Source organism: Massilia sp. Masssp94 (assembly GCF_059491305.1).
Window position 1 is genome coordinate 6952447 of the sequence record NZ_CP168501.1, and the last position, 113153, is coordinate 7065599.

Sequence of the window (113153 nt, forward strand, 5' to 3'; positions counted from 1 at the left end):
CGGCCGAGGTGGCGCTGGAAGCCGGCATGCATCAGCGCCGGCGCGCACAGGAACAGCAGGTTCGCGATGTCGATCGACAGCACGTCCGCGATCCGCCCGCGGCCGGCGAACAGCAGCAGCGCCGCGATGGCCAGGACGTTCGCGACCGTCCACTCGCGCATGCCGGGCACCCCGCTACTTGCCAGCGAGCGCAGGACCATCAGCATGATCGCCGACAGTGCGATGGTGACAAATAATAGGAGTAAGGCGCTCAAATCGAAACGGGCTGGATGGGCTGGACGTGCAACACTGTCGAGACTGGCACGAGTCCCGGGAATCGCGCGCGAAATTGCGCGATAGCAATAAACCATGAGTTTAGCAAATTTGAGTCGAATGATCTTGCCGAGAAGGAACTATTCACGCGCTTTTCGGCAAAATCGTTGAAAAGATGCCCACCACGATGATGCAGAAACAACAGGGCGGCCGGTCCGCCGCGGCGCGCATCCAGGCCGTCGACGTCTTCCGGGTCCTGGCGATCGCCGCCGTCATCGCGCTGCACACCGCGCCGCGCGCAGGCCCCGACGCGGTCGGATTGCGCTTCGACGCCCGCACGGTGTGCGACCAGCTGGAACGCTTCGCCGTGCCGCTGTTCTTCATGTTGTCCGGCTATTTCTGGGCCGGCCGCTGCCAGGACCGTGCCGTATGCCGGACGGCCGGCGTGGCCCTCGCCCGGCGCGTCCTCGTGCTGTTCGTCGCCTGGTCCGCGATCTATTTCCTTATCACGGTCGCGGCGGTGGGCTGGGAAGCCGCCACGCGCCCCCTGCCCGGCCTGCCCACCCTGCTGCTGCAAGGCACCAAGGCCCACCTGTGGTTCCTGCCGGCACTTGCACTGGCGGCCCTCGTGACCGGCGTCCTGCTCGCGCGCGGCATGGAGCACACGCTCGTCGTCCTGGCGCTGGCGCTGTACGCAATCGGCCTTGCCGGCAAGGCGTATGCCGACACGCCCATCGGCTTCCACACGCACGTCAACATGCGCAATGGGCTGTGCTTCAGCCTGATCATGTTCGTCACCGGCGTCCGTCTGCAGCGCCTGGGTCCGCGGCCCGCATGGCGCCGGCTCGGCCCCGCGCTGGCGCTGGGCGGACTGGCCCTCCAGCTGGCGGAGGTCGCCTGGCTGCACGCACATTGGGGTACGAACATGGCACAGGATTTCGTGCTCGGCACCTATTTCTATGGTCTGGGCTTGACGATGCTGGCCCTGTCGGATCCGGCGCCGCTGCGCTGTCCCCGCCTCGCCGGGCTCGGGCCGCTGGTGCTGGGCATCTATGCGTCGCACTTCCTGTTCGTCGACCTGCTTGCCGGCCCGGATGCGCCGCTGCGCGCCGTCCCCGGCCGGGATATCATCGTCGTCGCCCTCGTCTTCGCGCTGTCGCTGGCGCTGACGGGATTGTTGTGGCGGTTCGCGCCCACGCGCCGCCTCGTCGCATGAATCCGGCGCCACCAAGTACGGACCGACCCGCACGGCGCGCCCTAACGGACGACCGGCGTCGCCCATCTGCGCTACCATCGTCCCATGTGTGGACGATTTGACCAAAGCCAGACCGCGCGCCATTACGCCAACCTGATCGGCTGGACCGACGCCGTGTTCGACAGCGAGTCGAGACCGACGACGAACGCGGCGCCCGGCACCTACCGCCCCGTCATGCACGTGCAGGACGGCGAGCAGCGCGTGGACGACGTGTTCTGGAGTTACCGCGCGAAATGGGCTGAAGGCAAGGTGCCCATCGTCATCAACGCCCGGCTGGAAAAGCTGGCCAACCGCTACTGGTCGCGGCTCGTCAAGAACGGGCGCGGCATCGTGCCCGCCGAGGGCTGGTACGAGTGGACGGGAGAAAAGGGCCACAAGCAGCCGTGGCACATCCACCGCAAGGACCACGCCCCGCTGTTCATGCTGGCCGTCGCCAACTTCGGCCCGTTCGAGGAGAACCGCGCCGAGGCGGGTTTCGTCATCGTCACGGACGACGCGTCCGGCGGCATGCTGGACATCCACGACCGCCGCCCCGTCGTGCTGGAGGCGGAAGACGCGAAACTCTGGCTCGATCCGGGCCTGTCGCCCCAGCAGGCCATCGAACTGGCGCGCCATGCGGCCGTGCCGGCGGATGCCTTCGAATGGTACAAGGTCAGCACGGCCGTCAACCGGGCCGGCGCCGACGGGCCGGATATCACCCGGCCGCTCGACGACTGACGTATCCCAAAGTCAACAATTGCAGCAAGTCACCTTCACAACGACAGCTGAGAACCATTATCGCAAACGCCGTTATGAGCTAGGTCGTATCGAATGTCGCAACCAAGCGCGGCGATCGATGGTCATACGAGACCGCAAGACATGACGAAAGGGTTGCGCAATGGGTGACTACCTGAGGATCCAAGAAATGTTGAAGGAAGGCGAAGCCTATGCCGGCCTGATACTCGGCAAGAACGGCGAGTCCGACTACCACCTGGTGCTGTTGCCGGACGAAGCGTCCGACGTCAGCTGGCCTGCCGCGCGCGAATGGGCTGCCGCGCGGCAAGGCGGGCTGCCGACACGGCGCGAACTCGCCCTGCTGTTCGCCAACCTGCGCGAAGGTTTCGACCGCGTCTGGTACTGGTCGAACGAGTCCCACGACACACGGCCGCAACTGGTCTGGGGGCAGAATTTTGCCAGCGGCATCCAGACCGTGTATGGCCGTCCGTTCCGCGGGCATGCCCGCGCGATCCGGCGTATCGACGCCGGATGACGGCCACGGCAGGCGGTGCGCCGCCTGCCGCAGCGCTGCTGCTCTTACTTCGTCGTTTTCGCCTCGGTGAAGACGTTGGAGCGGCCAATGGGCTGATCCATGTTGGCCAGGAACCAGGCCGTCGTCGCCATGACGGCGGCGTGGCGGCGCAGGTTTTCCGGATCCACCTTATCGAAGGTATCGGCGGGGGTATGGTGATAATTGAAGTAATCGGACGAATCGATCCACGGTTCGAAGGTCGGCACGCCCGAATCTTCCAGGTCGTGCAGGTCGCCGGCACCGACGACGTCGTCGCGCCGGAATGCGCCCGCGCCCATCGGATACAGGGCCGCCTGCAGCGGCGCGAGCAGCTTCGCGCCGGCCACGCCGATGCCCGCGTGCAGGCCGAACGGACGGCCCGAGCCGCCGTCGTCCTCGTACGCCGCGAAATGCTTCTCGGCGAGCTTCTTGTTGACGGCGTCATACGTGTGCCCGCCGCGGCCGCCGTTCTCCTCGTTCATCCAGGCGACGACGCGGATCGTGCGGCGCGGGCGGTAATCCAGCTTGCGCAGCGTGTTGATCACTTCCATCGCGCTGACGACGCCGGACGCGTCGTCGTTGGCGCCGGTGGCGAGGTCCCACGAATCCAGGTGGCCCGACACGATCACGATCTCGTCGGCCTTGTCGGTGCCCGGCCAGTCGGCGATCACGTTGTAGCTGTCGGCGTCCGGCAGGATCTGCGGCGTCAGGGTCAGGTGCATCGTGACGGGTCCGCGCTTCGACAGGCGCGAAATCAGCAGCGAGTCTTCGATCGTGACGGCCGCCGCCGGGATGCGCGCATCGTCTTTGAGGAGCGTGGCGCCCGTGTGCGGGATGCGGTAAGCGGCACCGCCGACGGCGCGCACGAGGGCCGCCGCGGCACCCATCTCGGCCGCCATGCGCGGGCCGGCCCCGCGGAACGCGACGGCCTGGCCATACGCGGTGCCTGCCAGGCCGCGGTCCGCCATGTTCTGGTCGAACGGCACGTCGAACAGGACGATGCGGCCCTTCACTTCGGCCGCGCGCGCCTTCAGTTCTTCGAACGTGCGCACGACGATCACCTGGGCCGTGATGCCGGCGGCCGGGGTCGCGCCCGATCCGCCCAGCGCGGTCAGCACGATCTTTTGCGTGACGCCGGCGGGACGGCCCCGGTAGTCCACGAGCGCCCCCTTCTCTTCGCCGCGCACCCAGTGCGGCACCTTGACCGGTTGCAGCGTGACCTTGGCGCCCAGCTTGCGCAGCTCGTCGGCGACCTGCGTCACGGCGGCGGCGGCGCCGGGCGAACCCGACAGGCGCGGGCCGACGAGGTCCGTCAGGTCTTCCAGCCGCTGGTAGGCGTAATCGCTTTGCAAGGCCGTATCGCGCACCTTGGCGAGCGCGGCCGGATCATTACCGGGAGTGGCGGCGTTCGCGGTACTGCCCATCAGGCAGGCGGCGAGCAGGCTCAAGGCGGGGAGACGGAGGCGATTCATGCTTGCAATCCTTTGGTCGGTGGAAAAACCAAAACGATAACGCATCCGCTTGTTTTTGGGGAAATATATTGGCGTACTCAATCACACGCGGCCGGGCACCAGGCGCACGAGGGTGATCTCGGACGGCGCGCCGAAGCGTTTCGGCGGCCCCCAGTACCCGGTGCCGCGGCTCGTGTACACCCACAGGGAGCGCACGCGGTTCAGGCCGGCGACGAATGGTTGCTGCAGCGGCACGAACAAATTCCACGGGAAGAACTGGCCGCCGTGGGTATGGCCGGACAATTGCAGGTCGAAGCCGGCGTCGGCCGCGGCCGGCGCCGTACGCGGCTGGTGGGCCAGCAGGATGCGCACGGCGACGTCGTCCGGCGCGCCCGCGGCGGCGAGGTGCGGGTCGCTCTTGTGGGCGGGATTGAAATGCTGCGCCGTGTAATCCGTGACGCCGGCAATCATGAGCTTGGCTCCGCCCCGGTGCCGGATCACGTGCTCGTTCAGCAGCACGCGCAGGCCCAGGCGGCGCACTTCCGCGATCCATTGCTCGGCGCCGGAATAATATTCATGGTTGCCGGTGACGAAGAACGTACCGTCCGGCGCGGACAGGCGCGCCAGCGGTTCCGTGTGCAGGGCCAGGCGCTGCACGCTGCCGTCGACGAGGTCGCCCGTGATGGCGATGGCATCCGGCCTGAGCGCGTTGACCTTCGTGACGATGGCGTTCAGGTAAGGCCGGCGGATGGTCGGGCCCACGTGGATGTCGGAAATCTGCGCGATCGAATACCCGTGCAGGTCTTCCGGCAGGCCGTCGATCGGCACCTCGACCTTGACGACGCGCGCCACGCGGCGGGCGTTGACGAAACCGATGCACGTGATGGCCAGTGCGAGCAGCGGGACCGCGACGGCGCTGTCGTGGGTGAAGCCGGGCCCGCCCGCGCCGCCGAGCGCGAGCGCCAGCAGCAAGAGGTCGCGCAGCAGCGTCAGCACGAACAGCGAGGAAAACAAACCCATCGCGAGCAGCCCGGCCCACGTGAGCGGTTCGGTCCAGCGCGTGCGGCGCAGGCTCGGCGCGACGAGGCCGATGCGCACGAGCGCGGCCGACACGGCGAGCAGCACGACCCCCGCCAGCATGCCGATGACACCGGCGTCCAGCGCAGGCAACAGCCGCAGGCCGATATAGGCGTGCAACAGCACCAGGATGGCAAGGATGGAAACGAAAGAACGCCGACGGGCCATGGTAGGTTCGTACAGTCGATGACGCTTCCAAGATGGGGCGGCGAACGCCGACTGCAAGGCCTGCCTGTAACCGATGTTACCGGGGCGGAAGCAGATGTAATAATCTGTATTAACGCGTGGCAGCATACACGGATGTATCTATGATGATTGCATGCCTGGCGTAGTTGCGATCATCCCGATCCCCGTTGAGGCGCAAGGAACTAACCATGTTGAAGAAAAAATGCATTGGTGCCATGCTCCTGGCCGCAGCTGCCGTGTCCACCTCGGCAATGGCTGGCGATCGGGGGGTGAACACGGTCGTGGGCGCACTGGCCGGCGCCGCCATCGGCGGCAGCGTGGGTGGTCGCGACGGCGCGCTCGTCGGGGGTGCCATCGGCGCCGCGGTCGGCAATTCGGTCCGCACCAACGACGACTATTACTATCGCAACCGCGGCTACGCCTACTCGGGCGGCTATTCCGGCGGCTATTACCAGTCGGCACCGGCCTACGTCGAGTCGCGTCCGGTGTATGTGGAATCGCCCCGCTATTACTACAACTCGCGCCCGGACGTCGTCGTCGTCGAACGGGGCCGCGGCTACGACCACGACCGCGGCGGTCATCGCGGCTGGGACCGCGACCGCGGCGGCTACGACCGCGACCGCGGCGGCTGGGACCGCGGCCATGACCGTGGCTGGCACCGCTGATCGCAGCACCAGATCCGGGAACCGCGCCTCGTGCGCGGTTTTTTATTGCGCGTTCGCGTGCAGCCCGGCCGGCGCGGACGCAACGGCACGCGCGTCGGCTTTCAGCGCGGCCCACGTCCAGATGCCGCCCGCCAGGTCGACGAGGCCGAACAGCACGATCATCGGGCTGACCAAGCCGAGCAGTGCAAAGACGACGAACGCGGCGCACACGAGCGCACGCGTGTAGACCGATGCTTCCAGGAACGGCCGGTGCCTGGCGCCGATCCACGCGTAAATGCCGATATTGAATGCGAGTACACCCGCAACGCGGATCCACACCTCGGACGTGGAAGCGATGCCGAAGATCCCCAGCAGCACGTTCGGCGCGACGACGAGCACGGTACTGACGACGAAGACGTAGCAGGCGAATACCCGGGCACTGAACGTGGCTTTGGACATGGCTTCCTCGACTGGTTGTGATCACGGCAATCTTGTCGACTCTAACACGTTTTCTCCCTCCCCCCGCTATCCCCCGCCGAGGCGGCGCCGGCCGCCCGTTCGGGAGGCTACATGGTCGAGGCAGGCGACATCATCACGTTGACGGCGGGCGCCTGGCGCCTGCGGGCGCCGCTGGGCGGGTCCAGCTACGGCCAGGTGTGGCGCGCGGCGTCGGTGCTGGACGGCACGCCGGCCGCGGTGAAACTCGTCAACCGCGCGCAGATGGAGCTCGCATTGCCGTCCCAGCGGACCGTCTGGCGCGCGTGCTTCGAGGCGGAGATCGCTTTCCTGCGCGGCCTGCAGCCATGGGACCAGCGCCACATCGTGCGCCTGCTCGACAGCGGCGAACACGACGGCCAGCCCGCGCTCGCGCTCGAATTGCTGGACGGCGACCTCGCCGCCCACGTGGCGGCGTTGCGCAGCCGCGGCGACGGTCCTCGCATGGACCAGGCACTCGCGTGGACGGCGCAAGTGAATACCGCGCTGGCGAAAGTCCACCAATACGGCTGGCGCTACCTGGACCTGAAGCCGGCCAACCTGCTCGTCGATGCGCACACCGGCACGCTCAAGCTCGCGGACTTCGGCACCAATCGCCCCCTGCAGGACAGCGCCGCGCATTCGTATGCAGGCACCGCGGCGTGGCAGGCGCCGGAACAATTCTTTCCCGATGACGCCGGCCGCTACCGGACCGACGCGCGCAGCGACTATTTTGCACTGGGCGCCCTGCTCTACTGGCTCGTCGCCGGCATCCCGCTGCGCTTTTGCGCAGCCTGCGCGGACGCCTACCGGGCCCAGGGCACGGCGGGCGCCGCGGCACTGCGCGCACCCGCGATCCTCGCGCCGGACGAGGCCGCGCTGTTCGCCGGCCACGGTGGCGACGCGCCCGTGGCGCTGCTGCGCGCGCTGCTGGCACCGCGTCCGGAAGCGCGGCCCCGCCATGCGCTGGACATCAGCCGCCTGATCGCCCGCGCCGCGGCCGGCGCGAACCCGCTGCGGAGCGCCGCATGAGCCGCACCCGCCTCGCCGCCGGCACGCTGGTCGCCGCCCTGTGCGCGCTGCAGATGCTCGCGCTGCTGCGCGCGCCAACCGCGTGGCTGCCCGCGCAGGTCGCACTGACGGTGGCGCCGGGCGCGACGCTCGACGTCGACCACGCCGCCCTCGGCGCCCCCGCGGCGGATACGGGCCGCCTGCGGCTGGGGCGCGACCAGGATGGCACGTGGTGGGCGGCGGACGACGGCACGGGCGCCCCGCTGCGCGTCGAGGACGGCAGCCGCCAGCGCCGCAGCGGCAGCGTGGTCCTGAGGGCCGGCCAGCAATTCCAGTTGGGCGTGCTGCGCATGCGCGTCGACGCGGCCGGCGCGGACGCCGTCGACCTGGCGGCAGGCGGCACCCGCTGGCGCTACGACGGTGCCCTGCTGCGCCGCGACGGCACGCCGCAACCGGCCTGCCCCGACACGCGCTTCGCGGATGCGTGGAACCGGATCGCCCCGCACGCGCTGGCGTTCGGCCGCCCGCTCGTCTTCGGCGGCAACCTCGACTGCGGCAACCGCATCGCGATCGCGGGCCTGCCCCTGCACGCCGGCGGCATCGCGCGCAACGACGACGGTTTCCTGCTGGGCGCCGCACCCGCCGTGCCACTGCTGCTGGAAGACGAGCGCGGCGCGGCATTGCTGGCCGGCCGTCCGCTGCGGCTGGCGGCCGGGCAGACGCTCGTCGCGGGCCGCACCCGCCTGCTGCTCGCCCCGGGCGGCGACGTGCTGCGGCTGCATCCCGGCGGCCACGTCGCGCTGTATGCCGACACACGGAAGCGCCTGCCGGCCGGCGTCGCATGGGCGTGGACGCGGCGCGGCCCGTGGGACCTGCCGCCACACGCCGCGCTGCCGCTGCTGGCCGTCCTCGGGCTGGCCCTGACCGGCGCGCTGACGGCGTTCGTCCTGAACCCGGCCAGCCGCCTGCGCGCGGGTGCGGCGATCGGCCTCGCGCTGCTGCTGGCCGGCAGCAGCGCCGTCCTGTTCTGGCTGCAGCGCACCGGCACGCCGGCGGGCGCGGGCGTCGGCCTGCTCGTGGCATGGGCCGCGCTCGCGTTCGCGCTGCTGGCGCCGCGAAGGCTCGAACCCGTCCTCGCGGCCGCGCTGCCGCTGCTGGCCGTGGGCCTGCTCGCCCAGCTGGACCTGGGACTCGGCGCACCGGACACCGCCTGGCTGCGCCATTTCCACAAGACGGCGGCGCTGTTCGCGCTGGGCGCCGGCGCCGCGACATTGACAAGCGTCGTGCGTCCGGCGCGGCCGCTGCCGCAGGCGCGCATCGAGCTGGCGCTGTTGCTGCTGACCGGCGCCGCGCTGCTCGCGCTGTTGCTGCAGGTGGCGTACGGCGACGAGACGGGCGTGTTCGACCTGCAGCCCGTGGAATTCGCCAAGCTGGCGCTGGCCGCGCTGTCCGCCCACTGCCTGGCGCTCGCCTGCGCGGACGGTCCCGCACCGGGCGGCGCGTGGCGTCGTGCCCTTCGGGTCGGCGCGCCCGCGCTGCTGTTCATGCTGCTGCTGGGCGTCGCGCTCGTGCAGGTCGACGATTACTCTCCGCTCGTGCTGCTCGCGCTGTGGGGCGGCACGATGATGCTGGCACAGGCGCTGGCCACGCGCCGCCGCGGCACCGCGCTGGCGCTGGCGTGCGTCGCGCTGGCGGCCGTCGCGACGGTGGCCCTGTTGCGCGGCGCGGGCGCGGACGGCATCGCCCGCTGGGATTTTTATGCGGACCGCTTCCTCGTCTGGCTCGATCCGGGCACGCATCCGCACACGGGACAGCAGTTGCTGCTGGGCGCCCGCGCCATCGCGCACGGCGGCTGGGTGGGCGCCGACGGCGCGTTCGGCGTCACGGCGCTGGGCCGCGATCCGGGCTTTGCGCTGCGCATCCCGGCCGTGCAGGACGATTTCGCCGCGTCGTTCTACCTCGCGCGCCACGGGCTCGCGGCCGCCGTCGGCCTGTGGCTGCTGCAGGCGCTGTTCCTCGCCGCGCTGCTGCGCCTTGCCATGCGCTGCTGGCTCGCCGGGGCGAACGCGCGCGACTTCCGCGTGGCGTGGCTCGCGCGCCTGCGCTGCTTCTTCCTGGCCGGCGGCGCCGCGTTCGCGTTCGGCCACTTCCTGCTCTCGTGGGGCACGAACCTCGCGATCTTCCCGGTGATGGGCCAGCCGATGAGCTTCCTGTCGGCGGGCGGCTCGCACCTGCTGTTTTTCATCTGCCCCCTGCTAGGTGCCGCTGCCGCCAGCAGCCAAACTTTAGAGGAGAACGAATCATGCCGGTCTACGTCCAACATGAAGTCCTAGGCAAGATCAACGACGTCTTCGACGCCCACGCCATCTGGCAGGCGCCCGGGCTGGCGCTGTTCGCGCGCCGTCCGCTGCTGCGCGACCTGCTGGAACGCGCGCCGCGCGAACAGCGCGGACGCGCGGCGACGCGCTGCTTTTCCCACATCACGCTGATGCTGCCGCAGGAAGAGGTCGACGACGACCGCCACCTCACGCGCGGCGCCCGCGTGCGCGACCTCGCCGAGTCGCTGTCCGCGCTGCACCGCAAGGATTTCGGCGACCTGCTGCAGGGCGACGACGTCCGTTACCACGTCGTCGGCGCCGACCGCCTGGAGCCGGGCGAGGTCGAAGTGAAATTCGGCCATGCGGTGTACCTGCCCGCGCCGAGCGAGGCCGTGCAGTACACCGTCAGCGTGTCGCGCGACAGCGCCGTGTGGAAGACCGTCTGCCCCATCTACCCGAACCAGAGACTGACCCTGATCGGCCACGATGCGCACGAGGCGACGTACGCCGCGCCGGGCTGGCCGTTCGGCGCGGAAGGCGCCGTCCTCCTCATCAACGACGGACCGGACTCGCCGCTCGAAGTGCAGGTGCGGCCGAAGGACGCCTTCGACTGCGGCTACGACCCGGCCGTCGGCTACTGGACGATCAAGTCGCGCCGCGGCGCCGTCGACGCCACCGGCGCGGCGCTGCGCCTGCTGCTGCGCGTGACGCCGACCGCGACGAGCCGCGCGCCGGCGCCGGTCAAACCCGCCTCCGCCCGCCCCGCCGTCTGGAAACCGCGCGCCGCACCCGATCCCGAACTGACCGCGGTGCCGGTGGCACGCCCCCCGGCACCGCCAACGGTCGACGCAACGTACGCGCCCGTGTCGCGCCAGCGCGTCACGCTGGCCGCGCTGGCGCTGCCGCGGCTGTCGCGCTATCGCGAAACGGGCGCGCAGGCGCTCGAGATCAACCTGAACCGCGCGTTCATTCCGGCGGCGCAACCGTCGGACACCGTCATCGGCTTCGCCGTCGACGACCAGGACCAGCTGCAGGCGATCACCCAGGCCGGCCGCGAACGGATCGCCGCGCCGGCCGCGTTCAGCCCCGTCGACGGCACGCGCGTGGAACTGGCCGCCTGCGCACCGGCGCTGGCCGACCGCTACTGCGCCCTGCTCGTGCTGCCGCAGCCGCCGGCGCTGCCGGTGGCGCCCGGCGCGCGCTTCACGTTCGGCCGGGGCGCGCCCATGCTCGCGGCGCTGCGCGTCCTGGATTCGCCGGCCTTCCTCAAGAATGCAGCCGGCACGCCGCCGTCGAGCGCCGACCGCCTGGGCCTGTCGCGCGACGCGTTCAGCTTCGAAGCGGGGCCGGACGGCTGGCGGATCGCGCGCCTGTCGCCCACGCAGGCCTTGTACCACCTCGATGACAAGCTGGCATTCGTCGCCGCGATCGACACCGCGACGCCGGAACAGCCGTACCGCCTGCCGGCCGGGCACCACCTCGTCGCGGGCCATTACGTGCTGCGCTTCGATGCGTGAGGCGGCCATGGCTTCGTGGCTCGTGTGGGCCGGCGCGCTGGCGGCGACGCTCGTGCTGGCCGCGTGGTGCACGCCGCGCGCATGGTGGCGCCGGCCCAACCTGCGGGCGCTGGCCGTCGTTGCCGGCGGCACGCTCGGTGTCGGCCTGCTGTTCTCCGCGCTGCTGCCGGCCGCACGGGTACCCGAGGCCGTGGCAGCCGGCCCGGCCGCCGGCGCGCGCTACCTTGTCGTCGACGACCTGAACCTGCGCGAGGACCGCGGCGTGCGCGCCCCCCGCATGCGCGTGCTGCGGGTCGGTACGGTCGTCAGCGCGACGGGGGCGACCGACGGCGACTGGTGGCGCGTGCGCGTGGAAGGCAGCGGCGTGGAAGGCTGGGCGAGCAGCCTGTGGCTACGCCGCACCGACGAGCGCCATTGACAGGCGCATCGGGTTGTAGCGCACCTTGTCGACCTGCATGGGCGCCGTGCGTTCGAAGCCGAGCGACACGTAGAACGGCACGGCGAAATTCGACGAGTTCACGGTGAAGAAACCGGGATGCCCGGGCACGAGCGCCGCCGCGCGTCCCGCGTCCCACAGTGCCCGCGCGATGCCGCGCCGCTGGTACGCGGCGTCGACGAACAGGTGGAAGACGTGCGTGCCGCCGCGCACGCCGATGAAGCCGGCCAGTATGCCGTCGACGACGGCCACGTGGTAGACGAAGCCGGCATCGAGATTGCGGCGCAGGCCGGTGGCGTCGTGCTGGGCGAGGAAGCCGGCGGCGTCTTCCGGCGCGGATTCGTGCAGGAAGAACGTCTCGGCGGCGCGGCGCAGGACGGCGGCGGCGGCCGGGATGTCGGCGGGTTCCAGTAAACGTATTTGCATGCGTCACAAGATAACACAGCCGTCTTGTCGAAACGTCACGTTGGGAAAACCACGCAGGCCGCCCCACCGCCGCGTTGACCCGGCCGGGCCGCACACTTAGACTGGCCCGATGACGACATCCAGCTTCACCCCGGCGCAGGCGGGTACGCGGGCCCGGCGCAAGGTCCCGCTCACGCAACCGCTGCGCCACGCGCGCTACCGGCACCTGTGGTGCGCCAACCTGGTCTCCAATCTCGGCACGTGGATCCAGACGTTCGCGTCGGCCTGGCTGATCGCGTCCAGCTCGCACTCCGCGTCCACGACGACGCTCGTGCAGACATGCACGTACATCCCGATCTTCCTGTTCGCGCTGTTCGCGGGCGTCGTCGCGGATGCCGTGCACCGCCCGCAATTCCTGTTCTTCTGCAACCTGTTCATGGCCGGCTGCGCGTGCACGCTGGCCGCGCTCGTCGCCTCCGGCCATGCGCCGCACGCGGTCGTGCTGATGGTGCTGTTCTGCCTCGGCTGCGGCTCCGCGTTCATGTGGCCCGCGTGGCAGGCGGCGATGTCCGGGCTCGTCGAGCCTGACGAAGTGGAAGCCGCCGCGACTCTCAACAACCTGTCGTACAACACGGCCGCGATCATCGGGCCGGCGCTGGGCGGGGTCCTGTTCAAATGGATCGGCCCCGGCCCGCTGTTCCTCCTCAACGCGATCTCGTTCGTCGGCCTGCTCGCCATCTACCGCGCCTGGTGGCGCGCCGACCGCTCGCACGTGAAACCCTGCGCGGGCTATCGCGCACGCCTGCGCGAAGGCGTGCAGACGGCGTTCGGCTGCCCGCGCTACCGCCGCATCCTGCGCAACGTGGCCACCGTGTTCTTTGCCACCATCGCCTTCGCGGGCCTGCTGCCCGTGTTCGTGCGCGACGTCCTCCGGATGGACGCCAGCGTGTTCGGCACCCTGATGGGCAGCCTGGGCGCCGGCGCCGTGCTGGCCGCATTCTGCCTTCCCGCGATCCGCGCGCGGGTCGACAAGACCAGGATCCTGGCCGCCGCGCTGGCCGTGTACGGCGCGATGCTCGCGGTCATGCCCTTCCTGCATACGCTGGCGCTGCTCATCCCGCTGATCGTGGTCGGCGGCATGGCATGGTCGGCCGTCGTGTCCACGTTGAACGCAGCGGCCCAGCTGTCGTTCCCGGCGGAGGTGCGGGCGCGCACCCTGGCGATCTATCTCGTCGTGATGGCGGGCGGCTACACGCTGGGCAGCCTGTTCTGGGGCCGCGTGGCGGACGCCTGCGGCGTGCGGTACGCGATGGCGGCGGCCGGCGCATGCGTGCTCGTCAACGCGGCCGTGTTGCTGACAGGTAGACGGCAAACCCCCATCTAATCGAAGCTTGGTCGTTTGGCATTTGCGGTTAGAGTAAAGGATGCCAATTTCTCCCTTCATTGCCGGGCTGCGCTTCGGCCCCCTGGACGTTGCGGCGTGCTCGCGCCTGGGCGCCGGGCCGCGCCTGCGCGCGGAAAACCAGGACAACCTGCTGCTGATCGACGTGGAGGGCCACGCCGCCTGGCTGCAGGACCAGGCCGTGCAGCGCCGGAGACTCCCCGGCTGGCATCCCGGCCACGCGCGCCTCGCCGTGCTGGACGGCATGGGCGGCCATGGCCACGGCCGCGAAGCCGCGGAAGCCGTCGTGGCCGGCCTGCTCGCCCTGCCTCCATGTGCAACCGGCGCCGGGCTGGCGCGCCGCCTGGACGCGCTGCACGCCGACCTGCAGCGCCATTTCGCCGACGCGGCCGGCCCCCGCCCCGGCACCACGCTCACCCTGCTGGAACTGCGCGCGGACGACACCCCGCTGCTGTACCACGTGGGCGATTCGCGCCTGTACGAAATCACGCCTTCGCGCGCGGCGCCGCTGACGGTCGACCACGTCCCCGCCACCGCCTATGCGATGGCGGGCCTGCTGGGCGAAGCCGACTGGTGGCGCCAGGTGCATGGCGAACACCGGCCGCAGATCGCCCAGGCCTTCCTGCTCGGGAACGCGTTCGCCGACCCGACGCGGCTGAACGACCCGCTGTACGAATTGTCGCCGCTGAACCTGCCGTCGTGGCTGTCCGGGCTGGCCGACCGCCGTCCGCTCGAGCTGCGTCCCGGTGCCTCCTACCTGCTGGCGACGGACGGCCTGTGGTCGTGCTCGGACCCGGCCGGCTGGGCCGGACAATGGCCGCAGCTGCTGGCCGGCACCGCGGACGCCGCCACGATGCTGCACGCGCTGATGGAAGCCTACGATGCCCATCCGGCCGCATTCTTTTATCCGGACAACGTCAGCGCCATCCTCGTGCGCGTCCCTGGCGCGGCGCGCGACGAGACCGCATTGCCGGGGGCATGACTGTGGTAAATAGTGCATCTTGGAAAAAAGTCTTGCTCAACTATGAAATCCGCGCGCCGCGCTACGCTACAATCGCGTAAGCTGGGTCCCCATCCCCCGAACCGATAATCGCCCATGAAGCGTTGCAGCAGTCCCGATCACCCGCATTGCACCGTCTGGGTCGCCCCGGGCGAGGCGCAGTGCGCGCACGGCCACCGCCAGCCTTCCGGCGCGGTCGATGTGCTCGGCTCGAGTTTCGAGATGCTGAAACGCGTACGCGCCGAAGGACCGGCGCGGATACCGGCGACGATCCATGCACCGCCACCCCGGCCGCACCTGCACGTGAGCGGCTTCGACCCGCGCGCGGCCGGCGGCCGCCAGGCCATCAAGCTGGAATTGCGGGGCATGCCGGACGACGCGCCGGCGCAACTGACCCTGCTGCTCGAATCGAAGCTGCTGCCGATGGGCGCCGGCCAGCTGCAGTTTGCGCGCACCCTGCGCGGCGACTGGCGGCCCGTGTTCGTGGAATTCTCGTCGCGCGGACGGGAACACGGCCAGTACCGAGTCGACCTGGAAATCCATGCCCGCCACCCGGCGCGCACGTGGGTCGCGACGCTCGTGCTGCTCGTGCCGCGGCCGGACGCATCGCTGGGCGAGATCCACCAGACCTATCTGTCCACGCATAAAAACGTGCGCATCAGCGCCGACGATGCCGCCATCGCCCGCGTACAGGGCCTGGCCGGCGGCGGCGCGATGGACATCGACATCCATGCCCGCAACGCCTCCATCGCCCAGCTGAACCTCGAGGGGAGTGCCGGCGGCAAGGTGGCCGTCGGCCTGCCGACCATCGCGTGGGACGAAGACCTGATCGAGATCGACCTGCCCGCCGAGCGCGCGGCGCATCCATGCCCGGCAAGCACCGGCTGCCTCGTGTACGCGGAACCGGACGCCGGCGCCCAGCGCCACGTGCGGCTGTTCGCGCTGGACGAATGCGTGCTGGGCCGCTGCGACACCGTCGGCGCCGAGGCCGACCTGCTGCTGGAACACCATGGCGCGCAAGGGCCCGAACGGGATGGCCTCACGCGCCGGCTGTCCGCGCGCCACGCCGTCATCCGCCCCGCGCGCGGCGGGTTCGAGATCGAGGACGTGTCGCGCTACGGCCTGTTGCTGGACGGCACCTGGCCGGGCAAGCACGCGCCCGTCCCCCTGCGCCTCGGGATGCGCATCGAATTGACGGCCAGCATACGCGGCGTGGTGACGTTCGTCGTGACGGCGCTGCACGCGCATGCGCTGACCCTGCACCGCGTGGATGCCGGCGGTGCGTCCGAGTGCTTCGTGCTGCTGGCGCCCGGCGTCGTGCCCGAGCCGGCGGCGCTGGGGTCCGGCGCCCTGCCGCGCGCGGCGGGCATGCCGGTCCTGTTCCACCGCGACGGCGGCTTCTGGCACCTCGACCCGGCCGGCGGCCAGGAAACGCCCATCGGCCCGTCCACGGTGCTGGACCGCCTCGCCCGGTTCACGGGCCGCGTGCGGTTCGCGGCCAGCCCGCGTCCGGAAGACCACGCCGAACACACAGGCGACCGCCGGCGCACTTACGCACGCCTGCTCGACGCCTACGCCGGCCGCGCGTAGATCAGCCCGGCCGCAGGATCAGGAAAATCAACGCCGCGCCGGTCAGCAGCACGGCTTCCAGCGACAGCACGATGAACGGGATCTGGATATCCTTGGGAATTCGCATGATCGCCTCCTTTGCAGAGTGCGATTCATTATGCGCCCAAGGGTGAGACACCGCGAATTTCCGCTGCGTATCGTGTTGGCTACATCAGGTCGCGTACGATACGAAAACCCACGATGTCGTTCGACAGGGCGGCCGAAAAGCCGTTGCGCAGCGCCGCGCGCAGGTAGCGCGGGTTGTACAGCCAGGAGCCGCCGCGCAGGATGCGGCGGGCCTGGTCGCCGCCCTCTTCCCACGCGCTGCCGTCGAGCGGGGCGCCGTCGTAATTGTCGTGGACGACGTCCTGCACCCATTCCCACACGTTGCCGTGCATGTCGAACAGGCCCCAGGGATTGGCGGGGAACATGCCGACCGGCGTCGTGCCGCGCCGGTACTCGCCGCGCGGGCCGCCGTTGTAGGTGAAATTGCCGTCGTAATTCGCCTGGTCCGTCGTGATCCTGTCGCCGAACGAGAACGCCGTCTTCGTCCCGGCGCGGCACGCGTATTCCCATTCCGCCTCGCTCGGCAGCCGGTACGATTTACCGGTCGCTTCGGACAGCCAGCGCACGTAGCGGATCGCGTCGAACCAGTTCACGCCGACGACGGGATGGCGGTCCGTCTGCGCGAAGCCCGGCGCGTCCCAATCGGTTTCCCCGCTCGGCCGCCAGCCGGTGCTGGCCACGAACACGCGCCACTCGCCGACCGTCACCGGATAGCGGCCCATGGCGATCGGCTTCTCGATGCCGACCCAGTGCTGCGGCAGTTCGCGCGCCAGCCAGCCCGGTTGCGAGCCGGCTTCCATCGCGACCTTCCGTTCGTGCTCGGGAGAGCCCATCTGGAAGCGGCCCGTCGGCAGCAGCACGAGTTCCGGCCCCCTGGCGTCGCCGCCCAGGAAGCGGTCGCGCAATACGCCTTCCGTGTCGGCGACGGGGCTGGCCGGCGTGGGCATCAGCTGCGTCAGCACGGCCTGGGCACGCGCCGCCTCCTCGAGCCGGGCGCGCTTCTGGTCCGCGACGTATGCCGCGGCCGCCTTGGCCTGCACGAGCTTGCGCTGCGCCTCCTCGCGCTCCAGTCGCGCCTTTTCCGCTTCCGCCGCGCGCCGTTCCAGCAGCTGCTGGCGCAGCGCGTCCTTGCGCGCCGCACGCGCCGCTTCCGCCGCCTGTTTCGCGGCCCGTTCCTGTTCGCGGCGCTGGCGGTCGAGCTGCGCTTTTGCCGCGGCTTCCGCCTGGGCCTGCGCCAGCTTGCGCGCCGCCAGTTCGCGCGCGGCGCGCTCCCTGTCGATGGCGTCCGCCGCGGCCTGCGCCGCCCCGTCGACGACCGGCGCCGCCTGCAATCGGGCGAGCAGATCCGTCACGCTGGGCGGACGCCGGGCCGGGTCCTGCGCGAAGCCGGCGCGCAGCACGGCCCACTGCGCATCGTTCAATGCCGCCGGCCGGGCCGGATCGGCGCCGATGGGCAACGCGCCGGCCAGCATCCGGTACAGCATGACGGCGACGGCATACACGTCCAGCCCACGGTCCGGCTCACCGCCGGTGCCGGTGGCCTCGGGCGCGCGATAGCCGGCCGTGCCGGAGCTGGCCGGGGCTTCCAGCGCGAGGCCGCCCGCGCGGGCGCGCGCCGCGATGCCGAAGTCGAGCAGCTTGACGTCGCCGCCGCGGGCGATAAACACGTTGGCGGGCTTGATGTCGCGGTGGACGAGGTGGTGCCGCTCCCACGCGTAATCCAGCGCGGCGGCGACGGGCGCCAGCACCTCCAGCGCGCGCGCCGGGTCGAGCCGGCCCACGCGCGCCAGCAGCGTGTCGAGGTCCTCGCCGTCCAGGCACTCCATGATGATGAAATAGCTGCCGGTGGCCGGATCCTGGGCCCAGTCGTACACGCGCACGATGTGCTGGTGCGCGAGCTGGCGCGCACGTGCCGCTTCCTCGATCAGCAGCTTCGCGTGCAGCGAGTTTTCCGTGAGCCGGGGCGGCAGGATCTTCAGCGCCACCTGCGCACTGTGGCCCAGTTCCGCGTGCGTGGCGAGGTCCGTCGCCTGCCACACCTCGCCCATGCCGCCCTGTGCGATCAGCCGTTCCAGCCGGTAGCGGCGGTTCACCGGCCCCACTTCCTGCGTGGCCATCAGGCCGATCTCGGTGCCGGCGCGCACGGGCGCGGCCGGCGGCGGATCGGCGGAAGAATCGGCCGGATAGGCAGCATCGAGGATCGCGTTCTTGCGGCTGTCGAATTCCTGGCGGCTCAACAGGCCGTCCTCGTGCAGCGCGCGCAGTTCGCGCAGCTTGTCGATCGCCGTCTGCATCATCCCCGCGCCGGCAGCGGCGCGCCGCACGTACCGCAGAACCGGTCGCCGGCCTGGGCGCCCGCGTGGCGGCAGGCCGTACCCGCGATCAGCGCGCCGCCCAATTGCGCCTGCGTGGCGAGCGCCGTCTTGTTGACGTCGTTCTGCAGCGCGAGCAGTTCCAGCTGGTGGCGCCGTTCGCGTTCCAGTTCGTCGTTGCGCCGCGCGCGCTCGCGTTCGACCTGTTCATCGGCGAGGCGCGACGACGTCAGCGCCGCCAGCTGCTCCGCGCTCATGCCGGCCTGCGTGCGTGCCTTCAGCACGTCGGCCAGCAGCGCGGCATTGGTCGCGCCGGCCACCACCAGTTTCGTCGTGTCGTCGACGGCGCCCAGCGTCTCCATGCGGCGCAGCTCGTGCGTGCGCTCGGCCGCGAGCAGCTCGGCCTGCAGCACCGCGCGGGCTTCCTCGCCATCGATCGCCACCCGCTGCAGAGCGGCATCCGCTTCGATCGTGCGCAGCAGCTTTTCGTGCTGGGCCAACGCGTCGGCCTGCGTCCCGTCGCGGCGCAGCGCTTCCACGCGCTGGCGTACGGCTTCCACCTCGATGGACTCGGCGCGCTCCGCCGCCCGCAGCCGCGCCGCATGGTCTTGCGCCTCGATCGCGCGCGCGCGCCGTGCCGCATCTTCCTCGGCCGCGTGCAGGCGCGCCAGTTCCGCGCGCTGGCGCGCCGCGTCCTCGATGCCGCGCGCCTGCTCGATCTTGTTGCGGATCTGCTGCTGCAGCAACTGGTGCGAGAAGCGCTGCGCGGCGACCGTGCGGGCCTGCGCCGCGTCCTGGCGCGCGAGGGCGACCTCTTCGCGCATGCGCACGGCGGCCAGCTCGCGCAAATGCGCCCATTCCGTTTCCTGGTCCACGCGCGCGCCGCGTTTCTGCGCCAGCTCGTGTTCCAGCTCCGCGACGAGATCCTGCGCGCCCCGTTCGATCGCGTGCTTGCGCGAGCGGGACTCGACGATCCGGCCATACAGCTCGATCTCGCGGGCGCGGATCGCCTGCGCGCGCTCGGCGTTCTGCAGGCTCATCTCCGCACGCTCGATGCCGGCGCCCTGGCGCAGTTCCGCGCGGCGGTGCGCGAGGCGCGCCTGGCTTTCCTCGCGCGCGATGCGGCGCCACTCGTCGTCGGTATACAGCTCGTCGAGCTGGCGCGCATGCTCGACCTTCACCCGCTGCTCATCGACGGCCAGCCACAGGCTGCCGATGCGGGCGCGGTTGGCGTCGAAGCGGTCGTGGCGCAGCGCCAGCGTCTCCACGCGGACGATGGCCAGCCCGTAATCCGCGAGCAGGGTCGCGAGGCCGCCCTGCAGGTGCTGGTCGAGTTCCGGGCGCAGTTCGCGCTGCCCCGCCATCTCGCGCAGCGAACGGGCGCCGACGAATTCGCCCGCCAGCTGGCGCACCGGCTGCAGCAGCAGTTCGCGCAGGTGGTCGGCCTTCACGGTGCCGGGCATCGTCATGAAATGGCGCGCGAACGCGGGCACGCTCTCGATCCGGACTGACAGCGCCAGCCGCGCGGACACCTCCAGATGTTCGGCGCTGACCAGGCCATCCAGTTCGAACTCGACCGGCAGCGCGCCGCTCCTCGTGACGAGGATCTCCGCATGCTGGTCGCGCAGCAGGTGGTTCAGGCGCGTGAAGAAGCCTTCGATCTCGTACTCGCCCTGCGGCACTTCGGTGGCCTGATCGCCCTGCAGGATGTAGGCACGTGCCGTGGCGGGCACGCGCAGGGTCTTGACGAATACGCCGGACAGCGCGCGCACGCCGAAGAACACGGCCAGTTCGTCCGGACCGGGCACCCAGCGGTTCTCCACCAGCACGGGCTCGTTGCGCGGCGTGCCGAGCATCAGGCCGCAGGCGGTGCAATAGCCGTCCGCCGCGCCCGTCCCTTGCGAACAGCGCGGGCACTTTGCCCCACCCAATCCAAACATCCGCAACATCGTCGACTCCTTCCGGCTCACCCTGCAAGCCTACATCAAATGATTCCGATCCGCTCCACGCACGCCACGCTCGCGCCGCGCGCGCGGACGTCGTCCGCGAAGCCCGCCGGCAGCGCATCGCGCCACGCATGCGGCAGCACGATGCGGTCGCCCGGCCCCGCCTCGCGCAGCAGCAGCGCGCATTTCGGCGCGATCCCGTCGACCGTGTCCACGCGGCCCGCATGCCACGCGTCCGAGCAGCCCGTCGCCAGCAGCCGCGCACGCGGGATGAATTCGCGGCCGCGCGCGATGCGGTCGGCCAGCACGAGGGCCAGTTCGTACGAACGGCCGGCGAATGCGGCGTCGCTGAAGCGCACCGTCGTGCGCCAGCGCCCGAGACCGCGGCCATCGAAGTGGCGCGCACCGGCCAGCGCCTGGCGCACCGCCAGCTGCCGTGCCGCGTCCGCGCCCGCCACGGCGATCGTCTGTTCCTCGTCGAGGCGTTCGCCCTCCAGCGGGTGCACGCTCACCTCGACCCAGCCGAGGCCGTCGCCGTCTCCCCCGCTGTGCAGCGGGAACCACGCGCGGGCGCCGGACACGCGCGCGCCGGGATCGGAATGGCCGTCCAGCTGGCCCAGGTGCGACAGGCCGTCCGGGCCGCCCAGCAGCGCGTCCGGCGACGCGTCCGCGACGTCGTGGCCGTCCACACGGCCCAGCTGCCACGCATCGGACCAGCCGTTGGCGACCACCTCCCGTCCATGCCACACGCCGCGCACGATACGGTCGGCCAGCACGAAGGCCAGTTCGCAGTCGCGCCCTGCCGGCGCGCGGTCGACGCCGAGCACGACCTGGTCGCGGCTGTCGATCTTCGCTTCCGTATGGCGCGCGAGGCGGACCACCTGCTGCAGGCGTTCGGCCAATGCCGCGTCGCCCGGCACGGTGCACTTGACGTCCGCACGGCCCGCGCGCTCGCGCCGCGTGGCCGTCACGGTGAGCAGCGTGCCGTCGGGCTGGCGGGTACGGCACACGGCCTGTTGGGGTATGTTCATGCCGCCTCCGCGACGTGTTTCGCCGCGCGCCGGCCGGCGCAATCGGCTTCGAGGTTGGCGACGATGCGCTCGGCTTCGTCGTACAGCGCGGCCAGGCGCTCCCCTTGCGCGCCTTCGAGGCGGGCCAGCAGCGCCCACGCTTCGTCCAGCGCGACGGTCGCGCGGCGGCTGTGGCGCATGCGGCGCAGTTGTTCGTCCAGCGCGAGCGGCTGTCCCGGCGCGGCCAGCACGAGGGCGGGCATCGTCGTGATCTCGACGGACAGCCGGTCCAGCCGCTGCAGCAAGGCCTGCTGCTGGCGGAACTGTTCCTGCCCGTTCGGCAGCGCGCCGAAGCGCAGGCCGCACATCAGGCAAGGCAGCTCCAGGAACAGCCGGCGCATGGCCTTCGCGTCGGCCAGGTCCGGCACGACCTTCTCCGCCACGGGCGCGGGCGCCGCGGCCGCTGTGCTTCCGACTGCGCGCGCGGCGAGTTGCGCCGCGTAGTCGACGCCGTCCAGTTCGACGGGCACGCAATCGTCCACGGTCAGGCCGAAGCGCAGGTACAGCAAGCGGTTCAGGCCCTGGCGGAACGCGTTCCACTCGTCGATGTCCGCGCACGGCGGCAGCTCGAGCACGCCCTGCGCCAGCGCGCTGCGCACCGCACTTTCCACTTTCATGCGCAGCGCGGCCAGGTCGACGCGGCCATCCGCTTCGGCGGCCAGGTACAGGTCGAAGCGCTTGCCCGCGGCGGCGGGGTCCTGCGGGTCGATGGCGAACGTCGTGCGCAGGCCGATCTCGGGCGCCTGCGCGTACGGGGCCACGGCTATCGTGTACGGGCCCGGGTGGAACGCCCACGCGAGTTCGCCGGGACGCAGCTCGACCTTTTTCCCGGCCGGCGTCGTGGCGCGGCGCGGGCGGCCGTCCGCGTCGACGATGACGACGGGGCAGCCCGGCGGCGCGCCGCAGCCGGGCGACAGCGGCAGCGCGACAGCCGTGCGTCCGAGGGTGCAGGCATCGTGGACGGGCGCGGCGCGCTTGAAGAATGGGATCATGGTGTGTCCGCCTCCAGCGGTTCGACGGTGAAACGGGCGCCGTGCGCCTGCAAATGGTCCGAGGGTGCGGCGGCAAACGGCCAGGCGGCCTCGCACTCGCCGTCCGCATCGAGCTGGCCGGCGAGCACCACGGCGCCGGCGCCGTCCACGACGCGCAGCGGCGCGCGCGCCACGAGCAGCGCTTCCGCGAACGGGGCTTGCGGCGCCAGTTGCAGGACGGTGCGCCACCCGCCGCCGGCGGACATGAAATGCAGGGTCCACCAGCCGTCGTCCGTCACGACCGCTTCCGGTGTGCCGGTGCTCGCGGCCCGCAGCGCGCCGCGGCTGCCCCGCCACGCGGCCGATGCGGCCGCGCGCCGCGCCAGCGCGAGATGGCGCAGCCGGCGCGCGGTCAGCGGCGATGCCCGCAGCGCGGCCCGCTCGCCCGACGTCAGCGGCCGGCTGCCGTCCAGCGCCGCGGCCAGCGTGGCATCGTCCAGCATCAGGCGGTCGCCGTCCTTGCGGCGGGCCAGCAGCAGGGCTTCCTGCAGCCGGCGTGAGCTCGTGTCGTTGCTATGCATCGCGTCCTCGCTTCGTGTCAAAGGCGGCATTCATCCGGGCGATCGCCGCGTCGCGCCGCTTGCGCAACGTCGGCAACGACACCTCGGCCAGCGCCGCCAGCTGCTGCATCGTCGGCAGCGCGCCGGTGGCCGGGTCGCGCCACGCGTCCGGGTAGGACGCGTCGTCGGGGCCCAGCAGCTTCGCGTACACGGCCAGTCCCACCGGCAGGCCCTCCGCCGCCAGCAGACCGTCCGGCACCGCTTGCGCCACATAGCCGGGGGGCAGTGAAACGCTCAGCGCGAGCGTCTCGAGGCGCGGGTCGGCTTCCTCCGGCACTGGATCCGGTTCCGGTGCCGCGGCGTCGAGCGCATCCTGCTGCGCTTCCAGGATCCGATCGGGGCCAGGCGCCGCCGCGCTTTCCGATTCCTGCAGCACGCGCCAGTAATCTTCCACCCAGACCGACGCGTCGTCCAGGTCCTGCAGCCAGTCCTCGTCGCGGTTGGCCGAGAGCTGTTCGTAATCGCCGATCTCGCGCAGCATGGCGGCGATGCGGTCCGGGCTCGTCTTCAGGCTCGCGAAGCGCTTGGAGCGCGTGTGCAGCGGGCCGGGACCGCCGCCGAAGTCCTCCATCGATGCGCTCCAGCGCAGGATCCACTCCGCGCGGCAGTCGTGGATCGTGCGCAGCTGGCGCACTTCGATGGGGTCGGCGCCGTCCGCGATCTCGCGGCCGAGGATTGCGCCGACCTGCGCCCGGTGCGCGCGCCAGTTGGCGAACAGGCGGGCCACGTCGTGGTAGGCGGTGTCCAGCATCCGGTAAGCGTACATACGATTCGGGCTGCACGGACGGCCGCAGGCGGCCTGGTAGTTGTCGGCATCGACCCGGTCGCGCAGCACGGCGTACATGTCGTTCACCTTCTTGCGCAGGAGTGCGTCGCCGGAGGGACCGTCCGCCAGCGCGGCGCACAGGGCGTCCCAGTCGGCCGGACGGGCGCGCAGCTCGACGACGAGCGTCACCGCCAGCTCGTGGACGGTGTCGCCGTAGCCGTTGCCGGCCGCCCGGGCGCGGGCGCTGTGGCGCTGGGCCAGGAGCTGGTCCGTCATGCGCTCCACGTAATGCTCCAACCGAGCCTCCAGGTCCGGATGTGCGGCATCGAGACCGCGCAGCGCGGCGAGCGAGCACTGTCCCAGCAACTTGCGCACTTCTTCCCAGCCCGGTTCCTGGTACCGGGTTCCCGGCAAACGCATAAATCCTCTTCGATGTTCGGCCACTAATAGCAGGACCGTAATAGATCATGCCACAGAACCACATCTCGTAGGCGCGCAGATGAGTGGGAAATACCCCCTATTTCGCCCCCTTGATTTGCATACGATCGGCCAGCGCCCCCAGGACGGCGGCAGCGACGGGCGCCGCATGCTCGCCGCCCGTCGCTTCCGAGCGGCTGGCGAAGACGGCGACGGCGAGCCGGTGCTCCTGCCCCGCCACGCTGTGCGGCTCCAGCCAGCCCGTGAACCATACCGTCGCCAGCGATCCGTCGCCCACCGGCGCCGTCCCCGTCTTGCCGGACAGGCCGCGCCGGATGCCGGCCAGCGCAGGCGCCCGGAAGGCACCGGCCGCCGTGCCCACGTCGACGACGCCCTTCATGCCCGCGCGCACACGGTCGAGGCGCACGCCCAGGGCCGGCCCGTTCGACGGCGCGGCCGGTTTGCCGTCGAGTTCCCCCAGCAGGTGCGGCACGATTGGCCGCCCCTGCCCGACGGCACCGGCGACGAGCGCCATCTGCAGCGGCGTCGCCTGCATGCGCAGGCCGATCGCCATCTGGCGCAGTTCGTGACGCGTGTGGACGGGGTCGATGGCGGCCGGCGTCGCCTGCAGCGCGTCCCACGCCGACCAGGCGAAATCCGCCGGCAGCAGGCCGCCGTCGAGCCGCAGCGCCTGGCCGAAGCCGAGCCGGCGCGCCATGGCGACGATCGGCCGGACCGGGTCCAGCGCGCCCGGTTCCAGCGGCTGCAGGTCGGGCACGCCGCCGTCGGGCCGGCCGAGCAGGCTCCGGTCGGACAGTTCTCCCGTCCACGCGAACCACGTGTTCAGACTGTAGGTCAGCGCCTGCGCGAGGCCCAGCCGGCCATCCCTGGCGCGCCGGTCCAGGCCCTGGTCGCGGAAGTTCGTGATGCGCGCGCGGCCCTCGACCGGATACGTCGGCGCATCCGTGCGGAAGGCGAAGCCCCGTTCGTGCGCGGCGGCGTTGATGCCGGCGAGCGGCAGGCCGTCCAGCAGGGCATCCAGCTGGCGGTCGGACTGCGCGGCCAGTTCCAGCCCGAGGGCGCTGACGATCTTGAACGTCGATCCCGGCGCCCGCTCGGCGCCGCCGTCGTGCTGCAGCGCGGGCAGGCGCAGCGGGCTCGCGGCCGGGTCGACGCGGTCGAAGTCGCGCGCCTCGCGCCAGTTGTCCGGCGTCACGGCCGGCATGCCCGCCCCGGCCGCGGCGAGGATCGCGCCCGTCTCCGTGTCGAGCAGGACGACGCCCGCCTGCCGGCCCGCCGGAACGGCCCCCGCCCCCGTGCAGCCGCGGCCATCCCAGTGGCCGCGCCGCATCGCGATGCAGTCGAGCGCCGCCTGCGCGGCCGCCTGCAGGCGCAGGTCCAGGGTCATCCGCGCCGTGTGACGGCCGCCCGGCACGCGGCCGAGCAAGGTGGCGACGCTGCCCGCCTGGCCCGCGCGCACGCCCAGCATCGTCGCGAGGCCGGCCGCGCGGGCCGCCTCCGTCGGCGCACCGTCGCGCCACAGCGTGACGCCGTTGCGGTCGGCCAGCACCACATCCGCCAGCGGCGCGGACGGACGCGACGTGGCCGGGCGCAGCGCCTGCCACGCGAGCCGGCCGTCGCGCACGGCGAGGTGGCGGTAGCGCGCATCGCCCGGCGTGGCCAGGGCGCCCTGCGCCAGCGGTTCCGCATCGATCACGATCTCGCCGGCGTCGGGCAGCAGGTCGATTATCTGCACCTCGTCCGGCGCCGTGCACGCGCGGCCGTCGCAGACGGGCAGCGGATCGGTGCGCAACCGGGCGCCGGTGACGTGGCGCAGGCGGCCTGCCAGCATCAGCCGGAGACTCGCCGTCCCGTCGGGTACGGTCAGGCGCAGACGGGCCACGCCGCCGTCCGCCGGCCACGCGCCGATCCGCTGCCACGGCGCCCAGCCCTGCGGCAGCCGGGCGAACAGGCGGGCGCTGGCGGGGGGCATGTCGTCGGCCAGCGGCACGGGGACCGTGGCCGTTCCTTGCACGACTTCCGCGCGCCGCGTGGCGGTCGCGCCCGCCGGCAGGCGCCACGCGAGCAGCCGCCGCTCGGCGTTGAAGATGCGGACCTGTTCGCGCACGAAATCGCCGTCGGCGCGGCGATACAACCGCTCCAGCAGCCGCAGCGCGTCGCCGTCGAGGTTCACGTCATCCCACGGCGTCTTGCCGGCCGCGCGCCATGCGGCAAGGTCCGGCGGGGCCAGCTCGGCGAGACCGTTCGCACCCAGGCGCACGAGGCCGCGGGCCTGCAGCTGGGCGAACAGCTGCTCGTCTTCCAGCGTGGCCGCGGGCGACGCCGGCACGCGGTACTCGCCCGGCGCCAGCAGCGCCTCGCCCGGTTCGCCGTGCGCCGGCACGGCGACGACCAGCGCGCGTGGCGTCGGTGCGGGACGGTACAGCTGCACGAGGAGTTCGCCGGCGGCCGGGCAGGCGCCGCTCGGCCGGTGCCGCAGCCGCAGTGCGCCTTCGCGCCATGTCAGCCAGCCCTCGCTGCCTGGTGCGACCCGTGCCGCGGCGCCCACCCACTGCGCCTGCCCGTCCCAGCGCACGTCCAGCGGCGCCCCGGCGCGGCCGTCGACGCGCACGCGCGGCATCGGACCTTCCGCCAGCAGCACGTTGTGCGGTGCGGTCAAGGCGGCCGCGTCGGCGAACATCCAGCCGATCCGCAGCGGCAGCAGGCGGCCGGGACGCGTGCGGTCGGCGAGCTGGTCGCACAGGTCGACACGCTGCACCGGTCCGGCGCGCATGCCGGACAGGATCAGCAGCGCCGCGCCGCCGTGCGTGCGCACCATCACGCCGGGACTGTCGGGCACCGTGAACGCGACGCCGGGCAGCACGGGCGTCAGGCGGGAAGCGCCGTCGCCCGGCGGCGTCGCGCCGGCAGCGGCCAGCCAGCGCGCGTGCACGACGATGAGCGCGGCGCCCGCGACGGCCAGCAGCACGCAGCCTGCCGTCAGCCAGCGTAGCGGCACGGGCCCGCGTGCGCGCGGCTGGGCGGCCACGTGCGTGCGCGTGCCCGCGCGCAGGTTGCGCGCACGCCGCAAGCGCGTCCGGTTGGCCGCGACGGCCTCGACGAGCGTTCCGATCATCGCTGGGTTCTCCCTCGTTGTGTTCGCGTGCGCCTAGCCGGGGGACGATGAAAGCCGGTCCCGCTTATCTGCGCTTCGTCCTGCGTTTCGTGCGGTTCGTCGCACGCGGGTGGAGACCGGGAACCCTTGTGGCTACAGTACACACATCGAGAAACGCTTAATCACCCGACCCCGCATCCAACCCCGAGGAGAGCATCATGAACGTCATCAAGCACATGGAAGCCGCCTTCATCGTCGCCCTGAGCTTGGCCGCCGCCGGCAGCATGGCACTCGACAGCGCCAAGCCCGCACAGGCGACCGCACCCGTTCTCGCGACCACCGCCGGCATCCCCGTCGTGCACGTCACCGCCAAGCGCCTGACGCCGGTCGAGAAGCAACAGATGCTGGCGCTGGAACGCGTGCGGAGCCGCGCATGATGTTCGCCGCGGGGACGGTCAGCGCCGTCCCCGCACACAATCTGTTTCAGATGTAAGAGTCTGCTTCAACCGCTGAATCGCTCCGCCCACCGCGCTATATTGGTCACATCCGAAGTCCGGATTGGAGACCAACATGAAACGCCTCGCACTTGCCGCCCTGATCGCCATCGGCGCCGCCGCCGCACCGCTTCCTTCCATGGCTTACAGCAATGTCAGCCTGACCATCAGCACGGCCCCGCCGGCCCCGTTGTACGAACGCGTCCCCGCGCCGCGCCACGGTTATGTGTGGGCACCCGGCCACTGGGAGTGGTCCGGCCACCGCCATACGTGGGCACCGGGCTACTGGGTCGCCGAGCGTCCCGGCTATGTCTACCGCGCGCCGGCCTGGTACCAGGGCAATGGCGGCTGGTACATGCAGCCTGCCGCGTGGACGCCATACGGCCCCGACCGCGACCGCGACGGCGTGCCCGACCGCTTCGAACGCCGCTACGACCGCGGCTACGACCGGGGTTCGTACTACAACGACCGGCCGGGCTATCGGGACCGCGACCGCGACGGCATCCCCGACCGCTACGAGCGCAACGGCCGCCGCTGGGACGAAGACCGCGACGGCGTGCCGAACCGCTACGACCGCGACCGCGACGGCGACGGTGTGCCGAACCGCCGGGATCGCAGGCCGGACAATCCCTACCGGCGCTAATCCTGAAAACAGCGCCCCGGCGCTGTTTTTCTTTGTAGTATCCTCTCGGCATGAATGACCTTCCCGACCTGGACCGGATCGCCTACAAGGCCGAGCGCGCGGCCAGCCGCCGCCTGGCGCTGGCCGAAGGGCTGCCCGCCGACCAGGCGCTGCGCCGCACGCTGGAACTGGCGGCCGGCGCAGCGGGCCTCGCCGCCCTCGTCGAGGTGCGCACCGGCGTGCTGGCCGCGCAGGCGGCACGCGATGCGGCCCGCGCCTCCACGAAAGCCGCTGCGGCCTCGCGGCGCGATGCGCAGCCAACCGCATGGCGCGCCTGGTTCGACGGCTCCGCGAAACCGAACCCGGGCCGCTGCGGCATCGGCGTGCGGATCGAAGGCCCGGACGGCCATCTCATCGAACTCGCCCATCCGGCCGGCCACGGCAACAGCAGCGAGGCGGAATACCGCGCGCTGATCGCCCTGCTGGAAACGGCCGCCGCCCACGGCGCGCACGAGCTGACCATCCACGGCGACAGCCGGGTCGTGATCGACGATGTCACCGGCCCCGACCTGTACGCGGCGCCCGCCCTGGCCGGCTATCGCGCCCGGGCGCTGGCGCTGCTGGCCCTCCTGCCCGACGTGCGCCTGCGCTGGGTGCCGCGCCACAAGAACACCGGGGCCGACGCGCTGTCGCAGCGCGCCCTCGTTTCCGTAGACTCCAATGCAAGCACTCCATCCTGAACTCGACAGCTGGCGTCCCCGCCTCGCCCAACTGGCCGCACAGGCGGTCGCCGACCAGGGCCCCGACGGCGCCCATGACCTGAACCATGTCGAACGCGTCTGGCGCAATGCGCAGGCGCTGCTGGCGCACCACGACCAGGCCGATCCGCTCGTCGTGCTGGCGGCGTGCTATCTGCACGATCTCGTCAACGTGCCGAAGGACGACCCGCGCCGCAGCATTGCATCCCGCCTGTCGGCGGAACTGGCCACCGAGCGTTTGGCGGCGCTCGGCTTTCCGGCGGACAAGCTTGCGGCCGTCGCCCACGCGATCGAAGCGCACAGCTTTTCCGCCGCCGTCCCCGCGACCACGCTGGAAGCCCGCATCGTGCAGGACGCCGACCGCCTGGACGGCCTCGGCGCCGTCGGCCTCGCGCGCATGTTTTATATCGCCGGCCGCATGGGCAGCGCCCTCGCCCACGGCAGCGATCCGCTTGCGCTGGACCGTCCGCTCGACGACAAATCGTATTCGCTCGACCACATCGACGCGAAGCTGGCGCGCCTGCCGGGCATGATGCAGACCGATGCCGGCCGCCGCCTCGCCGAACAGCGGCTGGCGATCTTGACGGACTTCCGCAGCGCCTTCGCGGCCGAATGGGCAGGCATTCCGCACGTGGCAGCTTGATCGAAAAGCAAGCAGTTGTCTGCCGGGCAATCGGTGCTACCATAGACGTTTTCCGCATCGTCCCGGAACGCCCATGGCCAGAAGCGCGAACCTGAATTTCGTCCTCATCTGCGTGTTCGTCGACATGCTCGGCATCGGCCTGATCGTGCCCGTTCTGCCGAGCCTCGTGGGCGAATTCGTCGACAATCGCACGCAGCAGGCGCTGTGGTACGGCGTGCTGGGCGCCACGTTCGGGCTGATGCAATTCCTGTTCATGCCGATGGTGGGCGCGCTGTCCGACCGCATCGGCCGCCGCCCCGTGCTGCTGTATTCGATGGGCGGCATGTGCATCAACTTCCTCGCGACCGCCTGGGCCCCGAACCTCGCCTGCCTGTTCATCGGGCGCGTGATCGGCGGGGCGTCGTCGGCCAGCATGTCCGTCGCGTCCGCGTACGCATCGGACGTGTCGACGCCGGAAAACCGCGCGAAAAGCTTCGGCAAGATCGGCGCCGCGTTCGGCTTCGGCTTCATCTGCGGGCCGATCCTGGGCGGCCTGCTGGGCAATATGGGATTGCACCTGCCATTCTACGTGGCGGCCGCGCTGTCCGCCGCGAACTTCGTCTACGGCTACTTCGCCGTGCCGGAATCGCTGCCGCGCGAGCGCCGCGCGGCGTTCCAGTGGTCGCGCATCAACCCGTTCTCATCCCTGCTGCGCCTCGTGCGCCGCACGGACATCCGCGGCCTGATCACCGTCTACACGCTCGTCGCCTTCGCCCAGATGATGCTGCAGTCGACGTGGGTCCTGTTCACGACGTTCCGCTTCGACTGGACGCCGCGCGACAACGGCATCGCCCTGTTCTGCGTGGGCGTGTGCTCGATCGTCGTGCAGGCCGGGCTGCTCGCGCCGCTGATCCGGCGCTTCGGCGAAGTGCGGCTGTCGCTGATCGGCCTCGCGTCCGGCGCCGTCACCTACTTCCTGTACGCGATCGCGACGCACGGCTGGATGATGTACGTCTTCATCCTCTGCAACCTGCTGTCGTTCGCCGCGGGACCGGCGCTGCAGGGCATCCTGTCGAAATCGTCGTCCAGCCGCGAACAGGGAGAACTGATGGGCTCCCTGCAATCGATCAGCAGCATCGGCCTCGTCGTCTCGCCGCTCGTCGGCACCCTGCTGCTGGGCGCCGCGAGCGACCTGCCGCCGCAGGACTGGCGCGTGGGCGGGCCGTTCTTCCTGTGCGCCGCCATGCAGGCGGCCGCGCTGCTCGTCGCGCACCGCTACTTCCGCCGCCACGGCATTCCCGAGACGGCACCGGCGGCCGAGCAGGCGTGACGCCTTCCGAGCTGGGCGCCGTGCTGGGCGCGGCGTTGCTGCACGCGAGCTGGAACACGCTGCCCAAGCGGCGCGGCGAGCCGCTGCTCGCGACCGTGCTCGTCGTGGCCGGACCGGCCTGCGTCGCCATCGTCCTGCTGCCTTTCCTGCCGGCGCCGGCGCGGGCCAGCTGGCCGTTCATCGCGGCGTCGGGCGTCGTCCAGGCCTACTTCCTGCTGCTCATCGAGACCTACCGCGCCGGCCGCGTACACGCTATGGATCTTCCTGCTGACGGGCGCCTGGGTGTGCGCCTGCGCGGCCCGCGGCCGCGTGGGCGCACGGCTGGCGGCCGTCACCCTGATCGCGTGCGGCGCGGTCGCGATGCGGCTGGCCTGACCCTATTGTCGAGGCGTCGCAACGACAGTCACCACCGACATGGGCCGCGCATGCACGGACAACCTGGCGCCGCATGATGCGGGTTTCGACGTCGCGAGGCTGTCTTCTGCCTGGGTAATATAGGTCTTGCATGTCATCGTGCCGAGTTTTGCATCCGGCAGCCGGATGTCCAGCATCCGCGACACGATCCCCGGATTGACGGCCACGATGACGACTTCATGCGTTTCCGGATTTTCAGCCACCAGCGCATCCGGGTTATCGGATTTCAGGAACCGAAACCCTGGCCTGATGAATCTCGTGAAATTGGCAAACGCCCAGAATTTTTTCGTGATCCGGTAGTCCGGTCGCTCGAGGTTTGAAAAATCAGTCTTGATCAATCCCCAGTTCGAGCTCTTCTTTGGATCGGACGACGTGTTTTCGATGGCTTGCCACAGAACCCAGGCGCGCGGATTCATGCTGTTGATGTCAGTAACGATCTGCTGCGCCAGCGCAATGGCCGGGCGCATGTCGTCGATGTCTTCCCGCACATTGCTGGGCGATAGATCGACTTCCGACATCCATAACCGTTTTCCCGACGTTTCCGCGATGTCCCGCACCCCACTTTTTGCTATCCATTCGTAGGTATGGACGTTGAGTTGCCGGATGACGCTTTTCGCATCGGGTGACAGACCGGCCCAGTCGACGAAAAAAGTCTGGGGATTGGTTTCGTCCGGCCCCGATATTTCCGTCTTCATGCCATATTCGGCCAGCACCTTGGCCAACGCAATGAACATGCGCGATTGCGCTTCCGGCGACCAGTGAGCGCCTTCCTGTTTGTTGGTGGAAAACCAATAAGGCGTATTCGGCTCGTTGACCGGAGACAGCGTTCTGAATCGGATACCGTGGCGTCGCTCGAGCTCCGCCGTGACGCGCGCGAGATATTTGGCAAATTGGGTTTCGAATCCCGGACGAAGGTTGTCCTCCAACCCATTGACGTTACCGGAAACCAGGCCACTGCGGGTCATGAAATACGGCGGCGAATTCGAAAACGCCTCGAGGATCAAATCGCGCGGCGCGACCCGCGCCTTGATGGCATCGAGCCACCAGCGCTGCCCGGCATCCGCGGACCAGTCCCAGGCATCGTCGGCGTCCGGATTCCACCCATCCGGCTTGCGCCAGAATCCGGGAATATCGCCACCGGGGCGCAAATACGCTGGTGTCCCGGGCGCATTGCCGCCACCAATATTGTAACGCGCGATATTCAATGCAAGACCGTCCCGCCCATAGAGCAAATCGGCCAACCGGGTGCGCTGCGGCTCGGCGAATTTCCCGGTCACATGGGCAAACCAGGCAAGCGCGGTGCCCCATCCTTCAAACGGTCGCGTCGGATGCCGCCAGTCGACATTGATCACGACGGAAACAGTCGCCGGCTTGTCGCCGGTATGTTCGGCATGGGCGCCGCTTGCCAGGACACCCAATCCGACGACAACCATATACTGCAGTAGCTTGCGCAACCTCATTCAGCGATTCTCCATGGTCGAGGCCAGCTTGTGTTCCTTGATGTAGGCGGCATGATCCGGAAGCCTCGACACGATTTTCTTGAAGTTGCGCTCCAGATTGCTGTACGCAGTCGCGAGCATGGCGTCGTCTTGAAGGGCCATCGTAGGCATGTAGGCTCTTGGCCGAATCCCTTGGCCCAACAGGACGGCATGCCACGACGTGCTTTGGAACAGTTCTTCGGCGGCAAGGTTCAGTTGTCCGCGCTCACGGAACAGCTCAATTCTTTCCTGGAGACTGTCCGGAATCTGCATGGCTTTCACGTAGCGCCATAATGCCGAGTCGTCACGTTCCGTCGCGTGGTAATGCAGGATGAGGAAGTCCCTGACGTTTTCGACTTCCCGGGTCGCCTCCTTGTTGAAAGCCTGTGCACACACCGGCGCCAAACCGGCGTCCGGAAAATAGCGGATGAGCCGCTGGATGCTGGATTGAATGAAATGAATGCTGGTCGACTCCAACGGCTCCAGGAATCCGCTGGCAAGCCCGATGGCGACCACGTTCTTCGTCCAGGGCGTCCTGCGCCTTCCTGCCGTGAACTTGATGCGGTTGACCGGCGCCAGCGGCTCCCCCTCCAATCCATCCAGCAGACACCGCTCTGCCGCTTCATCCGTGGCAAATTCGCTCGAATACACCACGCCGTTACCAACGCGATGCTGCAAAGGTATCCGCCACTGCCAGCCGAAAGGTCTGGCGGTGGAAATCGTATAGGGAGTCAGTGCCAGCTTTTGTTCGCAAGGCACCGCACAGGCGCGATTCATCGGCAGCCAGCGCGACCAGTCTTCATACTCGACACCCAGCTCCTGCCCGAGAAGCATGGCGCGCATGCCGGAGCAGTCGATGAACAAGTCACCCGTCACGAGCTCGCCCGTCTTGAGCTTCAGGCCTGTGACATGCCCGTTTTCCGGGTCACGCTCCGCCGTCAGCATGTCGCCAATCTTGTGCGACACCCCGCGCGCCAGGCAGACCCCCTTCAAGTATTTCGCATAGCGGCCGGCGTCGAAGTGATAGGCGGACTGGAGATGCTGCAGCGGATCGCCGGGCCGTTCGGACGCGGGCGCAAATACGTTATTTCGCGCTGCCAACGTGCATAGCGAGAATTCGGAGAAGTCCGAAACCTGCCCTTTCTCCTTCAAACGCAGCCAGTACTGGAAGAAGTACCCGATGTCGCGCTCCACCCCATACGCGCCGAAAGGGTGGAAATACGTCGAACTGTCGTTGAGCCAGCCGCGAAATTCGATACCGAGTTTGAACGTCGCCCCGGTGGCGCGTATGAATTCGGCTTCATCGATGCCGATCATCTGATGAAACGTGCGGATCGGCGGGATCGTCGCTTCGCCAACGCCCACCGTGCCGATGGCGTCCGATTCCACCAGCACGATCTCGACGGCGTGACCGAACGTGTGGGACAACGCGGCCGCCGTCATCCATCCTGCGGTTCCGCCGCCGAGGATGACAACCTTGGCCATCCATCTATCCTTGACCATCCTGCCCCCTTGTGGATCGCGTTCACAAAAAGCGCGCCGCGGAAAGACCCGCGGCGCGTTCGCTCATATCAGCGTTAGAAGCTTGCCTTCAGGGACACACTATATCGACGATCGTTAAGTTGCCACAACAAACCGCCCGAGGGCCGCTCGACATACGTGTGGTACATCGAGTTCCTCAGATTCACGGCGTCCGCCGACAGCGTGAAGATCTTGTTGATCTGGTAGCTCACCGACGCATCGAGCGATGAATACGGCGCTGCATACTGGTTCGCACCAAACACACCGCTGCCGTTGATCTGGTCAAGGTAGGAGGAACGCCAGTTGTACGCAAGACGCGCTTGCAGCGGTCCCTTTTCATAGAGGCCGATCAGGTTGTAGCTATTCTTGGACAACTTCGGCAAAGGAATGAGGGTCCCGGGCTTGAGCTCGACTTTCGAGTCGACATAGGTGTAGTTGGCCTGGATGCCGAAGCCCTTGAACGGGTCGGGAAGGAAATCAAAGAACTGGGTAAAGCCAGCTTCGATGCCTTTTACCGAGCCCTTGCCGAGATTGATGCTGGTGCCGATATCGTAGATGACGCCACCGAAGTTCATTGGTTCCGTGCCCCCGGCCAGGTAACCGTCGATATCCTTCTTGAATAACCCCACGAACGCCATATTCGACGTTCCCCAATAGTCTTCCAGTGTCAGATCGTAGGACGTCGCAGTCATCGGCTTCAGGTACGGATTACCGGAACTGCCCGTCGGGCGGCCGTTGGCGTCGTATTGCGAAGGGATGTTCGGATTCAGCTGGACATGGGCGGCCATGTCGGTAAAGTTTGGCCGCGTCATCGTCTTGCTGTAGCCAAAGCGGACCTGCACATCCTCGTTCAGGTGCAGGCGCGTATTGAGGCTGGGGAGGAAATTCCTGTAGCTGTTATTGAGCGTGGCGGCGCGCGACCCGGTGCTGTCCTGGACATAGCCGATCGACGTCTGGTCGGTCTTCACGACGCGAATACCGGCGGTACCGTCGAGCTCGTAACCGAATACGCTGGTACCGAAGTCACCCGTGACAAAGAACGACCGCGTCTTTTCGTGTTGCTCGTTGATATCCCCGGGACGGAACGTCGTGTCGAACGTATACGTATTCGGCTTGCCGGCGAATAACTGCGCATACGTCGCGACGGTTCGATCGAGAACGCTCGAGTCGGGATTGGCGTACTCCGGGAACACGGCGACTGGCCAGCCGATACCCGGCTGCATGAAATTGCTGGAAGGCCCAGCGTAGGCGAGATCCGGATGCTGCGCAACCGGAATAAGCGGGCATGCGCCCCAGCTGGGGTTGGTGCCCGTATCGTTACAGACACCGGTATTGTTCCAGTTACCCCGCAACAGCACCTTGGTATCGGCAGCGCGTATGCCGACGTGCAGTTTGGTAAAGAAATGATCGCCGAGGTCGTCGTCGAAATCCTGGCTGAGGGCCGACATCTTCAGCTTGTGACGGTCGACCGCATTCGCGAGCCACTCATAATACCAATTCTTCGGATTGCCGAAATAGGCGTAAGGATTGCCCGGATTGGCTGGATCGACGATCGAAAATGTCGGGATCCTGCCACGCACGTCGAAGGCGAGATTCAGGTTGGGGATATTGGCGACACTCCTGCTTTCATTATCGTAAAGCTTGATGGAGTCGCCATTGCGGTCGGCATCGTAGTTGGCACGTTCATACGCGAAGTCGGTCTTCGACTTGAGCCTGTCCGAAATGCGCCACTTGACGTTCACTGCGGACAGGTTCGTGCGATTGCGAACGTCCTGGTCGAACCGGGAGGATGAAAAAATCTGCGGCGACAACGTGCCGCTCGTGGCACTGCCATCAGGTGCCCACGTCCATGTGGAACCTGCCGCTGCGCGCGGGTCGCTGTTCTTGTCGTCGCCGTAGATGTATTCGCCGCGCCGGATGAACGTGTAGTTCGAATAGAGGTTTTGTGCCGTGAGGAGAACGTCGCTGTTCACCTGCCACTGGTAGGCGAGCGCCAGGCCCTGGCGCTTTCGCTCACCCGAGTCCTCGTACATCTCGAAGGATGTCGGCACATAGAGTTCCGGGAGCGACCCCTTGTTCGGCATCGAATTGTAGGCCGCGACCTTGGCCGCCGAGGGCGGTTGCGCCGCGTCCGTCGCACATTTGCCAACCGTTGCGGTCAGGCAGTGCTGCTGCTGTTGAAGAACGGCGTCCTGGCGATAATAGGTCTTGCTCGCCGTCGCATTCACCAGGAAGCCCATGCGGCCGAAATCCGTCTTGAACTGGCGGCTCAACAGGCCCGATCCCGCCGGCGAATACTTGCGAATGCGGTCGTAGTAATTGGACTTGAGCGTAATGACGTTGATGTCTTCTTTCGAGTCGAACGGCAGTCGCGTGCGAATGTTGACCACGCCGCCGACACCGCCTTCGATCAGGTTCGACGCCGCGTTCTTGTACACGTCGACGCCGGCCATCAGTTCGGAAGGCAGCCCTTCCAGGTCCGGTGCCCGGCCCCCGTTCGCCGTAAAGAAGTCGCGCCCGTCGATCAGGTTACGGACTTGCGTAATGCCCCGGATCGTGATCGCGGGCTCGGTGCGATGGTCGTAATCGGTGCCACCCTCGCCATAGCGGCGCTGGATCTGGACGCCGGCGACCCGCTGCAGCGACTCGACCGTACTCACGTCCGGCAGCTTGCCGATATCGGTCGCCTGGATCGAGTCGACGATCTGATTGGCGTCCTGCTTGAGATCGCGCGCCGACTTCAGCGCCGCGCGCTGACCGGTGACGATAACGGTGTTCGGGGCGCTCGTGTCCCCGCTTGCACTCGCAACGTTCGTGTCCTGCGCATGCGCGGCAATCGGCCCTGCCACGAGAAGCGCGCAGGCTTGGGCCACCATCGTCTTTCTAATCGTTTTTACATTTCCGTTTCGCACAGCAAATATCTCCTTATAGTAATTTTTGGGCATTGCCTTGTATGCTGCCGGCTCGTGTGGATCACATTCCAGCCGGCGGGAATGTCGCGCAAGTCATCGCGCTCGCCCACCGGAGCAGCGCGACAACGTTATCGCATAAATACAATGTTACGAGAAAGGATTGCCAACAATCCTATGCGGATTTTGTATGGTGGTATAACGATTGCGGATAGATTGGGATACGCGTCCGGCTCGGCGTGGCCGGGCCGGTACGCGATGCTGCGGCGCGTCGATGCGGGATCAGAACTTCATTTCGAGCGTCGCGCGCACGCTGCGGTACAGCGGCGTGATGGTGCGCGTCGACTGCGTGCCATTGCCGGCCAGGACGTAGCTGCTTTCGCTGATATAGTCCTGCGCGAGCAGGTTCGCGGTGGCGACGCGCAGTTGCAGCTTCGGGTTGAATTTCCACAGCGTGTACAGGTCGAGGTCGCGGCGCACGGACTGGTAGCTGATCTGGTTCGCCGAGACGCGCACCTGGCCGCCGTTCTTGAACACGTACGAGCCGCCCACGGTCAGCGGTCCGCGCTTGTAATCGGCACCCAGCGTGGCCGAGACCGGCGTCTGCGCGTCCAGGCGGTTGTTCGGACCCGGCACGGAGTCGACGGTCGACCAGTTGCGCGACAGGCTCGCGCGCAGGTCGAGCGCCTCTTTCGTGCCGATCAGGGCCTTCAGCGGGAATTTCGCTTCCAGTTCCACGCCGTGGGTACGTGCCTGGCCCGCGTTGGATGGCGTCGACACCCAGCGCGTGCCGTCGAACAGCACCTGGTTACGCGTGTAGTCGTCGATGCGCCGGCTCGATACGCTCGCCGACAGCAGCGCGCCCTCGGCCCAGTAATGCTCGTACGACGCGTCGATGCCCAGCGCCAGCTCGGGCTTCAGGTTCGGGTTGCCGATGAAATCCGGCTCCGTCTGGCTATTGTTGACGGACGTGAAGCGGTGCGGGATGAGACTCTGCAGGCCCGGCGCCTTGTACGTGCGCGTGACGGCGAAACGGACTTGATCACCCTTCGTGCCGGGCAGCTTGTACAGCGTCTGCATCAGCGGGCTCAACACGGTCGAGCGCGAGTGCGCCGTCGCGAAAGTGTTGCCTTCGGTTCTCGTCTGGATGCCTTCCCAGCGCGCGCCCAGGTACACGGACCAGCGCGGCGTCACGTTCCACTCGTCCTGCGTGTACACCGCCAGCCGGGCGACGTGGGCATTGTAGATTTCGTCGCCGCCGGGCAGCGCGACGTCGGGCCGGAAATAGTCGCGGTCGCGCCGGGCATCGTCGCGCGTCGAATAGCCGCCGTCCCAGCCGAACGCGAGCGCGTGGCCTTGCCAACTGGCGCTTGTGTATTTGCCCATCGAACTGATACCGCGGTCGGTGCCGGCCGAGAAGATGACCTCGTGCAGCGCTGGGGAGGCCGGGTTGCCGCTGCCCGTGCGATACGTCGCGTTGGCGAGGGCGCCGTACAGCCCGCTCAGCTTGGCGTCCAGCTTGCCGCCGCCCGCGAACTTGTGCACCCAGTTCAGCTCCTCGCGGAAGAAACGGTTGTCGTTGCTCATCGTCTGGTCCAGCCCGGGATACGCGGGGAGCGGGCCGAGCCAGGTCGTCAAACGCCCCTCGGACGCGTTCTGGAACCGGTTGATGTTGAAGAACGTCTGCGACGTCAGCGTGTCGCCGTTGGCGAAGCTCCAGTTCAGGCGCGGGCTCAGGTTGAAGGCCGTGAACCGGGCGGCATCGGACTGGCCGCCCAGGCGCAGGCCGTCGAGGCGGCCGGCCGTGTCGAGATGCCGTTCGACGGTCTCCGGCTCGCGCCAGAAGTGCGAGCGCGACAGGTTCGCCGACAGCGAATACGACAGCTTGCCGGCGCGATCCGACAGCTGCAGGTTCAAGGACGGATTCGCCACGTCATGCCCGTGGCCATAGCCCGCCTTCAGTTCGCGCTGGGCCGTTTTCACCGTCTTCTTGAGGACGATGTTGATCGTGCCGGCAATCGATTGCGTGGAGAATTCCGCGCTCGCCGCGCGCAGCACTTCGATGCGTTCGATGACGTCCGGCGCCAGCGAATCGATGGAAAACCCGGCCGGCGCGCGCTCGCCGTTGAGCAGCACCTGCGTGTAGCCGGCGCCGAGCCCGCGCATGCGGATCTCGCCGCCCCGTCCGCCACCCGTCCCGCTGACGGTGACGCCCGGCACGCGCTTCAGCACGTCGAGCACGCTCGTGTCGCCGTACTTGACGATCTCGTCGTGATTGACGACGATCTTGCTGGCGGTGTCGTCGCGGCGCGGATCATAGGCGTCGGCCGCGCCTTTGACCTCGACTTGCTGGATCTTGTCGTCCTTGGCGAGCGGTGCCGAAGGTTGTTGGGCGTGGGCGATGCACGGGGCGGCGACGGCGGCGATGGCGGCGGCCAGCAAGGTCAGGCGGAATGGCGTTTTCACGGTATGCATGTCAGAATGGCAAAAGAGACCGGCCGCCATTGTCCGACAGATCGCCGGCCTTTTGTTGCTTTTGCGTAAATATTTTTGATATGCATTGGCGCCCGGCCGGCCCCGCGGACCGCCCGCCCGTGGTTTTGCCTTAGAGAACATCCGTGCCGCTATAATGGCGCGTCTTCATATCGAGGTTCACCGTGTCCGATCGCCTGAAAGTCCTGCCCCAGTACCTGTTGCCGAAAAGGCGCCTCACGACGTTTGCCGGCCGCGTGGCCGGTGCCAATGGCGGCACGGTGACGACGCGGCTGATCCGCTGGTTCGTCGCGAAGTACGGCGTGAACATGCTCGAGGCCGAGAATCCGGACATCACGAGCTACAAGAGCTTCAACGAATTCTTTACCCGTCCGCTGAAAGCCGGCGTGCGTCCGCTGGCCGAGGCCGACTTCGTCTGCCCCGTCGACGGCGCCATCAGCCAGTTCGGCGCGATCGACGATCACCACATCCTGCAGGCCAAGGGCCACCGCTTCACGACGACGGAACTGGTCGGCGGCGACGCGTCCCTCGCCAAGCAGTTCCAGCACGGCTGCTTCGCCAACCTGTACCTGTCGCCGAAGGATTACCACCGCCTGCACATGCCGTGCGACGGCAAGCTGACCCGGATGATCTACGTGCCGGGCGCCCTGTTCTCCGTGAACCCGACGACCGCGCGCGGCGTGCCGAACCTGTTCGCGCGCAACGAGCGCGTCGTGTGTGTGTTCGAATCGTCGGAACACGGCACGTTCGTGCTGGTGCTCGTGGGCGCGACGATCGTCGGCAGCATGGCCACCGTGTGGCACGGCGTCGTGAATCCGACGCGCCTGCAGAAGGTGACGGAGTGGACTTACGCGGACCGCGACATCGTCCTGAAAAAGGGCGAAGAGATGGGCCGCTTCCTGCTCGGCTCGACGATCGTCATGCTGTTCCGCCCCGACACGATCCGCTTCAACCCGGACTGGGCGCCGGAACGCGCCGTGCGCCTGGGCGAATTGATGGGCAACCGGCCGGCCTGATTGTACTAACAAGTTTTTCGTGGCAGCATGGACGCCTTATTTCATGGAGGCAAGCCATGCAGGACACCCTTACCGTCGCCGGCGCCCAGCAGGACATGCGCACGGCTTACCTGGGCGGCGCGCCCGGCCTGTTCGTGTCGGGCACCGTGTGGACCATCGCCGGTCTCGTCTGCCTGTGGAAGTCGCCGCGGGACGCCGTCTGGGCCCTGTACGCGGGCGGCGTGCTGATTCATCCCGTGTCGTCCCTGCTGACCCGCCTGCTGGGGCGGTCCGGCAAGCACGCCGCGGGCAATCCGCACGGCATGCTCGCCTTCGCGACGACGATCTGGATGATCATGATGCTCGCCCTCGCCTACGGCATCTCCCTGTGGCGCATCGAGCTGTTCTTCCCCGCGATGCTGTTCGTCATCGGCGGGCGCTACCTGACGTTCGCCACGCTATTCGGCACGAAGCTGTTCTGGGTGTGCGGCGCCGTGCTGGCGCTGGCGGGCTACGGCCTGGCCGCCCTGCATGCGGCGCCGGCGGTGGGCGCGTTCGCCGGCGGCGCCATCGAGATCGTGTTCGGCGCCATCGTGCTGGCCGCCCTGCGCGGGACGAAGGACACGTTGCGCGTATCGGCCTGACGCTTATTCGGACTTGTTCCGGTCCTTGCAAAACACCTCGTCCAGCATATCGAGGAACGCCCGCGTCTTCGCGGGCATCAGCCGGCGGCCCGGGAACACGGCCCAGCCCGTCGAGCCCGGCAAATCCCAGTCCGGCAGCACGCGCACCAGTTCTCCCTTCCTGACGTGCTTGGCCACGATGAAATCCGTGCTCGCCGCGATGCCGGCCCCGCTGCACGCGATCTTCGCCAGCAACTGCGGCGAATTGGCCGTCAGGCGCGCCGTCAACTCCTTTTCCCAACGCACCTTGCCGCGCTGCAGAATCCACGGCACGGCACCGCCGGACCGGCTGAGGATGCACAGCAGGTCATGCTGCAGCAGATCGTCCGGATGCTCGGGCAGGCCCCGCCGCGCGAGGTAGGACGGCGCCGCGTACAGGCCGAACTGCTGGATCGCGACGCGCCGCGCGGCCAGCGTGGAATCCTCGGGCAGGTCGCCCATTCGGATCGCGATGTCGAAGTTTTCCGCGACGAGGTCCACGCGCCGCGGCGACAGGTCGAGTTCCAGCGACACGGCCGGATAGCGGTCCATGAACTGCGGGATCATGTCGGCCATGACGACGTTGGCGAAATCCTGCGGCATCGAGATGCGCAGCTTGCCGCTGGGCGCCGCCTGGCGGTGCTGGGCCAGCGCGCCCGCCGCCTCCACCTCTTCCGCCACCTTGCGCGCGTGCTCCAGCAGGCTCGCGCCGAACTCCGTCAGCATCAGGCGCCGCGTCGTCCGCTGCAGCAGGCGCTCGCCCACGCTCGCCTCCAGCATCGCGATGCGGCGCGATACGGTCGACTTCGGCAAATCGAGGCGCTGCGCGGCCATGCTGAAGCTGCCCGCCTCGACGATACGGGCGAACAGCAGCAGGTCGTTCGGTTCGACGTCCATATGATTGTTCCACTCGTTGAATAATGTTATCCATTCTAACGTCTACCGCACGATATTTGGAACCGTTAAAGTGTCCATATCGAAACGCAAACCAAGGAAGACACCATGAACATCCTGCAGATCAATTCCAGCCTCCGCGGCACCCAATCCGAATCGACCCGCGTGGCCAATGCGATCGTCGCCAAAGTGGCCGCCGCCAATCCGGGCGCGACCGTCACGGTGCGCGACCTGGGCGCGAACCCGCATCCGGTGCTGGACGAAGCGGCGCTGGGCGCCCTGTTCACTCCGGCCGACCAGCGCACCGCCGACCAGGCTGCCCGCGTGGCCCTGGACGACGCGCTGATCGCCGAAGCGCAGGCCGCCGACGTGATCGTGCTCGGCGCCCCGATGTACAACTTCGGCATGCCGATCCAGCTGAAAGCCTGGTTCGACGCCATCGCCCGCGCCGGCGTCACCTTCCGCTACACGGAAAGCGGTCCGGAAGGCCTGCTGAAGAACAAGAAGGTGGTCGTGGCCACGGCCCGCGGCGGCATCTATCCGCTTGACGCCGACCCGCAAGTCCCGCACATCCGCATGCTGCTGAACTTCCTGGGCCTGACGGACCACCAGTTCATCTACTCGGCGGGCCTGGCGATGGGTCCGGAGGCGGCGGCAAAAGGCCAGGCCGAAGCGGACGCCGCGGTCGCAGCACTGGCATAAATCATTAACATTGCGTCAAGGAGAGAGAGATCATGACCCAGCAAGTGCAAACCCAGGCCGTGGCCACCAGCCGCGGCGTCGAACGCCTCGTCGGCGGCCAGTTCGTGATGGATGGCGCGGGCGTCAAGATCAACCGCGTCCTGACGCAACCGCTGCAGCGCCGCCTCGACCCGTTCCTGATGCTGGACGCGTTCGGCAGCGACAAGGCCGGCGACTACATCGCCGGCTTCCCGGAGCACCCGCACCGCGGCTTCGAGACCGTCACCTACATGCTGACCGGGAACATGCGCCACCGCGACAGCGCCGGCCATGAAGGCGCGATCACGAACGGCGGCGTGCAGTGGATGACGGCTGGCCGCGGCGTGATCCACTCGGAAATGCCGGAGCAGAACGAAGGCCTGATGGAAGGGTTCCAGCTGTGGCTCAACCTGGCCGCCAGGGACAAGATGAGCGCGCCGTGGTACCGCGACATTCCCGCCGAAGCCGTGCCCCGCTTCACCCTGGACTCGGGCGCGACCGTGCAGGTGATCGCCGGCAGCTCCCACGGCGTCGCCGGCGCCGTGCAGCGCGAGGTGACGGAACCGCTGTACCTGGACATCGGGTTGCCTGCCGGCGCCACGTTCGAGCAGGCGCTGCCGGCCGGGCACAACGCGTTCCTGTACGTCTTCCGGGGCGAGGTCGTCGTCGAGGGTAAAGCCGTGCCGCAGGCCCGCATGGCGATCCTCGACAACGCCAAGGCCGCCGACGGCGTGCGCATCAAGGCGTCGCAACCGTCGCGCCTGCTGCTGATCGCGGGCCGGCCGCTGGACGAGCCGATCGCACAATACGGCCCGTTCGTGATGAACACGCAGGCCGAGGTGTTCCAGGCCGTCGAGGATTTCCGTAACGGGAAATTCACGGACAGCACGGCGGCTTCGGCGGCGTAAGCGCTCGAGCTGGTTTTCCGCGCGGGCGAGCGACCTGGGGTCCGCTCCCCGCGCATTTCCTTTTCTTGGTCTACACTAGCGCGCATTATCCGATTGACGTTCGCTAACGATGCCGCTTCTCCCCGTCCTGTCGTCCCTGCTGTCCCGCGCCAGCCGCGCCCTCGGCCTGGAAAGCGTCGACGCCTTCCCGCCCGGCCACCGCTATTCCCACACGCGCTGGGACCGCGCCTATTTCGACATCGCTTCCGACCTCACGGCGGACCAGATGGAGACGGCGATCTGCGAAGCCATCACGAACACGCCCACCGTCTTCGCCCACATCACCCATCCGACCCCGCGCATGCAGCGCGCGCTGCTGGCCATCATCCACGCGCGCCTGCGCCGCGGCGGCACGGCGCCGACGGACCTCGTCGCGATGCTGATCGACGCCTGCGACAGCCCGCGCACGCCGGAAGCCCTGCCCGGCCTGCGCGCGGCGCTGGCGTCCACGGACGGCTACGACCCGTCGATGCGCATCGCCCACCTGCAAGCCTGGCTGGCCGACATGCCGGCCGCCTTCGACGTCATCGAAGCGCCGGTGCGGGTGCGGGGCTGAGTGCCGCATCCCAACGTGCGCGCAGGCGCATGAACGGCGCCTCGACGAGGACGTACAACAGCCCCCCGGCCGCCAGCGATGCCGCCATGCATGCGGCGACCGTGATCGCCTCCTCCGCCCCGTGGCCCGCCTGCGCCAGCCGTTGCGCGACGAGGATGCTGACGGATTTGTGCGTCAGGTAGATCGCGTACGACCACAACGCGAGGCCGGCCGCGCCCGGCACGCGCACGCGGTGCAGCAGGGAATGCGGCGCCAGCGCGGCCAGGATCAGCAGGGCAAAACCGAGGGCGAGCAGCGGGTAGCCGGCGACCGTCTGCGCGAATCCATAGTGATCGTCAAGAAACCACGCAAACGCGACACCGATGACGGCGGCCCCGGCCGCAAGCAGCGCATCGCCGTACGCAAGCAAGCGGCGCCACAACCCGGGCGCACGATGCTTCAGCAGCGCGAGCGCCACACCCGCCAGCAATTCGTCGGCGCGGCACCAGCTCGAGTAATAGATGTACTGGTAGTAGTAACCAAGTCGGTTAGGTGCATTCTCGCCGTCCTGCCAGATCGTCGCGCGGGCCAGCATGCCGCCCGCGACGGCCAGCAGCAACGCGCCCCACGCCCAGCGCTGCCGCACGCCACCTTGCCCCAGTGCGGCACCGAGGATGGCGGCCGCCGGCAACAGCATGTAGAACTGCTCTTCGATGCACAGCGACCACGCGTGCGAAAATGCGGTGCCCGGCTGCAGATGGATGTTTTGCGTGAACGTCAGGTATTGCCACAGCGGGAGCATCGGCGTGGCGCCGCGCCACGCCGGCCACAGCGCGTACAGGGCCAGCACGACCCAGAAATTGGGGAGCGTGCGCAGCAGCCGCCGCACGTAGAACCGGCCAAGGCCGAACCCGCGGGCGGAACCGAGCGCCGCGAAGATCTGGTTGCCGATCAGGTAGCCGGACAGCGCGAAGAACAGGTCGACGCCCGCCCAGCCCATCGCCCCGACCCAGCCGAACGTGGGCGCGTCGCTGACGAACAGCGTGTAGTGGTGCAGCACGACGAGCGTGACCGCAAGGGCGCGCAAGGTGTCGAGGCCGTGGATGCGGGACGCAGTCCCCGTATTGACGCCGTCCATGCTGACATTCTTCTACGAAAACCACGGATGATGCCATGGGCGGGGCCGGCACGCTACAATGCCGGCATTCTTTTTTCCTGGAACACGACGCATGATCCCCGCCAGCCAGCTGCACTTCAAGTCCGTCAACTACACCGGCCAGGGCCCCGGTCCGAGAGTCATCATCATGGGTGCCACGCACGGCAACGAAAAGTGCGGCACCCAGGCCATCCAGCGGATCATGGCCGAGATCGACGCCGGTACACTCCCCATCGTCAACGGCGGCGTGACCTTCGTCCCCATCGTGAACCCGAAGGCGTATGCGCAGAACACGCGCTCGGGCGACCGCAACCTGAACCGCGACCTGTCGCCGAAAGCGGAACCGCACGACTTCGAAGACCACGTCGCCAACTGGCTGTGCCCGCTGCTGGCGCAGCACGACGTGCTGCTCGACCTGCACTCGTTCAACGCCGCGCACGGCGAACCGTTCGTGATGGTCGGCCCGCTCGACAACGACGGCCCGCTGGAACCCTTCACGCACATGCGCCAGGAACGCGCACTGGCACGCCGCCTGGGCGTGCGCCGCTTCGTCACGGGCTGGATGGCCGCGTACGGCGGAGGCGTCCAGCGCCGCTCGCGCGGCAACGCGCAGGAACTGCAAACGGTGCTGCGTTACGGCATGGGCACGACGGAATACATGCGCAGCACGGGCGGCTACGCGCTGACGCTCGAATGCGGCCAGCACCTCGACCCGCGCGCGCCGGACGTCGCGTACACCGCGATCATGAACACCCTCGCCTTCCTGAAAATCATCGACGCACCGGAACCGGAACCCATCCCGTTCGAACAGATGGAAGCGCTGCAGATGGTCGTCGTGCACGACAAGCTCGACGCCGGCGACCAGTTCACGCGCCAGTGGGCCAGCTTCGACCCCGTCGCGGAAGGCGAACAGATCGGCGTGCGCGCGGACGGCACGCCCGTCGTCGCGGAATTCGCGGGCCGCATCCTGTTCCCGGACGTGAACGCCCAGCCGAACCACGAGTGGTACTACCTCACGCGTCCGAATCCGGCGTTCGGGCGCGAGTGACGTCGAGGTCTGCGGACTGACGCGGACGGTGCTACGATGTCCGGCACCGTCCACGCCGCCTTCAGACCATGACGCCCAACACCTTGTTCCTCATCCTCGGCATCCACGCGCTGGCGCTGATCTCACCGGGTCCCGACTTCGCCGTCGTGACCCGCACCGCCATCGTCTCCGGGCGCCGCGCCGGCCTGTGGGCCGCCACCGGCGTCGCGACGGCGATCGGCATCTACGTCCTCATCTCGGTCCTCGGCATGTCGCTCGTGCTGGCCGCGCTGCCGGGCCTGTCGCGCATCCTGGCCGTCGTCGGCGCGCTGTACCTCGCCTGGCTCGGCATCCAGTGCCTGCGTTCCCGCGGCCAGTTGCCCGAGGCGCAGGCAGCCAAGGCCGGCCACAAGGCGTTCGTCAGCGGCTTCCTCACGAACCTCCTGAATCCGAAGGCCATGCTGTACTTCGGCTCGGTGCTGTCCCAGGCATTGAAGCCGGACCTGGCCACGGCCGACGTCGCCCTGCTCTGGACGCTGCTCGTCGCCGAGTGGCTGCTGTGGTTCGCGCTCGTCGCGCTGCTGTTCTCGTCGCGCCCCGTGCTCGCGTGGCTGCGCGCGCGCCTCGTCTGGCTCGACCGGACGGTGGGCGCCGTACTGCTGGTGCTGGCCGCCAAGGTCTCCCTGCTCGCCGTGCGCTGAGCGCCGGATCAGCCGCAGGTTGCGCAGGTAGATCGCAACGCCGAGGCCCTGCCCGGCGACGAACACGGGATCGCGCCGGTGCAGTGCATAGGCGAGCAGCACGAGCGCGCCGGCGATGCTCAGGTACCAGAACGACACGGGGATCACGCTGCGGCGGTTGCGCTCGCTGGCCAGCCACTGGATGACGAACCGCCCCATGAACACGGCCTGTCCGCCGAAGCCCAGCAGCAGCCACCCATCCACCTCAGCCATCCTGCCTCCTTCTCTGGACCCGTTGGACGAGCCGGACCAGGCCGATCTTCGGCGGCCACCAGCGCAGCTGCGGCGCGCGGATCGGCGGTGCTCGGGACAGGCAACCAATGTCCCAGGCGCCCCAGACGACGCACGCGACCGCGAGCAGGCGCTGTGCCGGCAGGATCGCCGGAATGCCGATGTGGCGGCTGACCACGAGGCTCGCCGCGACGGCCATCAGCAGCGCGCCGGCCAGCTTGCCGGCCGGCCCCGCCGTCTGCCACGGTCCGTGCCGGCGGGCCTGCAGCGCGAGGCCGCACCACGCGCCCAGCCAGCCGCCCAGCATGCCCCACAACACGTCCAGCGGCCAGTGCACGCCGACCATGATGCGCGACACCCCGACGAGACTGGCCAGCACGAGCAGCAGGCCGCGCCACAGCCGCCGGCCGCGCACGCCCATCGCCCAGATGCCGGCCAGCGCGAACGCGGCCGCGGCGTGGCCGGACGGGAACGACACGCGGCGGTAGGCCGGCCCGGCCTGGTGAAACGCGCCGCCCGCGAACACGGACAACGGACGCGGCACGTCGACGAACTCCTTCGTGACCTGGGTCCACAAGCCCGCCACGATGGCCGCCAGCAGCGCGGCCCAAAAGAGGCGCGGCGCGCGCCGGATCCAGGGCAGCACGAGCGCGAGCGCCACCGCGCCATCGCCCAGCATCGTCAGGTGGAACCACACGAGGTCGCCAACGGCCTGGCCGGTCCGGTTCAGCCACAGGAACAGCGCACGGTTGGTGTCCGTGGCGAGGATGCCGGCCACCAGCGCCAGCGCGACGGCGGGCGGAAGCCAGGTCCAGGGCGAGCGCAGCGAGACGGACATCGCCTCACCCTTCCACGCGCACCAGAAGCACGCCGCCTTCGCGGTACAGCACGCGGAAGGGTGACGGCAAACCGTCCAGCGCGTCGCTGCGCGTGAGGATGACGTCGCCCGGGCCCGGCGCGTCCGTCGCGGGCGTGACGGCGCCGCGGTAGACGGAAAAGCTGGGCACGTTGATGCGCCAGCTGCGCACGGGCCAGCCGGCCCGCCGGGCCAGCAGCGCGGCCCGCTTGACGGGGCCCTGCTGCAGCTCGGCCGCGGCGGGCAGCAGCAGGCCGCCGATGGCGTACGAACAGGCCAGCGCCGCCGCGACGAGGCGGGGCCACGGGCCGCCCGTGCGCGGCCGTCCGGGCCACAGCATCAGCAGCACCACACTAGCGAGCAGCGCGATCGCCTGCGCATGCCAGGCCGGGCCAAGGACGTCGGTCCGCGCCAGCGCTTCGCGCACATAGGCGTTGCGCGCGCCCGGTGCGGCAAGGCGCAGTGCGGACGGCAGGGCCGCGACGGCGCCGGCCAGCACCAGCGCCGGCAACAGTGCCGCCACGCGACTGCGCAGCGTGTGGCGCCGGCGCGCCATCAGGATGAACAGCGGCGTCGCGCCGTACAGCAGGTAATGCGTTAGCTTGGTGCCCGCCAGCGTGAAGAAGCCGAACACGAACAGGAACCAGCACCACAGCAGGGTGTCGAGCGGTGTCGCGCGCAGCCGCCGCATGCCGGGAAGCGTGGCGAGCAGGAGACCCGTGTACGGCAGCACGAGCAGCAGCAACGCCGGCAGGTAGAAGAACGGACTGCCCGCGTGCCCTTGCAACGGCACGAGGAAGCGTTCGACATTGTGGCGCATAAAAAAACCGGCCAGGAACGCATCGCCCCGGGCCGCGTATTCCAGCGCATACCAGGGCCCCGCGACGCCGAGCAGGATCAGCCAGCCGGCCGGGTCGCGCACCGCGCGCCACCAGTCGGCCATCCGTTGCTGCAGCCCGAACGCGAGCAGGCTGGCCGCAGCCGGCACGAGCAGCGCGACCGGTCCCTTCGTCAGCACGCCGAGCGCGATCCAGAAGAATGCGCGGCGGCGCCAGCGCGGCCGCGGGTCGACGAGCTCGCGGTAGACGTCGAACAGCGCCAGCGCGAGAAACAGGTTCAGCAGCGCATCGGCGATCGCGCCCCGGCCGATCACGACGACGCCCGCGCTCGTGGCCGCGATGAACGCGGCGGCGCGGGCCGTGTCGCGGTCGACAACGTGGCGCGTGAACGTGTGAATCGCGGCGATCCACGCCGTGGCCGCGAGCGCGGACGGCAGCCGCAGCGCGAATTCGTCCAGGCCGAACAAGCGCACGGACGCGGCCTGCAGCCAGTAGATGAGAATCGGCTTGTCGAAGCGCGGCTGGCCGTTCAGCCACGTCGACACGTAGTCGCCCCGCACCAGCATTTCCCGCGTCGCTTCGCCGAACGCCCCCTCGTCCACGTCGAACAGCGGGATCGCGCCCAGGTTGTAAAACAGCCCAAGCCACACGGCCGCCGCGAGCAGGACCGGCCATGCCCATGCCGCCAACAGGGCGCGCGCCCCGGTCGGGGGCACCGGTACCGTTTGACCACGCGCCGCGCTCATGGCCGCTCCCGTGCCGTACGCGGCCGCTGGTGGGACGGCAGGTCCTCGCCGCTGCCGCCGACCGTCTCGCGCACGAGATAGGCCGGCGCACCGCCCGCCTCGAACCAGGTCCGGGCCAGCAGTTCGGTGAGGATGCCCGTGCAGACGAATTGCACGCCGATCACGACGAGCAGGATGCCCAGCAGGAGCAGCGGGCGCCCGGCGATGGCGGCGCCCTCGCCCAGCTTCTGCCACGCCAGCCACCCCAGCGCGGCCAGCCCGGCACCGCCGCATCCGAGCCCGATGCGCCCGAAGAAGTGCCCGGGACTGGCGCGGAAGCGCACGAAGAACGCCATCGTGAGCAGGTCCAGCAAGACTTTCGCGGCGCGCCCAAGGCCGTACGTGCCGTATTTCGAGCGGCCGTGCCGGCGCGGGAAGTGACTCACTTCTTCCTCGCGGATGCGGTCCGGCGACGTGAGGGTCGCCATCCAGCTCGGGATGAAGCGGTGCATCTCGCCGTACAGGCGCACCCGGCGCAGCACGGCGGCACGGTAGACCTTCAGCGTACAGCCGTAGTCGTGCAGCGGCACGCCCGTCAGCACGCCGATCAGGCGGTTGCCCAGCCGCGACGGCAGGCGCCGCCACAGGCCGTCGCGGCGCGCGCGGCGCCAGCCGACGAGGAGGTCGAGGTCTTCGTCGAGCAGGCGGCGCACCATGCGCACGATGTCGTGGGGATTGTTCTGCAGGTCGCCATCCAGCGTGGCGATGACGGTACCGCGCGCGAGATCGATGCCGGCCTGCATGGCGGCCGTCTGGCCGAAGCCGCGGCGCAGGATCGCGCCGCTCAAGTGCCGGGGACCCGCGGCGACGGCCTCGCGGATGCGTTCGCTGGTACGGTCGCGGCTGCCATCGTCGACGAGGATCAGTTGCCACGGCCACGGCGCGCCCGCCAGCGCGGCCTGGACCTGGGTCACCAGCGGCAGCACGTTGTCTTCCTCGTCGCGCAGCGGCACGACGATTGAGAGCGAATGGCCCGCCCCGGATCCCGGCTCACGCATGACGAACTCCGTGCCGGCCGGCGTGTGCAACCGGGCCCGGCTTCGCGATGAAGACCATCATCCCATCTCCTTGTCGATGCCGGCCGCGGCGGGCTGGCAGCGGTATCTTCGCGCGCGGCCGCGATGCGGAGACGATTCAGGTCAAACGTGCGCGGATCGTGCGACAATCGGCGGTCTCGCAAGATCTCGACAGAACGACATGCGAATGGAGAACTACCCAAGGACAGTGCGGTGCGCGGTGCTGGCATGCGCGCTCGCCGCGGGCCCGGCGGCACGGGCGCTGGAGGTTCGCGTCGCCTCCCAGGAAGTGCTGGAACCGAAGTGGCTACGCGCAGGCGGACGCGTCACCGGCATCTGTCCGGACATCATGGCGGCCATCCAGAAGATCGAACCGCGCCTGCGCTTCACCGGCTACCAGCACACCAGCCGTTCGCTGTCCGGCATCGAAACGGGACTGGAGACGGGCACGCTGGATGCCGCCTGCGGCCTCGTGTCGTCGGCACGCCGGCTCGGCATCGGGCAGCCGGTGGGCAAGCCGATCTACCAGGTCCGTCATTACCTCGTGGTACGCAGGAACGATCCGGTGACGATCGAATCGGAGGAAGACCTCGCGCGGCTGGGCGACCTCGTCACGACGCAGCGCGCCTCGGTGTTCACGGAACGCCTGGTCGCGGCCGGTGTGCGGATCGACGATGCGACCGACGACAACCGCGCGAACCTGCGCAAGATCCTGGCGGGCCACGGCCGCTTTGCCTACGTCAACGACCTCACGCTGCACTACCTGATCCGCAAGGAAGGGCTGGAAAACCGCGTGCGCGTGCTGCCCATCGTGCTGGCCGACGAGCCGACGTATTTCTGGGTCAGCCGCAGGGCCGCGCCCGCGCTCGCGCCGCTGCTGGGCGCGGCCCTCGACAAGCTGAAGACCAGCGGCGAACTGGACCGCATCTACGCACGCTGGGCCGGCACGCCCTGATGTTGCCCCGGACTCTGATCAGGCCGGCGTCAGCAGCTTGAGGCCGACGATGCCGGCCGCGATGAGACCGATCGACAGCAGCCGCAGCGCACCGGCCGGCTCGCCCAGCAGCACCATGCCGGCCACCGCCGTGCCGATCGTGCCGATGCCGGTCCAGACCGCGTAGGCGGTACCGAGCGGCAAAGTCCGCAGCGCCAGGCCGAGCATGCCGACGCTGCCCGCCATCGTGGCGAGCGTAAACACGGATGGCCACAGGCGCGTGAATCCCGCCGTGTACTTGAGTCCGACCGCCCACGCGACTTCCAGCAGGCCGGCCACGGCCAGGTAGATCCAGCTCATCGATTGCTCCTGCCCGACGAAAAACCCACCAGTATAGCAGCGGTCCCGCGATGCCGCCCCGGCACGGCGAAATCGAGCCGTCCTCTGCAGGATTTCCGACCCTGCTTTAAGATGCCCTCTTGCGCCGCACGAACGCGGCGGATCAACGAAACAGGAGTACCGATGACGACTTTGTTTGACCCGATCAAGGTCGGCAGCCTCGAGCTGCCGAACCGCATCATCATGGCGCCGCTGACCCGCTCGCGCGCCGTGGGCGCCGGCCGCGTGCCGAACGCCCTGATGGCCGAATACTACGTACAGCGTGCCTCGGCCGGTCTGATCCTGTCGGAAGCGACCTCGGTGACCCCGATGGGCGTGGGCTATGCCGACACCCCGGGCATCTGGTCCGACGAACAGGTCGAAGGCTGGAAGCAGGTCACCGCCGCCGTGCATGCCGCGGGCGGCCGCATCTTCCTGCAGCTGTGGCACGTGGGCCGCATCTCCGACCCGCTCTTCCTGGACGGCGAGCTGCCGGTCGCGCCGTCGGCCATCCAGCCGAAAGGCACCGTCAGCCTCGTGCGCCCCGTGAAGCCGTACGTCACCCCGCGCGCGTTGACGCTCGAGGAGATCCCCGCCATCGTCGCCGCCTACCGCAAGGGCGCGGAGAACGCGAAGAAGGCCGGCTTCGACGGCGTCGAGATCCACGGCGCCAACGGCTATCTGCTCGACCAGTTCCTGCAAGACAGCACCAACCAGCGCACGGATGCGTATGGCGGCTCGATCGAGAATCGTGCCCGCCTGATGCTGGAAGTGACGGATGCGTGCATCGCCGTGTGGGGCGCCGACCGCGTCGGCATGCACCTGGCCCCGCGTCGCGATGCCCACGACATGGGCGACTCCACGCCGCTGGACACGTTCGGCTACGTGGCCCGCGAGCTCGGCCAGCGCGGCATCGCGTTCATCTGCGCGCGCGAAGCGATCGGCGCGGATCGTCTCGGCCCGCAGCTGAAAAAGATCTTCGGCGGCGTTTACATCGCCAACGAAAAGCTGACGAAGGAAAGTGCGGAGCAATTGCTGACGAGCGGAGACGCGGATGCGGTCGCCTTCGGCCAGTGGTTCATCGCGAACCCGGACCTGCCGGAGCGCCTGAAGCGCAATGCGCCGCTGAACGCGCCGCGCCCGGACAAGTTCTATGCGCCGAACGCGGAAGGCTATACGGACTATCCGGCCCTGCAGGCCAACGGCTGACGTCGCCTTGATGTGCGGACGGACGCCCTGTTCGTCCGAACATCTTCCTCCTTTCACATGCATATATCCCGGTAAAAAAACCTTCATTCGCAGGCGTCACCGATACGAATACTATTGCTGACATGATATTCTTGTGAGATTCCTACGGGCCGTGGCCACAAGCCGCGGCCTTCGTTCAGCCTCGCAAGGAGTCCCGTGAAGACCTGCCACCCCCGCCTGATGCCGCTCGCCGTCGCCACCGCGCTGGCGTTTGCCTCATCCCCTGCCGTCAATGCTGCCACCACCCCGGCGCGTGCCGACAACGCCTACCTGTCGCAACTCGACGCGGCCGCCCGCTCGGCGCGCGTGTCCAACGTCGACTACCTGCTCGATTTCACGCTCACCGGCAAGGAGACGTTCAGCGGCACGACGACCCTGGCGTTCGACCTGAAGGATGCGGACAGCCCGCTCACCGTCGACCTCGACAAGGCCACGATCAAGTCGCTGACCGTCAACGGCAAGACCGTCACGCCGCGCTACAACGGCTGGTTCATCACGCTGCCCGCCCAGGACCTGGTCAAGGGCCGCAACACCGTCGTCGTCGCCTACGAGCGTCCCCACAGCACGAACGGCGAAGGCCTGCACCGCATGGTCGACCCCGTCGATGGCCGCGTCTACACGTATTCGCATTTCGAACCGGCCGCCGCGCACCAGATGTTCGCCGTGTTCGACCAGCCCGACCTGAAGGCCACATACCAGGTGACCGTGAGCGTCCCGGCCGACTGGCAGGTGATCTCGACCACGCGCGAGACGAACGTCGCCCCGGCCGGCGACCTGCGCCGCTGGACGTTCGCGAAGACCAGGAAGCTGAGCCCGTACAATTTCTCGATGCACGCCGGTCCCTACAAGATGTGGGAAGACACGAGCGGCAAATACCCGATGCGCCTGTTCGCGCGCCAGTCGGTCGCCGCGCAGGTCAAGCCGGCCGAATGGTTCAAGTACACGAAGGCCGGCCTCGCGTTCTTCGACGATTACTTCGGCATTCCCTACCAGTTCGAGAAGTACGACCAGGTGCTCGTGCCGGACTTCCTGTACGGCGCGATGGAAAACGCCGCCGCGATCACGTTCGCCGAGCGCGGCTTCATGTACAAGGCCGACATGACGGCCGAACAGCGCGCGCGCCTCGCCTACGTCATCATGCACGAGATGGCGCACCAGTGGTTCGGCGACCTCGTCACGATGCAGTGGTGGAACGGCCTGTGGCTGAACGAAAGCTTCGCGTCGTTCATGGGCACGCTGGCGACGGCCGAGGCCACGGAGTTCAAGGACGCGTGGCGCGCCTTTTATTCGGAAGGCAAGCAGCGCGCCTACGCACAGGACCAGCGCACCACCACGCACCCGATCGAAGTCCCGGTGCCGTCGACCCGGAACGCGTTCGACAACATCGACAACATCACGTATTCCAAAGGCGCGTCGACCCTGATGCAGCTGCGCCACCTGCTGGGCGCCGACGTGTTCCGCAAGGGCGTGCACAACTACCTCGTCAAATACCAGTACCGCAACGCGAAGCTGGACGACTTCATCGGCAGCCTCGGCCAGGCCGCCGGCCGCGACCTGACGGGCTGGACGAAGGAATGGCTGTACCAGCCGGGCGTCAACACGATCGCCGCCAACTACACCTGCAAGGCCGGCAAGGTCACCGGCTTCACGCTCACCCAGACCGCGCAGAGCAAGGCCCTGCCGACCCTGCGCGAACAACGCGTGCAGGTCGCCGCGTTCCGCCTGGACGGCAAGGCGTACAAGCTCGAACGCAACGTCGCCGTCACGTACAAGGGTGCGAAAACGCCGGTCCCGGCCATGAACGGCGCGGCCTGCCCGGACCTCGTCTACCCGAACTACGACGACTGGGGCTTCGTGAAGGTCCAGCTCGATCCGCGCTCGTTCGACAGCGCACGCAGCCACCTGGCCTTTGTTGCCGACCCACTGCTGCGCGCCATGCTGTGGCAAAGCCTGTGGGACGGCGTCCGCGACGGCAAGCTTGCCCTCAACGACTTCCTGTCCACGGCACTCAACAATGCGCCGCAGGAAAAAGACTACACACTACTCGGCGACGTGCTCGGCAAGGTCCTCGGCGCGAAGCGCAATCTCGACCTGATGGATCCGCAGGCCGCATACGCCCAGGCGGTCACCCGCCAGCTGGAAGACATGGCCTGGACCAGCACCCTCGCAAGCAAGGGCGACGACAACTTCCAGCGCCGCTGGTTCGGCACCTATGTCGACGTCGCCAGCTCGCCGGACGCGCTGCGCCGCCTCGCCGCCCTCCTCGACGGCAAGGAACAGGTCGACGGCCTGGCGATCAACCAGGATCTGCGCTGGGCGATCATCGGCCGCCTGAACCGCTACAACTACCCCGGCGCCGCCGCCCTGATCGACGCCGAGCAGGCGCGCGACAAGTCCGACGCCGGCCAGGCCGCCGCCCTGGCGGCCGTCGTCAGCCGCCCCGATCCGGCCGTCAAGACCGAATGGCTGGACACCGTGCACGACCTGCAGACGAAGCTGCCGTTCTCGAAGGTGCGCACGGCGATGGAGCACCTGTACCCGGCCGAGCAGCACGGCCTGGGCGAGCAGACGGCAGGCGCGCGTCTTGCACGCCTGCCGCAGCTCGACAAGACGGCCGGTCCTGTCTTCATGCGCGCCTACGGTCCGGCACTGATCCCGGCCGGCTGCACGCCGGCCAGCGTCCAGCGCCTGCAAGCGGCGGCCGACGCCGGCAAGGACCTGTCCGCCGGCACCCGCCGCGCCCTCGTCGACGCGGTGGAGGACGCGCAGCGCTGCGTCACCATCAAACAGGCGATGACCGCGCACTGACCATGCGGAACGGCGCATACACGCTGCCCAACGCCACGTTCGACGCGCGCCGGCGCGGCGTGCTGGCGTTCACGTGCGCCGCCCACCTGCTGGCGCTGTTCCTGTGGACGCAGGAACGGCGCCTCCTTCCCGTCCGCCCGTCCCGGGCCGTGACGATCCTCCTGCAAACCGACCGTGCCCAGCCTGCGCGGCCGCCGCTGGACGCGGACATGCACCTGCTGCCCGTACCGTCGATGCCGGCCGCGCCGTCGATTGCCGCGCCCGCGATGCAGCGCGAACCCGCGCACCGTGCCGATGACGACGACATACAGCACGCCACCCGGCGCGACCGGCATGCCGACATACGTGCCGACGCACCTGCCGACGCCGCGCCCGCCGCTGCACCACCGGCGCCGGACGCCCTCGCGCCCAACCCCATCGACACGGCCCAGCCGGTCGCCCCGAACACGGACGCGCGCTCCGCGCAAGGCGGCTTCGTGGCCGGTCTCGCGAAGCAGCAGGCCGGGCGCGTCGACCGTGAACTTCGCAAGGGTAAATCGGGCGTGCCGACCGAAGCCGATACCCCGGCGGCCCGCTTCCAGCGCGGGGTCGAGTCCGCCTACATCGACCGCACGCTGACCTGGCAGTCGGACACCTACACGTCGCCGGACGGCGTGGTCATCTACCGCTTCCGCCAGGGCAATCGCGTGCGCTGCCGCCGCGCCGGCGGCGTCGGCATGCCCCTTGCCGGGATGCCGGGTACCGGCTCGATCACCGCGGCAAGCGCGGGCGCCGCCGGCGCCACCGACTGCCCCAAGGGCGTCGTGTGGAACCAGGACTGATGATCGTTGCCGGACTGCGCTAACGCCGTGCCGACCTGGCAGGTCTGTCGCCGCTTCCTCCTCCGCCACCTCCTTCCTCGCCATTGCCCGGCTGTTCCGGCGCGCGGCACAGCTCGGCCATCCGTTCCCATGCCCCTTCGGCCTGGCAATGCAGGGGGGCATACGCCTGCAGCGCCTTGGACAGGTCGATCGGCTTCATCCCGTTGACCCGGACGTTGTTGTTCACCTTGATGCACATGACGTCCTGCCACGCCGCCGAGTAATTGCGGGGGATGGGCACCGGCCCACGCAACCTGCGTGCTGCCGTTTCACACGCCTCCTGCTTCAGGTACTGCCCCCGCAGGTTGGCCTGGTCGAGCGTCACGTCCAGGCCCTGCTGCAGGTACAACAGAAGAATCATCGTGTACATCGCCGCCCCTCCGTCATTTCCATAGACCGTACGCCATTCCGGCAGTTCGCTGCGCACACCTGAGCTGGATCAGTCCGCGGCATCGGTGCCGCGCTAGCCTGACGATCTCGAAAGGACGGCCATGCTCACACTGATTACCTGGAACATACAATGCGCCCGCACGCCGGACGACGGCGCCGACCTCGACCGCGTCGTCGACCGCGTGCTGGCGTTCGGTGCCCGCTTCGACATCCTGCTGCTGCAGGAAGTCGGCTGCGGCCTGCCCGCGCGCGACGGCCGCCCCATCGGCGACCAGTTCGCGGGGCTCGCCCGGCGCCTCGACCACCTGCACGCCGCGTCCGCGTTCGCCCTCGACGCGTGCAACCCGGACGGGTCCCCGCGCCGCCTCGGCTGCATGACGTTCGCGCGCGGCCACATCGTCCACGTGCGCCGCCACGCCCTGCCCTGGCCGTCCGATCCCGGGGTGCCGGCGATGCCCCGCGCCGCCCTCGATACCGTCGTCGCGACGGCGGACGGCATGCTGCGCGTGCTGAACGTCCACCTCGAGTATTTTTCCGCGCGCCAGCGCATGGCCCAGGTCGGTCACCTGCGCGAGCTCCAGGCGGAAGCGCTCGCACACGCGGGCGGCGCAGGCGCGCCGGCGGCGGCGCCCGACGGTCCGGGCGGCGTCCCGTTCGCGCCACTGCCGCATCCCGCCGCCGCCGTACTCGCCGGCGACTTCAACATGGTGCCCGGTTCGGATGGCCACGCGCGCCTGCTGGCGCCCGGGCCGGACGGTGGCGCGCTGTGGCGCGACGCCTGGGAACTGGCGCATCCCGGCGAACCGCATGCGCCGACCGTGGGCCTGCACGACACCACGGCCGAACCGCCCTGCACGTTCGATTACGCCTGCGTCAGCCCCGCGCTGGCGCCACGGGTGCACACGGTCCGCGTCGACACGGCCGCGAGCGGATCCGACCACCAGCCGCTGCTGCTGGAGCTGGCATGAGCAGCCCGGCCGTAAAGACCAGCCTTTGCGCGCGCCGACGTAGAACAGGCGGCACCGCAGCAACGGGAAGGACTTGTCCTGGATTGGGATTTTCCGCACCCGTTCACCCTGCCCCGCGTGCCCGAAGCGGCCGACATCGACGGGCTGAACCACACCAACAACGCCGTCTACGTCCGCTGGTGCGAACAGGCCGCGTGGGCCCACTCGGAGGCGCTGGGCCTGTCGCTGGACGATTACCGGCGCCTCGACCGCGCCATGGCGATCCGGCGCGGCGAATACGACCACGTGCTGCCGACCTTTGCCGGCGAGGCGCTCGTCCTCGGCACATGGCTCGTCGCGGGCGACGGCGCGACGGTGCTGCGCGGCCGCTGGGACCTCGTGCGCATCGAACTGTCGAGCGGGCGCCCGCGCCGCATGCCGCAAGCGTTCCGGGACGCGTACATGACGGTGGTGGTGGACGCGCAGGCCGCGTCGTGACGCGGCGCGGGGCAGCGCCCGCGCGGACGTCAGCCGCCATTTCCCTTCTGTGCCCGCACCAGCCAGCGCAACGCGCCCCACAACAGCAGGATGGCGATTACCGACGAGGCCCCCAACACCAGCAGCGTAAGGTCGTACCGGGCGTTGCCGAAGATCCAGGCGCCGCCCGACACGACCGTGAAGATGTTCGCGAACACGAAGAATTTCGCGGCCGTCAGCAGGCAGTGCCGTGCCGCACGGTCGCGGATGGCCGGGTCGGCGGACTCGAGGTCCCGTTCGAGCGCCTGCGACGCCGTACTGGCGCTTTCCAGATACCGGTAGATATAGCTCGCGACCACGCTGCTCGCCACGCCCACGAGGACGAGGACGATGTCCTTGGCTTCGATCTGGATGTTCATGGTCTCGGGTCCGTGGGTCCACCGTCCGGCCGGCTGCCGTCGACGTTCGAGTGGAACGAGGCCGCAAGATTCCGTGCGCGCAGCCGCCAGGCCGATGCGATCAAGCACCGCCGGCGCGCGCTGGCATCACTCGGCGTCGATGAGGGGCGCAGACTCTGACGGCACGCTGAACCGCGTTCAGCGCATCGCGAGCGGCCGGCGCCGGCCGGGTGGCGGAAAGCCCGCGTCCAGCAGCGCCAGGTCGTCGGCCGTCAGCTGCGGCGCGAGGTCGAGCGCGGCGCGGTTGGCGCGTACGTGGGCCGGCTGCACGGCCTTCGGGATCGTCACGACGCCGTCCTGGCGCAGCAGCCACGCCAGCGCCACCTGGGCCGGCGTGACGCCATGACGGCGCGCCACCTCGCCCAGTTGCGGGCGGGTCAACAGCGGCCGCTGCTCGGCCGGCGTCGATTCCAGCGGCGAGTACGCCATCACGGGGATGCCGCGCTCGCGGCACCACGGCAGCAAATCCCATTCGATGCCGCGCTGGACCAGGTTGTACAACACCTGGTTCGCCGCGATGCCGGCACCGCCGGGCAGCGCGGTCGCTTCCAGCATGTCGTCCGTGTCGAAATTCGAGACGCCGTAAGCGCGGATCTTGCCCTCGTCGCGCAGGCGCTCGAACGCCTCCAGCGTCTCCGCCAGCGGCACACCACCGCGCCAGTGCAGCAGATAGAGGTCGAGATGGTCCGTGCGCAGCCGGCGCAGGCTGCGCTCGCACGCGGCGCGCACGCCCGCGCGCGAGGCATTGTGCGGATAGACCTTGCTGACGAGGATAACGCCGTCGCGGCGGCCGGCGATGGCCTCGCCGACCACTTCCTCGGCACCGCCTTCGCCATACATCTCGGCCGTGTCGATCAGGGTCATGCCGAGATCGAGGCCGAGCCGCAGCGCGGCCACCTCGGCCGCGCGGGCGGACGGATCCTCGCCCATGTTCCAGGTGCCCTGGCCGAGGATGGGGAGTTGAGTCATCGTGGTCTCCGGATTCGAAAACACGAAGATACCGCAAAATCAAACACCGTCGTTCCCGCGCAGGCGGGAACCCATACTGCGCTAGCGATGCTGCGCAAGTCGCATAACCGCAACGTCAGCATGGGTCCCCGCCTCCGCGGGGACGACGCTATTTGGCCGCCCTGGCCGTCGCAATCTGGTCGAGGATGTGCTTCGGCACGGCGGCGTAGTGCTTGAACTCCATCGTGTACGTGGCCCGCCCCTGCGTCAGCGACCGCAGGGTCGTCGAGTAGCCGAACATCTCCGCCAGCGGCACGACGGCGTTGATCAACTTGCCGCCGCCGCCCGGGATCTCGTCCATGCCCTGCACGACGCCGCGCCGCGTGGACAGGTCGCCCATCACGTTGCCCGTGAATTCCTCGGGCGTCTCGACCTCGACCTGCATCATCGGCTCGAGCAGTTCGGGCGACGCCTTGCGCATGGCGTCCTTGAACGCCATCGACGCGGCGACGCGGAACGCGTTCTCGTTCGAGTCCACGTCGTGGTACGAACCGAACGTCAGGGTCGCGCGCACGTCCACGACCGGGTAGCCCGCCAGCACGCCGTTCGGCAGCGTCTCCTGGATGCCCTTGTCGACCGCGGGGATGAACTCGCGCGGCACGACGCCGCCCTTGATGGCGTCGACGAACTCGTAGCCCTTGCCCGGCTCGAGCGGTTCGAGCTTCAGCACGACGTGGCCGTACTGGCCCTTGCCGCCCGACTGCTTGACGAACTTGCCCTCGACGTTCTCGACGGCCTTCTGGATCGTCTCGCGGTACGCCACCTGCGGCTTGCCGACGGTCGCCTCGACGCCGAACTCGCGCTTCATGCGGTCGACGAGGATTTCCAGGTGCAGCTCGCCCATGCCCGACATGATCGTCTGGCCCGATTCCTCGTCCGTGCGCACGCGGAACGACGGGTCTTCCTGCGCGAGGCGCGACAGCGCGATGCCCATCTTTTCCTGGTCGGCCTTCGTCTTCGGCTCCACGGCCTGCGAGATCACGGGTTCCGGGAACGTCATCTTTTCCAGCACGATGACCTTGTCCGGGTCGGACAGCGTATCGCCCGTCGTCACGCCCTTCAGGCCCACGGCCGCCGCGATGTCGCCCGCGAAGACCTCCTTGATCTCCTTGCGTTCGTTGGCGTGCATCTGCAGGATGCGGCCCAGGCGTTCCTTCTGGCCCTTGGTCGGGTTGTACACGGTGTCGCCCGAGTTCACGACGCCCGAGTACACGCGGAAGAACGTCAGCTGGCCGACGAACGGGTCGGTCATGATCTTGAAGGCGAGCGCGGAGAACGGCTCGTCGTCGGACGGATGGCGTTCCAGCGGCTTGTCGTCCTCGTCGTGGCCGGCGATCGCGGGCACGTCCACCGGCGACGGCAGGTACTCGATGACGGCGTCCAGCATCGCCTGCACGCCCTTGTTCTTGAACGCGGAGCCGGCCAGCATCGGCACGATCTCGCCCGCGATCGTGCGGGCGCGCAGCGCGGCCTTGAGCTCGTCTTCCGTCAGGGCTTCGCCGTTCAGGTATTTTTCCGTCAGCTCGGGCGTCGCCTCGGCGGCGGCCTCGATCATCGTCTCGCGCCACTTTTCCGCGACGGGCACGAGGTCGGCCGGGATGTCTTCGTAGCTGAAGCGCACGCCCTGGCTCGCGTCGTCCCAGCGGATCGCGCGCATCTTGACGAGGTCGATCACGCCCTCGAAGTGCTCTTCCGCGCCGAGCGGAATCTGGATCGGCACGGCGTTGCCCTTCAGGCGGTCCCTGATCTGCTGCTGGACGCGGAAGAAGTCGGCGCCCACGCGGTCCATCTTGTTGACGAACGCGATGCGCGGCACCTTGTACTTGTTGGCCTGGCGCCAGACGGTCTCGGACTGCGGCTGCACGCCGCCGACGGAATCGTAGACCATGACGGCGCCGTCGAGCACGCGCATCGAGCGCTCGACCTCGATCGTGAAGTCGACGTGGCCCGGCGTGTCGATGATGTTGATGCGGTGCTCGGCGAAGTTGCCGCCCATGCCCTTCCAGAAGGCCGTCGTCGCGGCCGAGGTGATCGTGATGCCGCGTTCCTGTTCCTGTTCCATCCAGTCCATCGTCGCCGCGCCGTTGTGCACCTCGCCGATCTTGTGATTCACGCCGGTGTAGAACAGGATGCGCTCCGTGGTGGTGGTCTTGCCGGCATCGATGTGGGCGCTGATGCCGATGTTGCGGTAACGCTCGATGGGGGTCTTACGGCTCATCACAATCTCCTGTGGATACGGAACGCCAATGTAAGTGCATATACCCCCACTTTCAAGGCCGGGCTGCGTGAACCGGTCTTAAGACAGAGGGTATAGCCGCACAATGTAACTGAAGTGCGGCTTTCGTGCTGGCGGCGACACCCACGCAGGTGGCGTCATGCGATGCGGATGAATCAGCCGACGATGGTCTGCAGCCCCCGCGCGGGTATCTCGACCGCGACCTCCTGCCGGTCGACGAACAACCGGTAGCGCTGCGGCTGGTCGCTGCGGTTCATGACGACGACGGCGAGGCGCCCGTCCGCGTTGCGGAACGCCGTCGCGTCGAGGGTACTGCGGCTCGTCGTGGCGCCCACGCGGCGCGCCTTCGGCCGGATGTAGCGGCTGAAGTGGCCGATGGCCGTGTAGATGGGCGTGAACACGAGCTGGCCGTCGTCGCTCGCGTGCAGCGGCGCGAAGCAGAAATTGTTCTTGTGGTTCGGGCCGCCGCGGCTGTCGAGCAGCATGTTCCAGTCGACCCAGCCGCTGGAGCCCGCGTTCAGGTCCGCGATCATCTCGCGGCCGTAGCGTTCGCCGTTGGCCCAGTCCTGCAGGCGCGCGGGATCGAATTTCTCGATGCAGCCTTCCGTCATCAGCAGGTTCACGTCCGGCCAGGCCGCGTGCACGGCGGCGACGTTGCGGTGCATGGGTTCGCCGCCCGCCCACGTCTCGTACCAGTGGTAGCCGACGCCCCAGATGTACGGCCGCGCCTTCGCATCCGCGAGAATCGTCGCGGCACGCTGCGGCAGCAGGTCGCGGTTGTGGTCCCACACGATGACTTTCCTGCCGCCGAGTCCCGCGGCCTTCAGCGCCGGGCCGAGGTGGTCGCCGAGGAAGCGCGTTTCCTCGTCCGCGCTGAAGATCATCGACTCCCACTTCTGCTTCGCCATCGGCTCGTTCTGCACCGACAGGCCCCACAGCGGGATGCCGGCCTGCTCGTACGCCTGGACGAACTTCACGACGTAGCGCGCCCACGTGTCGCGGTACTCGGGCAGCAGGCTGCCGCCCGCGAGCATGCTGTTGTTCGACTTCATCCACGCCGGCGCACTCCACGGGCTGGCGAACACGCGTATGTCCGTGCCGTGGGCGCGCGCGGCCGCCAGCGCGGCGCGCAGCAGCGGCACGCGCAGCTTCAGGTCCGGAGCGATGCTGAACGATGAGAGCGACCGGTCGCCGTCGCGCACGTACGTGTAGCTGCCGCTGCCGAAGTCGGAACTGTGGATCGTCGTGCGCAGGATGTTGTAGCCAAGGCCCGCGCGCGGGTCGAAGTACGCCACCAGGAATGCCTGCTGCTGCGCCGGGGTCAGGGTCGCGTGGACCTCGGCGACGGCGTCCGTGACGGCGCCGCCGAAGCCGAACACTTCCTGGTAGCGCTTCGACGTGTCGACGAAGACGGCGATGTCCGTCTCGGGCGGCTGGCCCGCCGGCTGGAAGGCGCCGAGCGGACGCGCGGCGAAGCGGTCGGCGCCGGGGGCGGACGTCACGACCTGCCAGCCGGTGCTGCCGGCCGCCGGGGCGGTTGCGGGCGCTGCCGCGGTCCGGCCGGCCATGGCCACCTGTCCGCCCATCAGTGTCGCGGCGCCCAGCAGCCGCATCGCATCTCGTCTCGTCGTCATCGTGTCTCCTGTCGTGTGTTGTCGGCCGCGCGATTGGAAACGTTACCAATCGAAGTCGGACGACTATACCACTCGTCGTTTCACGATGTCAAAAGACGTGTCAAAGGATCTCCCGCACCAGCTCGGACGGCCGGCACAGCCGCACACCCTTGGTCGTGACGACGAACGGACGATTGATGAGGATCGGATGCGCGACCATTGCGTCGAGCAGCGCGTCGTCGGTCGTGGCCGGGTCATCCAGGCCGAGTTCCTTGAACAGCGCCTCCTTGCTGCGCACGGCGTCGCGCACTTGCAAACCCGCGCGGGCGATCAAGTCCTGCAGCTCGTCCCGCGTCGGCGGCTGGACGAGATAGTCGACGACGCGGGGTTCGGCGCCGGTCGCGCGGATCGTCTCCAGGGTCGTGCGCGACGTGCCGCAGCGGCTATTGTGAAAAATCGTGATGTCCATCTTGAAAATCCTTGTTTGAGAGGCAAGGATGATACCGACGCGGCCGCAACGCTTCCAGTCTTTTTGCTTGTCCGCCTTCTGGTAGCGCTATAAAATGCCCGGTTTGCTTGCCGAGACGCAATCATCATTGCTTGCAGGCGGCCTGCCGTATGGAGAGAACATGGACGACTACCTGGTGCGCCCCGAGGGGTTGCCGACCTGGCGCCAGCGCGCCGCGCTGCGTCTGCTGAACGCATTCGGCTGGCGCTTGAATTTCAAACCCCTGCCCGGTCCGCACGGCATCGTGGTCGTGTATCCGCACACATCGAACTGGGATTTCCCCATCGGCCTGTTGGCCAAGTGGGCCGTCGGCATCCAGTTCCGCTGGCTCGCCAAGGATTCGCTGTTCCGCGGCCCGATGGGCGCCCTGATGCGCTACTGGGGCGGCGTGGCCGTCGACCGCAGCTCGCCGCAGGGCGCGATCCGGCGCCTCGCGCAGACGATGCACGCGGCCGACTGGTTCTGGCTCGCCATCACGCCGGAAGGCACGCGCAGCTACCGGCCGCACTGGAAGAGCGGTTTCTATCGCATCGCGCTCGCCGCCGACGTGCCGGTGCTGCTCGTCGCGCTCGACTACGGCAAGAAGGTCATCGACGTCACGCGTACGCTGACGATGACGGGCGACGAGGCGGTCGACATGGCCGCCATCGCGCAGGCGTACGACGGCGTGCGCGCGCTGTATCCGGAGAACGCGGCGCCGATCCGCCTGACCGACCCAGGATCGCGTTCAGGCGACGCCCGCAAGCAGGTATAAGCCGGCCGCGCCGATCGCGGCGCCAGCCATCCGGCGCACGCGTTCCCCCGGCAACGCGCCGGCCAGCATCAGCAGGGCGCTCGCGACGAGGAAGCCGGCGCCGCTCGCCATCCCCGCCAGTTCCCGCCCGTGCGCCAGCCCGTGCAGGAACGCGCATCCCCCCACGACGACGATCGCCACCTGCGGCGGCAGGCGCCGCTGCAGGCCCGGCGCGCACGCAACCAGGGCGCCCAGCAGCAGCACGGTCGCGGCGATCGACGTCTCCAGCGCGGGCAGCACGAGGCCCGCGCCGGCGCAGGCCGCGCCGACCGCCAGCAGCGCGCACAGGTGATCCAGCCCCGTCAACGGATGCAGCAGGCCGGCCGTGAAGCCGCCGTCGGGATGGCCCGGATGCGCGGCCGCGGGCAGCGCCACGGCAAGGGTCGCAAGCGCGGCGACCGCGCCACCCAGGCGCGTGGACGGACGCGGGCACGGGCCTTCATGACGCACGCGGATGTTCGTGTTGTCGTTCCATTTCATGGCTTTCCCCTTTCATTGGTCAAGTAATCCCTGCTCGCGGATGAAGCAAACGACGGTGTCCACGCCCTCGCCCGTACGCAGGTTCGTGAACACGAACGGCCGCGCCCCGCGCTGGCGCCGTGCGTCGCGCGCCATCACGTCCAGGTCGGCGCCCACGTGCGGCGCGAGGTCCGTCTTGTTGATGATGAGGAGGTCGGAGCGCGTGATGCCCGGCCCGCCCTTGCGCGGGATCTTTTCGCCGCCCGCCACGTCGATGACGTACAGGGTGAGGTCCGACAGCTCGGGGCTGAACGTGGCCGCGAGGTTGTCGCCGCCGGATTCCACCAGCACCAGTTCCAGTGCCGGAAAGTCGGCCTGCAGCCGCGCGATGGCTTCCAGGTTGATCGACGCATCCTCGCGGATCGCCGTGTGCGGGCACCCGCCCGTCTCCACGCCCATCAGCCGCTCGGGCGGCAGCGCATGCGCGCGCAGCAGGATCTCCATGTCTTCGCGCGTGTAGATGTCGTTGGTGATCACGGCCATGTCGTAGCGGTCGCGCATGCGCCGGCACAGCATCTCGCACAGCGCCGTCTTGCCGGAACCGACCGGACCGCCGATGCCCACCCGCAGGGGATTCGATGTCATTGCTTTACCTCTTTCAGGAACGGTACAACCGCCCATGCTGCACCTCGTGCCGCATCGACAGCATGGACAGGCCGGGCGACCAGTTCGACAGGTCCGCATCGGGCAAGGCGCGAGCGGTGGCGGCCGCGCGTTCGAGATCGGGCCGCAGCGACAGCAGCAGCCGCTGCCCCGCCACCTGCCCCAGCGGCACCGACTTCACGCACACGAGCACCTGGTTCTCGGCCCACGCGAACAGCAGCGCCAGCAGCGCCTCCTCGTGCGGGATGTCGAGCGCGTCGACGGCGCATGCATAGGCCGCCGGCAGCGTCACCTCGTCGCCCAGCAGGCTCACGTCGGCGACGCCCAGCTCCGCGATCAGCCGCGTGAGCGAATAGCCCATCTGGACGGTCTCCGCGCGCGACTCGGCCGTGTCGCGCGACGCGAGGAAGCAGGCGCTCCACTCGTCGACGCCGGCGGCATCGCGCGCGGCGAACGCGTTCAACAAACGCCACAGCAGCGGCGCGTCCCAGCGCGCCAGCACCTGGTCGAGATAGCGCACGAGCCACGCATGCGCGCTCACCGCATCGTGCACGCGGCCTTCCTCGATGGCAGTCTCCAGGCCCTGCGAATAGCTGTAGCCGCCGATCGGCAGCGCCGGGCTCGCGAACTGCAGCAGGTGCAGCAGGCTCGCGGCGTTCATAGGTCCGCCGGCCGGTGGATCTTTTGCCGCAGCGGCACGGGCGCCAGCAGGCCGCCGCCGTGGTCGTGATGGCCGTGACCGTGGCCGCCCGCATACGCGCCCGCTTCCGGTTCGAACTTCGCCAGCTCTTCCTCGACGTGCGCGCCCAGGCCCGCCACCATGTCCTTCAGCACCGGATCGACGCGGATGCGCAGCCAGCCCGTCCCGACCTGCGTCTGCGCGTGGCGGTTCCCGAGGTGGAAGGCGCAGCGCGCGAGCAGCGTCGGGTTCGCGCAGCGCACGAGATAGGTCGGCTCCGCCGCGGCGACGACCCGCACGACGCGCCCATCTTCCCCCGTCAGCAGGTCGCCGTCGCGCAGCACGGTGCCGCGCACCAGGAACAGCGCGACTTCCTCGCCGGACGCGAGCCGCGCGCGCTGGCGGCAGCGTTCGCGCTGGTCGTACGGCAACTCGAGCAGGTCGTGGACGGTGTCCGCGTGGGCGATCTTCGTATGCAGTGACATCATGGTGGCTCCCGATGATCAGAACAGGAAATACCGCTGCGCGAGGGGCAGCACCCTGGCCGGCTCGCATACGAGCAGGCGCCCGTCGGCGCGCACCTCGTACGTTTCCGGATCCACTTCCATGTGCGGCGTGGCCCCGTTGTGGACCATGTCGCGCTTGCGCAATCCGCGCGTGCCGCGCACCGGGATCACGGTCTTCGCCAGTCCCAGCTCGCGCGCGATGCCGAGGTCGAATGCCGCCTGCGACACGAACGTGAACGATTTGCGGAGTCCCCCGCCGAATGCACCGAACATCGGGCGATAGTGCACGGGCTGCGGCGTCGGGATCGACGCGTTCGGGTCGCCCATCAGGCTCGCCGCGATCATCCCGCCTTTCAGGATCATCGACGGCTTCACGCCGAAGAACGCGGGCCGCCACAGCACGATGTCGGCGATCTTCCCCGGTTCCAGCGAGCCCACCGCGTGCGACAGGCCGTGCGCGATGGCCGGGTTGATCGTGTACTTGGCCACGTAGCGTTTTACGCGCGCGTTGTCGCTGCGGGACAGATCGCCTTCGAGCGGGCCCCGCTGCACCTTCATCTTGTGCGCCGTCTGCCACGTGCGCATGATGGTCTCGCCCACGCGGCCCATCGCCTGCGAATCCGACGACATCATCGAGATGGCGCCCAGGTCGTGCAGGATGTCTTCGGCGGCGATGGTCTCGCGGCGGATGCGCGATTCCGCGAACGCCACGTCTTCCGCGATGGCGGGGTCGAGGTGGTGGCAGACCATCAGCATGTCGAGGTGCTCGTCCAGCGTGTTGATCGTGTACGGGCGCGTGGGGTTCGTCGACGACGGCAGCACGTTGTCCTGGCCGACCGCGGCGATGATGTCCGGCGCGTGCCCGCCGCCCGCCCCCTCCGTGTGGAACGTGTGGATCGTGCGGCCCTTGAACGCGGCCAGCGTGGACTCCAGGAAGCCGGCCTCGTTCAGCGTGTCGGAGTGCAGCGCGACCTGGATGTCCATGCGCTCGGCGACGGACAGGCAATTGTCGATCGCGGCCGGCGTGCTGCCCCAGTCCTCGTGCAGCTTCAGGCCGACGGCGCCGGCCTCGACCTGTTCTTCGAGGGGCCGCGGCTGGCTCACGTTGCCCTTGCCGAAGAAGCCGAGGTTCATCGGGAACGCGTCGGCCGCCATCAGCATCGAATGGATATGCCACGCGCCCGGCGTGCACGTCGTCGCGGCGGTGCCGACGGCGGGGCCGGTGCCCCCGCCCAGCATCGTCGTGATGCCGGACATCAGGGCCTCGTCGATCTGCTGCGGGCAGATGAAGTGGATGTGCGTGTCGACGCCGCCCGCGGTGACGATCATGCCTTCGCCCGCGATGATTTCCGTCGCGCCGCCGATGGCCATCGTCACGCCGGGCTGGATGTCCGGGTTGCCGGCCTTGCCGATGGCGGCGATCAGGCCATCCTTGATGCCGATGTCGGCCTTGACGATGCCCCAGTGGTCGACGATGACGGCGTTCGTGATCACCGTGTCCATCACGTCCGCGCGCACGCGCTGCGACTGGCCCATGCCGTCGCGGATCACCTTGCCGCCGCCGAATTTCACTTCCTCGCCGTAGATGGCGTAATCCTTTTCGATTTCGATGACGAGCTCCGTGTCGGCGAGGCGGATGCGGTCGCCCGTCGTTGGTCCGTACATGTCGGCATAGGCCTGGCGGGAGATCGTGGCCATTCAGGCGCCTCCATCGAGTGGGCCGCCCATCAGGCCCTGGAAGCCATGCACGATGCGCGCGCCGCTCAACGCCACCAGCTCGACGGTGCGCCGCTGACCCGGCTCGAAGCGCACGGCGGTGCCGGCCGCGATGTTCAGGCGCATGCCGCGCGCCAGCTCGCGCTCGAACTGCAGCGCGTCGTTCGATTCGTAAAAGTGATAATGGGAGCCCACCTGCACGGGACGGTCGCCCGCGTTCGCGACGACGAGCGTCACCGTGGGGCGGCCCGCGTTGATGACGATGTCGCCATTCTCGAGGAAGTATTCGCCGGGGATCATGGGGCGCTCACGGGATTGGGTTGTGGACGGTGACGAGCTTGCTGCCGTCCGGGAACGTGGCTTCGACCTGGATGTCCGGGATCATCTCCGGCACCCCGTCCATCACGTCGGCGCGCGCCAGGATCATGGTGCCCTCGCTCATCAGCTCGGCCACGCTGCGGCCGTCGCGGGCGCCTTCCATGATCGCGGCCGTGATCAGCGCGACGGCTTCCGGGTAGTTCAGCTTCAGGCCGCGCGCGCGGCGGCGTTCGGCCAGCAGCGCGGCCGTGAAGATCAGCAGCTTGTCTTTTTCGCGTGGGGTCAGGTCCATGGCGATCCTTTACGTATTCCAGATGCGCGGCGGCGTGGCCGGCCGGTCCAGCAGGTGCGGCCGCAACGCCGTCCACGCCCCCGTCAGCGCGGCACGGGCCCGTTCGCCGTCGTCGCCGAGGAAGCGCGCCACGAACACGTGCTTGACCTGGCTGACGGCGAGGCCCGGATCGACGGCGCGCACCGCGTCCCGCAGCCCCGCGGGCACGGGCCTGCCGACGGCGACGAGCGTCGCGCAGACGCTGTGTCCATCCATGCCCAGCGGGCTCGCGAGCAGCGCGGGCGTGGCGCCGCCCTGCTCCCACCACACGGGCCGGCCGTCGATGCGGATGCGCGTGCGCTGCCCTACCTGGCCGCGCGTAAAACGTTCGCCGGACGCGCGGCGACCGAAGCACAGCACCTCGCTGCCGATGTAGACGGCGCCCGGGGCCAGGTCGACGTCGTGCGCGAGCATCACCTCGGCGTCGTCGTAGACGATGGTTTCCTGCGGCAGCCATTCGATCGCGGCGCCGGGACCGGCGGCCAGGCGCACGTCCTGGCGCGACATGCGGCCGTTGGCGCGATACCACTTCGCGGCGCCGGGCGACGTGGCCAGCACGTGGCAGCCGGCCGGCACGTCGAGCGCGATGTCGAGCCGGTCGCCGCCCACGATGCCGCCGGGCGGGTGCACGACGATCACGTGGCAGGTTCCCGGCCCTTCGGGATACAACGCCTTCTGCACGCGCAGCGGCCCGCGGTGCTCGCGCCGGACGAGCCGCGTGCAGCCGCCGTCGCGGGCGAAGCCGAGACGCAGGGATGCGTGCCAGGAGGTGCAGGTCGGGTCGTCGAAGGGCATACCCGATGAGTTAGCACGATGCGTGCCACTCGCGGGACAGAGGAACGCGCGGACGCGGCGCACCAGCACGGCACCGGCGGCACCGGAACGGTGCAGGCGCACGCCCGGATCAGGTGATCAATATGATTTCGGCAACGTCAAAGGTGAAGCCGACAGAGGGCCGCGCGCGGCGACCAGGTGAGGAAATCGGAGGGTGTCCGCGGGCCGGACCGGCGAAAGCACCGGTCAAGCGGGCGAACCAGGGCTGAAAAAAATCAGCGGCGGCGGCGCAGCGGGCGGGCGATGCGGACCGGACGCAGGGCGCGTTCGCGGTCGGCGGCACGCTTGTAGGCGGCCAGTTCGAACGTCAGCGCCAGGGCGATGCCGGCCGGGACAGCGGCGGCGAAGCCGAGGGCGAGCAAGGCGACGGTTGACAACAGAATAACGATAGTACTTGGGCGCGGCATGATATCCACCTTTTCTCTAAAACCGTGGTTCCATCCTGCCACAGCTGGGATTTGCTTGCAATCACGTGTCGTGCCGTGCGAGGGCATTCCAGGCATTTGCTGTACTTAAAAAGAGACGTCCGCTGAGCTCACTCAACAAAGTCGACGCGCGCAGGCGGTCCAGCACCGGTCCCTTGACCTCGGCCAGGTGCAGGCGGACGTCGCGCCGGGCCAGGGCGCGATTCAATTCGAGCAACCCGAACAGCGCCGAACTGTCGATGGCGTTCACGGCCGACAGCACGAGCACCAGATGGCGCGCCTCGCGGTGCGCGGCCAGTTCTTCCTCGATGCGCTCGCTGACCGCTTCGATATTCCCGAAGAACAGCCCCGCGTCCACGCGCAGCAGCAGCACGTTCGGATCCGTCTCGGCCGAGTACCGGTCGATGTTGCGGAAGTGTTCAGTGTGCGGAATCCGGCCCAGCACCGCGATGTGAGGCCGGCTCTCGCGCCAGATCATCGTCCCCAGCGACAGCAGCAGCCCCAGCACGACGCCCGCCTCCACCCCGAGCAGCAGGACGCCGCCGGCCGTCGCCACCAGCGCGAGCGCGTCGGCGCGGTCGTAGTTCCATGCGGTGCGCAGCGTCGACCAGTCCAGCAGGCCGAGCACGGCGACGATGATCGTCGCCGCCAGCACGGGCAGCGGCAGCAGCGCCAGCCAGCCGGTGGGCAGCACGAGCGCGCCCGCGAGCAGCGCCGCCGTGATCACGCCCGCCAGCTGGGTCCGCGCGCCGGCCGCGAAGTTCACGGCGGAGCGCGACAGGCTGCCGGTCACGGGAAAGCCGCCGGACAGCGCGCTGCCGACGTTGGCCAGGCCCAGCCCCACGAGTTCGCGGTTCGTGTGCAGTTTTTCCGCGCGCTTCAGCGCGAGCGTCTGCGCACCCGACATCGCGATCAGGAAGCTCATGAAGCCGATCAGGAGGGACGGTTTCAGCAACGCCTGCCAATGCGCGGCGGACGTCGCCAGGCTCAGGCCCGGCAGCCCGGCCGGCACGGCGCCGATCACCTGCACGCCCATGCGGTCGAGGCGCATCGATGCCACGAGTGCGATGCCGCCCAGGACGAGCACCATCGGTGCGAGACGCGCGGCGACGTCGGCCGCGCCGGACGGCATGCCGAGCCGGCGCAGCAGCGGCGCCAGCCAGCGCCGCGCGAACAGCAGCAGCGCGATACTCCCGACGCCCAGCGCGGCGCTGGGACCGTGCACGTGCGGCAGCGCGCCGCCCAGCAGGGTGCGCACCTGCCCCAGCGAGATGACGACGGCGGAGCCCAGCGTGAAGCCGCTCATCACGGGGCGCGAGAAGAAGTTGGCGAGGTAGCCCACGCGCAGCAGGCCGCACGCGAGCAGCACGACCCCGGACACCAGCGCCAGCTGCGCCGCCAGCATGCCGTACAGCGCGCTGCCCGGCGATGCTTCCGGCGCCAGCGCGGACGCCGTCATCAGCGAGATGATCGCCATCGGCCCGACGGATTGCGAGGAACTCGTGCCGAACAGGGCGTACAGCAGCGGCGGCACGATGCTGGCATACAGGCCCGCGACGGGCGGCAGGCCGGCGACGAGCGCGTAGGCCATGCCCTGCGGGATCATCATCATGGCCACGACGATGCCGGCGCCCACGTCGCCCGCGAGATCGTCGCGGCGATACGTCCGCAGCCAGCCGAGCAGGCGCGGGTTCGTCGCTACCGTGCGCATCGGCGCGCCGCCGTTCACTGCATCGCCAGTTCGACGCAGTTGCGGCCCGCCCGCTTGGCGCGCGCGAGGGCGGCATCGGTCCGCTGCGTCAGCGAATCGCCGCTTTCCTGCTCGCCCAGCTGGGCCACGCCGAGGCTCACCGTCACGTGGTCGCAGCCGGGAATCTCCGCCTGTTCGATCGCCACGCGCACCTTTTCCGCCATTTTCAAACCGTCGATGGCGCTCGTGTGCGGCGCGATGATGTGGAATTCCTCGCCGCCCGAACGCACGAGGATGTCGCTGGCGCGCAGCACGGCGCGCGTCGTGTCGGCCACGGTGCGCAGCGCCACGTCGCCGACCGGGTAGCCGTACGTGTCGTTGACCACCTTGAAACGGTCGATGTCGAACGACAGCAGCGCGAGCGGCACGCGGTAGCGGCGGGCGCGCTTGATCTCTTTTTCCAGCAATTCCTCGCCGTGGCGGCGGTTCGCGACGCCGGTCAGCGCATCCGTCGTCGAGATGTACGTGAGGCGCGCCATCAGGTGCTCGTTTTCCTGGCCGATGGCGACGAGGCGCAGGCCGAAGGCGGCGAGGCGCGCCACGTCCTGCAACGTCGCCCACTCGTCCGGCGCGAGCGCGCGCGCGGCGCCGAACAGCAGCGACAGCGCGCCGCGCGGCGTGCCGGGACCGTCGGCGGGAATGGGCAGGCCCAGCGCCATCGCGACGCCGTGCGCGCGCAGCCCTTCCGCCAGCGCCGGTTCGCCCGATTGCTCCGGGACTTCGATCAACGCGGCCGCGCCGCCCGCCGCGGCCAGCAGGCCGGGGAATGCGTGGCGCAGCGGCGCCTGCAGGAGGCGGTCCGTGCGCTGCAGCAGCGCGCCGAGCAGCAATCCCTCCGGTCCCTGCTGGGCTTCCAGTTGCAGATCGTTGCCCTCCTTGAGCAGGAAGACGCCCGCATGCAGCACGCCCGGCCACGCGCGCAGCGCGGCGCACAAGGCTTCGGACAACGTATGTGCGTCTTCCGCCTCGTCGAGCGCGGCCTGCACGCGGGCGCGCAGGTCCAGCAGGGCGCGCAGGCCGGCGGCGGCGCCCGACGGCGCTTGCGGCTGCGCAAGGCGCGTGCTCACCGCGGCGCGCAGCGCGGCCGCGTCGAGCGGCGTGACGGCATAGTGCACGGGGCCGTGCGCCATCAGCGCGGGCAGCCAGGCGGCGCCGGCGAAAGGACATAACAACAGCACGGGCGCGCCGGCACGGCGGGCGACGAGGTCGCCGAGGGCTTCCGCGTCGATGCTGGGCTCGAAGCGGTCGAGGTCGATCACGAGCAGGTCCGGCTGCTCGCGCGCCAGCAGGCTCGCGGCGACGTCGGCACTGTCGGCCAGGTGCAGGCGTGCGAACAGGGAGGCGCAGGCGTCCCCGAATTCGGCGCGCCGTTGCGCCATCGGACTCAGGTAAATCGCGGTCTGCTGCAGCATGAATCACCTCTGGAATACTTTGTTACGCTAACAAGTTTGCCACAAAGCACCTGTAACGGCCAGCAAATGCTCGCAATGTGTGGAAGCGCACCGTCAGCGCGTCCTTCAGGCGGGAATACTGGCGGAATCATGCACAAGGAGAGCACCATGGCAATACAGGACGACGCAGCGAACAGGCAGAAGGCCATTCAGAACCGCCAGGACCAGGCTGACGCCAGCATGCAGAAGGGTGACCAGGGGTCGGGCGGCGCAGCCCAGACGGGTATCCAGCAGCCCAGCGGCGACTTCCCCGCCCAGCACCTGGCCAAGCCGGGCATCGAAGCCCAGATGGAGCTGAAGCCGAAGTTCATGGCCGAGCACTACAAGGGCAGCGGCAAGCTGGCGGGCCAGGTCGCCATCGTGACCGGCGGCGATTCCGGCATCGGCCGCGCCGTCGCGATCCTGTTCGCGCGCGAAGGCGCCGACGTCGCCATCCTGTACCTGAACGAACACGAGGACGCGGCCGAGACGCAGCGCCTGATCGAGGCCGAGGGCACGAAATGCGTGACGGTCGCCGGCGACGTGAAGGACATGGAATTCTGCCAGCAGGCCGTCGACCAGATCGTCGCCAAGTGGGGCCGCCTGGATGTCCTCGTCAACAACGCCGCGTTCCAGGAACACGCCGAGTCGCTGCTCGACCTGACGGAAGACCGCTTCGACGAGACGATGCGCACGAATATCTACGGCTACTTCCACATGGCGAAGGCCTGCCTGCCCTACATGAAGCGCGGCGCCGCGATCATCAACACGGGCTCCGTGACGGGCCTGAAGGGGTCGAAGAAGCTGCTCGACTATTCGACGACCAAGGGCGCCATCCACGCCTTCACCATGTCCCTCGCCGCCAACCTGCTGGACCAGGGCATCCGCGTGAACGCCGTCGCGCCGGGCCCCGTGTGGACGCCGCTGAACCCGGCCGACCAGTCGCCGGAAGACATCACCAAGTTCGGCCAGAGTACGACGTTCGGCCGTCCCGCGCAGCCGGAAGAGCTGTCGCCGGCGTACGTCTACCTGGCCTCGAACGTCTGCTCCGGCTATGTGACCGGCGTCGTGCTCCCGATCACGGGATCGGTGGGCGAATAACCTCGAGGAGAGCTCCAGATGGCACGCAGCATGTGGAAAGGTGCGATCAGCTTCGGGCTGGTGCACATCCCGGTCGAGATGTATCCGGCGGCGAGCGACCAGGGGCTCGACCTGTCGATGCTCGACCGGCGCGACTTCGCGCCGATCGGCTTCAAGCGCTACAACAAGGCGACCGGCAAGGAGGTGTCCTGGGACGACATCGTCAAGGGCTATGAATACAGCGACGGCGAATATGTCGTCCTGTCCGACGAAGACCTGCGCCGCGCCAACCCGGACGCGACGCAGACCATCGACATCCTCGCGTTCGTGAACGCCGAACAGGTCCCGCTGATCTACTACGAACAGCCCTACTACCTCGCGCCAGGCAAGGGCGGCGACAAGGTCTATGCGCTGCTGCGCGAGACCTTGCGCGACGTCGGCAAGATCGGTATCGCCAACGTCGTCATCCGCGTCAAGCAGCACCTCGCCGCCCTCGTCTGCGTGGGCGACACCATCGTGCTGAACACCTTGCGCTACCCGGACGAGATCCGTCCCACCGACGAGCTGAAGATCCCGGCGGCGGACTCGAAGGCCGCGCAGGTCACGGAGAAGGAATTGCAGATGGCGAGGGCGCTCGTCGAAGGCATGAGCGAGAAGTGGAAGCCGCAGCAGTACCGCGACACGTACCGCGAGGACGTGATGGCGCTGATCAAGAAGAAGGTCGCCGCCAACCAGACCAAGACGCTCACCGAACCGGAACCGGAAGAAGAGAAACCCGCCAAGTCGAACGTCATCGACCTCGTCTCGCTGCTGCAGGCCAGCCTCGGCAAGAAGCCTTCCAAAGCCGCCGCGGCGGACGACGATGACGACGACGAACCGCCGCCGCGCAAGTCGAGGAAACCGTCTGAGGACGACGAGGATACCGACAAGGACACGGGCAATCGGCCTCCGCCACGCGCGCGCAAGGCGCCTTCGCATGCGGCCACGCACGCGAGCGCAAAACGTACGTCAGCGGGCACGACAGCGGCCAAGTCGGCCGCGACGAAGACGGCGGCGAAGACGGCGGCAAAGAAAACCGCCGCGAAAGCCGCGCCAAAACCCGCAGCGAAAGCGGCGCCCGCCCGGCGCAGGAAGGCCGCCTGAGTGGATCCGGATACGCTGCTGGACCTGCTGCAATGGCCCGCGATGGCGGTCACGCTAGTGGCCGCCTTCCTCGTCGGCGCCCGGCACGCGAAGAAACGCGTGGTCGGGTTCTGGACCTTCATCCTGAGTAATGTGTTGTGGATCGTGTGGGGCGTGCACGACGAGGCGTGGGCGCTGATCGCGCTGCAGGCCGGCCTCGCCGCCATGAACGTGCGCGCGATCTTCCGCAACGAGCGGGGGGATCCGGCGGACGACAAGGCCGCCGGCGCCTAGCAGCGCTTGTGCCCCCGCCTCCGCGGGGGCGACGATCATTTTTTCTCCGCCTTGAACCCCAGCGCCTTCATCGCCCTGGTCAGCGTGACCGCGCTCTTGTCGTAGTCCGCCCACGGCGCATTGCCCTCGTCCAGCCGGGTGTGCACGTTCTTGACTGTCCACTGGCTGCCCGACTTCAGCTTCGGCAGTTCTTCCCAGCGCACGGGCACGGAGATGCCCAGGCCCGGACGCGCGCGCGCCGACCACGCGGCCACCGTCGTCGCGCCGCGCCCGTTGCGCAGGTAGTCGATGAAGATGCGGCCCACGCGGTTCTTCGCGCCGCTCTTGGCGGAGAAGCGGTCCGGGATCGTCTTCGCGAGATGCGTCACGATCGCGCGCGAGAAATCCTTCACCGTGTCCCAGTCCAGCTTCGGCTTCAGCGGCACGACGACGTGCAGGCCCTTGCCGCCGCTCGTCTTGAGGAACGGGTTCAGCCCCAGCTCCTCCAGGAACGCGCGCACCAGCTGGGCCGCTTCCCGCACCTTCGCAAACTCGACGCCCTCGCCCGGGTCGAGGTCGAACACCATGCGATCCGGCGTGTCGTAGTGTTTCGACGTCGCGTTCTGGCTGTGGATCTCGACGACGTTCCATTGCGCGCTGGACAGCAGGCCTTCGATCGTCGCGATCTCCGTCATGCGCGGGTGGTCCGGGTCGAGCGCCTGGTCCATCTGCGCGACGCCGGGCATCTTCGCGGTGTCCGCGACGTGCTTCTGGAAGAACAGCTCCTTGCCGATGCCGTCGGGCGCGCGCACCAGCGAGACCGGGCGCCCCTTCAGGTGTTCCATCATCAGTTCGCCGACCAGCGCGTAGTAACGCACCATCTCGACCTTGGTGACGCCGCTTTCCGCATCCATCACGCGCTCGCCGTGCGTGACCTTGAACGTGGCGGGCAGATTGCCCGGCAAGCCGTTCTCCGGCTCGGCCTTCTTGGCCGTCCGCTTGTTCGTCGTCTGTTCAGGGGCGGGTTTCGCATTTTCCACGGGTGCCTCCTGCATGTGCCTGGGCAGTTCGCGCACGACGCTCTTCGCCGGCTTGTCCTTGCGCAGGCCCTGGAACACGGGGTGGCGGATGGAGTCGGTGGCCGTCCATTCCGAGAAGCTGACTTCCGCGACCAGGTCCGGCTTCACCCAGTGGTTCGTCCGTCCCGGCACGGCGCGCGCCGGGAACGGATTCTCGTCCGTCTCGATCGCTTCCAGCACCTCGCGCATGTGGCGCAGCGAGGCGCCGTTGAACCCGCTGCCGCAGTTGCCGGCGTAGCGCAGCACGCCGTCCTTGTCGTAGTACCCGAGCAGCAGCGAGCCGATGCCCGTGCGGGCGCCATGCGGATCGGTGTAGCCGCCGATGACGAATTCCTGGCGCTGGCCGCATTTCAATTTGATCCACTCGGGCGAGCGGCGCGTGACGTAGCGCGAGTCCTTGCGCTTGCCGATCACGCCTTCCAGGCCGATCTGGCACGCGGCCACGACGAGCTGCGCCGGGTCCGTCCCGAATTCGGCGGAGAAGCGCACCGTGTCCGACGGCCGCGCCGCCAGCGCCTCCTGCAGCAACGGACGCCGCTCGTCGAGCCGCACGTCGCGCATGTCGTAGCCCTTGAAGTACGGGGCGTCGAATATGAAATAAACGATTTGCGCGCTGTTGGAGCCGTCGAACGCCAGCTGCAGCAGGTTGAAATTCGGCTTGCCGTTCTCGTCGTGGACGACGATCTCGCCGTCGTACCAGCCGTCCGGCAGTTTCATCCGGCGGATTTCCTGCTGCAGCGGTTTCAGCTTGTCGGTCCAGTCGTTGCCGTTGCGCGTGACGAGGCGGACGTCCTTGCCCTGCACGCGCGCGACCATGCGGTAGCCGTCGAACTTGATTTCGTAGATGTAGTTTTCCGGATCGGCGGGCGGGCCGTCGACGAGCGTCGCCAGTTCGGGCGTCAGCGTCTCCGGCAGGTCGGCCTTGACGGCGCCGGCGGGCATGACGCCGCGCTTCGGTTTCGCCGCCTTTCCGGGCGCCGACTTGTCGGCCTTCAGTTCCTCCACCTTCACCTCGGCGCCATGCTCCGGCATCGGCAGGTCCTTCACGCTGTCGGGGAATTCGTCGACGACGGAGAATTCGGCGGCCGGCCTCGCGTATTCGTCGTTTTCCTTGATGAGCAGCCACGGTTCCTGCTTGTCGTCCTCGTGGCCGCGCAGCCGCACGAGCACCCAGCGGCCGTGCATCTTGTGGCCGTGCATCTCGAACTTGATCTCACCTTTCTTATAACCCTGGCGCGGGTCGCCGACGGGCTCCCACGTCCCTTTATCCCAGATGATGACCTTGCCTGCGCCGTACTGGTGCGGCGGGATGGTGCCTTCGAAATCGGAATACGAGATGGGATGGTCTTCCACGTGCACGGCCATGCGCCGGTCGTGGGTATCGTAGCTGGGGCCTTTCGGTACGGCCCAGCTCTTCATGACGCCGTCCAGTTCCAGACGGAAATCGTAATGCAGGCGGGAAGCCCAGTGCTTCTGGATCACGAAGGTGAGAAGGCCCTTGCTGACCTCCCCACCCTCTGCGGGCTCGGCAGTGATCTTGAAATCGCGCTTGGCCTTGTACAGCTTTAACGGGTCGGGCATGGCATCACCTCTGCAGCAATTTGCCTTAGTGTAGGCAGTAGCTGCAGACGCGACTGTTCGCTGGCTAACTCTATGTGGTGCGCGTGGGCTCCCCGAGCCCACGTTGGATTGCAGATTACTTGCGGTCGGATGCGGTCTGGTCGCGTGCCGCACGGAACTCGGAGTCCTTCGACCAGTTCGGCCAGGCGCCCGAATCGGCCAGGTCGCGGCCCACCGAATACAGCACGCCGAGATCGCGCGCCATGCCGGTGAACGGCCACGAGGCGCTCCATTCGTCGGCCGGCTGGTGGTACGCGACGGACACGTAGTTGTCCTCGGCGGCCTTGCCCGCGGCGACGCCGCCCTGCTCCCAGTCCTCGCCCGAACCGAACGAGATCGCCGGCACGCCGTGCTTGGCGAACGGGAAGTGGTCGGAGCGGAAGAAGTGGCCCGCTTCCGGTTTCGGGTCGGCCGAGTAGCGGATGCCGTTCGCCTTGGCCTTCGCGACCAGCTGGTCGAGCAGTTCGAGCTTGGCGCTGCCCGAGATCGTGAAGTCGCGCGACGGGCCGTACGGGCTCAGCGCGTCCATGTTGATCACGCCGACCGTCTTGCCCAGCGGGTAGACCGGGTTGTTCGCGTAGTATTCCGAGCCCAGCAGGCCCTTCTCTTCCGCCGTCACGGCCAGGAAGACGACGCTGCGTTTCGGCGCCGGCGCCTTGGCGTAGGCGCGGCCCAGTTCCAGCAGCGCGGCGATGCCGGTGGCGTTGTCGACGGCGCCGTTGTAGATCTTGTCGCCCTTCGCGTCCGGCAGGCCGACGCCCAGGTGGTCCCAGTGGCCGCTGTAGATCACGACCTGGTCCGGGTGCGCGCTGCCCGGACGCACGGCCAGCACGTTCTTCGACGTGATGACCTTGGCGTCGACGGCGTAGTGCGCGGACATCGTCACGCCCTTCAGCTCGACCGGCTTGAAGGTGCGGGCCTGCGCCTGCTTCTTGAGCTTGTCGAAGTCGAGGCCGGCGCGCTTGAACAGGTCGACGGCGACGTCGCGCTGGATCCACGCTTCCACCGGCGCGTGCGCTTCCAGCGGGTTCTTGCGCACGATGTCGTACTGGACGTTCGTGTTCGAATTCTTCACCGTGGCCCAGCCGTACGACGCGGGCGCGGTCTCGTGGACGATCAGCGTGCCCAGCGCGCCGCGGCGTGCCAGTTCCTCGAATTTATAGGTCCAGCGGCCGTAGTAGGTCATGGCCTTGCCGCCGAAGTCGCCCTTGCCCGTCTCGAAGTCCGGGTCGTTGATCAGCACGACGGCCAGCTTGCCCTTCAGGTCCTGGCCCTTGAAATCGTCCCACTTGCGTTCCGGTGCCGTCACGCCATAGCCGACGAACACGAGCGGCGCATTCTTGAAGTCGACGCTCTTCGCGCCCGTCATCGCGGCGCGCACGGCGACTTCGTTACCCTGCGTGAAGGCTTTCGTCGTGCCGCCGGCCGTGACGGACACGTCGACCGGGCCGCTGATCTCGAAGCGGCCCAGCGGGACGTCCTGCGTCCAGCCGCGCTTGCCGTCGACGAGGTCGCCGCCCGGCTGCAGGCCGGCCTGCTTGAACTGTTCGATGATGTAGTTGACGGTCTTCGTCTCACCGGCCGTGTTCGGGCCGCGGCCTTCGAACGCGTCGGACGACAGGACTTTCACGTCCTGCGACAGGATTTTCGGATCGATGTGGACGGCGTCTGCGGCCTGGGCGGCCAGCGCCGCGGTGGCGAGCGCGATGGCGGTCAGGGTGGTACGGAGGGAAGTTTGTAGTGTCACGAGCGGTCTCTTGGGCGTCGAATTATTGGATGGGCACGGATAGTGCCGCCAAAGTATCGTTCGAATGATTTCCACTGTCAAACATCGTTCCGACAAAAGGATTTCCGTACGTACACTTGTAACGGGATGTAAAGGATCGTCAACCACGCGCCGCATGGCCGCGTTTCTGGCCCAGTAGCACACTTTAACGACACCTGAAGGAAATGCCGCCATGAACAAAATCGTCGCCACCCTGATCGCAGGCCTGTTCGCCACCTCGGTGTACGCCCAGACGACCGCCACCCCGGCCACGCATGCCGAAGTCAAGGCCGACAAGAAAGCGGCGAAGGCCGAGGCCAAGGAAGAGAAGGCCGACGTGAAGGCCGACGCGAAGCTGGAGAAGAAAGCCGCCGAAGCCAATGCGGACGTCGCCGTCGCCAAGGCCGACGCCGCGAAGACGAAAGCCAAAGCACACAAGAAAGCCGCCAAAGCCAAGGCGGAAGCCGCAGCCGACAAGGCCGAGGCACACGCAGACCAGAAAGCCGCCGCTGCCAGGTAAGTCCCCTCCGGTAGCGCACAACCGGCTCAAGCCCCTCCATCCTCCGAAGACAGGGTTCGCCCTGTCTTTTTTTCGTCCGCGATCTACAATGGCAGTCCGTTATCAGCCGGGACTACCATGCACGACATCGTCTTTTTGGACCGCGACAGCCTGATCGCCACCATCCGCAAGCCATCCTTCGAGCACCGCTGGCGCGACTACCCCGCCACGAACGCGAACGAGGTCGTCGAACGCCTGCGCGGCGCCACCATCGCCATCACGAACAAGGTGCCGCTGCGCGCGGACGCGATCGCGCAACTGCCGGACCTGAAGATGATCGCCGTGGCCGCGACGGGCACGGACAACGTGGACCTCGCCGCCTGCCGCGAGCGGGGCATCGTCGTCGCGAACATCCGCAACTACTCGCTCGTCTCCGTGCCCGAACATTGCTTCGCGCTGCTGCTCGCCGTGCGCCGCAACCTGCGCGCCTACGTGGCCGACGTCGAGGACGGGCGTTGGGAGCAGTCGACACGTTTCTGCCTGCTCGACCACCCGATCGGCGACCTGGCCGGCAGCCGCCTCGGCATCGTGGGCTATGGCGCGCTGGGGCGCCGCGTCGCCCAGATCGCGCGCGCGTTCGGCATGGACGTCGCCGTCACGTCGCGCTCGCCCGTGGCGGACACGGACGTGGTGCAGTTGCCGCTGGATGAACTGCTGGCCACGTCGGACGTCGTGAGCCTGCACCTGCCGCTGACGGACCAGACCCGCCACATGATCGGCGCACGCGAGCTCGCATCGATGAAGAGAAGCGCCATCCTGATCAACACGGCACGCGGGGGCCTCGTCGACGAAGCGGCGCTGGCGCAGGCGCTGACGGACGGGACGATCGCGGGCGCCGGGTTCGACGTCCTGAGCAAGGAGCCGCCCGTGCCGGCCAACCCGCTGCTGCAGCTGCGGTTGCCGAACTTCGTGCTGACGCCGCACGTGGCGTGGGCCAGCGGCGGCGCGATGCAGACCCTGGCCGACATGCTGGTCGATAATCTCGAGGCGTGGGTGGCCGGAAAGCCGACCAACACGGTCTAGCCGTCTGCCCGCAGCGGCAGCTCGACGATGAACACCGTGCCGTGCCCGGGCCGGCTCTCGACCCGGATCGTCCCCTGCAGCAGCGTGGTCACGAGGTTGTACGCGATGTTGAGGCCGAGGCCCGTGCCGCCCTGCCCCATGCGCGTCGTGAAGAATGGATCGAAGATGCGCGACAGGTGCTCCGGCGCGATGCCGCGGCCGTCGTCGGAGAATTCGATGCGCACGCGGTCGCCGTCCAGCGGCCGGGCCTGGATGCGCATGCGGCCGCCCGGCGCGTCGAACGCGTGCAGCAGCGCGTTGTTGATGAAGTTGATGACGACCTGGCCGAACGGGCCGGGATAGCTGTCCATCGCAATGCCGGCCGGGACCTGCAGGTCGAGCGTGTGGCCGGCACGGCGCACCTGGTTCATCATCGTCGCCGCGATCTCGTGGCAGGCCTGGTCCAGGTCGAAGCGGCGCCGCTGCGTGCTGGCCTGGTCCACCGACACCTGCTTGAAGCTGTTCACGAGATCGGCCGCGCCGTGCAGGCTGCGCACGATGAGGCTTGCCGCTTCGCGCGCCGCCGCGATCCACGTCTCCAGGTCCGATTTCTTCAGCGCGTTGTGCGCGAAGCGGTCGGCCAGCGCGTTCGTCTTTTCTTCCAGCGTGCTGGCCATCAGCAGGCTGTTGCCGATCGGGGTGTTCAATTCGTGCGCGACGCCCGCGACAAGGGCGCCGAGCGACGCGAGTTTTTCGCGCGCGGCCAGCTGGGCCTGGGTTTCCTTCAGCTGGCGGTAGGCGTCCGCATTGTCCAGCGCGACGCCGACATAGGACGCGAGGGTGCTCAGCATGTCGAGCTGCACGTTCTGGTACGCGCCGGGCCGGCCGCTCTGCACCGTGATCACGCCCAGCACGCGCTGGCCCACGAGGATCGGCACGACCATCAGCGAGCGCGGCGCCGGCAGCGTGTCGGCATCCGTGCTGGCCGGATCCGCGCCCAGCACGTCGCGCACGAGTCCCGAGAACCGGGCGTAATCGCGGGCCAGGTCGCCGATCAGGATCTCCTCGCCCGTCACGCGGCAGTATTCGCCGAGGCCGCGCACGCGCGCGGGGAAGCGCCCCTGGTCGGGCACGCGGCGGCCGTCGGCGACGACGTACGGGTAGTCGATCGGCCCGTCCACGCGCGCCACGCCGATCGCGAACAGCGGCGCGTCCATCAACTGGCGCACCTGGCCGTACACGTTGGCCATGATCGCCTCGCCGTCGAGGTTCGCCGTCAGTTCACGGCCGATGTCGGACAGCAGCGCGATGTTGCGGCGCGCCTGCTCCACCGCTTCCTTCTGCGCTTCCGCCTCCTGCTTGCGCTGTTCCGCCCGCTCCTTCTGCAGCACCAGCTCCGCCGTGCGCGCGCCGACCTGGCGTTCCAGGCGCGCCTTCTGCTGCACGAGCACGCGCACGCGCAAGCGGTACAGCGCGACGGCGATGGTCGCCAGCACGCTCGCCGCGAGCAGCCGGAACCACCACGTCGCCCAGAACGGCGGCGGGATCGAGATGTTCAGGGTAGCCGGACGCTCGCTCCACACGCCGTCCTTGTTGGCGGCCTTCACCTCGAACACGTACTCGCCCGGATCGAGGTTCGTGTAGGTGGCGAAGCGCTTGCGGGCGTCCGTCTCGGTCCAGTCCCGGTCGAAGCCGAGCAGCCGGTAGGCGTAGCGGTTCGCCTGCGGATCGGCGTAGTGCAGCGCCGCGAATTCCAGGGTGAACACGGAATCGCGGTGGCTCAGGCGGATGTCGCGCAGGCGGTCGGCGGCGACGGGCAGCGCGCGCGGCCGGTTGAACACGAGGAAGTCGGTGATGACGACGGCGGGCGGGAACGGGTTGTCGTGGATGTCCTCCGGCTGGAACGACGTCATGCCGTTGATGCCGCCGAAATGCAGCTCGCCGTCCGCGCCGCGCGCCGCCGAGCCGACGAAGTACGAGCCGTCCGTCAGGCCGTCCTTGGCCGTGTAATTCTTGTAGCGCCCCGTCTCCGGATCGACGCGGGTGAGGCCCGTCGTCGTGCTGACCCAGATCTGGCCGTTGCCGTCTTCGAGGATGCCGCCGATCGGCACCTGCTCGCGCGTGGGCGCGACGGGGAACCGGCGGAACACCGTCTTGCCGCCCGGCTCCCGCTGCATGCGGTGCAGCCCGCCCGCCGTGCCGACCCACAGGTCGCCGCGCGCGGACTCGTACAGATAATAGACGCGGTTGTGGCCCAGGCTCGCGGGGTCGCGCGCGTCGTGGCGGAAGTGCGTGAACGTGTCCGTCGCGCGGTCGTAGCGGTCGAGGCCATTCTCCGTGCCGATCCAGATCGTGCCGGCACGGTCCTCGAACACGGCGAAGCCATAGTTGTCGCCCAGGCTGGCCGGATGCGCCGGGTCGTGACGCCAGCCGCGCAGCGTGCCGTCCGCCGCCACCATGAACAGCCCGCCGCGCGTGACGATCCACAGCGCGCCGGTGCGGTCGAGCGTGAGCGCCTGGACCCAGCTGGCGCCCGCCTCGCGCCCGAGCGGCACGGGTGTAAAACGGCCCGTCGCCGGATCGCGCCACGACAGGCCGCTGGGCGAGCCCACCCACAGCCGCCCGCGTCCCGGCAGCGTGCTGCCGACCGTGTCGTCCGGCAGGCTGGCGGGGTCGCGCGGATCGTGGCGCAGCATGTCCACGCGGCCGCTCTCCGGATCGAGGTGCAGGATGCCGCCGCCGGTCGTGCCCAGCCACAGGCGGCCGGCGGCGCCGACGGCGATGCTGCGGATCTTGCGCGCACTGCGCGGGTCCGCGACCTGCCCCGGCAACAGCGCGAAGCGGGAAAAACCGCCGCTGGCGAGGTCCGCGCGATTGACGCCGCCGAACATCGTGCCCGCCCACAGCGTCCCCGTGCGGTCGACCCAGATCGACATGACGCGGTTGTCGGACAGCGTGTGGCGGTCGAGGGGCTGGCTGGTGTAGCCGATGAAGCGCCCGGTCGTGGGGTCGCGCCATTTGAGGCCGTCGAGTTCCGTGCCCACCCACAGCGTGTTGCCCTGGTCGTGGTACAGCGACTGCACGCGGCCGTCGTTCATGCCTTCGTCGGCGCCGACATGGTGGCGCCGCGGCGCACCCTGGCCGATGCGCCACGCTTCCAGGCCGGCGTCGGTGCCGATCCACAGCGTGTCGCGCGGGCCCATCGACAGCGCGACGACCGCATTGCGCTTGCCGGCGTCGATGTCGTAATGCGCGAAGCGCGCGGCGCCCGCCGGCAGGTGGTCGAGACCGACGCCGGTGCCGATCCACAGGCCGCCGCGCGGATCGAGGGCGAGCGCGGTGACGCGGTCGTCGCGCAGGCTGCCGGGATCCTGGCCGTCGTGGCGCAGCGTGCGTAGCGTGCCGGTTGCCGGATCGACGTGCACGATGCCGTCGCTGGTGCCGACCCACAGGCCGTTGGCGCCATCGCCGATGATCGCGGTGACGGCGCTGTTGCGCGCATTGCGTTCCGTGCCGGCCAGCAGCGGCAGGCGAATGAACTTGCGGCTCGCGGGATCGAACCGTGCGAGCCCGCCGCGCGTGCCGAACCACAGCCGGTTCTGGCCATCCTCGTACGCGGCCTGCACGTAGTTGTCGGCCAGGCTGGACGGGTCGTTGGGGTCGTTGCGGAAGACCTGGTTGCGGTAGCCGTCGAAGCGGTTCAGGCCTGCCTGCGTGCCGAACCATATGAAGCCGTCGTGATCCTGCAGGATCGCGAGGACGGATTCCTGCGACAGCCCTTCTTCCAGCCCGATGCGCTCGAAACGCAGGCTGCGCGGGCCGCCCGCCAGCGCCAGCGTGCACACGCAGGCCAACAGCAGGCCGCACAGCATGCGCCGCAGCGCTTGGTTGACGAATGGGAAGGGTTCGGGTTTCCAGGACACCTGGGCTAATCTACCAGAACCCCAAAAAATGTTGAAAGAAATTAAGACTTCCTCATTCGTCATGCCACTGCTATAATGCGTGCATCGGGCGGCTGTAGCTCAGCTGGATAGAGTACTTGGCTACGAACCAAGGGGTCGTGGGTTCGATTCCTGCCAGCCGCACCAAGTTATACGAAAGGCCAGATCGCAAGATCTGGCCTTTTCCATTGGTCGTTCCCATTTGCTGCTGTACATCTCATCATGTCCGACCAGCTCATCATCCGCCCTCTCGATCCCCAGGACCTCGCCGGCTGGCGCCCGCTGTGGGACGGCTATAACGCCTTCTACGGACGCAGCGGCCCCACGGCCCTTCCCGAATCCATCACGCAAGTCACGTGGCACCGGTTCTTCGATCCAGCGGAGCCCGTGCACGCGCTGGTCGCGGAAAGCGCAGGCCACATCGTGGGTCTTGCCCATTACATCTTTCATCGCAGCACGACGCGGCTGCATGACGTCTGTTACCTGCAAGACCTGTTCACCACACCCGACAGGCGCGGACTGGGCGTCGGCAGGCAGTTGATCGAAGCCGTCTACGACAAGGCGCGCGCGGCCGGCAGTTCGCGCGTGTACTGGCAAACGCACACGGACAACGCAGCCGGGCGCGCCCTCTACGACAAGGTCGCGCGGCACCTGGGCTTCATCGTCTATGCGCACGAATTGTGACGGCTTTGCCAAACACGCTTTTCCAAACAATAATCCGCTGCTATAATGCGTGCCTCGGGCGGCTGTAGCTCAGCTGGATAGAGTACTTGGCTACGAACCAAGGGGTCGTGGGTTCGATTCCTGCCAGCCGCACCAGCTTATACGAAAGGCCAGATCGCAAGATCTGGCCTTTTTCATTTCGCGCTCCCCTCTTCCCCGTCCGGCTGCGCGGTCCCGACCCGGATGCCCCGCCGTGCCAGCGCCTCGCGCAGCAGGAATTCGATCTCCGCGTTCACGCTGCGCAGATCGTTGGCAGCCAGCCGCTGCAGTTGCTCCCACAACGCGGGGTCGATCCGCAGCGGATAGGACTTCTTGCCGGGACTTGCCATCGACGCACCGCCTCAGTTGTACAGGGTGCCCGCATTGATGATGGGCTGCGCGTCGCGGTCCGAGCACAGCACGACCAGCAGGTTGCTGACCATCGACGCCTTGCGTTCCGCATCGAGCTCGACGATCTCGCGCTCGGCCAGGCCTTTCAATGCATCTTCCACCATCGTGACGGCGCCATGCACGATGCGGGCGCGCGCACTGATGATCGCCTGCGCCTGCTGGCGGCGCAGCATCACCTGGGCGATCTCGGGGGCGTAGGCCAGGTGCGTCAGCTTCGCATCCAGGGTTTCGACGCCCGCCGCCTCGAAGCGCGCCGTCAGTTCCGCGCTGAGCGCGTGCGCCACTTCCGCCGCGCCGCCGCGCAGTGTCGTTTCGCCCGGCGCGAGGTCCTCGCCTTCGTCGTACGCATATTGCGCGGCCAGGTGGCGCAGCGCAGCCTCGGCCTGCACGCTGACGTAGCGCTCGAAATCGTCGACCTCGAACAGCGCCTGCGCCGTATCGCGCACGCGCCAGACGACGGCGGCGGCCAGTTCGACCGGATTGCCCCGCTTGTCGTTGACCTTCAGCGTGGACATGTTGAGGTTGCGCGCCCGCACGGTCAGCTTGCGCTTGCGATACAGCGGGAACGCCCAGCGCAGGCCCTCGCCGCGGTCCGTGCCCACGTAGCGGCCGAACAAGGTCAGCACGGCCGTCTCGTTCGGCTGCAGCATGTACAGCCCTGCGCACATGAACACGCCGGCAAGGACGAGCGCAATGCCGGCCAGCGCCGCCCCGCCCGCCATGCTGCCCAGGATGGACAGGTGGACCAGCCAGGCGCCGGCCAGGACGGCGAGGATGCCGCCGCCCAGCGCGAGGTAGCCATTCATCGAAGCGAGCGGTATTTCCTGACGAGTGAGTGCAGACATGCCGGATCCCATGAGGTTATATGAAAGTGATATCACTTTAAGATCACCTTTCCGCGTTGTCAAGCATGCCGTTTTGTCATTCGCGGCAAGCCTGCTATAATGCGTGCCTCGGGCGGCTGTAGCTCAGCTGGATAGAGTACTTGGCTACGAACCAAGGGGTCGTGGGTTCGATTCCTGCCAGCCGCACCAACTCATTACGAATGGCTCATAAAACGCGTTGCGGTTTATGAGCCATTTTTCATTGATACGTGCCGTTCTGCGACGTTTTCCGTCTTTTCTGTCTTTGCCGTTTTCCCGGACGCGCGCCGTCTCGTCCCGTTCAATTCCATCGCGCAATATTCCTGGCATTGCAGCGCTGCCTTTATCCGATCTCGCCGGAAATGAATATTCCATTGCGGCGATCTATTTCACCGTTTCGTTCTCTCTTTCTTTAGATCACTTGATTACAGTCAACTATTTCTGTCGAATAAATTTACATCGATCTTTTTTAACCAAGAGTTTTTAAATTAAATCGCTGTAAACACGGAATTTCAATTCTCTGGCACGGTCATTGCAACATTAAATATTGCATTACCGTTCATCCGAAACCAGGGAGAAATCATGTTCCGCACTAATCTTTTAAAAGCCAGCGTAGCCTGCTCCATTCTCTTCGCCGCACAAGGCGCATATGCCACCACGGTATCGTGTACGAGCATATCGCCCGCCTACGATATCTCGGGCAAAGTCAGCAATACCAGTAATTGCGCGATTCTCTCGCCAATCAGCGACAACCTGAATGACAACGATCTCTCCACCATCAACTCCGGCGGCTTCTTCAGCATCTCGGACTGGGTGTTCGACGGGAAGTACGACGACATGGACTCTACCGGAGGCAACGACACCTCGGCACTGTTCAACTTCACCGGCAACAACGTGTCGGGCACCTACATCTACGCCGGCGGCTCCCCCGCACCGCAGGACGTGTTGCTGATCTTCAAGGACGGCGACAATACCAACCTGGTCGGGTATCTGCTGAAGACGCCCTATGGCGGCACTTATTCGCGGCCTTTCACCGATCCGCCGTTCCCGCTGAATGGCGCATCGACCGTCCACAACATCTCGCACATCTCGGTGTATTACCGGAATGGCGACGGATCGGGCGATTCCGGCGGCGGCGAAGTGCCGGAACCCGCGACACTGGCCATTATCGGCCTCGGCCTGCTCGGCATGGCCAAATTGCGCCGCAAAGGCTGATTTTTCAGCCCGCATTCCTCGTTCATTTCAAGGCCCACCGACCGGTGGGCTTTTTTTATTCCGCACTCATAAATCATCCCGCCTTAACTGCAAGTTACTTTCCTTGTTTTTAATTGTTTCGTTTTTTCCGACTCCCCTTTTTTCATTCCAAATGTATTAACTTCGTTATCACACCCATTTCACTTTCGATATTGAACTGTTGCGACCACGCAATTAGTTCCCAATACGCTTACACATTCTTTCCATTTAGCAGTACATTTATCCCGGGAAACGATTATGATTTCCCGAAACAGCTGAACGCTGCTTATTGAAAAGGGCAAAGCCCGCGAAAGCGGGTGACGCAAAGTCAACGGTCTAACGAGCTCAGGCTCCAGGACGGCAGGACTGCCAGATGCCAGCTTTCGATACAGGCCCTCGCCTGTCGCGACAGAACGTCATTGCGCACGATCCTGCCCATTTTTATCTCAAGGAATCGTACGTGATGAAGTCCGCACACACCTCCCTCAGCCTGCTGCCGATGTTGATCGCCAGCACCCTTTCCATCGGTGCCGCACAGTCCGCCCTCGCCGCGCAAGACGCCGGCTATGCGCGCGGCCGCATCCTGGTCGAGGCGCGCCCGGGTCTGTCGGACGCGGCCCTGGATCGCATCCTCAAGGAACACGGCGGCAAGCGCCGCAAGGTCGGACAAAGCCGCCTGCAAATCGTCGACCTGCCCGCCAACGCGTCGGAAGTGGCCGTCGTCGCGAAGCTGGCGCACCGCCCCGAACTCAAATTCGCGGAACTCGACCGCATCGTGCCGGCCGCCATGGCCGTGACCGACCCGTATGCCGGCAGCGAGTGGCACCTGAACAAGATCGGCGCGACCAGCGCGTGGGACAGCTCCCTCGGCCGCGGCGTGACGATCGCAGTGCTCGACTCGGGCGTGAACGTCAACCACCCCGACCTCAAGGACCGCCTCGTGGCGGGCTATAACGTCTACGGCGGCAACTCCGACTTGACGGACGTCTGCGGGCACGGCACTGCCGTCGCCGGCACGGCGGCAGCCACGTCCAACAACGCGGCCGGCGTGGCCGGCATCGCGGGCGCGGCCAGCATCATGCCCCTGCGCATCGCCTACAGCGACAGCACCGGATGCCACGCCTACTTCAGCACGATCGCCAGCGGCATCACCTATGCGACCGACCACGGCGCCCGGATCGCGAACATCAGCTACACCGGCATCGCCGGCAGCTCCGCCATCCTCAGCGCGGCCCGCTACATGAACAGCAAGGGCGGCCTCGTGTTCGTTTCCGCCGGCAATAACAACGTCGACGAGAACGTGGCGCCCGATCCGGCGCTGGTCGTCGTGTCGGCGACCGACAGCAACGACGCCAAGGCCAGCTTCTCGAGCTGGGGCAGCTTCGTCACCATCGCGGCGCCGGGCACGAATATCTGGACGACGAACAATTCCCTCGGCTATTCGGCATGGAACGGCACGTCGTTCTCGGCCCCGGTCACCGCCGGCGTCGCCGCGCTGATGATGGCGGCCCGTCCCGATCTGGGCGGCGACACGATCCAGTCGCTGCTGTACTCGACGGCCGTCGATCTCGGCGCGGCCGGCCGCGACCCCGTGTTCGGCTATGGCCGCGTGGATGCCGCCACCGCCCTGCGTGCCACCGTGGCGTACCAGGCGCCGGTCGATACGACCGCCCCGCTCGCATCGATCGCCGCGCCGCTGGCGAGCAGCTCGGTCGCCGGCCTCGTCGGCGTCTCCGTGAATGCCGGCGACAACGTGGGCCTGGCACGCGTCGACCTGAAGGTCAACGGCACCGTGGTCGCCACCGATACCGCCGCGCCGTACAGCTTCAGCTGGGACTCGACCGGCGTCGCGAACGGCATGGCCAGCCTGGTCGCCGTCGCCTATGATGCCGCGGGCAACGCCGGCCAGTCCGCCGCCGTCGCCGTCAACGTCGCCAACAGCGTGACGACGGTCAGCAAGGACACGACGCCGCCTGTCGTCGCCATCGGCAATCCAGTGGCGGGTGTGGTCAACGGCAACGTCGCGGTCTCGGTCAACGCGACGGACGACGCGGGCGCCGCCGGCATCAAGACGACGCTCGTCATCGACGGCCAGACGAAGGCCCAGGGCACGGGCGGCACGCTCGGCTATAACTGGAACACGCGCAAGGCCGCTGCCGGCCAGCACACCATCACCGCGACGGCGCGCGATGCCGCGGGCAATACGAGCAGCACGTCGGTCACCGTGACGACGAAGTGATCTAGGATTTGCCAAAAGGAAAAAGTCGGCTATAATGCCGGCCTCGGGGCGGCTGTAGCTCAGCTGGATAGAGTACTTGGCTACGAACCAAGGGGTCGTGGGTTCGATTCCTGCCAGCCGCACCAACTTATACGAAAGGCCAGATCGCAAGATCTGGCCTTTTTCTTTATCTTCGCGGATTTCTGCCGAACCGGCATCATTGCCCTTTGCGAAACCGCGATTCGCCGCTATAATGCGTGCCTCGGGCGGCTGTAGCTCAGCTGGATAGAGTACTTGGCTACGAACCAAGGGGTCGTGGGTTCGATTCCTGCCAGCCGCACCAACTTATACGAAAGGCCAGATCGCAAGATCTGGCCTTTTTCATTGCCGCGCCCCCTCCTGCCAGCCGTATCCCCCGCGACTTTGACGAGCGCCCAGTGCCCGTTTGCAAACAGAAAAAACTCAGCGGCGGATTTTCTCGCGTCTTTACGTAGGAGTGAACCTACAAATACTATGCAATTTGGCTGATTTCCGCCGTTGACTGATGCCAGACACACCAACTCCTCTATGAAAAGCGGGTGAAAACCGCATCCTCGCGGAAACTATTTATGTTCAGCATCTTTCCACGAAGAAGCGCACACTTCGGTGATTTTTCGTGCGTTTTATCGATGATTTGATACGATGAAGTTCCCCGATTCTTGAAAACCAAGCTGCAGGACGCGGCTGTTTCTTTGCGAGGTAAGAAATGAAAAAATCACTGATTGCTGCTGTTGTATTGGCTTCTGCGTCGTTCGTTTCCACCGCTGCCATGGCGGCCACCGTCGGCAACACCCCGCAGGTCCTCGACCTGACCGACGGCGCCGGCTTCTTCGGCGACACGTTCGCAACCGGTAACAACGGCAATACCTTTGCCGACCGCTTCACCTTCTCCGTCGAAGGCACCACCGGCTGGAACCTCGACGCCATCATCTCGTCGGTGAGCCATAGCGCCGACACCGGTCTCGACATCACTGGCGTGTCCCTGTACAACGCCACCGGCAACGCGCTGATCTCGTCGGGCAAATCGCTGCAGTCCGGCGACATCGACGTCTGGACGATCTCGAGCGACAACCTGTCTGCCGGCAACTACTACCTGCAAGTGAGCGGCAACCTGGTGTCCGACCAGGCCGCCAGCTTCGGCGGCGCGGTGTCCCTGGCTGCGCCGGTGCCGGAACCGGAAACCTACGGCATGATGCTGGCCGGCCTGGGCGTCCTGGGCTTCCTGGCGCGTCGCCGCAAGCAGGGCAAGCCGGCTTGATAGCCCCCTTCGCATGAGTCGGGCGGAAGCGCACGCGCTTCCGCTTTTTTTATGTGCGCAGCTTCTTGATGACGCTGCGGTTCCCCAGGATTTCCTCGATCTGCTCGAAGCGCACGGGCTTGACCATGTGGTGGTCGAAGCCGGCCTCGAACGCCAGTTGGCGGTCCTTTTCCTGGCCCCAGCCCGTGACGGCGACCATGACGGTCATCGTGCAGCACGACAGGTCGCGGATGCCGCGCGCCAGGTCATAGCCGGACATCTGCGGCAGGCCGATGTCGAGGAAGGCGTAATCCGGACAGAAGCGCTTGGCCGCGGCCAGCGCATCCGCGCCATTGTGCGTGATGACGACGCTGTGCCCCATCGCCGTCAGCAGCGCGCCGATGCTGTTGACGAAGTCGACATTGTCGTCGGCGAGCAGGATGCGGTACGTTTCGGCGCTGATGAACGACATTGGCGTCGGCTTCGCGGGCAGTTCCGGCTCGACGACGATCGGCAGCCGCACGACGAACTGGCTGCCGTGGCCGAGGCCCGCGCTGTGCGCCTCGATGGAGCCGCCGTGCAGCTCGACCAGCTTGCGCGCCAGCGACAGCCCCACGCCCAGGCCGGCCACCGAACGCTCCAGCGTCGAATCGACCTGCACGAACATCTCGAATACGGTGTCCAGCATGTCCGGCGCGATGCCGATGCCCGTGTCGGACACGACCAGCGTCAGCGTGCGGTCATCCACCGTCGCCCTCAGGCCCACGCGGCCGCCGCGGTTCGTGTATTTGGCGGCATTATTCAACAGGTTCGAAAGGATTTGCGCGAGACGCGTCGCGTCGCCGTTCAGGAATACAGGGCGGTCCGGCAGGTCGATCGTCAGCTCGTGGCCATGCAGTTCGATGTACGGCCGCACCACCTCCAGCGCATCGTTGACGACCGCTTTCAGTTCCACGCGGCCGCTCTTGATGGTGAATTTACCCGTGTTGATGCGCGAGACGTCCAGCAGGTCGTCGACGAGGCGCACCATCTGGCGCAGCTGGCGCTCCATGATGTCGGTCGCGCGCTGGGTCGCCTGCGCGTCGCCGCTGCGCAGGCGCAGGATGTCGAGGCCCGTGCGGATCGGTGCCAGCGGGTTCCTCAGCTCGTGCGCCAGCGTGGCGAGGAATTCATCCTTGCGGCGGTCCGCGAGGCGCAGCGCTTCCTCCGCGCGCTCGCGCACCTGCATCTCGTGTTCGAGGGTCGCGTTCGCTTCCTGCAGCGCGTGCGAGCGGCGGCCGATCTCGGCCAGCATGTCGTTGAAGGCGGCGACAAGCACGCCGATTTCGCCGCTATCGTTCCCCGGCACGCGCAGGGTGAAGTCGCGCCGCTGCATCACCTGGCGCGCGACGTTCGTCACGGCCGCGAGCGGCCGCGTGATGGCGGCCTGCAGGCGCGACGCGACGAGGCCCGCGATCAGCAGCGCACCCAGCATCACGGCGCCCAGGATGGCGCCATAGCTGAACAGGCGGTCGACGAGGCCGTAGCGCGAGCGCAGGTAGACCGTGCCGACCATCTCGCCGTTTTCCACGATGTTGCGGAACACCGCCACTTCGCCGCCCTCGATGCGGTAGCCGGACGGGGCCGGGCGCGCCGGGATCGCCTGGTTCGGGGCCGCCGCGTACGTGGCGAAGCGCGTGCCGTCGCTCGTGTAGATCGCGGCGGCGAGGATCTGCGGGCGCACGCGCAGGACGGCCAGGTTCTGGCGCGCCGTCTCCTCGTCGTTGAACGTGAGGGCCGGGGCCGTCACGCGCGCCATGATGTCGGCCTGCGTCATCAGGTCGTCCGTCCAGTAGCGCTGGAACGCGCGCAGGTCGAACAGCAACATGGCGACGGAAGCCGCCAGTAACGCGACGAACGTCGTCGATACCGCCATCAAAATCAGTTTGCCGCGGACCGTGCCGCCGTCGCGCACCACCATCACTGCGCTCCTTTCTGCACCCGGTTCGCTACCGTCAGCAGGCGCGAACTGAGTTTGATGCCATTGCGTTCCGCCGCATCCAGCGCGACGTCGAAGCGGACCCGTTCGTCCACGATGCGGAAATTGATCACACTGCCGACCTGCAGGCCGTTGTCGCATTCGGTCACGACGAGCATCGCCCCGGTCGCCTGGTGGACGATGCGCGCGACCCGCTGCGGATCGCTCCCGCCCACGAACAGCAGGTGCACGCGGGCCGCCGCATCGCTTTCGCGCAGCTCGCGCACTTCGATCATGCGGTTGTTGACAGTACGTCCGGCCACCACGCGCGCCAGCTCGACGGCGAGGTCGTTGGCGCCGATCACGCCGATCGTCAGCGGCGCCGTGGCGTCGGCGAACGCGCTCGCGGGAAAATCGGTATAGCCGAGAAATTTGTACAGGAAGGCCGCCTTCACGCGCCGCTCCAGCGGCACGCCGGGCACGGCGCTCTGCGCGCGCGCGGGCGGCACCAGTCCGGCGCCTGCGCACAGCAAGGCCAGCGAGGCCAGCGCCCAGCCGGCAAAGGACCGGCGCAGGCCTCGATTCATGGATGGCTTCAGTTGACGATGCATCGGCCGGATGGCAAACCCTGGACTGGAAACGGTGGCAGGAAGCGCCCGGGCTTTCGGCGCCCTACGGAACGGCCGGAAATGGACGGCTCATGATAGCCGGGTATGGTCGACCATGCCAACGCGGCGCACTGCGGCAACGTCCACACGGATGGATCGACTCGAAAATTCGTAAACGACAGCAAGGCGTCTTTAAACATTTTGCTATCGTAGAACATTTTCTTTGGTGCACCAAGAGTGACCCGATTGAAGCGTGCACGGCTGTGTCATTTATAAAAGCAATGGCTGACATTAGAAATCTAAATTGGATTTCTTTTTTGCGATGCAGCATTATGAACCTGTCTCCTCTATTCTCCTCCAAGGATAGATTCAGCCCGCTCCCGTAGCGGGCTTTTTTTTTGCCCCGGCGCGCGCCCAGGGCCGCATATGCTGTAGTGCAATATCAATCGTGCACGATGTTGTTGTTTTACGACCCGGTTGCCGTCTTTTCCGACTCTGCGCAGGACGCGCAGTCGTGTCGCCCCCTGCTTACAATTTGGGGTACTATGCAACCTCTTTTCGTTTAGATAACAATATTTACTGCGCTATGCTCCATCCCGGCAGGTCCGCACACTCTTCCAGTTCGTACGACTGGTCCGCTTCCCGGCTCGGCGAACCGCAGCAATGGCCGCAGGCACTGAGGCTGGCCGCCGACGTCATGTTCAACACGCCGCTGCCCCTGCTGCTCGTGTGGGGACGCGACATGACGGTGCTGTTCAACGACGCCTACGGCGCGCTGGCCGGGCCGGCGTACGGACGGGTCCCCGGCGGCAGCGTGCCGCCCGTGATGCCGCCTCCGCTGGCGGTGGCGGGCGACGAACTGCAGCGCGCCTGGAACGGCGAGGCCGCGTACGCGCCGGACCGCAACCTCATGTTCGCGGGCAGCGCAGGCGGCAGCGGCCGCTACGACCTGTATTTCACGCCCGTGCGGGGGGACGGCGACGCCGTCGCGGGCGTGCTGTGCGCGCTGGCGCCCGCCGCGCCCGTCGTGGAGGCGCCGGCCGAGTCGAGCGGCCCCATGCGCATCCTCGTCGTCGAGGACAACGTCGACGCGCAATACCTCGTGTGCGAGATGCTGCGCGCCTTCGGCCACGAGGCGGACGGCGTCGGTCATCCGAACGACGCGCTCGCGCGCCTTGCGGCCGGGCAATACGACGTGTTGTTCACGGACGTCAGCCTGCCCGGCATGTCCGGCGTCGACCTGGCGCGCCAGGCCGTGACGCAGGCACCGTCGATGCGGGTGATCTTTGCGTCGGGTTATGGCGACACCCTGCTGCGCCACGTGGAATTCCCCTACCTGTCACTGCAGAAGCCCTATGAGCTGGACCAGCTCCAGCAGGCGCTCGACAAGGTGGCGCATCCGCTGCCGGTGCGCACCTGAACGATGGCCCAAAGGTGTGCAACAAAGCGCCCGGGCTGGGCTAGAATCGGTGTACGGCTCATTACGCGCCGTGGACGGACGTGCCCGTCCATTTTGCGTGACACCACCGTCGCGCGCGCAGAGCCCAACACGATGATCGATTTCGAGCCCACCGGCAGTGCACCCCGCCCCTCCGAGCTGACGGACATGCTCGACCCGGCGCCGTCCGCGATGGTCTCGCGCGGAGGCGTACGGTGAGCAACGAGCGCGACGAGCTGCGGCATCCCTCCGCGCAGCCCGCTGCTGCCGCGGCCGCGGCCGCGCGCGAACTGCAGGAAGCGCGCGAAGCCCTGCGCCTGGCCAACGCGCGCATGGAAAACATGCTCGAGAGCCTGGTCGACGGCTTCTGCGCGGTCGACCACCACTGGCGCATCATGTACATCAACGGGCGCGCGCTGGAGATGCTCGCGCCCCTGCAAAAGACCCGGCCCAGCCTGGTCGGCCACGACCTGTGGGCCTCGTTCCCGGAACTGCGCGGCAGCATGCTCGAAACCGTCTACCGGCGCGCGATGGTCAGCCGCGAGACGGCGATCCAGGAATTCTTCTGGCCGGCGCTGAAACGCTGGTTCGAGGTGCGCGCCCATCCGTCGCCGGACGGCCTGACGCTGTACTTCCAGGACATCAACCGGCGCAAGGCCGACCAGCAGGCCCTGCAGCAAGGCAACAGCCGCCTGCAGGTGGCACTGGCCGCGGGCCGCCTGGGCGACTGGCGCTGGGACGCCGCCAGCGACCGCGTGATGCTGGGCGAACGGGCAGCCGCCATCTTCGGCCTGCCGGCCGAGCAGCCGCTCGCGTGGAGCGAACTGCGCGCCCGCATCGACCCGGGCGACCGCGAAAGCGTGCGCCGTGCCGTGCTGCAAGCCTTCGCCGGCCACAGCGACCTCGAACTGGAATGCCGCCTGCCGGGCCCGAGCGGCGAACCGCGCTGGGTGGCGCTCGTGGGCCGCGCCGATTACGCCGACCAGGCGCGGCGCGAAGGCGTGCTCGGCATGACCGGCGTCGTGCAGGACGTCACGGCCCGGCGCAGCGCCGCCGACGCCCTGCGCCAGAGCGAGGAAGTATTGCGCGCGCTGGCCAACACGATCCCGCAGCTGGCCTGGATGGCGCAGGCCGACGGCGCCATCGTCTGGTTCAACGAACGCTGGTTCGAATACACGGGCACGACGCCGGACCAGGTCGTGGGCTGGGGCTGGCAGACGGCCGTCGAGCCGACGGTGCTGCCGGCCGTGCTGGAGCGCTGGAGCGCCAGCATCAAGAGCGGCGACCCGTTCGAAATGGAATACCCGATCCGTGGCGCGGACGGCCAGTACCGCTGGTTCCTCACGCGGGTGAATCCCGTCCGCGACCGCCACGGCAAGGTCTTGCGCTGGTTCGGCACGGACACGGACGTCGACGAGGTCAAGCGGGCCGAGCAGGCGCTGCGGGACGAATCGCACGTGCTCGAACTGCTCAACAGCACCGGCAGCGCGCTCGCTTCCACGCGCGACCTGCGCTCGCTGCTGCAGGTCGCCACGGACGCCGCCACGGGCATCGCCGGCGCGCGCCAGGGTGCGTTCCTGTACCACGGACGCAACGACGGCATCGAGCCCGATGCGAACAACCTGTTCACCCTGTACACCGTGTCCGGCGGCAGTCCGGTCGGATTCGAGGCGTTCGGCGCGTCTGGCCCCACCGGCCTGTTCGGCCCGGGCCTGCTGGACCATCCGGCGGGCGTGATCCGCTCCGCCGACGTCACGCTCGACGCACGCCTGCGTGACGCACCGCCGTTCGCTCTGCCGGCGGGTCACCCGGCCGTGCGCAGCTATCTCGCCGTGCCCGTCGTCGGCCATTCCGGCGAGTTGCTCGGCACCATGTTCTTCGGCCATCCGGAACCGGACGTGTTCAGCGAACGCACGGAACGCATCGTGCGCGGTATCGCGGCCCAGGCCGCCGTCGCCATCGACAACGTGCGCCTGTACGAAGCCGCCCAGCGCGCCGCCGAGGAGCGCAAGGTGCTGCTCGAAAGCGAGCGCCAGGCGCGCGCCGAGGCCGAACGCACGAGCCAGATGAAGGACGAATTCCTGGCCACGCTGTCGCACGAACTGCGCACGCCGCTGTCGGCGATCCTCGGCTGGGCCCAGGTGCTGCGGCGCGGCAGCCGCGACCAGAACGACCTGCAGAAAGGCTTGCAGACGATCGAGCGCAACGCCCGCGCCCAGGCCCAACTGATCGAAGACCTGCTCGACATGAGCCGTATCACGTCCGGCAAGGTCCTGCTCGACATGCAGGCCGTGGCGCCCGCGAGCTTCATCGACGCGGCCATCGAGACGGTGCGCCCCGCGGCCGATGCGAAGAACATCCGTATCGACAAGCAGTACGCGGCCGATCCGGGCCTCGTCGCGGGCGATCCGGCGCGCCTGCAGCAGGTCGTGTGGAACCTGCTGTCGAACGCGATCAAGTTCACGCCGCGCGATGGCCAGGTCAGCATCGAACTCGCGCGCAACGATGCGAGCGTCGCCATCACCGTGCGCGACAACGGCGCAGGCATCCGGCCGGAATTCATCACCCACGTATTCGAACGCTTCCGCCAGGCGGACGCATCGATGACGCGCCGCCACGGCGGCCTCGGCCTCGGCCTCGCGATCGTGAAACACCTGATCGAGCAGCACGGCGGCACCGTCCGCGCCGAGAGCGCCGGCGAGGGCAAGGGCGCCAGCTTCACCATCGAATTACCGCTCGCCAAGCAGCAGCCGCCGGCGACGCGCAGCGCACGCGCCGCGATGATCCTGCCGACGCCCGCCACGCCGGAGATGACGGTGCTCGACCTGTCCGGCGTCAACGTGCTGGTGGTCGACGACGACCGCGATGCGCGCGAACTGATCAAGCGCATCCTGAGCGATTGCGGCGCGTCCGTCCGCATCGCCGCCAGCGCGCGCGATGCGTTCGCCCTGTTCAAGGAACGCGTGCCGAACCTCCTGATCAGCGACCTGGGCATGCCCGAAGTGGACGGTTTCGAACTGCTCGACTGGGTCCGCCACCTGGGGCGCGAGGAAGGCAGCCAGGTCCCGGCCATCGCCCTGACGGCATTCGCCCGCTCGGAAGACCGGCTGAGCGCGCTGGAGGCCGGATTTTCGGCGCATATCTCCAAACCGGTCGAACCGAGTGAACTAATTGCAACAGTTGCTTCCGTTGTCGGCCCCTCCTCTCCGCTCGTGAATCGTGCTGCCGCATCCACGGCGGGCAGAAATGGCGTACGCTAATAGGGACTCGAGTAATTCGAAAGATGTTCCTACCCAAGGACGCGGCGCTGTCCTACAAGAAATTCTCGGCGTTTTGCTAGACTATGAAATGTTGTTCTAGAGCTGGTATGAGTAGTTAAGGAACAAATAATACCGGCCTTGATTTGACGAGAGTACGCATGCCCAGCCGACAAGACATCCTGAACGCGAAGATCCTGGTCGTAGATGATTCCCCGGACAATATCGAATTGATGGAAGAGATATTGCGCGAGGAAGGCTACACCGACGTCAGTTCGACGATGCTGCCGGAACAGGTGTGCCCGCTGCATCGCGAACACAACTACGACCTGATCCTGCTCGACCTGCAAATGCCGGGCCTGAACGGTTTCCAGGTCATGAAAGGCCTGAAGGAAATCGAACAGGGCGGCTACCTGCCCGTGCTCGCCCTGACGGCACAGCCCAGCTTCAAGATCGCCGCGCTGGAAGCGGGCGCGCGCGATTTCATCAGCAAGCCGTTCGACCTGCTCGAAGTGCACAAGCGCATCCATAACATGCTGGAAGTGCGCCTGCTGTACAAGGAACTGGCCCAGTACAGCCGCGCCCAGCAGGAACTGGCGCTGCACGACGCCCTCACCGGCCTGCCGAACCGCCGCCTGCTGGAAGACCGCATCGAAACGGCCCTGCAGCACGCCAACCGCAACCACCACAAGGCCGCGGTGATGTACCTCGACCTGGACGGCTTCAAGGCGATCAACGATACATACGGCCACGCCTACGGCGACGAGATCCTCAAGATGGTGTCGCAGCGCCTGCTGTCGAATTCGCGCAAGGAAGACACGGTGGCGCGCCTGGGCGGCGACGAATTCATCGTCCTGCTGGCCGACGTGCACAGCCTGGCCGATGCGCAGGGACCGGCCGCCAAGCTCGTCGAGGCGCTGTCCGAACCGTTCTTCATCAACGACCTGACCCTGCAGTTGTCGACGAGTATCGGCATCAGCCTGTATCCGGACGACGCGGAAAACGTCGTCGACCTGATCAGCATCGCCGACTACGCGCTGTACGAAGCGAAACGCGCCGGCAAGAACCGCTATTGCGCCAACGGCAGCGCCGCGCGCCAGGCCGCGCTGGCCGTCAAGCCGACCATGCCGCCGCCCGCCACGCCGGCCGTCGCGCCGTCGCCGGAGCTGGCGCAACACCGCTGACCGTCGCCGTCTCCATCTCGACGCCCGCCTTGCGCGGGCGTTTTGTTTTTCTCTTTACAACATTGCCCACCTCTAATGTAAAATTTGACAATTGCAATTTAGCATTTTCGATTTTTCACTTTTGAGGATCTCATGGAAGACCTGAAGGAACCGGCCACCGCCACGCCCGTCCACCCTGCCCGGCCGCCCCGCCGCTGGGGCCGCCTCGTACTGTATGTGCTGGCCACGGTCGGCGCGCTCGCCCTGGCCCTGATCGCGCTGGCTTACTGGCTGCATGCGAAGGACGCGCAGAAACGCGTCACGATCGACGAAGCCGCCGTCATCGACGACGTGATGGGCCAGACCTACGGCAAATACTCGGCCGCGAAAAAGGGGTGGCTGTTCGTGGGCGAAGACAACGTGACGTATCTGATGCGCGTCGTGCAGCAGGCGAAGATCCCCGACGGGGCGGCCGGCGACGAGCTGTACTTCGTCGCCAGCGGGGCCGCCGTGAACGGCGACGGCCAGGCGGTGTATGGCGTGTTCTACGTGCACCCGGACGGCAAGGACGGCGGCCTGGCCCAGGAAAATACGCAGATCCGCTTCCTGTCCAACGCCCCGGTCAAGCCCGAACAGGTCCGCTTCGAAGCCCTCAGCGAAAACCTGTGGGGCTGGGTCGTCAAGACGCGCTGGGACGCCGAGCCGGACAGCGAGGCCGTCACGACCATGAATACGGTGCTGGCACCGCACGACGGCCAGATCGCCGTGCTGGGAGAATTCCTCGCCGCACGCGATGCGAAACCGGAGGGGTCCTGCGAGGACGCGAAGGCCGCGTACGACGCCTGGCTGGCACAGGTCGCGAACACGGAGCATGGCGACGACGGGGGCATACCGCCGGCCCGCTGCGACAAGCGCCGCTGGACCTATCGCACGGCCACCGTCAACGGCAATATCCCCGTGCCGATCACGGTGACGGCGGGCGGCACGCTGGACGACCAGCCGGTGGAAGCACAAACCTGGAAGCTGATGTTCGACACCAGGACGTTCAGCTACGACATCCCGCCGGACCTCCAGAACTAGCGGTGTTGGCCATTAACAACAAGGGAAACGTTGCTTAAATCATACGCCGGGCACGCCACAGGATGCCCGGCGCCGACCTTCAGCGCCGCCCTCTCCCTGGAATCCGCAAATACGATCGTGAACCCCAACCCGTCACTATGCAACAGTGGGTCGGCACAGGCAAATACCGTTTAGTTAAGTAATTTATACGTTTTCAAAATATATACATCGACATCTTTTCCAAATGTCTTTACTGCTAGGATGAGCAATCTTTGCCAAATGACAAAGAGAATAAAAACAAGCATCAAGACAAGGAAGAGATATCCATGAGCGTACGCCCCACCCGACTGTTCGCCCGCACGCTGCTCGCCGCCGCCGTGACGAGCGCCTTTCCCATGATTGCCCAGGCCGACGAGCCGGACCAGGCCGTGGCCGCGCAAGGCACCTCCACCGCCGCCAAACCCGCCGGCCAGCGCCTGGAAACCGTGATCGTGACCGCCCAGCGGCGCGCCGAGAACCTCAAGGAAGTCCCGATGTCGGTCACCGCCATCAAGGGCGAGAAGCTGGACGTGCTGACGTCCGGCGGCGCCGACATCCGCTTCCTGGCCGGCCGCTCGCCCTCGCTGAACGTCGAATCGGACTACGGCCGCTCGTTCCCGCGCTTTTACATCCGCGGCCAGGGCAATACCGACTTCGACCTGAACGCGTCGCAGCCGGTCGGCCTCGTCGTCGACGACATCGTGCAGGAAAGCCCCATGCTGAAGGGCTTCCCCGTGTTCGACGTGGACCAGGTCGAAGTGCTGCGCGGCCCGCAGGGGACGCTGTTCGGCCGCAACTCGCCCGCCGGCGTGATCAAGTTCGATTCCGCGAAACCGGTGTTCAAGACGGAAGGCTATGCCGTGCTCGGCGCCGGCAATTACGGCACGATCAATGCGGAAGGCGCGTACAACGTGCCGCTGTCGGACATGCTGGCGCTGCGCGTCTCGCTGCAGTCGCAGCACCGCAACGACCGCGTGCACAACCCGCGGCCCAACGCCTACACCCGCGATTTCGAAGGCTACGACGACAACGCCGCGCGCATCCAGCTGCTGTTCAAGCCAACGCGCGACTTCTCCGCGCTGTTCAATGCCCACGGCCGCGCCATGAAGGGCAATGCGACCCTGTTCCGCGCGAACATCATCAAGAAGGGCACGAACGACCTCGTCGACGGGTTCGACTACGACCGCTACCCCACCGACGGCGGCAACAGCCAGACCTTGCGCACCAGCGGCGCCAACCTGCGCCTGCGCTGGGACCTGGACGGCATGACCCTGCACTCGATCACGGGTTACGAGCACGCGGACTTCTACAGCCGCGGCGACGTGGACGGCGGGTTTGGCGCGGTGTACGCCCCGCCGATGGGACCGAACTATCGTGGCCAGAACGCCTTCATCCCGTTCACCGTCGAGACGGCCGACCTGCTGCCGGAACACGACCAGACGACGCAGGAAATCCGCCTCGAATCGAACACGAAGGATCCGCTGCAGTGGATGGCCGGCGTGTTCTATTTCAACGAACACATCCGCATCGATTCCATCAGCTTCAACACGCTGGCGCCGGGGAATCCGCAGAACGACGCCTACGCGACGCAGACGCAGGACGCCCGTTCGTGGGCCGTGTTCGGCACGCTGAACTACAAGGTCTCGGAGCAGCTGAAACTGCGCGGCGGCCTGCGCTACACGAGCGACAACAAGGATTTCGTCGCGCAGCGCTTCGAACCGCCGCAGACGAGCGGCCCGCTGCCGCTGCACCGCGATTCGCACAACGTGAGCTGGGATGCGTCGGCGACCTATGCGCTGGATGCGGACACGAACCTGTTCGCGCGCGTGGCGACCGGCTACCGCGCACCGTCGATGCAGGGCCGCCTGAACGGCCTCGGCGACAAGCCGTCGATCGCGGGTGCGGAAAAGGCGTTGTCGTATGAAGCGGGCATCAAGGCCGACCTGCTCGACCGCCGTGCGCGCCTGTCCGCAACGGCGTTCCAGTACCGCGTGAAGGACAAGCAGCTGACGGCCGGCAGCGGCACGATCAACATGAACCAGCTGATCAACGCCGAGAAGGTCACGGGCCAGGGTGTGGAACTGGACTTCCAGGCGATCCTGGCGGACGACTGGCGCGCGAGCATCGGCGCGAGCTACAACGACACCGAGATCAAGGATCCGAACCTGTTCGTGCAGACCTGCGGCAACCAGCCCAATACGGGCGGCGTGAACGGCTGCACCCCGACCGGCGCCCCCGGCCCGTTCCCGTACACGCAGAAGCTGAACGGGCTGCCGCTGCCCCGTTCGCCGAAATGGCAGACGAACTTCACGTTGCGTTATTCGCATCCGCTGGCCGACGGTGAACTCTATGCGCTGACGGACTGGTCGTACCGCACCGAGTACAACATGTTCCTGTACGAAGCGAAGGAGTACAAGGCGAAGGCCCTGCTGGAAGGCGGCCTGCGGGTCGGCTACAAGTGGGACAACGGCAAATACGAGCTTGCCGCATTCGCCCGCAACATCACCAACCGCATCCAGGTCGTGGCGGCGATCGACTTCGACAACCTCACGGGTATCGTCAACGAACCGCGCAACTACGGCGCGCAGTTCCGCGTGAACTTCTGATCGCACGGGTGTGCGCCGGCCGGGCGCACACCCGCAACGAGTTAGGCCGCGCCGGCCGTCTTTTCCCCGCCCGGGCCCAGCGCCCGGCAACCGACCGCCTGCTCGTTATGCGCCTCGATGGCGGCCGCGTTCTGGTGGTCCGAGCTCGCATCCACCTTTTCCGGCGCCACCTCGATACGGGTGATGCTGGATGCCACCGAGACCGGGTCGCTGGCCGGGAACGTCATTTCCACGGCGTCGTCGAGCAGCGTTTCCTTGGCCATGGCTTCGCGCGGCTCGGCTTCGGCGCTGGCCATCGTGCGGATCGCGCGCGCCCATTTCACGACCTTCAGGTCTGCCAGGTCGGCGATGGTATTGATACCGAACGCATCACGCAACGCATCCGCCTGCTGCTGGGTGACGTCGCGCAGCGCCGTCACGGGCTGGTTCACCAGTTCGCGGAAACATTTGTCGTGATGGGTGTCGTTTACGATGATTTGAATATTCATGTCTGTCCTTTCAAGTGGGCCCCTGACACGTTCGCACTATCGCATACGGCCTTGACACGGTATGTGCGGCACCGAACGATGGCCGCGCACGATTGATTTTCGGGTAAGGACGCGCCCGTGCTACCATGACGAATTGCAACAGTTTTTATCAATATATTTTGCAAAACGGCATGCTCTGCTATCCTGCCGAGCTTGTGAATACAGTTTCCGAGCCTGTTCAAACGCCGTGTCCCACACCGAAAAACCGAAGATTCTCGTCGTCAACGACGACGCTGCCAGCCTGCTTGCACTGACGAGCCTGCTGGAGCAATGGGCCGACGAAAGCAATTACGAGGTCCTGTCCGCGCGCTCCGGCCAGGATGCGCTGCGCCAGGTACTCCGTCACGATTTCGCGGTGATCCTGCTCGACGTGAACATGCCCGGCATGGACGGATTCGAAACGGCCGAGGCGATCCACCTGCGTCCCCGCTCCGCCGACATCCCGATCATCTTCGTCACGGCCTTCCTCGCCGACGAGATCGACCGCCTGAAGGCCTATCAGCGCGGCGCCGCCGATTTCCTGTTCACCCCCGTGATCCCGCAGGTCCTGCGCGCCAAGGTGCAGGTGTTCGTGGCGCTCGCGACGAAGAACGAGCAGCTGAAGCGCCAGGCCGAAAAACTGTCCCAGCGCACGACCGAGCTGACCGCGACCAATAAACGTCTCGTGCGCGAGATGGAAGAGCGGCGCGCGGCCGAACGCAAGAGCAGCGCCAAGGACGAATTCCTCGCGATGCTGGGCCATGAGCTGCGCAATCCGCTGTCCGCCATCAGCAGCGCCGGCTCGCTGCTCGGCATGCCGGGCGTCAGCGGCGATTCGATCGCGCGGGCGCGCCTGATCATCCAGCGCCAAAGCCAGCATTTGTCGCGCATCGTCGACGATTTATTGGATTTGTCGCGCGCCATGTCGGGCAAGATCCTGCTGTCGCGCAAGCGCCTGGACATGGCCACGCTCGTCTCCAGCTGCCTCGACACGTTCCGCGCGACGGGCCGCACGACCGGCTACGACATCGACGCGCAACTGGCGCCGGCCTGGGTCGACGGCGACGCGACGCGGCTGGAACAAATCGCGACGAACCTCATCGACAACGCGCTGAAATACACGCCGGCCGGCGGCCGCATCGAGATCACGGTGGTGCCGATCGGCGAAGACGTCGTGCTACGCGTGAGCGATTCCGGCGTCGGCATCGCGCCGGACCTGCTGCCGCACGTGTTCGACGTGTTCGTGCAGGGCGCAATCTCGATCGACCGCTCGCAGGGCGGCCTCGGGATCGGCCTGTCGCTCGTGCGCCGCCTCGTCGAACTGCATGGCGGCACCGTCAGCGCCAGCAGCCCCGGCAACAGCAACGGCAGCACGTTCGAGATCCGCCTGCCGCGCACCGACGCGGCGCTGGCCGCCGACGCGCCCGCGCGCGCCCGGCCGCAGGAAGCCGGCAAGCCGAAAGTCCTGCTGATCGAAGACAACGACGACGGCCGCGAGATGATGGCGACGATGCTCGCGTCGTTCGGCTACCCGGTGTTGCAGGCAGGCGACGGCCTCGAAGGCGTGCGGGTGGCGTGCTCGGAAACGCCGGACGTGGCCCTCGTCGATATCGGCCTGCCCGGCATCGATGGCTACGAAGTGGCGCGTCGCTTGCGCCAGGACCCGGCGGCGCGTGCAATCCGGCTGATCGCGGTGACGGGTTACGGTCTCGAAGAAGACCAGCGCCGCGTCATGGAGGCGGGTTTCGACCTGCACCTCGTGAAGCCCGTGGATCTGAATGCCCTGCTCGAACAGCTGGCCGCCGCGGCGCCCGCTCCGGACGACGCGGGCCGGCCGCAAATCCAGCCGGCGGCCGCCGGCTGACCGACAGGATTACAACGTCGACATCAGTTCCTGCTTGCGCAATGCCATTTCCTGGCCCAGCGCGAGCAGGTCGAGGCCGGCCTTCTTCGCCTTCGGGAACATCTCTTTCTCTTCTTCCTTGACGTGGTGCTCGATCTGTTCGCTGAGCACTTTCACTTTCGCGTCATACAGGTCGTCGTCCGGCTGCATTTCCTGCAGCTGCTTGATCAGGTCTTTCGCCGCGGCGTGCTCGACGATCGCCTCGTCGACCATGTCCTCGCCCTCCTCGACGTTGGCCGCGCGCACGGCCGGATAGAAGATTTCCTCTTCGATGGTCGTGTGGGCGATCAGCGCCTTGCAGATCTTGTCCTTCAGCTTTTCCTTGCTGGTGGTGGCGCGGTCGCCCAGCTGCTCGAACTGTTCGAACATCTCGGACACTTCGCGGTGGTCGGCCGTCAGGAGGGCGATGGCGTCCTGGCCTGCGGCCATGGCGTTCGATTGGGTGCCGGCGCGTGCGCCGGATTGGGTTCTCGTGCTCATGTTGACTCCTTCAGTGGGGGTTATCGGCGCTTGGCCAGAGCCCTTAGAATGACCGGATCTGCAACATCGGACTGTACGGGAACTCACAAAGACGATTCCTGCGCCGCCCCGGCCCAAGCTGTTGTATCATCCCGAGAAACATAATTTGGTTGCCTTCATGAAAGTTTCGGAACCTCATCCGCCGGATTCCGGGGAAGACAGCCAGCATGCGGCGCGTGCCGCCGAGCTGGCCGAACTCCTGGCCCATATGACGACCTGCTGGGACGAAGAACGACGCCTGCTGGCCCGCCGGCTGCACGACAGCCTCGGTTCGTCGATGACGGCGCTGACGATGCATCTCGGCCTGCTGTCGCAGCACCTGCAGGAACAGCCGCAGCGCGACCGCGCCGCGCAGATGAAGCAACTGCTGAACAACATCATCGAGACCAACCGCAAGATGCAGTTGGCGCTCTGGAACGACAAGCTGGAATTCCTCGGCCCCAAGGCCGCCATCGCGGAACTCGTGCAGGAATGGAGCCGCGAACACGGCATCAAGGCGAAAGCCAGCATGCCGGACGAAGATCCCGACTACACGCGCGCCCAGGGCGTGGCGCTGCTGCGCTGTGCCGAGGAAGGCCTGCGCAACATCGTCAGGCACGCGCAGGCGGCGAAGGTCGACGTGATCCTCGACGACGACGGCGACCAGGCCATGCTGACGGTGCGCGACGATGGCGTCGGCCCCGGCACGGCCGCCTGCCCGCCAGCGAGCTGCTACGGCCTGCGCATGCTGCGCGAACGGGCCCGCACGCTGGGCGGCACCTTGACCATCGGCGCCGGACCCGACGGCAAGGGCACCGCGCTCACGCTGGTCTTTCCAAAACAAGGAAACTGAGAGGCGACCTAACGCTCAGTGCAGTTTGACGAGCGGCGTCGTCCGCCGGATCAGGAAGCGCGCGAACGCCATCAGGCCCGTGCGCAGCGATCCCAGCACGGCCTTGTGGTGCATCAGGTGCAGGCTCATGTACATGATGCGCGCCATGAACCCTTCGACGAACAGGCTGGCGCCCCGTAGCGAACCCATCAGGCTGCCCACCGTCGTCTCGCGGCCGATCGAGACGAGCGACCCGTAATCGCGGTAGACGTAGGGATCCTTCTGCGGTTGTTCGCCCTTGTCGAGGCGCAGGAACGTCTTGAGCAGATAGTCGGCCTGCTGGTGCGCGGCCTGGGCACGCGGCGGCACCGGCTTGCCGTTGCCGTCCGTGCAGGCGGCGCAGTCGCCCAGCGCATACACGTCGGGCACGCCTTGCGCGCGCAGGTGCGCGTCCACCTCGATCTGGCCGCCCTTCGCGACCGGCAGCCCCAGCGAGCCCAGGAATTCCGGCGCGCGGATGCCCGCCGCCCACACGCACAGGTCGGCCGGATAGACATTGCCCTTGTTGTCGCTGACCTGTTTCTGGCTGATGCCGTTCACCCGGCAATCCGTCACGACGCGGATGGCGCGCTGGTCGAGCAGGCGCGCGGCCGCGGCGGACACCCGCTCGGGCAGCGGCGCGAGGATGCGCGGCGCGCCTTCGAGCAAGGTGATGCGCACGTCGCGCTTGACCTGCAGGCGCCGGAAGCCATACGCGGCATACACGCCGGACGCCTCGCGCAATTCCGCCGCCAGTTCGACGCCCGTGGCGCCGCCGCCGATGATGACGATGTCGAGCCCGGAGGCGCCGGCACCGTCCTCCTTTTGCTGCTCGGCCTGGGCGAGCAGGCGCAGCAGGCGCAGGCGGAACCGTTCCGCGTCCTCGGTGGCATTCAGGGAAATCGTGTGTTCGCGCGCGCCGGGCACGCCGAAATAATTCGACGTGCTGCCGACGGCGATCACGAGCGAGCGGTAGCCGAGGGTGCGCTCGGGCAGCACCTCCTCGCCGTCGCCGGCCGCGGTGACGGGAGCGATCGTGATGCGGTGCGCGGCCGCATCCAGCGCCGTCATGGCGCCGTACACGAAGGAAAAGCCGCGGTCGTGCGCCAGCATCTGGTACGACAGGCCTTCCTGGTGGATATCCAGCGTGCCGGCCGCCACCTCGTGCAGCGACGGCTTCCACACGTGGTACAGCCGGCTGTCGACCAGCGTCACCTTGTCCGGGCCGAGTTTGCGGCCCAGTTTGCAGGCCAGCTCCAGTCCGCCAGCCCCGCCGCCCACGATCACGATATCGCTTTGCAAGCCTGCCTCCGTCGGTCGCGCCCGTTGCCGGGCTCACGCAGGCAGTTTACTACGGGGCGGCGAAACCACCCGGCACGGATCAGTCGTGGCCGTGTCCGTGACCCTTGCCGTGGCCGTGGCCGTGGCCATGGCCATTGCCGTGGCCGCGGTCCCAGTCGCCGCCGTGGCCGCGGTCGTCGCGGTACTCGACGCGCTCGACGACACGCACTTCGCGCGGGCCGCCGCGGTAGTCGCCGCGGTAGCCGACATGCTCGCGGTAGCGCGGCACATACGTGTTCGTGTACCACTCGTCGCGCACGAACAGGACCGGACGGCCGCAGGCGCCGTAGCGGCCGCAGAACTTGGCCCAGTGCTTGCGGTGGCCCGGCGGCACGCGCAGGTACACGGGCTCCGCGACGTAGTGCGGCGCCGGCGCGATGATCACCGGCTGCGGCGCGTACACGACGGGACGCGGCACGTAGTCGCCGATGTCGATGCGGCCATAGAAGCCGGGCTGGCCGATGCTGACGGAGACGTTGGTCTGCGCCAGGGCCGGGAGGGAGGCGGCGCACAGCGCCACGCCGAAGATCAGGGCTTTCATAGGATGACCTCGTTGTAATGTTTAAGTGAAGTTTATCAAATGAAAGCATATGCACAATTCGCTGCAACACCTGCTTACATTGTCGTTCCGGGCGGGATTACCACAAACCGCAGCGCAACAATTCCACTGCAGTAAGTGCGCAGCTACAATCGCGGCCTCAACCACTGAAAGGCTATCGATGTTCGCAAAATACACCGTGCTGGCCGCGGCCGCCCTGCTGGCGGCAGGTGCCGCCAACGCGCAGGTCGGCGTAACGGCCGACCTCGGCTCCACCGGCGTGGGCTTCCACGTCGTCGTGCCGATGGAAACCTATTTGAACGGCCGCTTCGGCGCCAACTACTTCCGCCACAACTTCGACAAGACGTCCGACGGCGTCGACTACGACATCAAGGGCAAGCTGCAGACGTTCGACGTGTTGTTCGACTGGTACCTGACCGAAGGCAGCAGCTTCCACCTGACCGGCGGCCTCGTCTACAACGGCAACAAGTTCAATGCGAAAGCGAAACCGAACGGCACCGGCGGATTCACGCTGAACGGCCACGCGTATTCCGCTACCGACGTCGGCCTGCTGACCGGCCGCATCGACTACCGCAAGGCCGCGCCCTACCTGGGCATCGGCTGGGGCAACGCGCTGGCCCGCTCGTCGCACTGGACCACGAATGTCGATCTCGGCGTCTTCTACCAGGGCAATCCGAACGTCCAACTGGCCAGCGTCGGCTGCACGGTGTCGAACACGGTCTGCAAGGCCCTCGCCAGCGACGTCGCCGTGGAGCGCCTGCGCCTGCGCGACGACGTGGATGCGTTGAAGGTCTATCCGGTCGTG

At 67.9% G+C, this 113153-nt stretch carries 98 protein-coding genes, 5 tRNA genes, 1 pseudogene and 1 riboswitch (2 of these 105 only partly in view); of the genes and pseudogenes, 53 read left to right on the forward strand and 51 right to left on the reverse strand.

What is annotated here, in order from left to right; genetic code table 11:
- Nucleotides 1-206: the 5' end (the start) of a GGDEF domain-containing protein gene (locus ACEN9G_RS30495; RefSeq protein WP_483127471.1), read on the reverse strand. The gene continues 934 nt to the left of window position 1, outside the view; the window shows 206 of its 1140 coding nt (coding positions 1-206); the start codon lies at nt 204-206; its stop codon lies off the left edge, out of view.
- A gap of 233 nt (nt 207-439) precedes the next feature.
- Between ACEN9G_RS30495 and ACEN9G_RS30500 the strand changes: the two genes are divergently transcribed.
- The 3 genes from ACEN9G_RS30500 to ACEN9G_RS30510 all read left to right on the forward strand — a co-directional run bounded on the left by ACEN9G_RS30500 (nt 440) and on the right by ACEN9G_RS30510 (nt 2756).
- On the forward strand, nt 440-1468 hold the full coding sequence (locus ACEN9G_RS30500; RefSeq protein WP_413342510.1) for an acyltransferase: 1029 nt from the start codon (nt 440-442) through the stop codon (nt 1466-1468).
- Nucleotides 1469-1552: 84 nt separating this feature from the next.
- A complete protein-coding gene (locus ACEN9G_RS30505; RefSeq protein WP_413342512.1) occupies nt 1553-2224 on the forward strand; it encodes an SOS response-associated peptidase in 672 nt (223 codons plus the stop codon).
- Nucleotides 2225-2411: 187 nt separating this feature from the next.
- Entirely contained in the window at nt 2412-2756 is a 345-nt protein-coding gene (locus tag ACEN9G_RS30510) for an Lcl C-terminal domain-containing protein (RefSeq protein WP_413342514.1), read from the forward strand.
- Nucleotides 2757-2800: 44 nt separating this feature from the next.
- Here ACEN9G_RS30510 and ACEN9G_RS30515 read toward each other — a convergent pair whose 3' ends face one another.
- Nucleotides 2801-4246 (reverse strand): M20/M25/M40 family metallo-hydrolase, encoded by a 1446-nt coding sequence (locus ACEN9G_RS30515; protein ID WP_483127473.1) that lies wholly within the window; start codon nt 4244-4246, stop codon nt 2801-2803.
- 81 nt (nt 4247-4327) lie between these two features.
- Complete coding sequence (locus ACEN9G_RS30520) at nt 4328-5470, reverse strand: metallophosphoesterase (protein ID WP_413345717.1); 1143 nt, start codon at nt 5468-5470, stop codon at nt 4328-4330.
- 206 nt (nt 5471-5676) lie between these two features.
- Here ACEN9G_RS30520 and ACEN9G_RS30525 point away from each other — a divergent pair, with 206 nt between their 5' ends.
- The gene (locus tag ACEN9G_RS30525; RefSeq protein ID WP_413388323.1) at nt 5677-6153 is read left to right on the forward strand and encodes a glycine zipper domain-containing protein; all 477 of its coding nucleotides are present in this window, start codon (nt 5677-5679) and stop codon (nt 6151-6153) included.
- Nucleotides 6154-6195: 42 nt separating this feature from the next.
- Here the strand turns inward: ACEN9G_RS30525 and ACEN9G_RS30530 are convergent, their stop codons facing one another.
- Entirely contained in the window at nt 6196-6591 is a 396-nt protein-coding gene (locus ACEN9G_RS30530) for a hypothetical protein (RefSeq protein ID WP_413346196.1), read from the reverse strand.
- Between the two features lie 111 nt (nt 6592-6702).
- On the opposite strand from ACEN9G_RS30530, the gene ACEN9G_RS30535 reads away from it, so the two are divergent.
- The 4 genes from ACEN9G_RS30535 to ACEN9G_RS30550 are packed head-to-tail and all read left to right on the forward strand — an operon-like array spanning nt 6703 to nt 11870.
- On the forward strand, nt 6703-7638 hold the full coding sequence (locus ACEN9G_RS30535; protein WP_483127474.1) for a protein kinase domain-containing protein: 936 nt from the start codon (nt 6703-6705) through the stop codon (nt 7636-7638).
- Entirely contained in the window at nt 7635-9950 is a 2316-nt protein-coding gene (locus ACEN9G_RS30540) for an FtsW/RodA/SpoVE family cell cycle protein (RefSeq protein ID WP_495605498.1), read from the forward strand. The genes ACEN9G_RS30535 and ACEN9G_RS30540 overlap by 4 nt, the downstream gene beginning before the upstream one ends.
- On the forward strand, nt 9920-11452 hold the full coding sequence (locus tag ACEN9G_RS30545) for a hypothetical protein (RefSeq protein WP_483127476.1): 1533 nt from the start codon (nt 9920-9922) through the stop codon (nt 11450-11452). The genes ACEN9G_RS30540 and ACEN9G_RS30545 overlap by 31 nt, the downstream gene beginning before the upstream one ends.
- Nucleotides 11453-11459: 7 nt before the next feature.
- Nucleotides 11460-11870, forward strand: a complete 411-nt coding sequence (locus ACEN9G_RS30550) for an SH3 domain-containing protein (RefSeq protein WP_483127477.1) — start codon at nt 11460-11462, stop codon at nt 11868-11870.
- Here ACEN9G_RS30550 and ACEN9G_RS30555 read toward each other — a convergent pair.
- Nucleotides 11844-12314, reverse strand: coding sequence for a GNAT family N-acetyltransferase (locus ACEN9G_RS30555; RefSeq protein ID WP_413345552.1), 471 nt, complete (start codon nt 12312-12314; stop codon nt 11844-11846). The two genes, ACEN9G_RS30550 and ACEN9G_RS30555, sit on opposite strands and share 27 nt — an antisense overlap.
- 109 nt (nt 12315-12423) lie before the next feature.
- Between ACEN9G_RS30555 and ACEN9G_RS30560 the strand changes: the two genes are divergently transcribed.
- The 3 genes from ACEN9G_RS30560 (at nt 12424) to ACEN9G_RS30570 (ending at nt 16285) form a co-directional block, all read left to right on the forward strand.
- Complete coding sequence (locus ACEN9G_RS30560) at nt 12424-13677, forward strand: MFS transporter (protein WP_413345554.1); 1254 nt, start codon at nt 12424-12426, stop codon at nt 13675-13677.
- 40 nt (nt 13678-13717) lie between these two features.
- Nucleotides 13718-14677: a PP2C family protein-serine/threonine phosphatase gene (locus ACEN9G_RS30565; RefSeq protein ID WP_483127478.1), complete on the forward strand. Its 960-nt coding sequence runs from the start codon at nt 13718-13720 to the stop codon at nt 14675-14677.
- Nucleotides 14678-14791: 114 nt separating this feature from the next.
- A complete protein-coding gene (locus ACEN9G_RS30570; RefSeq protein ID WP_483127479.1) occupies nt 14792-16285 on the forward strand; it encodes an FHA domain-containing protein in 1494 nt (497 codons plus the stop codon).
- A 185-nt stretch (nt 16286-16470) separates the two neighbouring features.
- Here the strand turns inward: ACEN9G_RS30570 and ACEN9G_RS30575 are convergent, their stop codons facing one another.
- From ACEN9G_RS30575 to ACEN9G_RS30605, 7 genes are all read right to left on the reverse strand, one after another.
- Complete coding sequence (locus ACEN9G_RS30575) at nt 16471-18666, reverse strand: bifunctional serine/threonine-protein kinase/formylglycine-generating enzyme family protein (RefSeq protein ID WP_495605499.1); 2196 nt, start codon at nt 18664-18666, stop codon at nt 16471-16473.
- Nucleotides 18663-20630 (reverse strand): coiled-coil domain-containing protein, encoded by a 1968-nt coding sequence (locus ACEN9G_RS30580; protein WP_483127481.1) that lies wholly within the window; start codon nt 20628-20630, stop codon nt 18663-18665. The genes ACEN9G_RS30575 and ACEN9G_RS30580 overlap by 4 nt, the downstream gene beginning before the upstream one ends.
- A 35-nt stretch (nt 20631-20665) precedes the next feature.
- Nucleotides 20666-21658 carry a hypothetical protein gene (locus ACEN9G_RS30585; RefSeq protein WP_483127482.1) on the reverse strand — a complete coding sequence of 331 codons (993 nt, stop codon included), beginning with the start codon at nt 21656-21658 and terminating at the stop codon, nt 20666-20668.
- Nucleotides 21655-22689: a hypothetical protein gene (locus ACEN9G_RS30590; protein WP_483127483.1), complete on the reverse strand. Its 1035-nt coding sequence runs from the start codon at nt 22687-22689 to the stop codon at nt 21655-21657. Before ACEN9G_RS30590 ends, ACEN9G_RS30585 begins: the two co-directional genes overlap by 4 nt.
- Nucleotides 22686-23249, reverse strand: a complete 564-nt coding sequence (locus ACEN9G_RS30595) for a hypothetical protein (RefSeq protein ID WP_483127484.1) — start codon at nt 23247-23249, stop codon at nt 22686-22688. Before ACEN9G_RS30595 ends, ACEN9G_RS30590 begins: the two co-directional genes overlap by 4 nt.
- Nucleotides 23242-24474 (reverse strand): hypothetical protein, encoded by a 1233-nt coding sequence (locus ACEN9G_RS30600; RefSeq protein ID WP_483127485.1) that lies wholly within the window; start codon nt 24472-24474, stop codon nt 23242-23244. Before ACEN9G_RS30600 ends, ACEN9G_RS30595 begins: the two co-directional genes overlap by 8 nt.
- 97 nt (nt 24475-24571) lie before the next feature.
- Nucleotides 24572-27607: a penicillin-binding transpeptidase domain-containing protein gene (locus ACEN9G_RS30605; RefSeq protein WP_495605500.1), complete on the reverse strand. Its 3036-nt coding sequence runs from the start codon at nt 27605-27607 to the stop codon at nt 24572-24574.
- Between the two features lie 197 nt (nt 27608-27804).
- Here ACEN9G_RS30605 and ACEN9G_RS30610 point away from each other — a divergent pair, with 197 nt between their 5' ends.
- From ACEN9G_RS30610 to ACEN9G_RS30635, 6 genes are all read left to right on the forward strand, one after another.
- On the forward strand, nt 27805-28023 hold the full coding sequence (locus ACEN9G_RS30610; RefSeq protein ID WP_413346128.1) for a hypothetical protein: 219 nt from the start codon (nt 27805-27807) through the stop codon (nt 28021-28023).
- 133 nt (nt 28024-28156) lie between these two features.
- The gene (locus tag ACEN9G_RS30615; RefSeq protein WP_413346129.1) at nt 28157-28723 is read left to right on the forward strand and encodes a chromosomal replication initiator protein DnaA; all 567 of its coding nucleotides are present in this window, start codon (nt 28157-28159) and stop codon (nt 28721-28723) included.
- Nucleotides 28724-28773: 50 nt separating this feature from the next.
- Complete coding sequence (locus ACEN9G_RS30620; RefSeq protein WP_483127487.1) at nt 28774-29442, forward strand: ribonuclease HI family protein; 669 nt, start codon at nt 28774-28776, stop codon at nt 29440-29442.
- On the forward strand, nt 29423-30103 hold the full coding sequence (locus ACEN9G_RS30625; protein WP_413345541.1) for an HD domain-containing protein: 681 nt from the start codon (nt 29423-29425) through the stop codon (nt 30101-30103). Before ACEN9G_RS30620 ends, ACEN9G_RS30625 begins: the two co-directional genes overlap by 20 nt.
- 73 nt (nt 30104-30176) lie before the next feature.
- Complete coding sequence (locus tag ACEN9G_RS30630) at nt 30177-31412, forward strand: TCR/Tet family MFS transporter (RefSeq protein WP_413345543.1); 1236 nt, start codon at nt 30177-30179, stop codon at nt 31410-31412.
- Entirely contained in the window at nt 31409-31864 is a 456-nt protein-coding gene (locus ACEN9G_RS30635; protein ID WP_483127488.1) for a hypothetical protein, read from the forward strand. The genes ACEN9G_RS30630 and ACEN9G_RS30635 overlap by 4 nt, the downstream gene beginning before the upstream one ends.
- Here ACEN9G_RS30635 and ACEN9G_RS30640 read toward each other — a convergent pair.
- From ACEN9G_RS30640 to ACEN9G_RS30655, 4 genes are all read right to left on the reverse strand, one after another.
- Nucleotides 31790-33286, reverse strand: coding sequence for a glycoside hydrolase (locus ACEN9G_RS30640; protein ID WP_483127489.1), 1497 nt, complete (start codon nt 33284-33286; stop codon nt 31790-31792). The genes ACEN9G_RS30635 and ACEN9G_RS30640 overlap by 75 nt on opposite strands.
- Complete coding sequence (locus ACEN9G_RS30645; RefSeq protein ID WP_413340046.1) at nt 33287-34789, reverse strand: tryptophan halogenase family protein; 1503 nt, start codon at nt 34787-34789, stop codon at nt 33287-33289.
- Between the two features lie 92 nt (nt 34790-34881).
- Nucleotides 34882-37701, reverse strand: a complete 2820-nt coding sequence (locus ACEN9G_RS30650) for a TonB-dependent receptor (RefSeq protein WP_413340044.1) — start codon at nt 37699-37701, stop codon at nt 34882-34884.
- A gap of 315 nt (nt 37702-38016) precedes the next feature.
- Complete coding sequence (locus tag ACEN9G_RS30655) at nt 38017-40209, reverse strand: TonB-dependent receptor plug domain-containing protein (protein ID WP_483127490.1); 2193 nt, start codon at nt 40207-40209, stop codon at nt 38017-38019.
- A 182-nt stretch (nt 40210-40391) separates the two neighbouring features.
- Between ACEN9G_RS30655 and asd the strand changes: the two genes are divergently transcribed.
- Both asd and ACEN9G_RS30665 read left to right on the forward strand, forming a co-directional pair.
- Nucleotides 40392-41243, forward strand: a complete 852-nt coding sequence (asd, locus tag ACEN9G_RS30660) for an archaetidylserine decarboxylase (RefSeq protein WP_413340041.1) — start codon at nt 40392-40394, stop codon at nt 41241-41243.
- A gap of 56 nt (nt 41244-41299) precedes the next feature.
- Nucleotides 41300-41866 (forward strand): DUF7010 family protein, encoded by a 567-nt coding sequence (locus ACEN9G_RS30665; protein WP_413340039.1) that lies wholly within the window; start codon nt 41300-41302, stop codon nt 41864-41866.
- 3 nt (nt 41867-41869) lie between these two features.
- Here ACEN9G_RS30665 and ACEN9G_RS30670 read toward each other — a convergent pair whose 3' ends face one another.
- Nucleotides 41870-42781, reverse strand: a complete 912-nt coding sequence (locus ACEN9G_RS30670; protein WP_413340037.1) for a LysR family transcriptional regulator — start codon at nt 42779-42781, stop codon at nt 41870-41872.
- A gap of 105 nt (nt 42782-42886) precedes the next feature.
- Between ACEN9G_RS30670 and ACEN9G_RS30675 the strand changes: the two genes are divergently transcribed.
- The 3 genes from ACEN9G_RS30675 (at nt 42887) to ACEN9G_RS30685 (ending at nt 45001) form a co-directional block, all read left to right on the forward strand.
- Nucleotides 42887-43480: an FMN-dependent NADH-azoreductase gene (locus tag ACEN9G_RS30675; RefSeq protein WP_413340035.1), complete on the forward strand. Its 594-nt coding sequence runs from the start codon at nt 42887-42889 to the stop codon at nt 43478-43480.
- Nucleotides 43481-43512: 32 nt separating this feature from the next.
- Nucleotides 43513-44406 carry a pirin family protein gene (locus tag ACEN9G_RS30680; protein ID WP_413340033.1) on the forward strand — a complete coding sequence of 298 codons (894 nt, stop codon included), beginning with the start codon at nt 43513-43515 and terminating at the stop codon, nt 44404-44406.
- A gap of 109 nt (nt 44407-44515) precedes the next feature.
- A complete protein-coding gene (locus tag ACEN9G_RS30685; protein WP_483127491.1) occupies nt 44516-45001 on the forward strand; it encodes a hypothetical protein in 486 nt (161 codons plus the stop codon).
- On the opposite strand, the gene ACEN9G_RS30690 is transcribed toward ACEN9G_RS30685, so the two are convergent.
- Entirely contained in the window at nt 44970-46118 is a 1149-nt protein-coding gene (locus ACEN9G_RS30690; protein WP_483127492.1) for an acyltransferase family protein, read from the reverse strand. The genes ACEN9G_RS30685 and ACEN9G_RS30690 overlap by 32 nt on opposite strands.
- Nucleotides 46119-46209: 91 nt before the next feature.
- Between ACEN9G_RS30690 and ACEN9G_RS30695 the strand changes: the two genes are divergently transcribed.
- Nucleotides 46210-47184 carry a succinylglutamate desuccinylase/aspartoacylase family protein gene (locus ACEN9G_RS30695; protein WP_413344638.1) on the forward strand — a complete coding sequence of 325 codons (975 nt, stop codon included), beginning with the start codon at nt 46210-46212 and terminating at the stop codon, nt 47182-47184.
- Nucleotides 47185-47252: 68 nt separating this feature from the next.
- Nucleotides 47253-47864: a LysE family translocator gene (locus tag ACEN9G_RS30700; RefSeq protein ID WP_413344637.1), complete on the forward strand. Its 612-nt coding sequence runs from the start codon at nt 47253-47255 to the stop codon at nt 47862-47864.
- Nucleotides 47865-47939: 75 nt separating this feature from the next.
- Here the strand turns inward: ACEN9G_RS30700 and ACEN9G_RS30705 are convergent.
- The 4 genes and pseudogenes from ACEN9G_RS30705 to ACEN9G_RS30720 form a co-directional block, all read right to left on the reverse strand.
- Nucleotides 47940-48116 (reverse strand): annotated as a pseudogene (locus ACEN9G_RS30705) (lipid-A-disaccharide synthase N-terminal domain-containing protein); the annotation flags it as partial.
- Nucleotides 48109-48972: a phosphatase PAP2 family protein gene (locus tag ACEN9G_RS30710; protein ID WP_483127493.1), complete on the reverse strand. Its 864-nt coding sequence runs from the start codon at nt 48970-48972 to the stop codon at nt 48109-48111. The pseudogene ACEN9G_RS30705 and the gene ACEN9G_RS30710, both read right to left, overlap by 8 nt.
- A gap of 4 nt (nt 48973-48976) precedes the next feature.
- Entirely contained in the window at nt 48977-50575 is a 1599-nt protein-coding gene (locus tag ACEN9G_RS30715) for an ArnT family glycosyltransferase (protein ID WP_483127494.1), read from the reverse strand.
- The gene (locus tag ACEN9G_RS30720; RefSeq protein ID WP_413341844.1) at nt 50572-51612 is read right to left on the reverse strand and encodes a glycosyltransferase family 2 protein; all 1041 of its coding nucleotides are present in this window, start codon (nt 51610-51612) and stop codon (nt 50572-50574) included. The genes ACEN9G_RS30715 and ACEN9G_RS30720 overlap by 4 nt, the downstream gene beginning before the upstream one ends.
- Nucleotides 51613-51817: 205 nt before the next feature.
- Here ACEN9G_RS30720 and ACEN9G_RS30725 point away from each other — a divergent pair, with 205 nt between their 5' ends.
- Entirely contained in the window at nt 51818-52585 is a 768-nt protein-coding gene (locus ACEN9G_RS30725) for a substrate-binding periplasmic protein (RefSeq protein WP_413341842.1), read from the forward strand.
- An 18-nt stretch (nt 52586-52603) separates the two neighbouring features.
- Here the strand turns inward: ACEN9G_RS30725 and sugE are convergent, their stop codons facing one another.
- Nucleotides 52604-52924, reverse strand: coding sequence for a quaternary ammonium compound efflux SMR transporter SugE (gene sugE / locus ACEN9G_RS30730; protein ID WP_056131479.1), 321 nt, complete (start codon nt 52922-52924; stop codon nt 52604-52606).
- A gap of 162 nt (nt 52925-53086) precedes the next feature.
- Between sugE and ACEN9G_RS30735 the strand changes: the two genes are divergently transcribed.
- From ACEN9G_RS30735 to ACEN9G_RS30745, 3 genes are all read left to right on the forward strand, one after another.
- The gene (locus ACEN9G_RS30735) at nt 53087-54151 is read left to right on the forward strand and encodes an alkene reductase (protein WP_413341840.1); all 1065 of its coding nucleotides are present in this window, start codon (nt 53087-53089) and stop codon (nt 54149-54151) included.
- A 195-nt stretch (nt 54152-54346) separates the two neighbouring features.
- Nucleotides 54347-56998 carry an aminopeptidase N gene (gene pepN, locus ACEN9G_RS30740; RefSeq protein ID WP_413341838.1) on the forward strand — a complete coding sequence of 884 codons (2652 nt, stop codon included), beginning with the start codon at nt 54347-54349 and terminating at the stop codon, nt 56996-56998.
- A 2-nt stretch (nt 56999-57000) separates the two neighbouring features.
- Complete coding sequence (locus ACEN9G_RS30745; RefSeq protein ID WP_483127495.1) at nt 57001-57819, forward strand: hypothetical protein; 819 nt, start codon at nt 57001-57003, stop codon at nt 57817-57819.
- Nucleotides 57820-57838: 19 nt separating this feature from the next.
- Here ACEN9G_RS30745 and ACEN9G_RS30750 read toward each other — a convergent pair whose 3' ends face one another.
- Complete coding sequence (locus tag ACEN9G_RS30750) at nt 57839-58219, reverse strand: hypothetical protein (protein ID WP_413341835.1); 381 nt, start codon at nt 58217-58219, stop codon at nt 57839-57841.
- 130 nt (nt 58220-58349) lie between these two features.
- Between ACEN9G_RS30750 and ACEN9G_RS30755 the strand changes: the two genes are divergently transcribed.
- Together ACEN9G_RS30755 and ACEN9G_RS30760 are read left to right on the forward strand one after the other, a co-directional pair.
- Nucleotides 58350-59216, forward strand: coding sequence for an endonuclease/exonuclease/phosphatase family protein (locus ACEN9G_RS30755; protein WP_483127496.1), 867 nt, complete (start codon nt 58350-58352; stop codon nt 59214-59216).
- 117 nt (nt 59217-59333) lie between these two features.
- Nucleotides 59334-59693, forward strand: coding sequence for an acyl-CoA thioesterase (locus ACEN9G_RS30760; protein WP_413343296.1), 360 nt, complete (start codon nt 59334-59336; stop codon nt 59691-59693).
- 29 nt (nt 59694-59722) lie between these two features.
- On the opposite strand, the gene ACEN9G_RS30765 is transcribed toward ACEN9G_RS30760, so the two are convergent.
- The 5 genes from ACEN9G_RS30765 to arsC form a co-directional block, all read right to left on the reverse strand.
- On the reverse strand, nt 59723-60091 hold the full coding sequence (locus tag ACEN9G_RS30765) for a hypothetical protein (protein WP_413343294.1): 369 nt from the start codon (nt 60089-60091) through the stop codon (nt 59723-59725).
- Between the two features lie 177 nt (nt 60092-60268).
- A complete protein-coding gene (locus ACEN9G_RS30770; RefSeq protein ID WP_413343292.1) occupies nt 60269-61099 on the reverse strand; it encodes an aldo/keto reductase in 831 nt (276 codons plus the stop codon).
- Nucleotides 61100-61247: 148 nt separating this feature from the next.
- Nucleotides 61248-63356, reverse strand: coding sequence for an elongation factor G (fusA, locus tag ACEN9G_RS30775; protein WP_413343291.1), 2109 nt, complete (start codon nt 63354-63356; stop codon nt 61248-61250).
- Between the two features lie 173 nt (nt 63357-63529).
- Entirely contained in the window at nt 63530-65008 is a 1479-nt protein-coding gene (locus tag ACEN9G_RS30780) for a glycoside hydrolase family 30 protein (RefSeq protein ID WP_483127497.1), read from the reverse strand.
- A 100-nt stretch (nt 65009-65108) separates the two neighbouring features.
- Nucleotides 65109-65456 (reverse strand): arsenate reductase (glutaredoxin), encoded by a 348-nt coding sequence (gene arsC / locus ACEN9G_RS30785; protein WP_413345844.1) that lies wholly within the window; start codon nt 65454-65456, stop codon nt 65109-65111.
- A 160-nt stretch (nt 65457-65616) separates the two neighbouring features.
- Between arsC and ACEN9G_RS30790 the strand changes: the two genes are divergently transcribed.
- On the forward strand, nt 65617-66249 hold the full coding sequence (locus ACEN9G_RS30790) for a 1-acyl-sn-glycerol-3-phosphate acyltransferase (protein WP_413345846.1): 633 nt from the start codon (nt 65617-65619) through the stop codon (nt 66247-66249).
- Here ACEN9G_RS30790 and ACEN9G_RS30795 read toward each other — a convergent pair.
- The 11 genes from ACEN9G_RS30795 to ACEN9G_RS30845 form a co-directional block, all read right to left on the reverse strand.
- Nucleotides 66223-66768, reverse strand: a complete 546-nt coding sequence (locus ACEN9G_RS30795) for a HupE/UreJ family protein (protein WP_495605501.1) — start codon at nt 66766-66768, stop codon at nt 66223-66225. The genes ACEN9G_RS30790 and ACEN9G_RS30795 overlap by 27 nt on opposite strands.
- 12 nt (nt 66769-66780) lie before the next feature.
- A complete protein-coding gene (gene ureG, locus ACEN9G_RS30800; RefSeq protein ID WP_413344101.1) occupies nt 66781-67392 on the reverse strand; it encodes an urease accessory protein UreG in 612 nt (203 codons plus the stop codon).
- A 13-nt stretch (nt 67393-67405) separates the two neighbouring features.
- Complete coding sequence (locus tag ACEN9G_RS30805) at nt 67406-68071, reverse strand: urease accessory protein UreF (protein WP_413344103.1); 666 nt, start codon at nt 68069-68071, stop codon at nt 67406-67408.
- Complete coding sequence (gene ureE, locus ACEN9G_RS30810) at nt 68068-68577, reverse strand: urease accessory protein UreE (protein ID WP_413344104.1); 510 nt, start codon at nt 68575-68577, stop codon at nt 68068-68070. Before ureE ends, ACEN9G_RS30805 begins: the two co-directional genes overlap by 4 nt.
- Nucleotides 68578-68592: 15 nt before the next feature.
- The gene (ureC, locus tag ACEN9G_RS30815) at nt 68593-70293 is read right to left on the reverse strand and encodes an urease subunit alpha (RefSeq protein WP_413344105.1); all 1701 of its coding nucleotides are present in this window, start codon (nt 70291-70293) and stop codon (nt 68593-68595) included.
- The gene (locus ACEN9G_RS30820) at nt 70294-70611 is read right to left on the reverse strand and encodes an urease subunit beta (RefSeq protein ID WP_413344106.1); all 318 of its coding nucleotides are present in this window, start codon (nt 70609-70611) and stop codon (nt 70294-70296) included. It abuts the gene before it with no gap.
- A gap of 7 nt (nt 70612-70618) precedes the next feature.
- On the reverse strand, nt 70619-70921 hold the full coding sequence (locus ACEN9G_RS30825; protein ID WP_413344107.1) for an urease subunit gamma: 303 nt from the start codon (nt 70919-70921) through the stop codon (nt 70619-70621).
- Nucleotides 70922-70930: 9 nt separating this feature from the next.
- Nucleotides 70931-71755 (reverse strand): urease accessory protein UreD, encoded by an 825-nt coding sequence (locus ACEN9G_RS30830; protein WP_483127498.1) that lies wholly within the window; start codon nt 71753-71755, stop codon nt 70931-70933.
- Nucleotides 71756-72009: 254 nt separating this feature from the next.
- Nucleotides 72010-72171, reverse strand: coding sequence for a hypothetical protein (locus ACEN9G_RS30835; protein WP_156133696.1), 162 nt, complete (start codon nt 72169-72171; stop codon nt 72010-72012).
- 91 nt (nt 72172-72262) lie between these two features.
- Entirely contained in the window at nt 72263-73930 is a 1668-nt protein-coding gene (locus tag ACEN9G_RS30840) for a SulP family inorganic anion transporter (protein WP_483127499.1), read from the reverse strand.
- A gap of 14 nt (nt 73931-73944) precedes the next feature.
- Nucleotides 73945-75381, reverse strand: coding sequence for a GGDEF domain-containing protein (locus tag ACEN9G_RS30845; RefSeq protein ID WP_495605502.1), 1437 nt, complete (start codon nt 75379-75381; stop codon nt 73945-73947).
- A 147-nt stretch (nt 75382-75528) separates the two neighbouring features.
- Here ACEN9G_RS30845 and ACEN9G_RS30850 point away from each other — a divergent pair, with 147 nt between their 5' ends.
- Genes ACEN9G_RS30850 through ACEN9G_RS30860 form a run of 3 tightly spaced genes read left to right on the forward strand, consistent with a single transcriptional unit; the run spans nt 75529 to nt 77895 of the window.
- Entirely contained in the window at nt 75529-76500 is a 972-nt protein-coding gene (locus ACEN9G_RS30850; protein ID WP_413340788.1) for an SDR family oxidoreductase, read from the forward strand.
- Nucleotides 76501-76518: 18 nt separating this feature from the next.
- Complete coding sequence (gene ku, locus ACEN9G_RS30855; protein WP_413340790.1) at nt 76519-77622, forward strand: non-homologous end joining protein Ku; 1104 nt, start codon at nt 76519-76521, stop codon at nt 77620-77622.
- Nucleotides 77623-77895, forward strand: a complete 273-nt coding sequence (locus tag ACEN9G_RS30860; RefSeq protein ID WP_413340792.1) for a hypothetical protein — start codon at nt 77623-77625, stop codon at nt 77893-77895. It begins immediately after the preceding gene.
- A 35-nt stretch (nt 77896-77930) separates the two neighbouring features.
- Here ACEN9G_RS30860 and ligD read toward each other — a convergent pair whose 3' ends face one another.
- Together ligD and ACEN9G_RS30870 are read right to left on the reverse strand one after the other, a co-directional pair.
- A complete protein-coding gene (ligD, locus tag ACEN9G_RS30865) occupies nt 77931-80534 on the reverse strand; it encodes a DNA ligase D (protein ID WP_413340794.1) in 2604 nt (867 codons plus the stop codon).
- A 115-nt stretch (nt 80535-80649) separates the two neighbouring features.
- Entirely contained in the window at nt 80650-82320 is a 1671-nt protein-coding gene (locus tag ACEN9G_RS30870) for a M28 family metallopeptidase (protein ID WP_413340795.1), read from the reverse strand.
- Between the two features lie 211 nt (nt 82321-82531).
- Between ACEN9G_RS30870 and ACEN9G_RS30875 the strand changes: the two genes are divergently transcribed.
- Entirely contained in the window at nt 82532-82858 is a 327-nt protein-coding gene (locus ACEN9G_RS30875) for a hypothetical protein (protein ID WP_413340797.1), read from the forward strand.
- A gap of 117 nt (nt 82859-82975) precedes the next feature.
- Nucleotides 82976-83920 carry a D-2-hydroxyacid dehydrogenase gene (locus tag ACEN9G_RS30880; RefSeq protein ID WP_413340798.1) on the forward strand — a complete coding sequence of 315 codons (945 nt, stop codon included), beginning with the start codon at nt 82976-82978 and terminating at the stop codon, nt 83918-83920.
- Here the strand turns inward: ACEN9G_RS30880 and ACEN9G_RS30885 are convergent.
- A complete protein-coding gene (locus ACEN9G_RS30885; RefSeq protein ID WP_495605503.1) occupies nt 83917-87822 on the reverse strand; it encodes a sensor histidine kinase in 3906 nt (1301 codons plus the stop codon). The genes ACEN9G_RS30880 and ACEN9G_RS30885 overlap by 4 nt on opposite strands.
- A gap of 88 nt (nt 87823-87910) precedes the next feature.
- On the opposite strand from ACEN9G_RS30885, the gene ACEN9G_RS30890 reads away from it, so the two are divergent.
- From ACEN9G_RS30890 to ACEN9G_RS30900, 3 genes are all read left to right on the forward strand, one after another.
- Nucleotides 87911-87987: transfer RNA gene (locus ACEN9G_RS30890), tRNA-Arg, on the forward strand.
- 75 nt (nt 87988-88062) lie between these two features.
- On the forward strand, nt 88063-88524 hold the full coding sequence (locus tag ACEN9G_RS30895) for a GNAT family N-acetyltransferase (RefSeq protein WP_413342622.1): 462 nt from the start codon (nt 88063-88065) through the stop codon (nt 88522-88524).
- A gap of 58 nt (nt 88525-88582) precedes the next feature.
- Nucleotides 88583-88659 (forward strand) — tRNA-Arg (locus ACEN9G_RS30900).
- A 38-nt stretch (nt 88660-88697) separates the two neighbouring features.
- Here ACEN9G_RS30900 and ACEN9G_RS30905 read toward each other — a convergent pair.
- Both ACEN9G_RS30905 and ACEN9G_RS30910 read right to left on the reverse strand, forming a co-directional pair.
- On the reverse strand, nt 88698-88892 hold the full coding sequence (locus ACEN9G_RS30905) for a type II toxin-antitoxin system antitoxin (RefSeq protein ID WP_413342620.1): 195 nt from the start codon (nt 88890-88892) through the stop codon (nt 88698-88700).
- A gap of 12 nt (nt 88893-88904) precedes the next feature.
- Nucleotides 88905-89759 (reverse strand): SPFH domain-containing protein, encoded by an 855-nt coding sequence (locus tag ACEN9G_RS30910; RefSeq protein ID WP_483127502.1) that lies wholly within the window; start codon nt 89757-89759, stop codon nt 88905-88907.
- 151 nt (nt 89760-89910) lie between these two features.
- Between ACEN9G_RS30910 and ACEN9G_RS30915 the strand changes: the two genes are divergently transcribed.
- The 6 genes from ACEN9G_RS30915 to ACEN9G_RS30940 all read left to right on the forward strand — a co-directional run bounded on the left by ACEN9G_RS30915 (nt 89911) and on the right by ACEN9G_RS30940 (nt 94564).
- Nucleotides 89911-89987, forward strand: a tRNA-Arg gene (locus tag ACEN9G_RS30915).
- A 411-nt stretch (nt 89988-90398) separates the two neighbouring features.
- Nucleotides 90399-91031, forward strand: a complete 633-nt coding sequence (locus ACEN9G_RS30920) for a PEP-CTERM sorting domain-containing protein (protein ID WP_413342616.1) — start codon at nt 90399-90401, stop codon at nt 91029-91031.
- A gap of 305 nt (nt 91032-91336) precedes the next feature.
- Nucleotides 91337-91423, forward strand: a riboswitch (cyclic di-GMP riboswitch).
- An 89-nt stretch (nt 91424-91512) separates the two neighbouring features.
- Nucleotides 91513-93288, forward strand: a complete 1776-nt coding sequence (locus ACEN9G_RS30925; RefSeq protein ID WP_413342626.1) for a S8 family serine peptidase — start codon at nt 91513-91515, stop codon at nt 93286-93288.
- A gap of 48 nt (nt 93289-93336) precedes the next feature.
- Nucleotides 93337-93413 (forward strand) — tRNA-Arg (locus ACEN9G_RS30930).
- A gap of 120 nt (nt 93414-93533) precedes the next feature.
- Nucleotides 93534-93610 (forward strand) — tRNA-Arg (locus tag ACEN9G_RS30935).
- A 402-nt stretch (nt 93611-94012) separates the two neighbouring features.
- A complete protein-coding gene (locus ACEN9G_RS30940; protein ID WP_413344670.1) occupies nt 94013-94564 on the forward strand; it encodes an FxDxF family PEP-CTERM protein in 552 nt (183 codons plus the stop codon).
- Between the two features lie 49 nt (nt 94565-94613).
- Here the strand turns inward: ACEN9G_RS30940 and ACEN9G_RS30945 are convergent, their stop codons facing one another.
- Both ACEN9G_RS30945 and ACEN9G_RS30950 read right to left on the reverse strand, forming a co-directional pair.
- Nucleotides 94614-96503 carry a sensor histidine kinase, YfiR-like protein-associated gene (locus ACEN9G_RS30945; RefSeq protein WP_371765043.1) on the reverse strand — a complete coding sequence of 630 codons (1890 nt, stop codon included), beginning with the start codon at nt 96501-96503 and terminating at the stop codon, nt 94614-94616.
- Nucleotides 96503-97087: a TOL_0243 family YfiR-like periplasmic protein gene (locus tag ACEN9G_RS30950; protein ID WP_483127503.1), complete on the reverse strand. Its 585-nt coding sequence runs from the start codon at nt 97085-97087 to the stop codon at nt 96503-96505. Before ACEN9G_RS30950 ends, ACEN9G_RS30945 begins: the two co-directional genes overlap by 1 nt.
- Nucleotides 97088-97694: 607 nt before the next feature.
- Here ACEN9G_RS30950 and ACEN9G_RS30955 point away from each other — a divergent pair.
- The 5 genes from ACEN9G_RS30955 to ACEN9G_RS30975 all read left to right on the forward strand — a co-directional run bounded on the left by ACEN9G_RS30955 (nt 97695) and on the right by ACEN9G_RS30975 (nt 106670).
- Complete coding sequence (locus tag ACEN9G_RS30955) at nt 97695-98528, forward strand: response regulator (RefSeq protein ID WP_413345438.1); 834 nt, start codon at nt 97695-97697, stop codon at nt 98526-98528.
- Between the two features lie 233 nt (nt 98529-98761).
- A complete protein-coding gene (locus ACEN9G_RS30960) occupies nt 98762-101806 on the forward strand; it encodes a hybrid sensor histidine kinase/response regulator (RefSeq protein ID WP_483127504.1) in 3045 nt (1014 codons plus the stop codon).
- 158 nt (nt 101807-101964) lie between these two features.
- A complete protein-coding gene (locus ACEN9G_RS30965) occupies nt 101965-102987 on the forward strand; it encodes a GGDEF domain-containing response regulator (RefSeq protein WP_371765039.1) in 1023 nt (340 codons plus the stop codon).
- Between the two features lie 132 nt (nt 102988-103119).
- Complete coding sequence (locus tag ACEN9G_RS30970; RefSeq protein WP_413343349.1) at nt 103120-104046, forward strand: hypothetical protein; 927 nt, start codon at nt 103120-103122, stop codon at nt 104044-104046.
- 305 nt (nt 104047-104351) lie between these two features.
- Complete coding sequence (locus ACEN9G_RS30975; protein WP_413343347.1) at nt 104352-106670, forward strand: TonB-dependent receptor; 2319 nt, start codon at nt 104352-104354, stop codon at nt 106668-106670.
- Nucleotides 106671-106711: 41 nt separating this feature from the next.
- Here the strand turns inward: ACEN9G_RS30975 and ACEN9G_RS30980 are convergent, their stop codons facing one another.
- The gene (locus tag ACEN9G_RS30980; RefSeq protein WP_413343345.1) at nt 106712-107158 is read right to left on the reverse strand and encodes a hypothetical protein; all 447 of its coding nucleotides are present in this window, start codon (nt 107156-107158) and stop codon (nt 106712-106714) included.
- Between the two features lie 226 nt (nt 107159-107384).
- Here ACEN9G_RS30980 and ACEN9G_RS30985 point away from each other — a divergent pair, with 226 nt between their 5' ends.
- The gene (locus ACEN9G_RS30985) at nt 107385-109040 is read left to right on the forward strand and encodes a response regulator (RefSeq protein WP_483127505.1); all 1656 of its coding nucleotides are present in this window, start codon (nt 107385-107387) and stop codon (nt 109038-109040) included.
- Nucleotides 109041-109049: 9 nt separating this feature from the next.
- Here ACEN9G_RS30985 and ACEN9G_RS30990 read toward each other — a convergent pair whose 3' ends face one another.
- Entirely contained in the window at nt 109050-109559 is a 510-nt protein-coding gene (locus ACEN9G_RS30990) for a hemerythrin domain-containing protein (RefSeq protein ID WP_413341724.1), read from the reverse strand.
- Between the two features lie 157 nt (nt 109560-109716).
- Here ACEN9G_RS30990 and ACEN9G_RS30995 point away from each other — a divergent pair, with 157 nt between their 5' ends.
- Nucleotides 109717-110430 carry a sensor histidine kinase gene (locus ACEN9G_RS30995; protein WP_413341726.1) on the forward strand — a complete coding sequence of 238 codons (714 nt, stop codon included), beginning with the start codon at nt 109717-109719 and terminating at the stop codon, nt 110428-110430.
- A 15-nt stretch (nt 110431-110445) separates the two neighbouring features.
- Here ACEN9G_RS30995 and ACEN9G_RS31000 read toward each other — a convergent pair whose 3' ends face one another.
- Together ACEN9G_RS31000 and ACEN9G_RS31005 are read right to left on the reverse strand one after the other, a co-directional pair.
- Entirely contained in the window at nt 110446-111750 is a 1305-nt protein-coding gene (locus ACEN9G_RS31000) for an NAD(P)/FAD-dependent oxidoreductase (RefSeq protein WP_483127506.1), read from the reverse strand.
- Nucleotides 111751-111829: 79 nt separating this feature from the next.
- A complete protein-coding gene (locus tag ACEN9G_RS31005; protein WP_413341730.1) occupies nt 111830-112330 on the reverse strand; it encodes a hypothetical protein in 501 nt (166 codons plus the stop codon).
- Nucleotides 112331-112508: 178 nt separating this feature from the next.
- Between ACEN9G_RS31005 and ACEN9G_RS31010 the strand changes: the two genes are divergently transcribed.
- On the forward strand, nt 112509-113153 hold the 5' portion of the coding sequence (locus tag ACEN9G_RS31010) for a hypothetical protein (protein WP_413341731.1). 27 nt of this gene lie beyond the right edge of the window; the window shows 645 of its 672 coding nt (coding positions 1-645); the start codon lies at nt 112509-112511; the stop codon falls past the right edge of the window.

Excerpts from the sequence above, each read along its gene's own strand:
- ACEN9G_RS30500 (WP_413342510.1), top strand. The coding sequence starts at position 440 with ATGATGCAGAAACAACAGGGCGGCCGGTCCGCCGCGGCGCGCATCCAG.
- ACEN9G_RS30505 (WP_413342512.1), top strand. The coding sequence starts at position 1,553 with ATGTGTGGACGATTTGACCAAAGCCAGACCGCGCGCCATTACGCCAAC.
- ACEN9G_RS30510 (WP_413342514.1), top strand. The coding sequence starts at position 2,412 with ATGTTGAAGGAAGGCGAAGCCTATGCCGGCCTGATACTCGGCAAGAAC.
- ACEN9G_RS30515 (WP_483127473.1), bottom strand. The coding sequence starts at position 4,246 with ATGAATCGCCTCCGTCTCCCCGCCTTGAGCCTGCTCGCCGCCTGCCTG.
- ACEN9G_RS30520 (WP_413345717.1), bottom strand. The coding sequence starts at position 5,470 with ATGGCCCGTCGGCGTTCTTTCGTTTCCATCCTTGCCATCCTGGTGCTG.
- ACEN9G_RS30525 (WP_413388323.1), top strand. The coding sequence starts at position 5,677 with ATGTTGAAGAAAAAATGCATTGGTGCCATGCTCCTGGCCGCAGCTGCC.
- ACEN9G_RS30530 (WP_413346196.1), bottom strand. The coding sequence starts at position 6,591 with ATGTCCAAAGCCACGTTCAGTGCCCGGGTATTCGCCTGCTACGTCTTC.
- ACEN9G_RS30535 (WP_483127474.1), top strand. The coding sequence starts at position 6,703 with ATGGTCGAGGCAGGCGACATCATCACGTTGACGGCGGGCGCCTGGCGC.
- ACEN9G_RS30540 (WP_495605498.1), top strand. The coding sequence starts at position 7,635 with ATGAGCCGCACCCGCCTCGCCGCCGGCACGCTGGTCGCCGCCCTGTGC.
- ACEN9G_RS30545 (WP_483127476.1), top strand. The coding sequence starts at position 9,920 with ATGCCGGTCTACGTCCAACATGAAGTCCTAGGCAAGATCAACGACGTC.
- ACEN9G_RS30550 (WP_483127477.1), top strand. The coding sequence starts at position 11,460 with ATGGCTTCGTGGCTCGTGTGGGCCGGCGCGCTGGCGGCGACGCTCGTG.
- ACEN9G_RS30555 (WP_413345552.1), bottom strand. The coding sequence starts at position 12,314 with ATGCAAATACGTTTACTGGAACCCGCCGACATCCCGGCCGCCGCCGCC.
- ACEN9G_RS30560 (WP_413345554.1), top strand. The coding sequence starts at position 12,424 with ATGACGACATCCAGCTTCACCCCGGCGCAGGCGGGTACGCGGGCCCGG.
- ACEN9G_RS30565 (WP_483127478.1), top strand. The coding sequence starts at position 13,718 with ATGCCAATTTCTCCCTTCATTGCCGGGCTGCGCTTCGGCCCCCTGGAC.
- ACEN9G_RS30570 (WP_483127479.1), top strand. The coding sequence starts at position 14,792 with ATGAAGCGTTGCAGCAGTCCCGATCACCCGCATTGCACCGTCTGGGTC.
- ACEN9G_RS30575 (WP_495605499.1), bottom strand. The coding sequence starts at position 18,666 with ATGATGCAGACGGCGATCGACAAGCTGCGCGAACTGCGCGCGCTGCAC.
- ACEN9G_RS30580 (WP_483127481.1), bottom strand. The coding sequence starts at position 20,630 with ATGTTGCGGATGTTTGGATTGGGTGGGGCAAAGTGCCCGCGCTGTTCG.
- ACEN9G_RS30585 (WP_483127482.1), bottom strand. The coding sequence starts at position 21,658 with ATGAACATACCCCAACAGGCCGTGTGCCGTACCCGCCAGCCCGACGGC.
- ACEN9G_RS30590 (WP_483127483.1), bottom strand. The coding sequence starts at position 22,689 with ATGATCCCATTCTTCAAGCGCGCCGCGCCCGTCCACGATGCCTGCACC.
- ACEN9G_RS30595 (WP_483127484.1), bottom strand. The coding sequence starts at position 23,249 with ATGCATAGCAACGACACGAGCTCACGCCGGCTGCAGGAAGCCCTGCTG.
- ACEN9G_RS30600 (WP_483127485.1), bottom strand. The coding sequence starts at position 24,474 with ATGCGTTTGCCGGGAACCCGGTACCAGGAACCGGGCTGGGAAGAAGTG.
- ACEN9G_RS30605 (WP_495605500.1), bottom strand. The coding sequence starts at position 27,607 with ATGATCGGAACGCTCGTCGAGGCCGTCGCGGCCAACCGGACGCGCTTG.
- ACEN9G_RS30610 (WP_413346128.1), top strand. The coding sequence starts at position 27,805 with ATGAACGTCATCAAGCACATGGAAGCCGCCTTCATCGTCGCCCTGAGC.
- ACEN9G_RS30615 (WP_413346129.1), top strand. The coding sequence starts at position 28,157 with ATGAAACGCCTCGCACTTGCCGCCCTGATCGCCATCGGCGCCGCCGCC.
- ACEN9G_RS30620 (WP_483127487.1), top strand. The coding sequence starts at position 28,774 with ATGAATGACCTTCCCGACCTGGACCGGATCGCCTACAAGGCCGAGCGC.
- ACEN9G_RS30625 (WP_413345541.1), top strand. The coding sequence starts at position 29,423 with ATGCAAGCACTCCATCCTGAACTCGACAGCTGGCGTCCCCGCCTCGCC.
- ACEN9G_RS30630 (WP_413345543.1), top strand. The coding sequence starts at position 30,177 with ATGGCCAGAAGCGCGAACCTGAATTTCGTCCTCATCTGCGTGTTCGTC.
- ACEN9G_RS30640 (WP_483127489.1), bottom strand. The coding sequence starts at position 33,286 with ATGAGGTTGCGCAAGCTACTGCAGTATATGGTTGTCGTCGGATTGGGT.
- ACEN9G_RS30645 (WP_413340046.1), bottom strand. The coding sequence starts at position 34,789 with ATGGCCAAGGTTGTCATCCTCGGCGGCGGAACCGCAGGATGGATGACG.
- ACEN9G_RS30650 (WP_413340044.1), bottom strand. The coding sequence starts at position 37,701 with ATGGTGGCCCAAGCCTGCGCGCTTCTCGTGGCAGGGCCGATTGCCGCG.
- ACEN9G_RS30655 (WP_483127490.1), bottom strand. The coding sequence starts at position 40,209 with ATGCATACCGTGAAAACGCCATTCCGCCTGACCTTGCTGGCCGCCGCC.
- ACEN9G_RS30665 (WP_413340039.1), top strand. The coding sequence starts at position 41,300 with ATGCAGGACACCCTTACCGTCGCCGGCGCCCAGCAGGACATGCGCACG.
- ACEN9G_RS30670 (WP_413340037.1), bottom strand. The coding sequence starts at position 42,781 with ATGGACGTCGAACCGAACGACCTGCTGCTGTTCGCCCGTATCGTCGAG.
- ACEN9G_RS30675 (WP_413340035.1), top strand. The coding sequence starts at position 42,887 with ATGAACATCCTGCAGATCAATTCCAGCCTCCGCGGCACCCAATCCGAA.
- ACEN9G_RS30680 (WP_413340033.1), top strand. The coding sequence starts at position 43,513 with ATGACCCAGCAAGTGCAAACCCAGGCCGTGGCCACCAGCCGCGGCGTC.
- ACEN9G_RS30685 (WP_483127491.1), top strand. The coding sequence starts at position 44,516 with ATGCCGCTTCTCCCCGTCCTGTCGTCCCTGCTGTCCCGCGCCAGCCGC.
- ACEN9G_RS30690 (WP_483127492.1), bottom strand. The coding sequence starts at position 46,118 with ATGGACGGCGTCAATACGGGGACTGCGTCCCGCATCCACGGCCTCGAC.
- ACEN9G_RS30695 (WP_413344638.1), top strand. The coding sequence starts at position 46,210 with ATGATCCCCGCCAGCCAGCTGCACTTCAAGTCCGTCAACTACACCGGC.
- ACEN9G_RS30700 (WP_413344637.1), top strand. The coding sequence starts at position 47,253 with ATGACGCCCAACACCTTGTTCCTCATCCTCGGCATCCACGCGCTGGCG.
- ACEN9G_RS30710 (WP_483127493.1), bottom strand. The coding sequence starts at position 48,972 with ATGTCCGTCTCGCTGCGCTCGCCCTGGACCTGGCTTCCGCCCGCCGTC.
- ACEN9G_RS30715 (WP_483127494.1), bottom strand. The coding sequence starts at position 50,575 with ATGAGCGCGGCGCGTGGTCAAACGGTACCGGTGCCCCCGACCGGGGCG.
- ACEN9G_RS30720 (WP_413341844.1), bottom strand. The coding sequence starts at position 51,612 with ATGCGTGAGCCGGGATCCGGGGCGGGCCATTCGCTCTCAATCGTCGTG.
- ACEN9G_RS30725 (WP_413341842.1), top strand. The coding sequence starts at position 51,818 with ATGGAGAACTACCCAAGGACAGTGCGGTGCGCGGTGCTGGCATGCGCG.
- sugE (WP_056131479.1), bottom strand. The coding sequence starts at position 52,924 with ATGAGCTGGATCTACCTGGCCGTGGCCGGCCTGCTGGAAGTCGCGTGG.
- ACEN9G_RS30735 (WP_413341840.1), top strand. The coding sequence starts at position 53,087 with ATGACGACTTTGTTTGACCCGATCAAGGTCGGCAGCCTCGAGCTGCCG.
- ACEN9G_RS30745 (WP_483127495.1), top strand. The coding sequence starts at position 57,001 with ATGCGGAACGGCGCATACACGCTGCCCAACGCCACGTTCGACGCGCGC.
- ACEN9G_RS30750 (WP_413341835.1), bottom strand. The coding sequence starts at position 58,219 with ATGATTCTTCTGTTGTACCTGCAGCAGGGCCTGGACGTGACGCTCGAC.
- ACEN9G_RS30755 (WP_483127496.1), top strand. The coding sequence starts at position 58,350 with ATGCTCACACTGATTACCTGGAACATACAATGCGCCCGCACGCCGGAC.
- ACEN9G_RS30765 (WP_413343294.1), bottom strand. The coding sequence starts at position 60,091 with ATGAACATCCAGATCGAAGCCAAGGACATCGTCCTCGTCCTCGTGGGC.
- ACEN9G_RS30770 (WP_413343292.1), bottom strand. The coding sequence starts at position 61,099 with ATGACTCAACTCCCCATCCTCGGCCAGGGCACCTGGAACATGGGCGAG.
- fusA (WP_413343291.1), bottom strand. The coding sequence starts at position 63,356 with ATGAGCCGTAAGACCCCCATCGAGCGTTACCGCAACATCGGCATCAGC.
- ACEN9G_RS30780 (WP_483127497.1), bottom strand. The coding sequence starts at position 65,008 with ATGACGACGAGACGAGATGCGATGCGGCTGCTGGGCGCCGCGACACTG.
- arsC (WP_413345844.1), bottom strand. The coding sequence starts at position 65,456 with ATGGACATCACGATTTTTCACAATAGCCGCTGCGGCACGTCGCGCACG.
- ACEN9G_RS30790 (WP_413345846.1), top strand. The coding sequence starts at position 65,617 with ATGGACGACTACCTGGTGCGCCCCGAGGGGTTGCCGACCTGGCGCCAG.
- ACEN9G_RS30795 (WP_495605501.1), bottom strand. The coding sequence starts at position 66,768 with ATGAAATGGAACGACAACACGAACATCCGCGTGCGTCATGAAGGCCCG.
- ureG (WP_413344101.1), bottom strand. The coding sequence starts at position 67,392 with ATGACATCGAATCCCCTGCGGGTGGGCATCGGCGGTCCGGTCGGTTCC.
- ACEN9G_RS30805 (WP_413344103.1), bottom strand. The coding sequence starts at position 68,071 with ATGAACGCCGCGAGCCTGCTGCACCTGCTGCAGTTCGCGAGCCCGGCG.
- ureE (WP_413344104.1), bottom strand. The coding sequence starts at position 68,577 with ATGATGTCACTGCATACGAAGATCGCCCACGCGGACACCGTCCACGAC.
- ureC (WP_413344105.1), bottom strand. The coding sequence starts at position 70,293 with ATGGCCACGATCTCCCGCCAGGCCTATGCCGACATGTACGGACCAACG.
- ACEN9G_RS30820 (WP_413344106.1), bottom strand. The coding sequence starts at position 70,611 with ATGATCCCCGGCGAATACTTCCTCGAGAATGGCGACATCGTCATCAAC.
- ACEN9G_RS30825 (WP_413344107.1), bottom strand. The coding sequence starts at position 70,921 with ATGGACCTGACCCCACGCGAAAAAGACAAGCTGCTGATCTTCACGGCC.
- ACEN9G_RS30830 (WP_483127498.1), bottom strand. The coding sequence starts at position 71,755 with ATGCCCTTCGACGACCCGACCTGCACCTCCTGGCACGCATCCCTGCGT.
- ACEN9G_RS30840 (WP_483127499.1), bottom strand. The coding sequence starts at position 73,930 with ATGCGCACGGTAGCGACGAACCCGCGCCTGCTCGGCTGGCTGCGGACG.
- ACEN9G_RS30845 (WP_495605502.1), bottom strand. The coding sequence starts at position 75,381 with ATGCTGCAGCAGACCGCGATTTACCTGAGTCCGATGGCGCAACGGCGC.
- ACEN9G_RS30850 (WP_413340788.1), top strand. The coding sequence starts at position 75,529 with ATGGCAATACAGGACGACGCAGCGAACAGGCAGAAGGCCATTCAGAAC.
- ku (WP_413340790.1), top strand. The coding sequence starts at position 76,519 with ATGGCACGCAGCATGTGGAAAGGTGCGATCAGCTTCGGGCTGGTGCAC.
- ligD (WP_413340794.1), bottom strand. The coding sequence starts at position 80,534 with ATGCCCGACCCGTTAAAGCTGTACAAGGCCAAGCGCGATTTCAAGATC.
- ACEN9G_RS30875 (WP_413340797.1), top strand. The coding sequence starts at position 82,532 with ATGAACAAAATCGTCGCCACCCTGATCGCAGGCCTGTTCGCCACCTCG.
- ACEN9G_RS30880 (WP_413340798.1), top strand. The coding sequence starts at position 82,976 with ATGCACGACATCGTCTTTTTGGACCGCGACAGCCTGATCGCCACCATC.
- ACEN9G_RS30895 (WP_413342622.1), top strand. The coding sequence starts at position 88,063 with ATGTCCGACCAGCTCATCATCCGCCCTCTCGATCCCCAGGACCTCGCC.
- ACEN9G_RS30905 (WP_413342620.1), bottom strand. The coding sequence starts at position 88,892 with ATGGCAAGTCCCGGCAAGAAGTCCTATCCGCTGCGGATCGACCCCGCG.
- ACEN9G_RS30910 (WP_483127502.1), bottom strand. The coding sequence starts at position 89,759 with ATGAATGGCTACCTCGCGCTGGGCGGCGGCATCCTCGCCGTCCTGGCC.
- ACEN9G_RS30920 (WP_413342616.1), top strand. The coding sequence starts at position 90,399 with ATGTTCCGCACTAATCTTTTAAAAGCCAGCGTAGCCTGCTCCATTCTC.
- ACEN9G_RS30925 (WP_413342626.1), top strand. The coding sequence starts at position 91,513 with ATGAAGTCCGCACACACCTCCCTCAGCCTGCTGCCGATGTTGATCGCC.
- ACEN9G_RS30940 (WP_413344670.1), top strand. The coding sequence starts at position 94,013 with ATGAAAAAATCACTGATTGCTGCTGTTGTATTGGCTTCTGCGTCGTTC.
- ACEN9G_RS30945 (WP_371765043.1), bottom strand. The coding sequence starts at position 96,503 with ATGGTGGTGCGCGACGGCGGCACGGTCCGCGGCAAACTGATTTTGATG.
- ACEN9G_RS30950 (WP_483127503.1), bottom strand. The coding sequence starts at position 97,087 with ATGAATCGAGGCCTGCGCCGGTCCTTTGCCGGCTGGGCGCTGGCCTCG.
- ACEN9G_RS30955 (WP_413345438.1), top strand. The coding sequence starts at position 97,695 with ATGCTCCATCCCGGCAGGTCCGCACACTCTTCCAGTTCGTACGACTGG.
- ACEN9G_RS30965 (WP_371765039.1), top strand. The coding sequence starts at position 101,965 with ATGCCCAGCCGACAAGACATCCTGAACGCGAAGATCCTGGTCGTAGAT.
- ACEN9G_RS30970 (WP_413343349.1), top strand. The coding sequence starts at position 103,120 with ATGGAAGACCTGAAGGAACCGGCCACCGCCACGCCCGTCCACCCTGCC.
- ACEN9G_RS30975 (WP_413343347.1), top strand. The coding sequence starts at position 104,352 with ATGAGCGTACGCCCCACCCGACTGTTCGCCCGCACGCTGCTCGCCGCC.
- ACEN9G_RS30980 (WP_413343345.1), bottom strand. The coding sequence starts at position 107,158 with ATGAATATTCAAATCATCGTAAACGACACCCATCACGACAAATGTTTC.
- ACEN9G_RS30990 (WP_413341724.1), bottom strand. The coding sequence starts at position 109,559 with ATGAGCACGAGAACCCAATCCGGCGCACGCGCCGGCACCCAATCGAAC.
- ACEN9G_RS30995 (WP_413341726.1), top strand. The coding sequence starts at position 109,717 with ATGAAAGTTTCGGAACCTCATCCGCCGGATTCCGGGGAAGACAGCCAG.
- ACEN9G_RS31005 (WP_413341730.1), bottom strand. The coding sequence starts at position 112,330 with ATGAAAGCCCTGATCTTCGGCGTGGCGCTGTGCGCCGCCTCCCTCCCG.